This is a genomic window from Sinorhizobium sp. KGO-5 (assembly GCF_036245905.1).
In the GTDB taxonomy this organism is placed as follows: Bacteria; Pseudomonadota; Alphaproteobacteria; order Rhizobiales; family Rhizobiaceae; genus Sinorhizobium; species Sinorhizobium meliloti_A.
Genome location: NZ_BDIZ01000002.1, coordinates 506520 through 619102, shown reverse-complemented (window position 1 = coordinate 619102; position 112583 = coordinate 506520). Strand labels below are relative to the sequence as shown.

General features: G+C 60.0%; 102 protein-coding genes and 26 pseudogenes (2 of these 128 cut by a window edge). 66 read left to right on the top strand and 62 right to left on the bottom strand.

Features of this window, described 5'->3' with window-relative positions; translation table 11 throughout:
* From BHD07_RS12220 to istB, 3 genes and pseudogenes are all read left to right on the top strand, one after another.
* On the top strand, window positions 1–1385 hold the 3' portion of the coding sequence (locus BHD07_RS12220) for an extracellular solute-binding protein (RefSeq protein WP_338280364.1). It extends 70 nt beyond the left edge of the window; the window shows 1385 of its 1455 coding nt (coding positions 71–1455); the start codon falls outside the window, past its left edge; it ends in the stop codon at window positions 1383–1385.
* A 127-nt stretch (window positions 1386–1512) separates the two neighbouring features.
* On the top strand, window positions 1513–2604 hold the full coding sequence (locus BHD07_RS12215) for an ABC transporter ATP-binding protein (RefSeq protein WP_338280362.1): 1092 nt from the start codon (window positions 1513–1515) through the stop codon (window positions 2602–2604).
* A 178-nt stretch (window positions 2605–2782) separates the two neighbouring features.
* Window positions 2783–3395 (top strand): annotated as a pseudogene (gene istB, locus BHD07_RS12210) (IS21-like element helper ATPase IstB); the annotation flags it as partial.
* Window positions 3396–3430: 35 nt separating this feature from the next.
* Here the strand turns inward: istB and BHD07_RS12205 are convergent.
* A complete protein-coding gene (locus BHD07_RS12205; RefSeq protein ID WP_338280360.1) occupies window positions 3431–3625 on the bottom strand; it encodes a hypothetical protein in 195 nt (64 codons plus the stop codon).
* Between the two features lie 889 nt (window positions 3626–4514).
* On the opposite strand from BHD07_RS12205, the gene BHD07_RS12195 reads away from it, so the two are divergent.
* Window positions 4515–5081 carry an Hsp20/alpha crystallin family protein gene (locus BHD07_RS12195; RefSeq protein WP_338280358.1) on the top strand — a complete coding sequence of 189 codons (567 nt, stop codon included), beginning with the start codon at window positions 4515–4517 and terminating at the stop codon, window positions 5079–5081.
* A gap of 88 nt (window positions 5082–5169) precedes the next feature.
* Here BHD07_RS12195 and BHD07_RS12190 read toward each other — a convergent pair.
* Window positions 5170–5544 (bottom strand): annotated as a pseudogene (locus BHD07_RS12190) (cupin domain-containing protein).
* A gap of 755 nt (window positions 5545–6299) precedes the next feature.
* On the opposite strand from BHD07_RS12190, the gene BHD07_RS31900 reads away from it, so the two are divergent.
* Window positions 6300–6704, top strand: a complete 405-nt coding sequence (locus BHD07_RS31900) for a GFA family protein (protein WP_445190485.1) — start codon at window positions 6300–6302, stop codon at window positions 6702–6704.
* Between the two features lie 32 nt (window positions 6705–6736).
* Here BHD07_RS31900 and BHD07_RS12185 read toward each other — a convergent pair whose 3' ends face one another.
* The gene (locus BHD07_RS12185) at window positions 6737–7033 is read right to left on the bottom strand and encodes a hypothetical protein (protein WP_338280356.1); all 297 of its coding nucleotides are present in this window, start codon (window positions 7031–7033) and stop codon (window positions 6737–6739) included.
* Window positions 7034–8168: 1135 nt separating this feature from the next.
* Here BHD07_RS12185 and BHD07_RS12180 point away from each other — a divergent pair.
* From BHD07_RS12180 to BHD07_RS12160, 5 genes and pseudogenes are all read left to right on the top strand, one after another.
* Window positions 8169–8480, top strand: coding sequence for a hypothetical protein (locus BHD07_RS12180; protein WP_338280354.1), 312 nt, complete (start codon window positions 8169–8171; stop codon window positions 8478–8480).
* A gap of 121 nt (window positions 8481–8601) precedes the next feature.
* Window positions 8602–9675, top strand: a complete 1074-nt coding sequence (locus tag BHD07_RS12175) for a nucleotidyltransferase family protein (RefSeq protein ID WP_338280929.1) — start codon at window positions 8602–8604, stop codon at window positions 9673–9675.
* 96 nt (window positions 9676–9771) lie between these two features.
* Window positions 9772–10152 carry a hypothetical protein gene (locus BHD07_RS12170; RefSeq protein ID WP_338280352.1) on the top strand — a complete coding sequence of 127 codons (381 nt, stop codon included), beginning with the start codon at window positions 9772–9774 and terminating at the stop codon, window positions 10150–10152.
* 225 nt (window positions 10153–10377) lie between these two features.
* A pseudogene (locus BHD07_RS12165) lies at window positions 10378–10536 on the top strand (IS21 family transposase); the annotation flags it as partial.
* Window positions 10537–10539: 3 nt separating this feature from the next.
* Window positions 10540–10668, top strand: a pseudogene (locus BHD07_RS12160) (cold-shock protein); the annotation flags it as partial.
* Here BHD07_RS12160 and BHD07_RS12155 read toward each other — a convergent pair.
* Window positions 10610–11020, bottom strand: a complete 411-nt coding sequence (locus tag BHD07_RS12155) for a DUF1810 family protein (RefSeq protein ID WP_338280350.1) — start codon at window positions 11018–11020, stop codon at window positions 10610–10612. The pseudogene BHD07_RS12160 and the gene BHD07_RS12155 sit on opposite strands and share 59 nt — an antisense overlap.
* A 282-nt stretch (window positions 11021–11302) precedes the next feature.
* Entirely contained in the window at window positions 11303–12226 is a 924-nt protein-coding gene (locus BHD07_RS12150) for a LysR family transcriptional regulator (protein ID WP_338280348.1), read from the bottom strand.
* Window positions 12227–12328: 102 nt separating this feature from the next.
* Here BHD07_RS12150 and BHD07_RS12145 point away from each other — a divergent pair, with 102 nt between their 5' ends.
* Complete coding sequence (locus tag BHD07_RS12145) at window positions 12329–12994, top strand: DUF924 family protein (RefSeq protein ID WP_338280346.1); 666 nt, start codon at window positions 12329–12331, stop codon at window positions 12992–12994.
* A gap of 241 nt (window positions 12995–13235) precedes the next feature.
* On the opposite strand, the gene BHD07_RS12140 is transcribed toward BHD07_RS12145, so the two are convergent.
* Complete coding sequence (locus BHD07_RS12140) at window positions 13236–13616, bottom strand: hypothetical protein (RefSeq protein WP_338280344.1); 381 nt, start codon at window positions 13614–13616, stop codon at window positions 13236–13238.
* A gap of 484 nt (window positions 13617–14100) precedes the next feature.
* On the opposite strand from BHD07_RS12140, the pseudogene BHD07_RS12135 reads away from it, so the two are divergent.
* From BHD07_RS12135 to BHD07_RS12125, 3 genes and pseudogenes are all read left to right on the top strand, one after another.
* Window positions 14101–14337, top strand: a pseudogene (locus tag BHD07_RS12135) (DUF1488 family protein); the annotation flags it as partial.
* Between the two features lie 90 nt (window positions 14338–14427).
* On the top strand, window positions 14428–14613 hold the full coding sequence (locus BHD07_RS12130) for a Na+/H+ antiporter NhaA (RefSeq protein WP_445190484.1): 186 nt from the start codon (window positions 14428–14430) through the stop codon (window positions 14611–14613).
* Between the two features lie 779 nt (window positions 14614–15392).
* On the top strand, window positions 15393–15638 hold the full coding sequence (locus BHD07_RS12125; protein WP_338280341.1) for a hypothetical protein: 246 nt from the start codon (window positions 15393–15395) through the stop codon (window positions 15636–15638).
* 566 nt (window positions 15639–16204) lie between these two features.
* Here BHD07_RS12125 and BHD07_RS12120 read toward each other — a convergent pair.
* Window positions 16205–16635 (bottom strand): annotated as a pseudogene (locus BHD07_RS12120) (SAM-dependent methyltransferase).
* Window positions 16636–17992: 1357 nt separating this feature from the next.
* Here BHD07_RS12120 and BHD07_RS12115 point away from each other — a divergent pair.
* Window positions 17993–19288: a cation:proton antiporter gene (locus tag BHD07_RS12115; protein ID WP_338280339.1), complete on the top strand. Its 1296-nt coding sequence runs from the start codon at window positions 17993–17995 to the stop codon at window positions 19286–19288.
* 540 nt (window positions 19289–19828) lie between these two features.
* On the opposite strand, the gene BHD07_RS12110 is transcribed toward BHD07_RS12115, so the two are convergent.
* On the bottom strand, window positions 19829–20020 hold the full coding sequence (locus BHD07_RS12110; RefSeq protein ID WP_248447829.1) for a CsbD family protein: 192 nt from the start codon (window positions 20018–20020) through the stop codon (window positions 19829–19831).
* A gap of 1023 nt (window positions 20021–21043) precedes the next feature.
* On the opposite strand from BHD07_RS12110, the pseudogene BHD07_RS12100 reads away from it, so the two are divergent.
* Window positions 21044–21625 (top strand): annotated as a pseudogene (locus BHD07_RS12100) (dienelactone hydrolase family protein).
* 259 nt (window positions 21626–21884) lie between these two features.
* On the opposite strand, the pseudogene BHD07_RS12095 reads toward BHD07_RS12100, so the two are convergent.
* A pseudogene (locus BHD07_RS12095) lies at window positions 21885–22273 on the bottom strand (ISL3 family transposase); the annotation flags it as partial.
* 539 nt (window positions 22274–22812) lie between these two features.
* Between BHD07_RS12095 and BHD07_RS12090 the strand changes: the two are divergent.
* Genes BHD07_RS12090 through BHD07_RS12075 form a run of 4 tightly spaced genes read left to right on the top strand, consistent with a single transcriptional unit; the run spans window position 22813 to window position 26659 of the window.
* The gene (locus BHD07_RS12090) at window positions 22813–23673 is read left to right on the top strand and encodes an FAD binding domain-containing protein (protein WP_338280337.1); all 861 of its coding nucleotides are present in this window, start codon (window positions 22813–22815) and stop codon (window positions 23671–23673) included.
* On the top strand, window positions 23673–24149 hold the full coding sequence (locus tag BHD07_RS12085; RefSeq protein WP_338280336.1) for a (2Fe-2S)-binding protein: 477 nt from the start codon (window positions 23673–23675) through the stop codon (window positions 24147–24149). The genes BHD07_RS12090 and BHD07_RS12085 overlap by 1 nt, the downstream gene beginning before the upstream one ends.
* Window positions 24150–24151: 2 nt before the next feature.
* A complete protein-coding gene (locus BHD07_RS12080) occupies window positions 24152–26404 on the top strand; it encodes a xanthine dehydrogenase family protein molybdopterin-binding subunit (protein WP_338280927.1) in 2253 nt (750 codons plus the stop codon).
* A 9-nt stretch (window positions 26405–26413) separates the two neighbouring features.
* On the top strand, window positions 26414–26659 hold the full coding sequence (locus BHD07_RS12075) for a MoaD/ThiS family protein (protein ID WP_324765002.1): 246 nt from the start codon (window positions 26414–26416) through the stop codon (window positions 26657–26659).
* A 147-nt stretch (window positions 26660–26806) separates the two neighbouring features.
* Here the strand turns inward: BHD07_RS12075 and BHD07_RS12070 are convergent.
* The 5 genes and pseudogenes from BHD07_RS12070 to BHD07_RS12050 form a co-directional block, all read right to left on the bottom strand.
* Window positions 26807–27120, bottom strand: a pseudogene (locus BHD07_RS12070) (type II toxin-antitoxin system RelE/ParE family toxin).
* Window positions 27117–27356 carry a type II toxin-antitoxin system ParD family antitoxin gene (locus BHD07_RS12065; protein ID WP_324765001.1) on the bottom strand — a complete coding sequence of 80 codons (240 nt, stop codon included), beginning with the start codon at window positions 27354–27356 and terminating at the stop codon, window positions 27117–27119. The pseudogene BHD07_RS12070 and the gene BHD07_RS12065 overlap by 4 nt, the downstream one beginning before the upstream one ends.
* A gap of 482 nt (window positions 27357–27838) precedes the next feature.
* Window positions 27839–28536: pseudogene (locus tag BHD07_RS12060) on the bottom strand (nucleotidyl transferase AbiEii/AbiGii toxin family protein).
* 163 nt (window positions 28537–28699) lie between these two features.
* Window positions 28700–29317 carry a type IV toxin-antitoxin system AbiEi family antitoxin domain-containing protein gene (locus tag BHD07_RS12055; RefSeq protein WP_338280334.1) on the bottom strand — a complete coding sequence of 206 codons (618 nt, stop codon included), beginning with the start codon at window positions 29315–29317 and terminating at the stop codon, window positions 28700–28702.
* A 301-nt stretch (window positions 29318–29618) separates the two neighbouring features.
* Window positions 29619–29915 (bottom strand): annotated as a pseudogene (locus BHD07_RS12050) (transposase); the annotation flags it as partial.
* Between the two features lie 58 nt (window positions 29916–29973).
* Between BHD07_RS12050 and BHD07_RS12045 the strand changes: the two are divergent.
* Window positions 29974–31358: pseudogene (locus tag BHD07_RS12045) on the top strand (ISL3 family transposase); the annotation flags it as partial.
* Window positions 31359–31403: 45 nt separating this feature from the next.
* Here BHD07_RS12045 and BHD07_RS12040 read toward each other — a convergent pair.
* Window positions 31404–33338 carry a DUF5054 domain-containing protein gene (locus tag BHD07_RS12040; RefSeq protein ID WP_338280332.1) on the bottom strand — a complete coding sequence of 645 codons (1935 nt, stop codon included), beginning with the start codon at window positions 33336–33338 and terminating at the stop codon, window positions 31404–31406.
* Window positions 33339–33349: 11 nt separating this feature from the next.
* Entirely contained in the window at window positions 33350–34390 is a 1041-nt protein-coding gene (locus BHD07_RS12035; protein ID WP_324764998.1) for a LacI family DNA-binding transcriptional regulator, read from the bottom strand.
* 232 nt (window positions 34391–34622) lie between these two features.
* Between BHD07_RS12035 and BHD07_RS12030 the strand changes: the two genes are divergently transcribed.
* The 11 genes and pseudogenes from BHD07_RS12030 to BHD07_RS31895 all read left to right on the top strand — a co-directional run.
* Complete coding sequence (locus tag BHD07_RS12030; RefSeq protein WP_338280328.1) at window positions 34623–35984, top strand: extracellular solute-binding protein; 1362 nt, start codon at window positions 34623–34625, stop codon at window positions 35982–35984.
* Between the two features lie 116 nt (window positions 35985–36100).
* Entirely contained in the window at window positions 36101–37009 is a 909-nt protein-coding gene (locus tag BHD07_RS12025; RefSeq protein WP_324764995.1) for a carbohydrate ABC transporter permease, read from the top strand.
* On the top strand, window positions 37009–37839 hold the full coding sequence (locus tag BHD07_RS12020; RefSeq protein WP_338280925.1) for a carbohydrate ABC transporter permease: 831 nt from the start codon (window positions 37009–37011) through the stop codon (window positions 37837–37839). Before BHD07_RS12025 ends, BHD07_RS12020 begins: the two co-directional genes overlap by 1 nt.
* A gap of 13 nt (window positions 37840–37852) precedes the next feature.
* Window positions 37853–38956 carry an ABC transporter ATP-binding protein gene (locus BHD07_RS12015; RefSeq protein WP_338280325.1) on the top strand — a complete coding sequence of 368 codons (1104 nt, stop codon included), beginning with the start codon at window positions 37853–37855 and terminating at the stop codon, window positions 38954–38956.
* Between the two features lie 7 nt (window positions 38957–38963).
* Window positions 38964–40367 (top strand): CehA/McbA family metallohydrolase, encoded by a 1404-nt coding sequence (locus tag BHD07_RS12010; RefSeq protein WP_338280323.1) that lies wholly within the window; start codon window positions 38964–38966, stop codon window positions 40365–40367.
* Between the two features lie 172 nt (window positions 40368–40539).
* Window positions 40540–40981 (top strand): annotated as a pseudogene (locus BHD07_RS12005) (hybrid sensor histidine kinase/response regulator); the annotation flags it as partial.
* Window positions 40982–41079: 98 nt separating this feature from the next.
* The gene (locus BHD07_RS12000) at window positions 41080–41919 is read left to right on the top strand and encodes an ATP-binding cassette domain-containing protein (RefSeq protein WP_338280321.1); all 840 of its coding nucleotides are present in this window, start codon (window positions 41080–41082) and stop codon (window positions 41917–41919) included.
* A gap of 58 nt (window positions 41920–41977) precedes the next feature.
* Window positions 41978–42985: a biotin/lipoyl-binding protein gene (locus BHD07_RS11995; RefSeq protein WP_338280319.1), complete on the top strand. Its 1008-nt coding sequence runs from the start codon at window positions 41978–41980 to the stop codon at window positions 42983–42985.
* Window positions 42933–43082, top strand: coding sequence for a hypothetical protein (locus BHD07_RS11990; RefSeq protein ID WP_338280317.1), 150 nt, complete (start codon window positions 42933–42935; stop codon window positions 43080–43082). The genes BHD07_RS11995 and BHD07_RS11990 overlap by 53 nt, the downstream gene beginning before the upstream one ends.
* Window positions 43010–43306, top strand: coding sequence for a hypothetical protein (locus tag BHD07_RS11985; RefSeq protein WP_338280315.1), 297 nt, complete (start codon window positions 43010–43012; stop codon window positions 43304–43306). Before BHD07_RS11990 ends, BHD07_RS11985 begins: the two co-directional genes overlap by 73 nt.
* A gap of 120 nt (window positions 43307–43426) precedes the next feature.
* Window positions 43427–43555: pseudogene (locus BHD07_RS31895) on the top strand (hypothetical protein); the annotation flags it as partial.
* A 235-nt stretch (window positions 43556–43790) separates the two neighbouring features.
* On the opposite strand, the gene BHD07_RS11980 reads toward BHD07_RS31895, so the two are convergent.
* The 5 genes from BHD07_RS11980 to BHD07_RS11960 form a co-directional block, all read right to left on the bottom strand.
* Entirely contained in the window at window positions 43791–44714 is a 924-nt protein-coding gene (locus BHD07_RS11980) for a homocysteine S-methyltransferase family protein (RefSeq protein WP_338280313.1), read from the bottom strand.
* Window positions 44715–45200: 486 nt separating this feature from the next.
* Entirely contained in the window at window positions 45201–46841 is a 1641-nt protein-coding gene (locus tag BHD07_RS11975; protein ID WP_338280311.1) for a type I restriction-modification system subunit M, read from the bottom strand.
* Entirely contained in the window at window positions 46838–48067 is a 1230-nt protein-coding gene (locus tag BHD07_RS11970; RefSeq protein ID WP_338280309.1) for an AAA family ATPase, read from the bottom strand. Before BHD07_RS11970 ends, BHD07_RS11975 begins: the two co-directional genes overlap by 4 nt.
* Window positions 48064–49320: a restriction endonuclease subunit S gene (locus BHD07_RS11965; RefSeq protein ID WP_338280308.1), complete on the bottom strand. Its 1257-nt coding sequence runs from the start codon at window positions 49318–49320 to the stop codon at window positions 48064–48066. Before BHD07_RS11965 ends, BHD07_RS11970 begins: the two co-directional genes overlap by 4 nt.
* Window positions 49310–52333: a type I restriction endonuclease subunit R gene (locus BHD07_RS11960; RefSeq protein ID WP_338280306.1), complete on the bottom strand. Its 3024-nt coding sequence runs from the start codon at window positions 52331–52333 to the stop codon at window positions 49310–49312. Before BHD07_RS11960 ends, BHD07_RS11965 begins: the two co-directional genes overlap by 11 nt.
* Before the next feature lie 116 nt (window positions 52334–52449).
* On the opposite strand from BHD07_RS11960, the pseudogene BHD07_RS11955 reads away from it, so the two are divergent.
* From BHD07_RS11955 to BHD07_RS11940, 4 genes and pseudogenes are all read left to right on the top strand, one after another.
* A pseudogene (locus BHD07_RS11955) lies at window positions 52450–53055 on the top strand (TniB family NTP-binding protein); the annotation flags it as partial.
* A pseudogene (locus tag BHD07_RS11950) lies at window positions 53052–53441 on the top strand (TniQ family protein); the annotation flags it as partial. The pseudogenes BHD07_RS11955 and BHD07_RS11950, both read left to right, overlap by 4 nt.
* Window positions 53360–53560 (top strand): annotated as a pseudogene (locus BHD07_RS11945) (hypothetical protein); the annotation flags it as partial. The pseudogenes BHD07_RS11950 and BHD07_RS11945, both read left to right, overlap by 82 nt.
* A gap of 774 nt (window positions 53561–54334) precedes the next feature.
* On the top strand, window positions 54335–55417 hold the full coding sequence (locus BHD07_RS11940) for an AAA family ATPase (protein WP_338280304.1): 1083 nt from the start codon (window positions 54335–54337) through the stop codon (window positions 55415–55417).
* Here BHD07_RS11940 and BHD07_RS11935 read toward each other — a convergent pair.
* Entirely contained in the window at window positions 55401–55739 is a 339-nt protein-coding gene (locus BHD07_RS11935) for a hypothetical protein (RefSeq protein ID WP_338280302.1), read from the bottom strand. The two genes, BHD07_RS11940 and BHD07_RS11935, sit on opposite strands and share 17 nt — an antisense overlap.
* A 93-nt stretch (window positions 55740–55832) precedes the next feature.
* Between BHD07_RS11935 and BHD07_RS11930 the strand changes: the two genes are divergently transcribed.
* Window positions 55833–57764, top strand: coding sequence for a S8 family peptidase (locus BHD07_RS11930; RefSeq protein WP_338280300.1), 1932 nt, complete (start codon window positions 55833–55835; stop codon window positions 57762–57764).
* Between the two features lie 299 nt (window positions 57765–58063).
* Here the strand turns inward: BHD07_RS11930 and BHD07_RS11925 are convergent, their stop codons facing one another.
* The 9 genes and pseudogenes from BHD07_RS11925 to BHD07_RS31885 all read right to left on the bottom strand — a co-directional run bounded on the left by BHD07_RS11925 (window position 58064) and on the right by BHD07_RS31885 (window position 65503).
* On the bottom strand, window positions 58064–58669 hold the full coding sequence (locus BHD07_RS11925; RefSeq protein WP_338280298.1) for a hypothetical protein: 606 nt from the start codon (window positions 58667–58669) through the stop codon (window positions 58064–58066).
* A complete protein-coding gene (locus BHD07_RS11920) occupies window positions 58666–59826 on the bottom strand; it encodes a hypothetical protein (RefSeq protein WP_338280296.1) in 1161 nt (386 codons plus the stop codon). Before BHD07_RS11920 ends, BHD07_RS11925 begins: the two co-directional genes overlap by 4 nt.
* Before the next feature lie 250 nt (window positions 59827–60076).
* Window positions 60077–61222 carry a DUF3800 domain-containing protein gene (locus BHD07_RS11915; RefSeq protein ID WP_338280294.1) on the bottom strand — a complete coding sequence of 382 codons (1146 nt, stop codon included), beginning with the start codon at window positions 61220–61222 and terminating at the stop codon, window positions 60077–60079.
* 256 nt (window positions 61223–61478) lie between these two features.
* Complete coding sequence (locus BHD07_RS11910) at window positions 61479–62321, bottom strand: hypothetical protein (protein WP_338280292.1); 843 nt, start codon at window positions 62319–62321, stop codon at window positions 61479–61481.
* A gap of 227 nt (window positions 62322–62548) precedes the next feature.
* The gene (locus tag BHD07_RS11905) at window positions 62549–63307 is read right to left on the bottom strand and encodes a hypothetical protein (protein WP_338280290.1); all 759 of its coding nucleotides are present in this window, start codon (window positions 63305–63307) and stop codon (window positions 62549–62551) included.
* Between the two features lie 517 nt (window positions 63308–63824).
* Window positions 63825–64088, bottom strand: coding sequence for a hypothetical protein (locus tag BHD07_RS11900; protein WP_338280288.1), 264 nt, complete (start codon window positions 64086–64088; stop codon window positions 63825–63827).
* Between the two features lie 186 nt (window positions 64089–64274).
* Entirely contained in the window at window positions 64275–65054 is a 780-nt protein-coding gene (locus tag BHD07_RS11895; RefSeq protein WP_338280286.1) for a hypothetical protein, read from the bottom strand.
* Window positions 65055–65137: 83 nt separating this feature from the next.
* Window positions 65138–65302, bottom strand: a pseudogene (locus BHD07_RS31890) (hypothetical protein); the annotation flags it as partial.
* A gap of 39 nt (window positions 65303–65341) precedes the next feature.
* Window positions 65342–65503: a hypothetical protein gene (locus BHD07_RS31885; protein ID WP_445190483.1), complete on the bottom strand. Its 162-nt coding sequence runs from the start codon at window positions 65501–65503 to the stop codon at window positions 65342–65344.
* 807 nt (window positions 65504–66310) lie between these two features.
* On the opposite strand from BHD07_RS31885, the gene BHD07_RS11885 reads away from it, so the two are divergent.
* The 7 genes from BHD07_RS11885 to BHD07_RS11855 all read left to right on the top strand — a co-directional run bounded on the left by BHD07_RS11885 (window position 66311) and on the right by BHD07_RS11855 (window position 70336).
* Window positions 66311–66601 carry a type II toxin-antitoxin system Phd/YefM family antitoxin gene (locus BHD07_RS11885; protein ID WP_338280284.1) on the top strand — a complete coding sequence of 97 codons (291 nt, stop codon included), beginning with the start codon at window positions 66311–66313 and terminating at the stop codon, window positions 66599–66601.
* Window positions 66598–66975, top strand: a complete 378-nt coding sequence (locus BHD07_RS11880) for a type II toxin-antitoxin system VapC family toxin (RefSeq protein WP_338280281.1) — start codon at window positions 66598–66600, stop codon at window positions 66973–66975. The genes BHD07_RS11885 and BHD07_RS11880 overlap by 4 nt, the downstream gene beginning before the upstream one ends.
* A gap of 2 nt (window positions 66976–66977) precedes the next feature.
* The gene (locus tag BHD07_RS11875) at window positions 66978–67316 is read left to right on the top strand and encodes a hypothetical protein (RefSeq protein WP_338280280.1); all 339 of its coding nucleotides are present in this window, start codon (window positions 66978–66980) and stop codon (window positions 67314–67316) included.
* Window positions 67313–68470: a site-specific integrase gene (locus BHD07_RS11870; protein ID WP_338280279.1), complete on the top strand. Its 1158-nt coding sequence runs from the start codon at window positions 67313–67315 to the stop codon at window positions 68468–68470. Before BHD07_RS11875 ends, BHD07_RS11870 begins: the two co-directional genes overlap by 4 nt.
* 916 nt (window positions 68471–69386) lie before the next feature.
* The gene (locus BHD07_RS11865) at window positions 69387–69656 is read left to right on the top strand and encodes a hypothetical protein (RefSeq protein ID WP_338280277.1); all 270 of its coding nucleotides are present in this window, start codon (window positions 69387–69389) and stop codon (window positions 69654–69656) included.
* Window positions 69657–70121, top strand: coding sequence for a nucleotidyl transferase AbiEii/AbiGii toxin family protein (locus tag BHD07_RS11860; RefSeq protein ID WP_338280275.1), 465 nt, complete (start codon window positions 69657–69659; stop codon window positions 70119–70121).
* Window positions 70097–70336 carry a hypothetical protein gene (locus tag BHD07_RS11855; RefSeq protein WP_338280273.1) on the top strand — a complete coding sequence of 80 codons (240 nt, stop codon included), beginning with the start codon at window positions 70097–70099 and terminating at the stop codon, window positions 70334–70336. The genes BHD07_RS11860 and BHD07_RS11855 overlap by 25 nt, the downstream gene beginning before the upstream one ends.
* A gap of 274 nt (window positions 70337–70610) precedes the next feature.
* On the opposite strand, the gene BHD07_RS11850 is transcribed toward BHD07_RS11855, so the two are convergent.
* Entirely contained in the window at window positions 70611–70817 is a 207-nt protein-coding gene (locus BHD07_RS11850) for an antitoxin VbhA family protein (RefSeq protein ID WP_014330986.1), read from the bottom strand.
* A gap of 119 nt (window positions 70818–70936) precedes the next feature.
* Window positions 70937–71187, bottom strand: a pseudogene (locus BHD07_RS11845) (DUF736 family protein); the annotation flags it as partial.
* Window positions 71188–71207: 20 nt separating this feature from the next.
* On the opposite strand from BHD07_RS11845, the gene BHD07_RS11840 reads away from it, so the two are divergent.
* Window positions 71208–71534 carry a hypothetical protein gene (locus BHD07_RS11840; RefSeq protein WP_338280268.1) on the top strand — a complete coding sequence of 109 codons (327 nt, stop codon included), beginning with the start codon at window positions 71208–71210 and terminating at the stop codon, window positions 71532–71534.
* A 426-nt stretch (window positions 71535–71960) separates the two neighbouring features.
* Here the strand turns inward: BHD07_RS11840 and BHD07_RS11835 are convergent, their stop codons facing one another.
* Complete coding sequence (locus BHD07_RS11835) at window positions 71961–72710, bottom strand: carbonic anhydrase (RefSeq protein ID WP_338280266.1); 750 nt, start codon at window positions 72708–72710, stop codon at window positions 71961–71963.
* A gap of 313 nt (window positions 72711–73023) precedes the next feature.
* Between BHD07_RS11835 and BHD07_RS11830 the strand changes: the two are divergent.
* The 4 genes and pseudogenes from BHD07_RS11830 to BHD07_RS11815 all read left to right on the top strand — a co-directional run.
* Window positions 73024–73223, top strand: a pseudogene (locus BHD07_RS11830) (enoyl ACP reductase FabMG family protein); the annotation flags it as partial.
* Window positions 73224–73717: 494 nt separating this feature from the next.
* A pseudogene (locus tag BHD07_RS11825) lies at window positions 73718–73852 on the top strand (transcriptional regulator); the annotation flags it as partial.
* A 233-nt stretch (window positions 73853–74085) separates the two neighbouring features.
* The gene (locus BHD07_RS11820; protein ID WP_338280264.1) at window positions 74086–74853 is read left to right on the top strand and encodes a type IV toxin-antitoxin system AbiEi family antitoxin domain-containing protein; all 768 of its coding nucleotides are present in this window, start codon (window positions 74086–74088) and stop codon (window positions 74851–74853) included.
* Window positions 74843–75931 (top strand): nucleotidyl transferase AbiEii/AbiGii toxin family protein, encoded by a 1089-nt coding sequence (locus BHD07_RS11815; RefSeq protein WP_338280263.1) that lies wholly within the window; start codon window positions 74843–74845, stop codon window positions 75929–75931. The genes BHD07_RS11820 and BHD07_RS11815 overlap by 11 nt, the downstream gene beginning before the upstream one ends.
* On the opposite strand, the gene BHD07_RS11810 is transcribed toward BHD07_RS11815, so the two are convergent.
* The gene (locus tag BHD07_RS11810) at window positions 75911–76156 is read right to left on the bottom strand and encodes a helix-turn-helix domain-containing protein (RefSeq protein ID WP_338280261.1); all 246 of its coding nucleotides are present in this window, start codon (window positions 76154–76156) and stop codon (window positions 75911–75913) included. The genes BHD07_RS11815 and BHD07_RS11810 overlap by 21 nt on opposite strands.
* 137 nt (window positions 76157–76293) lie before the next feature.
* Here BHD07_RS11810 and BHD07_RS11805 point away from each other — a divergent pair, with 137 nt between their 5' ends.
* Window positions 76294–76989, top strand: coding sequence for a hypothetical protein (locus BHD07_RS11805; protein WP_338280259.1), 696 nt, complete (start codon window positions 76294–76296; stop codon window positions 76987–76989).
* A gap of 56 nt (window positions 76990–77045) precedes the next feature.
* Here BHD07_RS11805 and BHD07_RS11800 read toward each other — a convergent pair whose 3' ends face one another.
* On the bottom strand, window positions 77046–77285 hold the full coding sequence (locus tag BHD07_RS11800; RefSeq protein ID WP_338280257.1) for a hypothetical protein: 240 nt from the start codon (window positions 77283–77285) through the stop codon (window positions 77046–77048).
* Between the two features lie 639 nt (window positions 77286–77924).
* Here BHD07_RS11800 and BHD07_RS11795 point away from each other — a divergent pair.
* Complete coding sequence (locus tag BHD07_RS11795) at window positions 77925–78719, top strand: aromatic amino acid lyase (protein WP_338280255.1); 795 nt, start codon at window positions 77925–77927, stop codon at window positions 78717–78719.
* A 616-nt stretch (window positions 78720–79335) separates the two neighbouring features.
* Here BHD07_RS11795 and arsH read toward each other — a convergent pair.
* From arsH to BHD07_RS11770, 5 genes are all read right to left on the bottom strand, one after another.
* A complete protein-coding gene (gene arsH, locus BHD07_RS11790; RefSeq protein WP_338280253.1) occupies window positions 79336–80091 on the bottom strand; it encodes an arsenical resistance protein ArsH in 756 nt (251 codons plus the stop codon).
* A 20-nt stretch (window positions 80092–80111) separates the two neighbouring features.
* Window positions 80112–81179, bottom strand: coding sequence for an ACR3 family arsenite efflux transporter (arsB, locus tag BHD07_RS11785; protein WP_338280251.1), 1068 nt, complete (start codon window positions 81177–81179; stop codon window positions 80112–80114).
* A gap of 82 nt (window positions 81180–81261) precedes the next feature.
* The gene (arsC, locus tag BHD07_RS11780; protein ID WP_338280249.1) at window positions 81262–81693 is read right to left on the bottom strand and encodes an arsenate reductase (glutaredoxin); all 432 of its coding nucleotides are present in this window, start codon (window positions 81691–81693) and stop codon (window positions 81262–81264) included.
* Window positions 81690–82217 carry an arsenate reductase ArsC gene (locus BHD07_RS11775; protein WP_338280247.1) on the bottom strand — a complete coding sequence of 176 codons (528 nt, stop codon included), beginning with the start codon at window positions 82215–82217 and terminating at the stop codon, window positions 81690–81692. Before BHD07_RS11775 ends, arsC begins: the two co-directional genes overlap by 4 nt.
* Complete coding sequence (locus BHD07_RS11770; protein WP_324764925.1) at window positions 82214–82567, bottom strand: ArsR/SmtB family transcription factor; 354 nt, start codon at window positions 82565–82567, stop codon at window positions 82214–82216. The genes BHD07_RS11775 and BHD07_RS11770 overlap by 4 nt, the downstream gene beginning before the upstream one ends.
* Before the next feature lie 239 nt (window positions 82568–82806).
* On the opposite strand from BHD07_RS11770, the gene BHD07_RS11765 reads away from it, so the two are divergent.
* Genes BHD07_RS11765 through BHD07_RS11750 form a run of 4 tightly spaced genes read left to right on the top strand, consistent with a single transcriptional unit; the run spans window position 82807 to window position 86588 of the window.
* Window positions 82807–83724, top strand: coding sequence for an ABC transporter substrate-binding protein (locus BHD07_RS11765; RefSeq protein ID WP_338280922.1), 918 nt, complete (start codon window positions 82807–82809; stop codon window positions 83722–83724).
* 22 nt (window positions 83725–83746) lie between these two features.
* The gene (locus BHD07_RS11760) at window positions 83747–84751 is read left to right on the top strand and encodes a FecCD family ABC transporter permease (protein WP_338280243.1); all 1005 of its coding nucleotides are present in this window, start codon (window positions 83747–83749) and stop codon (window positions 84749–84751) included.
* A complete protein-coding gene (locus BHD07_RS11755; protein ID WP_338280242.1) occupies window positions 84748–85782 on the top strand; it encodes a FecCD family ABC transporter permease in 1035 nt (344 codons plus the stop codon). Before BHD07_RS11760 ends, BHD07_RS11755 begins: the two co-directional genes overlap by 4 nt.
* An 8-nt stretch (window positions 85783–85790) precedes the next feature.
* Window positions 85791–86588: an ABC transporter ATP-binding protein gene (locus BHD07_RS11750; RefSeq protein WP_338280239.1), complete on the top strand. Its 798-nt coding sequence runs from the start codon at window positions 85791–85793 to the stop codon at window positions 86586–86588.
* On the opposite strand, the gene BHD07_RS11745 is transcribed toward BHD07_RS11750, so the two are convergent.
* Complete coding sequence (locus tag BHD07_RS11745; protein WP_338280237.1) at window positions 86560–87261, bottom strand: class I SAM-dependent methyltransferase; 702 nt, start codon at window positions 87259–87261, stop codon at window positions 86560–86562. The two genes, BHD07_RS11750 and BHD07_RS11745, sit on opposite strands and share 29 nt — an antisense overlap.
* A 370-nt stretch (window positions 87262–87631) precedes the next feature.
* Window positions 87632–89581, bottom strand: a complete 1950-nt coding sequence (locus BHD07_RS11740; RefSeq protein WP_338280235.1) for a calcium-binding protein — start codon at window positions 89579–89581, stop codon at window positions 87632–87634.
* A 379-nt stretch (window positions 89582–89960) separates the two neighbouring features.
* On the opposite strand from BHD07_RS11740, the gene BHD07_RS11735 reads away from it, so the two are divergent.
* Window positions 89961–90161 carry a type II toxin-antitoxin system VapB family antitoxin gene (locus BHD07_RS11735; protein ID WP_338280233.1) on the top strand — a complete coding sequence of 67 codons (201 nt, stop codon included), beginning with the start codon at window positions 89961–89963 and terminating at the stop codon, window positions 90159–90161.
* Window positions 90158–90538: a type II toxin-antitoxin system VapC family toxin gene (locus BHD07_RS11730; RefSeq protein WP_338280231.1), complete on the top strand. Its 381-nt coding sequence runs from the start codon at window positions 90158–90160 to the stop codon at window positions 90536–90538. The genes BHD07_RS11735 and BHD07_RS11730 overlap by 4 nt, the downstream gene beginning before the upstream one ends.
* Window positions 90539–90621: 83 nt before the next feature.
* Here BHD07_RS11730 and BHD07_RS11725 read toward each other — a convergent pair whose 3' ends face one another.
* From BHD07_RS11725 to BHD07_RS11700, 6 genes are all read right to left on the bottom strand, one after another.
* A complete protein-coding gene (locus BHD07_RS11725; RefSeq protein WP_338280229.1) occupies window positions 90622–91011 on the bottom strand; it encodes an ester cyclase in 390 nt (129 codons plus the stop codon).
* A 332-nt stretch (window positions 91012–91343) separates the two neighbouring features.
* Window positions 91344–91766 (bottom strand): type II toxin-antitoxin system VapC family toxin, encoded by a 423-nt coding sequence (locus BHD07_RS11720; protein WP_338280227.1) that lies wholly within the window; start codon window positions 91764–91766, stop codon window positions 91344–91346.
* A complete protein-coding gene (locus BHD07_RS11715; RefSeq protein ID WP_338280214.1) occupies window positions 91763–92017 on the bottom strand; it encodes a type II toxin-antitoxin system Phd/YefM family antitoxin in 255 nt (84 codons plus the stop codon). Before BHD07_RS11715 ends, BHD07_RS11720 begins: the two co-directional genes overlap by 4 nt.
* 151 nt (window positions 92018–92168) lie before the next feature.
* Window positions 92169–92789, bottom strand: a complete 621-nt coding sequence (locus tag BHD07_RS11710) for a hypothetical protein (protein WP_338280226.1) — start codon at window positions 92787–92789, stop codon at window positions 92169–92171.
* 372 nt (window positions 92790–93161) lie between these two features.
* A complete protein-coding gene (locus BHD07_RS11705; protein WP_018096595.1) occupies window positions 93162–93635 on the bottom strand; it encodes a MarR family winged helix-turn-helix transcriptional regulator in 474 nt (157 codons plus the stop codon).
* Window positions 93636–93901: 266 nt separating this feature from the next.
* Window positions 93902–94315 carry a hypothetical protein gene (locus BHD07_RS11700; RefSeq protein WP_338280224.1) on the bottom strand — a complete coding sequence of 138 codons (414 nt, stop codon included), beginning with the start codon at window positions 94313–94315 and terminating at the stop codon, window positions 93902–93904.
* A gap of 165 nt (window positions 94316–94480) precedes the next feature.
* On the opposite strand from BHD07_RS11700, the gene BHD07_RS11695 reads away from it, so the two are divergent.
* Window positions 94481–95719, top strand: a complete 1239-nt coding sequence (locus tag BHD07_RS11695) for a bifunctional alpha/beta hydrolase/OsmC family protein (RefSeq protein ID WP_338280222.1) — start codon at window positions 94481–94483, stop codon at window positions 95717–95719.
* Between the two features lie 865 nt (window positions 95720–96584).
* Here BHD07_RS11695 and BHD07_RS11690 read toward each other — a convergent pair.
* Both BHD07_RS11690 and BHD07_RS11685 read right to left on the bottom strand, forming a co-directional pair.
* Window positions 96585–96953, bottom strand: coding sequence for a PRC-barrel domain-containing protein (locus BHD07_RS11690; protein WP_018096592.1), 369 nt, complete (start codon window positions 96951–96953; stop codon window positions 96585–96587).
* Between the two features lie 78 nt (window positions 96954–97031).
* Window positions 97032–98144, bottom strand: a complete 1113-nt coding sequence (locus tag BHD07_RS11685) for a flavodoxin family protein (RefSeq protein WP_445190482.1) — start codon at window positions 98142–98144, stop codon at window positions 97032–97034.
* 240 nt (window positions 98145–98384) lie between these two features.
* On the opposite strand from BHD07_RS11685, the gene BHD07_RS11680 reads away from it, so the two are divergent.
* Window positions 98385–99689 (top strand): PQQ-dependent sugar dehydrogenase, encoded by a 1305-nt coding sequence (locus BHD07_RS11680; protein ID WP_338280217.1) that lies wholly within the window; start codon window positions 98385–98387, stop codon window positions 99687–99689.
* Window positions 99690–99762: 73 nt separating this feature from the next.
* Here the strand turns inward: BHD07_RS11680 and BHD07_RS11675 are convergent.
* Together BHD07_RS11675 and BHD07_RS11670 are read right to left on the bottom strand one after the other, a co-directional pair.
* A pseudogene (locus tag BHD07_RS11675) lies at window positions 99763–100179 on the bottom strand (type II toxin-antitoxin system VapC family toxin); the annotation flags it as partial.
* The gene (locus BHD07_RS11670; protein ID WP_338280214.1) at window positions 100176–100430 is read right to left on the bottom strand and encodes a type II toxin-antitoxin system Phd/YefM family antitoxin; all 255 of its coding nucleotides are present in this window, start codon (window positions 100428–100430) and stop codon (window positions 100176–100178) included. The pseudogene BHD07_RS11675 and the gene BHD07_RS11670, both read right to left, overlap by 4 nt.
* A gap of 755 nt (window positions 100431–101185) precedes the next feature.
* Between BHD07_RS11670 and BHD07_RS11665 the strand changes: the two genes are divergently transcribed.
* The 5 genes and pseudogenes from BHD07_RS11665 to BHD07_RS31875 form a co-directional block, all read left to right on the top strand.
* The gene (locus BHD07_RS11665; RefSeq protein ID WP_338280212.1) at window positions 101186–101674 is read left to right on the top strand and encodes a hypothetical protein; all 489 of its coding nucleotides are present in this window, start codon (window positions 101186–101188) and stop codon (window positions 101672–101674) included.
* Between the two features lie 3 nt (window positions 101675–101677).
* On the top strand, window positions 101678–102907 hold the full coding sequence (locus BHD07_RS11660; RefSeq protein ID WP_338280209.1) for an HlyD family secretion protein: 1230 nt from the start codon (window positions 101678–101680) through the stop codon (window positions 102905–102907).
* A gap of 71 nt (window positions 102908–102978) precedes the next feature.
* Window positions 102979–103202 (top strand): annotated as a pseudogene (locus tag BHD07_RS31880) (SulP family inorganic anion transporter); the annotation flags it as partial.
* Between the two features lie 7 nt (window positions 103203–103209).
* Window positions 103210–103476 (top strand): sodium-independent anion transporter, encoded by a 267-nt coding sequence (locus tag BHD07_RS11655; protein ID WP_338280207.1) that lies wholly within the window; start codon window positions 103210–103212, stop codon window positions 103474–103476.
* A gap of 160 nt (window positions 103477–103636) precedes the next feature.
* Window positions 103637–104047: pseudogene (locus BHD07_RS31875) on the top strand (DUF2950 family protein); the annotation flags it as partial.
* A gap of 258 nt (window positions 104048–104305) precedes the next feature.
* Here BHD07_RS31875 and BHD07_RS11635 read toward each other — a convergent pair.
* From BHD07_RS11635 to BHD07_RS11595, 9 genes and pseudogenes are all read right to left on the bottom strand, one after another.
* The gene (locus tag BHD07_RS11635) at window positions 104306–105010 is read right to left on the bottom strand and encodes a NapC/NirT family cytochrome c (protein ID WP_324764883.1); all 705 of its coding nucleotides are present in this window, start codon (window positions 105008–105010) and stop codon (window positions 104306–104308) included.
* A gap of 3 nt (window positions 105011–105013) precedes the next feature.
* The gene (locus tag BHD07_RS11630) at window positions 105014–105517 is read right to left on the bottom strand and encodes a nitrate reductase cytochrome c-type subunit (RefSeq protein ID WP_338280204.1); all 504 of its coding nucleotides are present in this window, start codon (window positions 105515–105517) and stop codon (window positions 105014–105016) included.
* Window positions 105487–107991, bottom strand: a complete 2505-nt coding sequence (gene napA, locus BHD07_RS11625; RefSeq protein ID WP_338280201.1) for a periplasmic nitrate reductase subunit alpha — start codon at window positions 107989–107991, stop codon at window positions 105487–105489. The genes BHD07_RS11630 and napA overlap by 31 nt, the downstream gene beginning before the upstream one ends.
* Entirely contained in the window at window positions 107966–108253 is a 288-nt protein-coding gene (locus BHD07_RS11620; RefSeq protein ID WP_338280198.1) for a chaperone NapD, read from the bottom strand. Before BHD07_RS11620 ends, napA begins: the two co-directional genes overlap by 26 nt.
* Window positions 108246–108746, bottom strand: coding sequence for a ferredoxin-type protein NapF (locus tag BHD07_RS11615; protein WP_338280195.1), 501 nt, complete (start codon window positions 108744–108746; stop codon window positions 108246–108248). The genes BHD07_RS11620 and BHD07_RS11615 overlap by 8 nt, the downstream gene beginning before the upstream one ends.
* Window positions 108747–108753: 7 nt before the next feature.
* Complete coding sequence (gene napE / locus BHD07_RS11610) at window positions 108754–108936, bottom strand: periplasmic nitrate reductase, NapE protein (protein ID WP_338280192.1); 183 nt, start codon at window positions 108934–108936, stop codon at window positions 108754–108756.
* Window positions 108937–109152: 216 nt separating this feature from the next.
* Window positions 109153–109582: pseudogene (locus BHD07_RS11605) on the bottom strand (plasmid maintenance toxin (PemK-like)).
* Window positions 109569–109846: pseudogene (locus tag BHD07_RS11600) on the bottom strand (type II toxin-antitoxin system prevent-host-death family antitoxin). Before BHD07_RS11600 ends, BHD07_RS11605 begins: the two co-directional pseudogenes overlap by 14 nt.
* A gap of 159 nt (window positions 109847–110005) precedes the next feature.
* Window positions 110006–110953, bottom strand: a complete 948-nt coding sequence (locus BHD07_RS11595) for a LysR substrate-binding domain-containing protein (RefSeq protein WP_338280189.1) — start codon at window positions 110951–110953, stop codon at window positions 110006–110008.
* Between the two features lie 126 nt (window positions 110954–111079).
* On the opposite strand from BHD07_RS11595, the gene BHD07_RS11590 reads away from it, so the two are divergent.
* Window positions 111080–111472 (top strand): RidA family protein, encoded by a 393-nt coding sequence (locus BHD07_RS11590; protein WP_018096585.1) that lies wholly within the window; start codon window positions 111080–111082, stop codon window positions 111470–111472.
* Between the two features lies 1 nt (window position 111473).
* Window positions 111474–112583 carry the 5' portion of an NADH:flavin oxidoreductase gene (locus BHD07_RS11585; RefSeq protein ID WP_338280187.1) on the top strand. 27 nt of this gene lie beyond the right edge of the window, so only the first 1110 of its 1137 coding nucleotides appear in the window; it begins with the start codon at window positions 111474–111476; its stop codon lies beyond the right edge, outside the window.

Genomic DNA, 112583 nt, shown 5'->3' with positions numbered 1-112583 from the left:
CCTGCGAACCGGACTATTCAGGCGTCGAACTGACGGCCACGACGCAGACCGGGCCCTATATTGCCTCGGCGCTTCAGCTTGCCGCCAAGGGTTGGGAGGAGAAGACCTGCGGCAAGGTAAAGGTCGTCGAATTTCCGTGGTCGGAGCTCTATCCCAAGATCGTCACCTCGCTGACCTCCGGCGAAGACGCCTTCGACGTGATCGCCTTCGCTCCGGCCTGGGCGCCGGACTTCACCGATTTCCTGTCGGAAATGCCGGCCGACATGCAGAAGGGCGCGGCTTGGGAGGATATCGCGCCGGTCTACCGGGAACAGTTGATGGTCTGGAAAGGCAAGGTGCTGTCGCAGACCATGGATGGCGACGCCCATACCTACACCTACCGCATCGATCTCTTCGAGAACCCGGACAATCAGAAAGCGTTCAAGGAAAAATACGGCTACGATCTCGCGCCGGCAAAGACCTGGAAGCAATATCTGGACATCGCCGAGTTCTTCAATCAGCCGGCGAACAATCTCTGGGGCACGGCGGAAGCCTTCCGTCGCGGCGGGCAGCAATTCTGGTTCCTGTTCAGCCACGTCGCCGGTTATACCAGCCACCCGGACAACCCAGGCGGCATGTTCTTCGATCCGGACACCATGGATGCTCAGGTCAACAACCCGGGCTGGGTGAAGGGCCTTGAGGAATATATCCGCGCGTCGAAGCTCGCACCGCCGAACGCGTTGAACTTCTCCTTCGGTGAGGTCAACGCCGCCTTCGCAGGCGGACAGGTAGCTGAGTCAATCGGCTGGGGCGACACCGGCGTTATCGCGGCGGATCCTAAACAGTCGAAGGTTGCCGGCAACGTCGGCTCGGCACCGTTGCCGGGCTCGGACGAGATCTGGAACTACAAGACCAAGAAGTGGGACAAGCTCGACCAGGTCGTGCAGACTTCCTTCATGGCCTTTGGCGGCTGGCAAGCAGCGGTTCCGAGCTCCTCCACCAAGCAGGAAGCGGCCTGGAACTATATCCAGTATCTGACCAGTCCGGAGGTTTCCGGTCAGGCAGCTATTACCGGCGGCACGGGCGTCAACCCCTACCGCATTTCGCACACCACCAATCTCGACCTCTGGTCGAAGATCTTCACCGAGCGTGAGGCAAAGGAATATCTGGGAGCGCAGAAGGAGGCAGTCACCGCGAAGAACGTCGCGCTCGACATGCGCCTTCCCGGCTATTTCTCCTATACGGAGGTGCTCGAGATCGAGCTGTCCAAGGCACTGGCGGGTGAAGTCACGCCGCAAGAGGCGCTCGATAGCGTTGCCGAACAATGGAACAAGCTGACGGATGAGTTCGGCCGCGACAAGCAACTCGCCGCCTACCGCTCCTCCATGGGTCTGCCGCAGAAATGACGCCCAGCATACCCGCTTCGAGCTTTCGAAGCGGGTATGCCCTTTTTGAATGGCGGCTCCGTGCGCCATTTTTTGTAGTCGCATTTCGCCCACAGCCAATTGCGGGCTCATCAGAAAAGGCTCCAGTATGTCCCAGGTCCGCTTGGAACAAGTCACAAAATCCTTCGGCAGCATCACCGTCATTCCGCCCCTTGACCTTTCTATTGCCGATCGGGAGTTCGTTGTTCTCGTCGGCCCTTCTGGCTGCGGCAAGACGACGACGCTCAGAATGATTGCCGGCCTGGAGACAGCTTCCTCTGGCACGATCCGGATAGGCGAGCGCGATGTGACGGAACTGAGGCCGGGCTTGCGCAACTGTTCGATGGTGTTCCAGAACTACGCGCTCTATCCCCATATGACCGTGGCCGAAAACATCGGCTACGGGATGAAGGTACGCGGCACACCGAAGACCGAAATCGACAAGTCGGTTGCAGAGGCTGCGCGCATTCTAAACCTGGGCGCCTACCTCAACCGCAAACCCAATGCGCTTTCCGGCGGACAGCGCCAACGCGTCGCTATCGGCCGCGCGATCGTGCGCCAGCCGGACGTCTTTCTCTTTGACGAACCGCTGTCGAATCTGGATGCGAAGCTCCGCATCGAAATGCGCACGGAAATCAAACTTCTACACCGGCGTCTTCAGACGACGGCTGTCTACGTGACGCACGATCAGGTCGAGGCGATGACCATGGCCGACCGCGTCGTGGTGATGAATCAGGGCCGTGTCGAACAGGCTGCCGATCCGATCACCCTTTACCAGGCGCCTTCTAATCTCTTCGTCGCGGCCTTCATCGGCGCACCGAGCATGAATTTCATCGATGGTATCCTCGAGCGCGGAGACGGCGGACTCTCCTTCCGTGCGCCCGGCAATGTCACGCTTCAGCTGCCGGGTGAAAGGGCGCAAAAACTCGCCGCCTATCTGGGCCAGGCAGTGGTGCTCGGTATCCGGCCTGAACATACGATGGTGATCGAACCGAACTTGCCAAAGATCAGCGTGCAGGTGCGAGACGTGGAGCCGCTCGGCCCTCATACGCTCGCAATTGGAAAGGTGGGTCCGGCTTCGTTCACTGCCCAAGTGCATGCAGGCGCCCGCATATCGCCGGAGGACGCCATCGATGTGCCCATCGACATGGCTAGGATGCATCTGTTCCTGAAGAGCACGGGCGAAGCCATCGGCCGGTGATGCCGTTTCTACAGAACAAATGGTGTCAGCAAGACGGATGCCAACAAATCCCGCAAACACAGAAGCGGACTCTCAAGCAGCTCCATGCCGACCTGCTGAGCTTGGGCTACGGGCGTCTTATTGTCGTGGCGCCGCCTTTGCTCGGAATGGCGGGCCAATCGGCAGAGAGAACTTCAGAGAGAGTGAAGTCAGATCGACAGCCTATCAGCTCAAGACGGCACGATTTCCCGCCTATCGTGATCTGAGGCTTCGACTTCTCAAGCGAGGTCAACGAAGCTCTCGTGCGTCAGCTTCATCGCTGCGACTTCCCCGACGAGGCCAACAACATCGTCCTGGTCGGCGGATCGGTACGGGCAAGACGCACGTCGCCATCGCGATCGGCGTTCAGGCCATCGAGCATCACCATGACGGGTTCGGTTCTTCTCGACCGTCGAACTGGTCAATGCCCTTGAACGGGAGAAAGCCCAGGGTCGTTCCGGTAAGATCGCTATTGGCTCGCACGCTTCGATCTCGTCATCCTGGATGAGCTTGGCTACCTGTCCTTCAGCGTATCAGGCGGGGCATTGCTCTTCCATCTGCTCAGCAAGGCCTACGAGCGCACCTGCGTCATCATCACCACCAACCTGAGCTTCAGCGAATGGGCCAGCGTCTTTGGCGACGCCAAGATGACCACCGCCTAGCTCGACCGCCTGACCCATCACTGCCACATCCTCGAAACCGGAAACGGCAGCTTCCGGTTCAAGAACAGCTCAGCCCATGCACCCAGACAAAGGAGAAAAGCAGGAACTTGACCACTACATCGACACGAAACACACCTAACAGGCGGTCACGAGCCGCTGATCTTTTGACGCAAGTCATCGATCTCTCGAACCCCAGATTGATAGAGACGGAATATCTTCGCCGCCAGCTCCTCCGCCGCACCTTCGTCGCGGTCAAGATGCCTGCGATCAAGCTCATCCTCAAAGAGCTGAGACAGCAGATCGACTTCGTCTGGATGAAGGGAAAACGCATATCTGTGCATGGCCTGGTCTCCTCTTATGGTGGCGAATTGGCGGAAGCACACTCCTCAATCGCCTGGGTAAACCTACCGGATGGGCAATATCTTACGCGGTCGACGAATGGTGACCAAGGGTAAACAATCACTGTAGTGTTCGGAACGAACAGGAGGCACTGGCGGTTTTCAATCTGACCTTTGAGGAGGTCCGATAATGAGAGAAGTGCGATGCTGTGGGCGACGCTGCAAAACGGTATGAGACGACGGTTCTGCGGGCTCTATGACGCTCTGATTTCCTCGAGAATGAATGGTCGAACCATCGAAAGCAGCACGCACGGGCTTCCAAAGTCTGTCGTGAAGCATTGCAGCACCCCGAATATGCGAATGCCGCAAGAAATTGCTTCAGGGCGGCCTGCATCGAAGCGTCACTTGCTTGCAGCGGAGCTGCGAATCTGGGCTCTCGAGCTGAGGCCAAGATCAGAGCACCCGAGAAAAATACCCGGCTACGGCGGGAAATAGATGAGCGGCTGCCGAACGTCGGCTTCCCACCCCCACGCCAGAGATTATCGTTCATCCGCTCGCCTCGATGGGATCTGAACCGAAGACCCCGTCAATGCGCGGACGCCATGATGATTATCGGCATGTCCTTCACCGACCACGCCACGCGTAGATTGGCGGATAAACTCTAGCATTCTCCGCCGACGCACGACCCGCCAAACGAAACAGAGGCTCCCCTCAAGCCTGCTGAAACTGCTTCACCCCCGGCAAAGGCCCAAGGGAACTTAAGCTCACATCTGGAGTTCGGAGTGCGCGCTGGGCGGCGTCGCTTTCGCAGTGCTGCCGGTCCCGCGCCGACTGGGGCGCGCCCAGAGCTAACCTCCAGGAGCCCCCAGCCCAGCCCCAAAGGAGGAAAATAATGGCACGGAATCCCTTATCCCCCTTCCAGCCAGGTTTGACCGAGCGCGGCTTTGGCGATCCGTTCCTCTCCCTGCATCAGGAGATGAACCGTCTGTTCGACGATGTCTTGCGCGGCAGGCCCTTGCAGCGCGGCACGCAAGAGGCCGGCAGGATGATGCCGGAGATCGACGTGAGCGAAACGGAAAAAGAAGTGCGAATATGTGCCGAGCTGCCCGGAGTGAAAGGTGAAGATATCGACGTTTCGCTTAACGACGATACGCTCACCATCCGCGCCGAGAAAAAATTCGAGCGCAAGGACGATCAGGAGAATTTCCACTTCAGGGAACGCTCCTACGGCACGTTCCAGCGTTCGTTGCGACTACCCTACTCAGTAGATCCCGAAAAGATCCGGGCAGACTTTGCCGACGGCGTGCTCACCTTGGCGTTGCCCAAAGGAAGGGAGCAAGAAAAGAGTCGCAAGATTCAGGTGCAGCACAGCGGTCATCAGGAGATCACCTCAACGTCTGGCAGGCGATCCGACAAGCAAGGCGAAGGACAACAAGCTGGCACATCCGGGAAAACATGAGGGAAGCGACACGGCAAGGACCCAAGCAGATGTCACGGGATTTCGCGCGGAAAGCCATCCCTAACCGCTCATAGACGTCATCCGGCTTTCACCGGTCGACAAGGGTGATGTTGACCACCACCGCTGTTGTCTGATCGCACCAGCACGCATTCGAGCACATTGTTGGGACCGGCATAGATTTTATGGTGCGTCACGAAGGTCGACCTAGCCCAGCCTCGGCTACATATGCGCACCGTGGGCGGCTTCGCGCCTTGCGGCGACCACGAAGATGGCGCTTTCAGCGGCCCATGGGGTCCACGCCGGTCTTGGGAGTGGGCGCCGACCCCCGTGATTGATGGCCGCCTGCCGATACATGCCCGGAGTCTGCGCGGGTGTTGTCATCGAGCTGGTCCCCTTGACGACGCTTCCACCGATCCTCTCCGTGACCGTGGTCATGATCGTGATGATGAGGGTGATCCGACATTCCGGACCCCCGATGTTCGACATGTGCGACGGCCGATACCGATCGAGAGGCATTTGAAGAAATTTCTCGCCACCGTTCAGCGCGACGGCATTCGCAGCTTCCTAGACGAGCCGGTGCAAAAGCTACATTAGCGGCTCGATCGGCGCAACTCGGCAAATAGCTGCCAATAGCACCTACAAGAAGCCCCTGGCTGGCAGGTGCTGTGAGTTCTTCGCTTCGTTAGGGTCAGTTTTTCATTTCGCCCGACACCATCGAGATGGGCTTCTCGCTGGCGCGCCGTTGACAGAAGATCGAAAACGCCCGGAGGAACGCTTCGGCCATGACTCGATTTGCCGACTCCCCCGGCCTTGGCGACCTTCACCGTCACGGTAGGGTGCCGACCTACTACGAGAAGGTTTTCCTAAATCCCGGTGTAGGAGCCAGCCGCTTTCTGGGAAAGACGGCGACCCCATACGAATTTTCTTCGATGATGGAAGCGAACCGGTGATCTCGACGATTACCGGACGGCGAACCGTAGCGGAGCCGTCCGGATCGTCGGAAAGAACCCCCAGATCGCCAAGTGGTTTCAGAGACACTTCAAGGAGGGCGACATCGTCCATGGCGGCGTGATCGACGCTCACAGCATTCTGCTCCTGGCCCCGTAAGTTGCCGGCCAGCAAAAGCAGAGAGCAGCCCGATTGACTGTGCCGCGCATAGCAATATCGTCTCGCGAACGCAACTGCGGGCCTCTGGGAAGCCCGCCCCCGGTTCAGGAGATGGTGATGATAGCAGGTGGCTGTTTGTGCGGTGCGGTGCGCTACGAGTGCGAGGGTGATCCGGATTGCTCATTGGTCTGCTATTGTCGGGATTGCCAAAGGGCTTCCGGTTCGGGCCATGTCCCCGCGATGAGCATGCCACGCGAGAGGGTAACGATTAGCGGCGCGACAAGAAGCTACGCGGCTCCGGGAGGGAGCGGGAAGATGACGGTCCGCCACTTTTGCCCCACCTGTGGCAGTCTTCTCTTTAGCACGCCCGAGGTCATTCCCGATTTCGTGAACATCTACGCGGGCACGCTCGACGATCCCTCAGTGTTCAAGCCGACCTGGTCATTCTTTCGGCACAGCCATGCTCCCTGGGATCGAGTGCCAGACGACTTGCCAGAGCTACCGGTTTCCACCTGACATGACAGTCCAGATCGGACACGGCGTGCGCCTCACCCGAGATACGATTGTCTGCCGAAACCCAGTTTCCGCAGGACCACTTGAGCACGCTCGAAGGCTGCTATGAGCGCGCGTTCAGCCTCGATCAATTGTTGCATGAGCATGCAGCGCTGTTTGGCGATTATTCGAGATTTGGATAGAAGTGCGTCCAGCTCTGCGGGCGGCGCCTTCTGCGCCTGACGTTCAACCCATTCCTGCAGGAGAGCCCGTCCTCGGCTGTCGAGTTCGCGCCTTCGCTGGCGAAGCCGGTCGGCGTGGCATTGCGCCTTGTTGTACTGTTTGAGCGCCATCGCGGCTTCAAGCCTCAACCGCATCGGGAGAGGCCTGGCAACCGGACCTGCGTTTCCCATAATACCGCTCCGCTTGCTCACGGGCCCCCATTCGACCGAAAAGGCATACCTATTGGGCGTGTCGCTGTCATCACTAGAACGGCAGACCTCTGGAGTGCGATGGCAGCTCTGCCTCAGAGGCGTAAGGCGAAGGCTCACCAGGGGCGACAACTTCGGCGTCAGCAACGCGTCGCCTGGCGATCGCCGATGGTTCCTGCGATAGGCCGTTCCGCCCATTACGGGATGTCTGTGACTGGCGTTCGCTTGGCAGCTACTCAGCGGAACTATTGCTGGCGAGCTCGGGTTTTCTAGAGATCCCAACTTCGAGCCTCTATCGCCACGGAAGGGCTGCAACTCCGCGGCGCCCAAACTGAAGGACGAGTCCTATGAGGTACAAACTGAGATTTCGTCCGCCCGCACCCGGAGCGACGCGGCAAGGCTCATTCTGCGCGCCAGTTCCGGGGTCGTTGGAGAGTGCTGAAGTTGTGAACAGGGCGGCGATTGCAAGTAAGGGGGCGGCTCTTGGCCATAGCCTACGGGCTTCGGACCGTTACTGTTGTTCTGGCAACTCGTCTGGACGGATCACAAGCGTTCTTCCGACGTCAGGAGCAGGCTCGACCATCTCGCTGTCGCCGACTGCTGGCGGCTTCAGAACTCCGTGCAATCATCAAGTTTTTCTGTGAGCGTCCCCCGATTGGCGCTGGCGATAGCATCTTCGACGTGGTGTCGCCAACCGTCCGAAACGTCCGCGAAGCTGCCGTTCGGGATCTCTGCCAAGCGACATCCTTAATGCGATCCGGCGGCATTGGTTCAAAGTGAAACAACCGTAAAGAAAGCCCGCGTTTGCAGGAACTCGCCGGAGTTATAATTTTTTCGCAAAAACATTATAACAGAGCGCAGTTTTGAGCGACGCTGTGGGTAAATCGCCGGGGAGCTTGCGTTTCCAATGTCCGCCATATCCTACGCTAGCGCAATGTGAGCATAAAGCGGTTGCCGGTCGTCATGGAATACAGGCAGCGTAGCTAGAACCAGCATCGGTCGGCGAACCGAAAATGCTGGTGACAAGTTCTCGCCAAGTCCTCGACGGATATTCGACATGGATTCCCATGCCGTCATCGAAACGCTGCCCGTAACCGGAGACGAACGAGCCGCGCTCATGGAGATAGCCAACCGCGCGTTCGAAAAGGTCGTCGATCGGGTCGAACCTGAGATTGAAAGCCTGACCCGCAAGCTGTGGGACCCTGTCGACTACATCGACAACCACTTTTTTAAGGAGGGGATGCTGCCGATGACGCTGGGTTATTCCGACTACCTCATAGATGCTTTCCTCGTGCATCATGTTATCGCCCTGGCTGTGCGGGCCGCAGGCAGAGCCGTCATCAAATTGAACTTAACGACATCCACTTAACCCCGGGAAACCGGAGTTTATTTTCCCCGCCCAAGCACCGGCTTGACAAAGCCCCTGCTTGACAATGAAAAGCGATGTTATAATGTTTTCGCAGGAACATTATAACGAGGGGCATTTGGAGATGCGGGAAATGGACCTTGTATTCCGCACAATGTTCGCGGAGTTGGCTCAACAGTCTCTCGACGCGCAGTTTCACGCCGACTTCCCGCTCGAGGGCCGCTTCGTCACGGTCCCCGTGAAGGGCAAGGACTACTTCTATTTCGACATCCCTACTCCCGAGGGAAAGGACAAGCGGAGCTATGTCGGCCCCGCTGCCGATTCCGAGATCGCGGCTCGTGTCCAACGACACCGGGACATCAAGGACAACATGCGGGAGCGGCGGCGATTGGTTTCGACGTTGATACGATCGGGTGGCATGTCGGGTCCTGATCGGTTCGCTGGCGATGTGACAAAGGCGCTCGCTGACGCGGGTTTCTTTCGCCTGCGTGGCGTCCTCGTCGGATCGGTCGCCTATGGCTGCTATTCGGGCGTCCTTGGCGTGCGACTGCCGACGACGGCGATGCAGACTGGTGATGCCGACCTGGCAATGGATTTTGCGATTTCGCAGGAGGACGATGACAGCCTGCCGCCAATCTTGGACATCCTGCACGGGGTTGATCCGTCGTTTCGGGCGGTCCCACATCAGGCCGACAAGGCGCGGGTGACTGCGTTCGTCAACCGGAACAACTACCGGGTGGAATTCCTGACGAGCAACCGGGGATCGGATGAATACACGGGCAGGCCCTCGCCCATGCCTGCCCTCGGTGGCGCATCGGCAGAAAGCCTCCGGTTCCTCGACTACCTGATCTACGAGCCTGTCAGGACCGTGCTGCTGCATAGGGAAGGCGTGAGCGTGAATGTCCCGGCTCCCGAGAGGTATGCGGTCCACAAGCTTATCGTGGCCTCTAGGCGGCTCACAGACGCACTCGGGAGGGCGAAGCGGGCAAAGGACCTCTTGCAGGCGGCAACGCTCTTCGAGGCCATGCTGCTAACTCGGCAGGGCGTCGCTCTGGCGGACGCATACCAGGAGGCATGGGATCGCGGGCCGTCGTGGCAGGAAGGGCTTGCGGCTGGCCTCGCCCTGATGCCTGATGATGGGAAGGAAGCTCTTGCGGACGCCCTTGGCGTGAAACCGGAAGAACTCGGCAAGCACTAGGGACATGACAGGGGAAATCGCGCCCACGGACTACCCCGGCCTCGCTGGCTTGTGCTGGAACAGGGATGCTGCTCGGCCCATCGATCGGGAGACGGCATGGGCGCTGTATCGGGAACTGGCGTTCATCTGGCAGACGATCTGACGGATGACGAGCGGGCTTTGATCGAAAGCCTTGAGGTCGAATTCGGGGATGGAGAACGACTGCTCGGTACGGACGGCCCGCCGCGCATTCGCTCGTCGGGAGTCCACACCGGAGGAGCGTCCGAAATTCTCGGCATTGACCTCGTGCTGCTTGAAAGAAGGAAAAATGCAGGGGTCCTTCCCTACCGAGAGACGGAGGGCAAAATCACGTTCAACTTCTTCCACGTCCTCGAATTGAAGAAGAAGGAGGATGTGCAGAACGCTGCGCTGCTCGAAGCCAGCAGGCTCATGGAAACCCTCGAGCCGCCCCGCCAGAAGGGTCCCCGCAAGCCTTAAATCCTGTTCCGCTCGCTACCTAGAAATGCCGATCGTCGTCGGACCCACAACTCAAATCCGAGGTCTCCGTGCGAGTTTGTTAAGTTCCCAGACCAACGTCCAAATAAGGACCAGGAAGACGAACGTGCCGAAGGTGAGACCTGCAACAAAACCGCTATCACGGTCACCCAGCAGGTCGCGCTTGTATCGAACGGCCGGCATTCGTAGCAGCGCAAGCGGCATGGCCAGGTACGGCAATGGCGGCGAGAGCTAAAGGCACAGAACCGAGCGACGGTCCGCTTCGAAACGGCGCCGGGCCATCAGATGCAGATCGACTTCGGTGACACGAAGGTGTGGATCGGCGATGAGCGGGTACGGATTCACCTGTTCGTGGGGACGCTGGGCTAGGATGTGTTTGTCCATGTCTCGGCGGTGCTGTCGGGCGTGCCTCTGAGAGATAGCGCGAAGGTAAGCTACGTTATCGGTCAGGATTGCACGGCCGGAAAGTCGAAAGCGGAAGACGTTCGCGCGATTTGAGCGACCTCTGTGGGACGCGGCGGGTCGTTGCCGCCGCCAATGAGTTCGAGGGTACGATGATCTGGTTCGCCGGCAGAGAAACGCTCAAGAGCGAGCCGGAATCGTTCCCCGTCCTCCGCTGCAGCTTGAACAGCGTCATCGACGAGCGGAATTTCAGCTCGTCGGGCGAGCCGAAAATCTCGTGGGCGGAACGGTCAGATACCCCGAGGACCGCATTGACCGCCAGCGCCAATCTATCGGCAAGCACGGGATGTCGGAGATAAGCCCGAGCCTCCTCGATAGAGCCGATGCCGTAGAAGTTCGCGGTGTGAGACCGTCCAAGCGCACGCAGTTGCGCGAAGATGAACCACATCCAATGGGTTTCTCCAAGGACACCGATACTGGCGCTCAGAATGAGAGTTGCCGCGTCGCTCCGGTGCGGACGCCAATGGGGCGCGCACAGAAAGCTTCGATGATTGCGCCGGAGTTCTGAAGCCGCCAACAGCCAGCGACACCGAAGTGTTCGAGCCCGCTCCTGACGTCGGAAGAACGCCCGTGATCCGCCCAAGCGAGTTTCCAGAACAACAATAACGGTCCGACACTCGGTAGGCGATGCCCAATCTTACCTGCCACTTACTAGCGATTTCGCTCGCCTTCATGCAATGGAGCAGCTTTGCCGCCCGGCCCGCCCGAGCACCTCTAGAAGCCAGACGAGACCGTCATCCATCAGCGCCGCCTTTGGCGCAACTGCCTGGACGCTCCCCACGGGAAGGTCCAGCGGCAACTTTGCGGTGGCAATGGCGAACCGCCCCGCGTGCATCTCAATGAAGCGCTTCGGCAAAACCGAGACTAGCTCGGTTTTCACGACGAGATCGAGCGCCAACATGAAATTTGGCACGGCGAGCGCCACCCGGCGGGAAAGGTTACGGCTTTCGAGCAGTCGATCGACGAGGCCGGTGGGATCGCCCCGGGGCGCGACAAGCAGGTGCTGCATGCGGCAATAGTTTTCGAGCGTCGGGTTTTGCAGGAACGGGTGGCCGATCCGCGCCGCGACCACGAATTCTTCCTCGTAGAGCGTTTGGGCGGCAAAACGGGCCGGCAGCTCGTAAAATGGCGCGACCGCGACATCGATCAGCCGCCCATCGAGGTCGGTAATCGCCGACTCCATCTGCATGTGCCGTACGACGATGTCGATAGCCGGCGCCGTGCGGGCGATTTCGTCAAGCAGCGGTGGCAGGAATACCGAGAAACCGTCGGCAGTGCCGATGGTGAACCGGCGGCGGGAGCGCTCCGGATCGAACGGTTCCGCGCTGGAGACAACGCTTCTCACCCGCGCCAGAATGTCGGCGATCGGCGCCGCCAGCTCCTTGGCGCGCTCACTCGGTACCACACCCTTCGGTGTCTTGAGGAAGAGCGGATCATTGAGCAGCCGGCGCAGGCGGCCGAGACCGTGGCTGACGGCGGAGGCGGAGAGGTTCAGTCGCGCGGCCGCGCGGCCGACATTCCTTTCCTCGAGCACCGTTTCGAACAGTACCAGCAGGTTGAGATCGGCGCGAGAAAGATCGACCTGGTTCAGCATAATCCTGCAATCATATCACTTCATTCAGTATCGGCAACGGCGTATCTCTCTCTGCAATGGGCTAGGCGACGTGGCCTCGCCGCAACTCAAGCGGAGGAAGATATGAACGACTTCAGCTGGTATATCGAATCCCTGACGCTGCGCAGTCTTCAGCCAACCGAGGCGCAAAGCCCCGCCCCGACCCCGACAGACCCAGCCTTCAACACGCGGCTGCGCAAAGCGCTTGCGGCGCCGGACGAAGCGGCTGCTGTAATCGCGTTCTGGCGCCAGGCCGGGCCGGCACGCTGGTTTGCCAAGAACGGCGAATTCGATCGCGCGTTTCGCGAACGTTTCCTCGCTGCCCACGAGGCGGCTGCGCGCGGGGAACTTTTTAAGTGGACGGCGTCGCCGGAAAAGACGCTGGCGCTGCTCATTCTCCTCGATCAATTCCCGCGCAATGCCTTTCGCGGCACACCGCGCATGTACGACACGGACTCCCTGGCGCTCGGCATTGCGCGGGCCGCCGTCGACGCCGGCTACGATCTCGAGGGGCCGCCAGATCTGCAACTCTTCTTCTATCTCCCCTTCGGCCATTCTGAAAGCCGCGCCGATCAGGAACGATCGGTCGAGCTTGCCCAGCGCCTGGGCGAGCCGAGCCTTTCCCACGCCAAGCGTCATCGGGACATCATCCACCGCTTCGGCCGCTTCCCGCACCGAAACGAGATACTCGGGCGGACGTTGACAGCGGAGGAGCAGCAGTTTTTGGACGAGGGCGGGTTTGCGGGATGAGCCCTGACAGGCACGCGGGGGAAGTCCCGCCGAAGACGGAAAAGAGCTTTCCCAGTAACGCCGCTCTTTTCCTTGCGCCGGCAGCTGAGCTTTTGTCGCTCTGTTGTAAATGATCCAAGCATCGGGATGTTCGAAGGAGAACTGCTCCGCAAAAGGGATTCATTGAGCCGGCGGCGAGGTCCACTGCAACCGATGTGAACGATGCGGCCGATCCAACTACCAGATGCTTAGTCGCAGCCCGCTAGAGCAACTCATTACGGTCCTTGGTCGCCTTTGCCCGCCGTCTCGTGCCACTCGTATCGTTGTCGCGCCTGCCCTTCGTGCCGGCGCGGCCTGGTCTGTCAATTGCGCCGCCTTCCCTATCCCATTCCTCAAGCGAATTCCTCATACGCGCCGCGGAAGCAGGACCCGGGATATCCACGTCGAAACCTGCCGCGGATGCTTCGCTGATGATTGCATCCAAAAGGTCGGCATCTGAAATATCAAGATCAGGGAAGACGCGCCGCACCGCCCCGAGGGCTTCAGAAGTCGCAAATGGCCGGGCTTCTTTCTGACACGCGCTGAGAAAGGCGCTGATCGCCGAGCGCACCTCAGGCGAAATTTTGCGGGAGTGCTTTCTCATCGTCACCTCCCCGTGCATGATGGCTTGGAATGTAAACGCTGCCTGCGTCCGGATGTTCCTAGTTCCGCGCGACCACCCACTTGATCTTGGCGGCCTGTGGATCAGTTCGACGGAGCCTTCTCGCAGTCCTAACGGCGGACCGAGCCGGCCGATCGGTTCAGTGGGACTCACCTTGTGTTATCCGAATTAAAGATACCGAAGACCTTGTTTAAGGCCCACTTGAGGGACACCTACACAACTTGTTGATTTAGCTGAGGCACTCGATCTGGCTTCCCGCCCTCAGAGGACGGCTATTCACCACGAGTTTCGATACAAACGTCTCGCGCCGGTCCGGCGCGGGAACTCGCTTCGTTCGTAATGGCAAGGACACCAAGCTAGCCAAGAACCGGCGCGTGCTGGGAGCCCTAACAGAACGGCGGGACGTTGGATCCGCGCGTCTGGGCGTCGGGCGAAACAGAGGCACGCTGATTGTGACGCTGTTATTGACGGTATGTTCGAAGTGCGGTTCTTCGTCGAGGCCGACGCGGTGCTCACAGCCGATGCCGAATTGGGCAGATCGGAAATCCCGGAATCGAAGCTCCTACCTGCTTTCGACGCATCGCGTGCGTCCATCCACGATGTCGCACGCAAGGCCTACTGCAGTGGCCGCCGCGATCCCTACACCCGGATGTCCGCTAAGATCAACCACATGCTGATCCGTCACAGCCCCGAGACGCATTAAATACCAGCGGATCGGCAAGCGCGTTGCCAATCTGCTCTTCAGTTTCCTCGCTGTGCAACTCCGCTTCGGGACTCGTTTAGACGAGTCCCGTTGAGCCTGTTGACGGCGGGAAGCCTGCTGACCAGTATCGGCTTCACCATCTCTCTATCCATTGCCGACCTTGCTTTCGACCCGGAGCGTCCGAACTCCGTCAATCTCGGCATCCTCGGTGCCTCCGTCATCTCGGCAGCTCTTGGTTTCCTGTTAACCTGGCAGGTTTCTCCGGGCAGACGTTAATGCAGTTCGCTGTGACGGAGGGTTCATGGCGAAGGCGGTCTCTCGACTATCTGTTCCGCGACCGCCCCCACGGAAAAAGACCAGCACGCGTAGTAGAAGCTCTGAAATGCCCAACGCGCGCAATAAACTCTGAACTGCTCGAAGCGCGCGTTAAATACGGCGGTGGCGCGGGCTTCGCCGATAGGCTCGATCGGAATCCTCGGATGCAAGGGATGTTATCGTCGGCCGCTTCGCTCGGAGTCGACTCGTCGTGCGAAACCTTTCACGCTTTGATCGATAACAAAGACCCGGTCGCCATTGCGCATGTCCGTTAAAGCATGCATGCTGCTAGCTTCAGCAGGCGGATCAAGGGCACTGCTGCTTCGGGGCCTTGGTGTCCTGGCCCCAACGAAAGGAGGACAGCATGTCTTCCGACCTCCACCTTAACAGTACAGCTCGTAATCTCGTCAGCGTCAGCGGGTTTGGATACGGCGCGAACGCTCGGCTTCGGCAGATGCGTGAAGGCGAGCCCGCAGCCGCACCACGCATCAAGCGGTTCAAGTCAGCAGCACCGGGCGCGAGGCTCTCCTTCCTCCGAGTTGGAACGCTTCGTCCTTGCTGACTGGACGCAGGGGGCTGGCGATGCCGACCATTGAAAGTCAACCAACTGAAAATGCAGGAGGACCTGATGGCCAAAGGCCAGGCAAGAAGGGAGCTGAAGCCCATTGAGCAGCAGCAGCGCCTTGACAGACGTATGAGGCTCTCCCGCGACACTCTCTTTGTAACCAACGAGCGAACCCATGGCGACATTTGATTACAGTGCCGGCGCGGGACTATATCCCTGCAAGACGGTAAGAAGAACGAGCCAGCTTCGGTACAAGCGCTTTGATTCAGTTGCTGAAGCCCTTCGCTTTGCGATCGAGGACATGCCGGCATCCATGCTCCGCGGCACCGTTTTGGAGGTCGAGGAGACCCGTTATAATAGCCAGCAGATGCGAACGCTTTACGAAGCCGACGCGTACCCTCTGCCGCGGCGGGACATGTGATGCCACGCCGTCGAGCGGCTCCCGGAATGCCGGTTTGGGGGCATCGACATCTCTGCTGTGGAATGCGAAGGATGAATTCGATTGTCGCGGGTCAGAAATCCGGCTTCGAGCTCGAGCGCCGCGACAAGACCTCCGTATGCAGCTCCGCGCTGCATGACGCCATTAACCGCTGGTGACCACGGGTGTACGACAAGACGCTTATGAGAGCAGGATGATGTCCGGCTCTTTTCGCTTTACATTTGGTCAGGCGTGACGGCGAGGAGTTAGCGCCCTCGCCTCATTGGTCGCAAGCGGCCGAATATCTTGGTATCGCACCAGGGATCTTCTCCCTGTGTCTGACCACGAGATTCCGCCGGTATCTTGGCACAAGAAAATGTAACCCGAGCCTGGCGAGGCTTTACGACAAATGGCAGCGCGAGCATGGCCAGGCTGACCATCTATGCCGAGCGGGTCGAGGCGCGGCCGGCCGTACAAAAGACACTCGGGGCAGAGGGGTTGGCTTAGTACCTGACCTGACGCAGAATTTGGGCGTCGTACGAAATCCGAACGTCGCGGGACCGTGACGATCAATCGTTTACCGAGAGCTTGCGCAGGGGATCGCCTCCGTCGATGAACAATTGTCCTTCCGGCGTCAACGCCGCCGCAATACGACGTTTCGCCCGTCGCCCACTTCCGGATGACGTCCATCCAATGCACCGACGCGCACGGCGACTACGATATCGTACGGCATCTCACCCGGTTCCAGCTCGAAATCCTCGGCGGCAACGTGGCGCAAGCTCAGCCTTCCCGACTCGATTTCCGACTGGGATGCGGCTCGTGCCTGCGCGATCGCCCTGGCGGATCGGTCGATGGCGAGAACGTGCCCGTCGCCAATCCGGCCCGCGATCTCGCGGGCCATTGCACCGGGCCCGCAGCCGATCTCCAGCACCCGCATGCCCCGCCGCAGCGGCAGCGCATCCACTATGGCGAGAAGTCGCGACGACAGGTCTTTAGCCACTCAACTCTCCTTCGCCCGGCTCGCCAGGCACTGTATCCACGCGCGTGCGGCTCACAGATGGCGACGCAGGACCAGAGCGGTGGCATCCCTCGATCTAACGCAGGGCGCCGCCCTTCTCCGCACGCCGGCAAGCTGAGCCTTGGTCGCTCCGCAAGAACAAGAAGTCAATTGGGATAGTCGGTTCCTTGTCGGATCGCCTCCAGATCGATATCCCTACGACTGCGTCCGATGCTTGCTGAGATCACCAACGCAATGGAGAGCGCGGCCTGGGACATGGCCGGCCTGCGGGGCTCGCTCGCGATGTCACCGCCCAATAAGCTTCGGCCCGAAGCTCCATGCACCTGGGCCCGTGAAGACGAGGAGCAGGCCAAAGCAGTAAAGAACGGCTGCGTTTCCGCCGTTCAGCGCTGGGCCTCCAGCCCTGCAAAAGACGTATCGGACCTTAGTCTTGGCTCACTGCCGGCAAAGGTCTTAAGCGGGTGGCCGAACGAAACCTTCGTTGCATAGTCGGAGTTGTCACACCCGAGCGGCACCCTCGTCAGCCGTTCGGTGAGTGATGGCCTCAGAACTGCCTATATCGTCCCTTCTCGGCCGCCCTGAGGCTTTTCCGCCATAGCGCGCCGACGCAGAGCCTTACGACGGACACCCGGGAGGAATTGCCTGATGCGCGACAGAGACGATCACGGCCTACCTGAACAGAGAGCATCCAACGGCCTGCCCGTGGGCATAATGCTCATCTCGATGTTGACGATGGCCGTTTACCTGATCGTCGGAGGCGCGTTCATAGATAAACGAAAACGAGATGTCTCGATGTATGTCCCCCGGGCATACGACGCGAGTGCAACCGCTCCTACTAAGGCCGCGCGACTTCCTTGAAGCACTTGTCCCAGCGGCCCGAGAGCCACCTCGTGCCTTGGTATTCCACTGCCCTCACGCGACTAGGATTTGCCTCCCTCAGGGCGGCGTATTCATTCGCCCCTGGGCCGCGCTACCTTCGTCGTCTCCGGCTCGCCGGAACGGATGCCGACATCCTGCCGATGTCGGACTTATGCCTCGGTGCGTAGAACTGATGTCACCTACAGCTGATTGAGGTTTTTCACCCCGCCACCTCCGCAGCTTGGCGACTTCACGGCCGGAACGCCGAGGTCCGGCCAAGTGCAACGTAGCCCGTACTGCATTTACGCCCCCTCGCCCAAAGGACCGAGCCGACGATCGCTTCCTAATTCGCGTGGCCGGCGCGTTTCGGCGCCTCTGGCGGCGCTCACCTTTTGGAACCATCAGGCTCGCAACTCCTTCTCACGACACGGCAAACTGAAACCGCACGGCTCAGCCTGCGGGAATCGATGAGACGGCCAATATGGAGCGCTACTATATAATAGCACTTGGACTATTCGGGATCGTGGTGCTGCTGACGGCCTGGATCCCCATGGCCTTTCGTCGACTGCCGCTTTCGCTGCCCATCTTCTGCATCGCTATTGGCATACTGGTTGGACAGACCGTCTTTAATCCGATCGGCCTATTAGGCTCTTTCGACAGCCGGCATATCATTGAACGTATGACGGAGTTCACCGTCATCGTCGCGCTTATGGGCGCGGGATTGAAGATTGATCGCCCGGTCGGTCTTCGTAGCTGGGCGCTCACCTGGCGACTCCTCGGTGTCGCAATGCCATTGAGCATCGCCGCGATGGCCGTTGGCGCCTCCTGGATACTTGAACTTGGAGCTGCTTCGGCGATCCTTCTGGCGGCCTGTCTTGCGCCGACCGATCCAGTGCTCGCCAGTGACGTCCAGGTGGGGCCGCCGCAGACTGGAACAGAGGACGAAGTCCGGTTCGCACTCACATCTGAAGCTGGCTTAAACGATGGCCTCAGTTTCCCTTTCGTATATTTGGCGATCGCAATCGCACTTGCCCACGAGGAACCTGACTGGTTTTCTCATTGGCTCCTTCTAGACGTCGTATGGCGGCTATTCGCAGGCGTCCTGATGGGATGGATAATCGGCAAATTGCTTGGTTTTGCCACGTTCTATCTCCCAAAGGGGGCCGCGCTCGTGCGCACCGGCGACGGCTTTGTCGCCTTGGGGATCACCTGCCTCGCTTATAGCTCTACCGAACTCGTCCACGGCTACGGGTTTGTGGCCGTCTTCGTCGCGGCCCTTTCCTTCCGTACCGTTGAACGGCACCACGAATTTCACAGAGAGCTTCATGACTTCTCCGAGCAGGTCGAAAGACTGATGATGATGGTGCTTCTCGTCTGCTTCGGCGCGGCCGTCAGTGTAGGCCAGCTTGTCGACGAACTCGACTGGCGCTTGGTTTCATTCGCGCTTTTCATCTTATTGATTGTCAGACCGGCCGCCGGTTGGCTTAGCATGCCCTCAGCCCTACCGCAGGAAGAAAGAGCCGCGATTGCCATTTTCGGTATCCGCGGGCTCGGCTCAATATATTATCTTGCGTTCGCAACGGGCATGGCCAATTTCGAAGAGGTGGGCAGGCTCTGGTCTGCTGTTGCTCTGATCGTCCTTATATCCATCGTCACCCATGGGCTGACCGTCACGCCGACGATGCGCTGGCTCGACCGTCGCCGGAAAACGGTTTCTTCCGGTAAGGCCGATCAGCCGGAGCTTCGGCCCAAAGGAGATCAGCGAGATCTCCCTTAGCCGATGGCCTACGAGCGTGTGGCTGAGTCGTCGAAGGCCGTTCAGGTCCCCTCCCAAAGCGCATGTTGAAGCCCTGGTTCGCCGAGCCCTTCAGAACGCCTCCGGAAGAAGCTCGGTTTCTGACACAAGCGGAGACTTGGTAGGGTTGCTACTTCGTTCATCCCGCGGCTATCCTGACGCCGGTGGGAGCCAATGCAGGAACCCGCGAGGCGCAAATGGAGGCGCTTACTGCCAACAGGCCGCTAGGGCAGCCCGAAGAGGTTGCAGCCATGGCGGCTCTGCTGGCGTCGATGAATGCTCCTACATCATCGACACTGACTTGAACGTCGATAGCGCGATTCCCACAGGGTCGATCGCCCATCCAGACCGAAGGTAAATTCATAAGCGATGAGACTGCCGCCTTTAGTGGGGCCTCAATCGCTGCCGAGCGTGTCTAATCGCCTTCGAGGGAGCGGCCGTATCGGCTTTCCTTTGCTCACAAGGAGAAACCTGTTCCGGCAGGGCGCAGAACAGGTTCGCACCAACCGAAGCTTCAATGCTTTAAGTCTTGTCGACAGCGTTCTTAACTGCGTCCTTTAGCTTTCCCTTGGCTTGCTGGGCACCGCCCTTTGCCTTTTGCGCCGCGCCTTTGGCGCGGAGCGAGTTGTTGTCGGTTGCATCGCCTGCGGCCTGCTTGGCCTTACCAGCGAGCTCATTGGCCTTGCCGGCCACTTTGTCCTTTGCACTGCCCATGCGGGGTCTCCCGATTTGGAGGACGCGACTTGCGCCCCCCCAGGCGCTCGAACGAGCGGCTCGGCGCTTTGTTCCCATTTGATCTGGATCAGGCGGCATACATCAGCACCAGGCTGCGTCCCTCCAGCCGTAAGCTTTGGTTTCACCGACATCCTCGCCCTGCACCTGAATCCGAAGTGGTCAGGACGTCGTTCCGTGCGTTGCGGCCAAAGGACCAAGGGCGCTGGCGGGTGCTGCGGCTATTATGGGGACTTGGTATTACCGATGCGACTTGCTCAGTAAGCGTGGCTTGGTGACCGCCTACCGGCGCTGCCTTGGAGTGGGATAATGTCCACCGTCGAAAACTCCAGGCGTCAGCAGAGCCCTGCCGGACGCGCAGATTGGGCTGTCAGCTAGAGCATCGCGCCGCAGAGAAGCGGACCCTGGACCGCCCTCTCTCAGCAAAGCGCTCTTCTGAGCGGGACCGCCTCACCTCCCCTGCGCCAGCGACCAGGCGATAACAATGATGTCGTCACGCCCGGCGGTCGGACGCTCCTTGTCGAACGCCATCCGGGGCCCGATGCGCAAGTCGACAGCCCTCACGGTTCCGGCTCGGAATTGCGAGGCGGCATGCCTTCCTGGCGCGAAGTCTGGCGAGACCGGCATAGGCTAAAGCTACGAGCTGATGAACGGCAGCACGAACGCGGTGATCGTCACCGGCGCCAGCAATGGTTTGCAGCAAGCTGGTGCTATTCGTGATCAATACCAGCGACCTCGGCCGTACCAGCCACCCCCGAGCAGCAATACGATCAGAACGATGATGAGTAATGTGGTGATATCCATTTGAGATCTCCTGAGCAGCGACACCTTTCACCTCTGGGATCCTGAGAACGCTAGGATGCCCCTTCGTTCCTACGGTCGAGGAGCCGTTTCAGGCGCTGAATCTGTCGCCGAAAGGCGTTACTCCTAAGCGTGTGCGTATTCTTCCCGGCGAGGCAATGACGCTGTAGGGTGATGAACGTGCAGCCTACCCCCGGAGTTCCAATGACCGAAATCTTGCTGTTCCATCACGCACAGGGGCTGACCCCGGGTGTGCGCGCGTTCGCCGACGACTTGCGGGCCGGTGGTCACATCGTGCACACGCCGGACCTGTTCGACGGACGCACGTTTCAGAGCATCGACGAGGGTCTTGCCTACATCGCTGAGATCGGGTTCGACGAAATGCGCGAGCGCGGCGTCCGCGTCGCCGACGAACTGCCTCCCGCGCTCGTCTACGCTGGGTTCTCGTTCGGAGTGCTGCCGGCGCAGAAGCTTGCACAGACGCGGGCCGGAGCCCGCGAGCACTGCTCTTCTACTCTTGCCTGCCGATCAGTGGCGAGTGGGCCTTCGGACCCTGGCCGGATGGCGTCGCGGTCCAGGTCCATGGTATGGAGAACGATCCGATCTTCGTCGGCGTTGGGCGACATCGACGCCGCCCGCGAGATTGTGGAGAAGGTCGAGGACGCAGAGCTGTTCCTGTATCCCGGCGATCAGCACTACTTCGCCGACAGCTCACTTCCGTCATGCGACGCGAATGCGACCGCGCTACTCACCAACCGAGTGCTTGAATTCCTGGACCGCGTCTGAGTTAGGCGGCTATGCCGCCGTGAAGGCGTCGTTCTAAACAGTTTGGCTGAAAGGGATCGGAACTGTAGAGCCGCTCGGGATCAGCGCCGGTTCCCCGTGATACATTATGCGATCTTCGTGGCCCAAAGAGTGAACATCACAGCAACAAGGCTTGCCGGGCTCGTGGAAGAACAATTCTGTCCGGCCCTTAAAACGCGTCCACGCTTGGGTCTGAAAACGACAGCATTGAGCCCATGCCGGCCATTCGAGCTGCATTCATGACGGCCGAATGACGCTCGAGATCGACCATGATCGTGCCGTACCGCAAGGAATGCCGCCAGCTCCAATCATCAATGCCCACGACCCGAATATTGTCTTTCTGTATGGACGCCGGATTATCGCGCTTCAATTGCCGCAAGATCGTGTCGTTCCTGACCGGCATGCCAAGCCGATGCATCAAGTTCACCCCGGCGACCACCCATCCTGTGGCCAATCAACCCGACAATCTCAGCCATCCGTTCAATTCGTCGCATGTAGGGCGAAGCAATCTCGGGCAACCTGTCGGTGAGGGTCGGTCGCCTGCATCTTCGGTCTCTACACTGCCACCGGTTCAGTGCGTTTCACAACTCGACCCTGAACAGGCAAGTCCTGGCGGCGGCGGTTATGCCAGCAATCCGATGGCGGGCGATGGTCGCGGTCTTCACCCATAACGTGGAGACAGACATCTCCATGAATGGCGAGGCACAGCGGCCGCGAGCGCGAAACCATCGTCTTCAGCCGCGAAGGCGGCGATTGGCTCGCTTTTCACGAACACCTGTCCAAGTCTCCTTGACTGAGCATTATCAAGAATGCACAGAGGGTATCGCCCCTGACCGCCATTTTTGGGCGGCAGCCGTAGTTCCCGGTACCGAGCCACCGTTTCCTGCCGCTCGGCCTCACTGCGGAGTGGTTGCTGTTGTCTTACGGTAGCGCCATTTGCCGCTGCCATCCTCAAGCCGATCAATGCCATATCTCGGAGAAGGTGGCCATCGGGCAAGGAGGACCATAGATAAGGCCGAGAACGAGACGCTGGCTTGCAAGCAGCCAATGCATCCCGTAGCGTTGATAGCAGAGTTTCGGGTCTTAGCTCCACAACAAGACGTACCCGCAGTATCCCATGGGTCGGCAGTGTTCGCTTCTGACTCGAGTTGATCACGAGGAGGATTCTATTGCGCTATGTTCGTCCGAGTACGTTGGAGGACGCGGTTGGCCTGTTGGCTGAGGCCTCAGGCAAGGCGGCGGTTCTGGCCGGCGGGAGCGATCTGCTGGTGAGAATGAAGGGCGGCTTTGTCGAGCCTGAACTCATCATCGACATCAAAGCCATAGACGCCCTGGGCCACATTACCGAAAGCGACGAAGGTTTCGTCATCGGAGCCGCCGTGCCATGCGCAGTCCTCAGCGAAAATGCGGCGCTCCGAGGAGCATGGCCTGGAGTGGTAGAGGGAGCCAATCTCATTGGCTCCAAGCAAGTACAGGGGCGTTGCACCATCGTCGGGAACCTCTGCAATGCGTCACCTGCGGCTGACAGCGTGCCGGCATTGGTGGCGGCGGGCGCCAAGGTTCTGATCAGAGGACCGGCCGGCTCGCGCACGATTGCCGTCGAAACGGTGCCGGTGGGACCTGGCAGGACATCGCTTGCGCCCGGCGAGATCATCGAGGCGATCCTGCTCGCCAAGCGCCGGCTACGTTCGGGCGACGCCTATCAGCGGTTCACGCCACGCACCGAAATGGACATTGCCGTCGTCAGTGCCGCAGTGAATCTCACCCTTGATGATCAGGGTGTCGTCCAATCCGCGCGTGTCGCGCTTGGCGCCGCAGCGCCGACGGTGCTCCTCGTCGAGGAAGCAGCCAAGATCCTGGTTGGCTCCCGAGTCGACGATAGAACATTGGACCGCCTTGCCGAGGCATGTTCCGGCGCCTGTCGCCCCATAGACGACAAGCGGGGCACCGTGGAATTCCGAAGGAAAGTCGCGGGAGTGCTGGCCAAGCGGGTCGCACTGACCGCCTATCAACGTGCAGGACAGAAGTGATGGCAGGCATAGCAGTTTCGACGATCATCAATGGCGATAAAGCCGAGTTTCTCTGTCACGCAGACGAGACGTTGCTTGATGTGTTGCGCGATCGCCTGGGGCTTATGGGGGTGAAGGAAGGTTGCGGCACAGGCGACTGCGGCGCTTGCAGCATCATTCTCGACGACCGCCTCGTTTGCTCCTGCCTCGTGCTTGGGGCCGAGGCGGAAGGCCGGCGCATCGAGACGGTCGAGGGCATGGCGCAGGGTGACAAGCTTCATCCGCTGCAACAGAAGTTCCTCGAACATGCCGCCTTGCAATGTGGCATCTGCACACCCGGCTTCCTCATTGCGGCCAAGGATCTGCTGGCCAAGAATCCGGATCCGACCGAAGAAGAAATACGGTTCGGCCTTGCCGGAAATCTCTGTCGCTGCACCGGCTATGACAAAATCGTGCGTGCCGTTCAGGACGCCGCAAGCGTTATGAGAGGAGCATGACCATGAATTTCGATCCCAGCCACTCGACGCGCAGCTTCTCCTCCGTGGGCACCCGACCCATCCGGCCGGATGGAGTCGACAAGGTGACGGGCCGCGCGCGCTACGGCGCGGACTTCAATATGCCGGGCCAACTGGTCGGACGGATCCTGCGCAGTCCGCATGCCCATGCCATCATTCGCAAGATCGACACGTCGAAGGCCGCGCAGCTTCCTGGCGTCAAGGCGGTTTTGACGGCAGCGGATCTGCCCGACCTCACGCATGGCGACGCGGCGATGTATGACATTCTCGACAACTGCATGGCGCGCAAGAAGGCGCTTTACGACGGTCACGCCGTGGCCGCCGTGGCGGCAATCGATGCACGCACCGCCAAGCAGGCACTCAAGCTCATCGAGGTCGAGTATGAACTGCTGCCGCACGTCACCGACGTTGACCAAGCGTTTGCGCCGGATGCTCCGCTCGTCAACGACACGATCTTCACTACGGGCGTTGATCCGAAGCCCGATCGCCCTTCGAATGTCTCGATGCGGAGTCAGTTCGGGCATGGCGAAGTCGATGCCGGCATGGCAAAGGCCGATTTCGTGGTCGAGCGGACATTCAAGACCGAACAGACGCATCAGGGCTATATCGAACCTCACGCCTGTGTAGCCAATGTCAGTCCGGACGGTACGGCGGATCTGTGGGTCTGCACGCAGGGCCACTTTGTCTATCGCCAGCATTGCGCACAACTTCTCGGCCTGGATACCTCCAAGCTGCGCGTGACGTCGTCCGAAATCGGCGGCGGTTTCGGGGGCAAGACCCATGTCTGGGCCGAGCCTGTCGCGCTCGCGCTGTCGCGCAAGGCTGGCAGGCCGGTCAAGCTGGTGATGACGCGTGACGAGGTGTTTCGCGCCTCCGGCCCGACCAGCGCCACGTCGATCGACGTGAAGATTGGCGCATTGAAGGATGGAACGATCATCGCTGCCGAAGCGACACTTCGCTATTCCGGTGGTCCCTATGCCGGATCATGGGCCGAGATCGGCGCCATGACCGCGTTCGCCTGCTACAAGCTCGAGAATGTCAGGACCGTCGGCTACGAAGTGCTGGTAAACCGGCCGAAGACCGCAGCATACCGTGCGCCTTCCGCGCCGATGGCAGCGTTTGCAGTGGAAAGCGCCATCGATGAACTTGCGAAGAAGGTCGGCATGGATCCCGTCGACTTCCGTATCCGGAACGCGGCACAGGAAGGGACCAAGGCTTCTTACGGTCCGGTCTACGGTCCGATCGGCATTGGCCCGACGCTGGAGGCCGCGAAGAACCATCCTCACATGAAGGCACCCCTTGGCAAGAACCAGGGGCGCGGCATGGCCTGTGGCTTCTGGTTCAACTTCGGGGGTCAGACATGTACCGATTTGAACATCGGAATGGACGGCACGGTCTCGCTCGCGGTTGGCACGGTGGATGTCGGCGGTTCGCGTGCATCGCTCTCGCTGGTGGCCGCAGAGGAGCTCGGGATCGACTATTCGCAGGTCAGAACGGTGATCGCCGACACGTCAAGTCTCGGCTACAATGACATGACCGACGGCAGCCGAGGAACGTTCTCATCCTCTATGGCCACAATTTCTGCCGCCCGCAACGCGATCAAAGTCCTCCGCGGGCGTGCGGCGCAGATGTGGGACATTCCGGTCGAGGATGTGACCTGGGAACAGGGCCACGCCGTCGCCAAGGGCGAGACGCATGGAAACCTACCGAAACTCTCCCTGAAGGAGATAGCGGCAGCATCGGGCACCACGGGTGGCCCGATTGCGGGTCACAGCGAGATCGTGGCCGATGGCGCGGGCGTGTCCTTCGCCACTCATATCTGCGATATCGAGGTCGATCCCGAAACCGGCGCGACAAAGGTGCTGCGTTACACCGTGGTGCAGGATGCCGGCAAAGCCGTCCATCCGACCTATGTCGAAGGACAGTACCAGGGCGGCGCCGCGCAAGGCATCGGCTGGGCGCTCAACGAAGAGTATATCTATGGCAAAGACGGCCGGCTGCAGAATGCCGGTTTTCTCGACTACCGCATTCCCGTATGTTCGGACCTGCCCATGATAGACACGCAGATTCTGGAAATTCCCAATCCCAACCACCCCTATGGGGTTCGCGGCGTCGGGGAAACATCCATCGTTCCCCCGCTCGCGGCGGTGGCCAATGCAGTATCCAGTGCAGTCGGCGTGCGGATGCAGCATATTCCGATGTCGCCGCCGCGGATCCTGGAAGCACTCGAAGCGTGAGGCGGTCCGATGGTCGAGGTGACGCTCTGGGGTGCGCTCGCCGCGGCGGCCGAGGGCAACAGCAAGGTCGAGATCGAGGCAAAAGACATCAGGGAACTGTTCAAGAGATTGATCGAACGGTTCCCTGGGCTGGAGCCGCTCATGGATCGAGGCATTGCGGTCGCAATAGATGGAACCATCTATCGCGACACCTGGTCGAAGCAACTACCTGCGGGAGCGGAAATCTATCTGCTGCCGAGGTTGGCGGGGGGTTGACAACGGTTCAAGATGAGCACGGTTTCTGGCCCGGTAAAGGCACTGATGAGGCAACTACGCCTCAAAACCTACGATCGCTCGCCTTGAGTGGATTCGAACCGCAGCCCCACAATCTATCAAGGCCCCGCGGCTGCGGAAAAGTTGCCTTCAATGATTATCCAGCTCCTGCATCCCCTGCGGAATGTCGCGTTTGGCATGAAGCACACGCCAGACGTCGACATGATCTGGCTGGATTACATAGGGATATCGCTTCAGCGAAACGCTCCGCAGATCAGGCAACCCAACTCGTATGCATACCGCAATGATCCGGCCTCCGGATGGCTTGCGATCAGATCATAAGCATCTTCAAGTGCGTCGATGAAGCCGAGAGCGACCTCGGACCCAGCTTCGCGAGGATAGTAATCGACGGCTGCCTCGACATCACTGCGAGCAAGCTCTCGGGGAACAATCGATTTATTCACTTGCTGTGCAGACCACGTGCTCGATCGCGAAGGCTGCTGAAGTAATGCCCATCGACCGGTTCGGACCGTGCGGACGATCCTCCGTCAAGCAAAAGCTGGCGCAGAACAAGACGGTCCTGATCTCGACGGATCAATTCGCGGATATACTCGCTGCTCGTCCCGTAGCCCCGCCTCGCAACCTGCTCATCGACGAAGCTCTTCAAGTGGTCCGGTAGAGAAATGTTCATCGTGCCCATACGAGAGACCATAACGGCAATGGCAAAAATTTGGCAAGATTGGATCGCTTAACTGCCACCACACGGAAAACGGGAAGCCGGTGCACGTTCCCGTCGATACATCATGCGATCTACGGGCACATAAGGTACATTCTATTTTCAAGTGTTGGTGTGGACGGTCTCCGATCCGGCGGCGTACCCTTCACACGTCATTGTTGCATTTGGACTAGATCCTCCACCAAGAGCACCTTATTCAGCGATGGCGCAGGAGTGGCTGGCCAGTTTCCAAGCGAAGCTCCGCTGATTACGATGCCTACCATCTGCGACTACATCCATGGTCGTTTCCTGCCGCAGGATAAGGCGACGTTCGCGGCCCGGATTCTCAATCAGGTCTGGGAGGCAGCGTAGTACGGATTCCCCCGAGGGGATTTCGCAGGTAACGGAATCGTCGAATAGCCGGTCATGCCATTTCTCCACAGTTCGACGGTCTGAAGCCAAGCTCATTATTTTCCCAGCTTCGCGGCGGCAATAGCGTGCGGCATCAGGAATGCGGCAATCTCCACTGTGACGTGCGTCAGATCTCCCGGATTGTGCGCAACGCCTTCGACAAACGCGCGCCATTGCCTTTGCTTTTGAACGTCCTTAGCAAAAGCATCCGTCAAAGCATCTGGTGGGACTTCTGGGATCGGCGTTTCGCGGCGCTCGAAGGTGGCGGCGATTGCGCGCGCCAGCCTGTCACCATCGAAATCAAAGCACCTGCTGAGAAGCCAGATGTCGTAAAAGTCCTTCATCCGGCTGTTCACACGCCCGAGCATGACCATCGCCTGGAACTTTTCGGCGATGACCGTCTCCCGCGCATAGGCCCGGAGTCGTGGCGCTGGGAAATCCAGTATGGAAGGATAGTCCAGCATCTCCGCCCCGGGCTCAAGCGCATCACCAAAGCCAATGTCGATGGTAGGTTGATCCGGGCGCCGCTGATCGAAGCGACCGCTCGTAGCCGGAGCCCACCATACTCCAGCTCTTCGCGGATGCGATCCACCCGCAGGGTGTCGGCATAGAATATGACACCGTCATCAACCTCGTGCGCCAGGAATGCCCGAAATGTCTCCAGCATCGGGTCCGGTTCGGGATCACCAAATCCCAGAAGGTCGAGGTCGCGCGTGCCGCGGTGCGGATCGTCGAACCAGCTCATCATCAGCATGGCGCCCTTCAGCACGAAACGACCAGCATGGGTCGATTGGCTGATCCGAAACAGCAACCGCTCGAGGGCAAAACGCGTCAGAACCAGATCAAAGCTTTGCCCGCTTGCCTTGGCGAGTTGCAGCAGGCGGGCGCGCACCGAGGCGCCGACATTTCTGATTTCCTTAGCCATTGGCGGTCAGTGCCTCGAGATAAGGGCGGATCACGGTGCCGACACCACCGCGTTCGGCTTGGTTAATAATGTCGCCGGGCGTGGCCTTGCGCTGCCGCAGCGCTTCCTGAAGTCCCTCGATCGCCACAGAAAGGCCGATTTTGCCGCGATAGCGGAAGCAATCGGCAATTGTTTTGGCAACTCCAAAAATCTTCACCGTAACGCCTTCAATGACATGGGTTTCGACGCTTTCGTTGAGTAGGCTTCCCGTGAAACGCACAATACGAATTGGTGTGCCATCTGGTTTCGGCGCCCAGTCTTTGCGGCCTATGGCAAGCCACACGTGTTTCGGCAGCTGATCGGTCAGGCCGTGGAATGCCAGAGCTGAAACAAGGCAGACAACGGCTTTCGGAACACGCTTGGCTATCTCTGCCAGACTATGGTTGGCATCGAGCTCGGCATTGGGAAGTTGATAGAGACCCCGAGCAAGCCGCAGCACCTCACCATCCCGTTCCATCCGGCTCATGGTTGCCGCTGTGACACCAGCGTTCCGAAGCTCCGCTAGGCGTGCTATTCCGCGCTCAATGAGCACGGTCCGGGCGATTTGACGTTGAGTGACGGAGCCAGACATTGATACGGAAACTCGGAGAATAGAGCCTATTGTCCGAGGATTTGTATCACCCTTCACAGACTTGAGAAAGCCTCAGTTTGCGCGGTCGGTGACCATGAAGAAAAATTTAGCACTTCTCGACAAAGGACTACTGGGCAGGTCGAGTGACTGCGACAAACCCGAATACATCAAGTCCGGCACGAAGCGGAGGAATTAGCCGGCATCTTCATCGGCAATTACACAGAAACCTACCCCCAGCCAAGAGCAGTCAGATTGAGCCACAAGAAGGGGGGCGTCGAGTTGTGCATGCGCCGAACGTCAGAATCGTCTTCTTGCCCAACAAGCGTTGCAACTCTTTCACCTGGGCCTGAAGCGCCCGGTATTCGGAAGCCGGAACGACCTCCTCTTCGGCGGCCGTCGCCGTCAGAGCCCCTTGGGACGCTAGCTTGCGCCAGGCGAACAACTGGTTCGGCTGGATGCCGTGCCGACGCGCGACGATGCTCACCGTCGCGTCCGCCTCATAGGTCTCGTGGATGATCGCCAGCTTCTCTGCCGTGCTCCAGCGCCGCCGACGTTCCGGCACGGCGAGGACTTCCATCTTAAAATTGCTGCTAGTCATATTACCAACATTACTCCTACCCACTTAGCTAAGTGGTGGAGCATGTCCGGGCCTTTCGGGGGCTAATTCACGACGGACGTTCACCGACAGGTTGCCCGAGATTACTTCACCCTACATGCGACGAACTGAACGGATGGCTGAGATTGTGGGCTTGATTGGCCACAGGATGGGCGGTCGCCCGGGTGCATACTTGATGCATCGGCTCGGCATGCCGGTCAGCGACGACACGATCTTGCGGCAATTGAAGCGGAAGAATCCGGCGTCCATGCAAAAAGACAACATTCGGGTTCTGGGCATTGATGATTGGAGCTGGCGGCATTCCTCGCGGTACGGCACGATCATGGTCGATCTCGAGCGTCATTCGGTCGTCGATGTTCTGGACGACCGCAGCGTCGAGAGCGTCAAAGCATGGTTGCAAGAACGTCCGAGTATCGAGGTCGTTAGCCGAGATCGCTGTGGTCTGTATGCCCAGGCAGCCCGGGAGGGCGCACCGCAGGCCCGCCAGGTGGCTGACCGTTTTCATCTGGTCCAAAATCTCAGGGCGGCGATCAAGGAACAGATGAGCGTTTATGGTCACGCCCATGTGAGACCCATTCTCTCCGAAGACGCTATCGCCAGCGCTACGGCACAACACCGCCGCGCCCGCTTGGCGCACAGACAATCCCGTCAGGAAATATTCGAGACGCTTCAAGCTTTGCGCCAGCAGGGCCTCACCTACAGCGAGATTGCAAGGAGGACCGGATACGAGCGCCGCAGCATCGCGAATTGGCTTACTTCCAACGCACCTCGAGACAGAAATCGGGCGGCATTGAATCCGACATCGCCACTATATTTTGAAGCTTTCCTGGCTGAATGCTGGAAAAATGGAAACCGGTTGGGCGCCATCTGTTTTACGATATCAAGAACCGCGGTTACACGGGCAGCCGCTCCAATCTGGAGCGGCTGTTGAAGGTGTGGCGTGAAGTCGAAAACCTTCAATCCGACGAGCCGCCTCCGGATATGGATGTTTCAGAACCCGTCCGCGATCCTGACACCGGCCATATGATCTCGTCTGTGGTGGCCGCAGCGTTGTGCATAAAACCGCGCGGCCTTCTGACCGATCGTCAGGCCGGAAAGGTCAATGCCTTGAAGCAGGGCTCGACGGTCTTCGCCATAATGCGTGGGCTGGCCATGCGCTTCAACGGCATAGCAGCAGGAGCTCGGAGGCACTGGATGAATGGATCGACGATGTCATTGCTACCGAACTCACGGCGATCATGCGCTTCGCCAGCGTTTTGCGCCGGGATATCGATGCCGTCAAAAATGCACTCGAACTCCCCTGGAGCAACGGTCAAGCGAAAGGGCAGATCAACCGCCTCAAGATGCTGAAACGAGCAAATGTACGGTCGCGCCGGCCCAGAACTGATGAGGGCGAGAATGCTGCCGCTGAATCACAGAATTTGAGGATGAACCCGTTTAACTGCCAAGCGACACCGCAGTCGCTGACGATCACCGACCGCTGAAGCTAAGCTTGAAGCGCGTGGTGAAATCACCGCCCCACCACATGGGGAAGTTGGTGCCCCATTTGTTGTTGTGGATGTTGAAGCGGACACCGGCGGAATAGTCAGGCAGGTCCTTGCAGAAGGCCATGAACGGCCAGGACTGCGGCGCCACCAGCGGCGTGTCGAGGTTTTCGACCATCAGCTCGACGCCCGGTTCCGAGCGCCCCCTCACCGCCGTGACCGCCTGCAGCTGTGCACCGCCCGCGCGGGCGAAATTGTCGGTGGCGTGCCAGTGCCCCATCTTGCACACATCCCAGGCAGAACGTCCCTCGGGCGTGAACGACAGAAAGCTCGCTTCCGGCATACGGTTGGCGTTCTTGCCATAGAGGGACAGCCGGACATCGAGCCCGTCCTTGCCGGCGGAAAATTCGATGGCGATTTCGGCAGGCGCGCCCAATTGCTCCACCGCTTCTGCCGGCATGACTGCAAGGACGGATGCTGCGGTCGTGCCGTAGAGCTTGGGCGCGTAGGCCTGCGAGCGCGCTTCCGCAACCTTCGCAAGCCCGGGCTTGTCGTGGTCGAGCACCGCCCAATCCATCCAATGTGTAAGGTACGTATTCATGTGGCGGCGAACGTCGCCGGCGTCATAGCTTTCGTAGCGATAGGCGATCAGCGAACCGTTGGCGCCACGGACCGTCCGACCGTCGGGCGCAGTCAGCGCGGAAACGTCGCCGGTTACCGGATCAAGCTCGATGATCCAGCCGCCGACATCGAGCCGCGTAGCAGCCTCGGTCGCCTCGGGCCGTGATGGAACGGCAATCTCGGCAAGGGCCGCCTCGGCGCGGACCGCATCCTCGCCGTCCAGCTCCGCAACCGCCTGGTCGAGATAGGCCCGCTGCTCCGCCCAGGACGCTTCGGTATAATGGAAGCGAGGATCAGTCTTTCGCGCCGCCTCGAAGGCGGGGCGTGCCCAGGCCTTCTCGTCGCGCAGGAAGGATTTGATGTCGACGCCGCAGGTGTGTTCGGCGACCAGCGCCAGCTTGCGGCCGAAGGCCTGGCGGCTTGTGGTCATCCGCTCGCCGGCAAATTTGTCGTAGAGCCGCTGCAGCGTCAGATAGCGGGCGATCTTTTCCGGATCGGTGCCGCTGCCGTGGATCCAGCTGTCGCCGAGTTCCTTTTCCACCACCGGGAAACGCTTGCGCGCCTCCCAAATAAGCCTGCCGTAGTCCTCCAGCGTCGCCGCGCGTACGGCGGCACCCGGCTCGTGTTTCAGGATCTCGCGATAGGCTTCGGCCGTCTGCGACACGCTCTGCGGGCCGATGTTGTCGCTGGTATGGGCGAAGCTCAAGCCGTCGGAGAGACCCTCGGGGAAATAGGTCTCGCCATAGGAGCGCTGGTACATGACGACGATTTCCTCGCCGCCCGCCGCCCGCCAGCGAAAAATATCCGGGATTTCCGGCGGCGGCGAAGCGGAGTTCACGCCGATATGCAGGAAGCGCACGCCGGCTTCGGCCAGCAGCGGCACCATGCCGAGCGTATGCCCGGGCACATCGGTCATCTTGGCGGCGATCGTCTTCAGGCCGAAGCGATGGTCCAGCTCCTGCGCATAGGAAAGCCCCGCCTCGAAAAGATCCGGCGACATCAGCTCCGTATGGGTGGTGAAGGGCAGCGCGTGCCAGCGGATCAGGCCGCGCTCGATCGCCTGCTCCAGGCGGGCGACCTCTTCCTTCGAGCGAGAATTCAGGTGATCCCAGATCAGCCAGGCGCCCGTCGTCCAGACGAACAGCGGCTCGTCCGGGTTCTCATTGTAGAAGTGCGCGCCGGTCTCGATTGCCTGCGGAATGAAGCGCTCGTGATACTGCTTTCGGATCTTCTCGGCGTGATCGGTAAAACCGATGTCGAGATGGGTCTTAAAGACGACGTGGATGCGTTTTTCGGTCATGTTCGCTACCTTCAGCCGACGGTGCCCCGCACGATCAGGCGGGTGTTGAGTGTCTCGGTAAACGGCTCGGAATCGGGCGCACGAAGCCGCATCAGGATGAGGCGGACGAGCGCACGCACGCGCTCTTCGAGGTCGATGCGCACGGTGGTGAGGTTGTAGCTCTTCCAGTGCGCCTGCGGGATGTCGTCGAAACCGACGACCTTGACGTCTCCAGGCACCGAAAGCCCGAGCTCGTGGCGCAGCGCGTCGATCGCGCCGAAGGCGCCGACGTCATTGGCCGCAAAGATCGCATCGGCACCTTCGCCGATGCGGAACAGATCGAGCGTTGCCTGGTAGGCGGTGTCGTAGGTGTAATCGCCGGCAAGCAGGATCGGCGCATCCATGCCGCGCTCCGCGAGCGTCTCCTTCAGTGTGCGCTCGCGCTCGGCATTGGCGAGCGACTGCGCCTTGCCGCCGAGATAGGCGATGCGGCGCGCGCCATAGCCCTGAAGCAGGGCCACCGCCTGTTCGATACCGTTTTTCTGCCGGACGAGCAGCCGGTCATAGAGCGTACCGGATGCGGCGCCTGCAAACTGCTTCACGTCGTCGTAGATCACGTAGATCGGCACGGCGCGGTCGAGAAAGCCGCAGAGCACATCGGGCAGGATGTTCTCGGTAAAGGCGATCACGGAATCCGGATTGAAGCCGCGCATATAGGTGAGCAGGCGCGGATCCATGCTGAAATCAGCCTTGGCCTTGAAGAGCAGCGTCGCGAAGCCCTCCGCCTGCAGCGCCGTCGTCAACGCGTCGATCTCCTGGCTCTCCCAGGGGCTGCAGACGTCGGGCACGATCATGCCGACGAGATGCGAGCGACCGGTCACCAGCGAGCGTGCCGCCATGTCGGGCGTGTAGTTCAGCTCCCGCGCCACCTGCAGGATGCGGTCGCGCTTTTCCGGCTTCAGCGACGCATTCGGGTTGAAGGCCCGCGAGACCGCCACACGGGAAACATTGGCCTCGCGCGCCACCTGGTCTGCGGTGGCTCGGGCAGCTTTCTTGTCGGCGCGCTCGTTCATCTATCCGTCACAAAATGAAAACGTGTTCATTCACAAAAGAGAGCAACGCGACGATTTCGTCAAGCGGAATAGGTATTCCGCCGTTTTTTACCAACGGAACACATGATCCATGTTGACAAAGATGAAAGCGTGTTCATTCTTGACCGTCGTCGGGACGCCGGACCTGGAGGAGGGACGGACTGTCGCAGCCAGACACATAGGTCCTTGAGTGGATCGACCGGGAGGAGAAAGCATGCGTACCAGGTTTCATTCCCTATTGCTCAGCGCAGCCGCGGCCATCGCCTTTGCAGCACCAGTGAGCGCCACCGAACTCAACATCACCTGCCGCTGCATCATCGGCGGCGTAAACAGCGGCATGGCCGAGTGGATCGAAAAGAAGGTCATTCCGGCCTTTACCGAGAAGATGAAGGCCGAAGGCAAGGACGTCACCGTCAAGCTCACCCAGTTCGGCGGCGAGGACGAGCAGCTGACGCAGCAGCTCGCGCTCGATTTCTCCACCGGCGCCGGCCCTGACGTCTCCGGCTTCGACGGCTTCCTGATCCCGAGCTTCGTCCAGGGCAATCTCCTGAAGTCGCTCGAGGAAGTGGCCGGCCCAGACGTTCCGAAGTGGGAGGGCTGGCAGCATATCTCCGACGGCACCAAGGCGCTGATGAGCTACCAGGGCAAGCCCTATGGCATCGCGCTCGGCACCGACGCCCGCATGATCTTCGTGCGCAAGGACCTCTTCAAATCGGCTGGGCTCGATGCCGACAGCTGGCAGCCGAAGTCCTGGGATGAGTTGCTCGACGCCGCCCGCAAGATCAAGGCGGTCGCCCCCGACAGCTTCCCGTTGCAGCTCAACGCCGGCGTCTCCATGGGCGAGGCGACCACGATGCAGGGCTACTGGATGGCGCTGCTCGGCACCGGCGAACAGGTCACCGACGACAGCGGCAAATACATCGTGTCGAGCCAGGGCATCCTCGACACGCTGAAGCTCTACAAGACCATCTATGTCGACGACAAGCTCGGCGACCAGCGCGCGCAGCTGCTTGCCGACGGCCGCAACCGCACCTTCGCCAATTTCCGCGATGGCAAGACGGCGATGCTCGTCGAGGGCGATTGGTTCTATCGCTCGGTCACAGCGCCCGGCGCCGAATTCGCCGTCGCCGATCGCGACAACACCATGACCTGGAAGAAGATGCCCGCCGCAGCACCCGGAAAGGGCTTACGCGGCCAGGATTTCGTCACGATGTCCGGCGGCACCGGCTTCGTCATCAATCCGCATACGGACGCGCCTGCCGAATCCTGGGCGCTGCTCTCGTTCATGAACAGCAAGGAGCAGCTCGACGCGTTCCAGGAAATCCAGCCCGCCATCCGCATCCGCGACGACGTGGCGATCCCGAACTCGCCGTTCCTGACGGAAACGGCAACGACGCTGCTACCAATCACCACGGCCCGTCCGAACGACGCCAATTACAACAAGGTCTCGACAGAGATCCAGCGCATGACCGAAAGCGTCGTTTCCGGCGAGCTCTCGCCTGAGGACGCGATGGCCCAGTACAAGTCGGCCGTCATCGCCATCGTCGGTGAAGAAAACACCGTCAGCAAGCTCTAAAGCCAATGCGGGATGTGGCCGCAACGGTGCCCTCATCCCGCTTCGATCCAACGACAGAGCGCCCGGCTGCCATCCGTGGCCGGGCTCCCGATCCAGGATATGGGCATGAAACGCGCATGAAGAAATTCTCCCTGCTTTCGACGCGCGCCGGCGCGCTTTTTCTGGCACCGGCCACGGCCCTCGTCGGGGTCTTCGTCATCGTTCCCTTCTTCTGGGTGATTTTCGTTTCCTTCACCAACCGCACACTGCTCGGCCGCACGGCCGTCGACCCCGATTTCGTCGGCCTGCAGAACTATTTCGCGCTCTTCAATCCGGCGACCTTCTTTACCCGCGGCCAGTTCGGGTTTTCGCTGATCCTGACGATCCAGTTCGTGCTGCTCTCGGCGCTGATCGGCCAGGCGTTGCTCGGGCTGCTGCTCGCCTGGCTCAGCCAGACGGTCACGCCGACGCTCAAATCCTTCCTGCAGACCGCGGTGATCGCCGCCTGGATCCTGCCGGAGGTGGTGATCGGCTTTGCCTGGTTCGCCTTCCTCGACTATGACAACGGCACCCTCAACATGATCCTGCGCGGCCTCGGCCTGCCTCCGGGCGACTGGCTGCTGCAGCAACCGTTCTGGGTGATCGTGTTCTTCAACACCTGGCGGGGCGCCGCCTTTTCTATGATGCTCTTCAACTCGGCCTTCCAGTCGATCCCCCCGAGCTATTTTCAAGCCGCCGACGTCGCCGGCGCCACGTCTTGGCAGAAGCTGCGCGATATCTCGCTGCCTTTGATCCGCGGTCATGTCGTCACCGACCTGATCCTCATCACCATGTGGACCTTCAACGTCTTCACGCCGTTCCTGCTCACCCATGGCGGGCCGTCCTATCGCACCGAGATCCTGTCGATCTACACCTACCGCATCGCGTTCAAGGATTTCGAGTTCGGCAAGGGCGCTGCCGTCGGCGTGGTCATCATGCTGATCAATCTCGCCTTCGCGCTCGTCTACCTTCGCCTTGCCCACAAGAAGCCGGTGGAGGCGGAATGATGCAGAAGTTTCAGAACATCTTCGTGCGGCGCGCGATCTTTGCCGCCGCCGCCACCTTCCTCGGTACGATCTTCGCACTGCCGCTCGTCTGGTTCATCTTTGCGCCCTTCAATGCCCGTGCCGAACTCGGCCTTGCCATCCCCTCACCCTTCACGCTTTCGAATTTTGCCACCGTCTTCCAGAACACCTTCGCGATGCAGGCGCTGCTGAACAGCCTCATCCAGGCGGCGGGCGGCGTGGTGCTGGTCGGCGCGGCGGCGACGCTTGCGGCCTATGCCCTCTCGCGCTCGCCGATCCCGGGCAAGGGCGCAGTCACCTATATCCTGCTGCTCTTCTCGTCGGTCGTTTCAGGCTCGGCGGCGATGGTGCCGATTTTCCTGATCATCTCGGCAGCGGGCCTTATCGACACCCATCTTGCCGTCATTCTCGTCTTTGCCGGCGGGCTGTTGCCGACAGCGATGTTCATTCTTCGCGATTTCATCGACGCCATCCCGCGCTCCTATGAAGAGAGCGCGATGGTCGCCGGCGCCTCGCCGCTCCAGGCGTTCTTCGATGTGGCGCTGCCGGTTATCCGGCCGGGCATCGTCGTGGTTGTCGTCTGGGCCTTCGTCAACATCTGGGGCAGCTTCCTCATCCCCTTCATCCTGTTGCGCAGCGACAAGCTGATGCCGGCATCCGTCGCCATCTACTCCTTCTACTCGGAAGCCGGCACGCCGATCGTCACGCTGCTGGCCGCCTATTCGCTGATCTATTCGCTCCCCGTCATCGCCCTCTACCTCTTCGTGAATTGGAAATTCGGTTTCCGGTTCTTCGGTGGCATAAAGTCGTAATCGGAAACCCGTCATGGCCTCTGTCGAATTCCAGAACATCTCCAAGACCTTCGGCGCCTTCGTCGCCGTGCCCGACATCAGCTTCCAGATCGCCGACGGCGAGTTCATCTGCCTGCTCGGCCCGTCGGGCTGCGGCAAGACGACGAGCTTGCGCATGATCGCAGGTCTCGAAACGCCAACCTCTGGCCGGGTGATGATCGGCGGCCGCGACGTCACCTACCTGCATCCGAAGGACCGCGGCATCTCCATGGTCTTTCAGGACTATGCGCTCTACCCGCACATGAACATCGCCGACAACATCGCCTATCCCTTGAAGGTGCGCGGCGAGCAGGAGACCAAGCGCCACGCCCGCGCCAAGGAAGTGGCCGACGTCCTCAAGATCGGCGACCTGATGAAGCGGCTGCCGAGCCAGATCTCCGGCGGCCAGCAGCAGCGCACGTCGCTCGCACGTGCGCTCGTCTATCCGAGCGAGGTCTATCTTTTCGACGAGCCGCTTTCGAACCTCGATGCCAAGCTGCGGCTCGAAGCGCGCGGCTTCCTCAATCATCTGCAGCGCGACATGGGCATGACCGCCGTCTATGTCACGCACGATCAGGCCGAAGCCATGGCGCTCGCAACCCGCATCGCCGTCATGGACAAGGGCCGGATCGTGCAGTTAGCGCCGCCGATCGAAATCTACCGCCGGCCGGCAACGACCTTCGTCGCCAATTTCGTCGGCAACCCGCCGATGAACCTCGTCCCCGTCGAGACATCGATCGGCGAAGGCGCCCTGCATCTGCGCGCCGATGGCCTGAAGCTCGCACCGATCGCGCTCACCGACGCCATCTCCAAGGCGGCGAAATCAGGCAGGATGACACTCGGTGTCCGCCCCGAACATTTGCGTATCGCGGCCGCAGGCGACCTGAACGTGGTTTCCGGCGAACTCTTCGCCAACGAGAACATGGGGCCGGAGAGCCTCGTCACGTTGGAGCGCGGCGACAACGGTCGCGTCACCGCGCGCATCTTCACCGACGACGAGATCAAGGTCGGAACCTCGGTCCATCTCGTCTTCGACGCCAGGCACATCACCCTCTTCGACGACAGCGGCGCCCGCATTCCCGCGGCAGACGAACGCTGAGGCCGCCATGCAGGAATTTGCCGTGCGCATCACCCGTAAGCATCAGGCGGCCGATCCGTATTTCTATCTGCCCTTCGAGGTGCCCGAAGGTGTAACGCGCATCGACGCGACGCTCAGCTATCCGAAGTCAGAGGCATGCATCATCGATCTCGGCGCGCTTGATCCGCGGGCGACCGAGTATCCGACCGGCCAAGGTTTTCGCGGCTGGAGCGGTGGCGCGCGTGACCGTTTCTTCATCGCCACCGACGACGCCACGCCCGGCTACATTCACGGCGAGATGCCGCCCGGCCAGTGGAAGGTGATGCTCGGCCTCTACAAGATCCCCGAAGAAGGCGCCGAGGTTCGCGTGACGATCGATTTCGACAGAAGCCCGCGCCCCATCGTGCCGCCGCCGGAAAGAACGTTCCCCGTACGCAAACAGTCCGGATGGTATCGCGGCGATCTGCACTGCCACACCTTCCACTCGGATGCGGCTGGCTCGCCCGAACTGCTGCACGCCGCCGCCAAGCAGGCGGGTCTCGATTTCCTTGCGGTCGCCGACCACAACACCATCACCCAGCGGCGCTACTTCCATCCGCATTCCTCCGCCGACCTCATCTTCATCCGCGCCATGGAAATCACCACCGCCGTCGGCCACGCCAATGTCTTCGGCGTCGACGATTGGGTCGATTTTCGCATGACGAAGCCGGAACATGCCCACACACTCGCAAGCATGGTGCATGAGCGCGGCGGCCTGCTCTCGGTCAACCACGACAAGCCGACCATCCCCTGGGACTACGAACTGCCTAAGATCGACTGCATGGAGGTCTGGCAATCCCATTGGCTCGCTTGGAACTGGGTGTCGCTCGAGCGCTACCAGCAGCGCCTCGCCTCAGGCCTGAAGATCTCCGCCATCGGCGGCAGCGATTTCCACCAGCCGGCGCGGCTGATGCCCGAGGGACCGCTGGTGCTCGCGCGGCCAACGACCGTGCTCTACATGGAAGAGCTTTCCGAAGAAGCCGTGCTCGACGCCATGAAATCCGGTCGCGGGTATGTGACGGAAAGCCCAACGGGACCGCATCTGGAACTCACCGCCAACGGCGAACCGATGGGATCGAGCGTCAGCGGCCACGTTGTGGCCGAGGCGTTGGTTCGCGGCGCTAAGGGCGACCGGCTGCTGTGGTTCGACGCCTCCGGCATCGTCGGTGAAGAGACCATCGAAGCTGACGACTGGACCGCCCACTTTGCCGGTTCGCCCGATCGGTTCCTGCGGACCGAAATCGCCGCGGCCGCCAACCGGAGCGCGATCGTCGAGACATCCCGGGAGGCCCTTCACGGCAAAAATTTGCCCTGGGTGCTCTCGGAGCACGATCTCTCGAAACAGACGATCCGCCGGGCCATCAGCAATCCGATCTATTGCCGGCCCAATTAACGGCCGCTGCACTCCGCAACTGATCTCATTCTCGAAGTATGGGGCGTCCGATTTCGGCACGCTCATATTTTCCGCCTTACCGACACATTTTACGATTGCACCAGTTTTAAGCAGAAAAATTCCGTGCGAAGAAAAAAGGCAGAGACTCCCGCGACAGCACGTTAGGACCCCCATGGCGGCACGCCAGCGCATCATTCCCGTCCGGGGGATACAATCGTTGGGTCGCCAACCAGACGCTTGAAGACTATGCGCTGCGCTTCACCGCCAAGAGCGCCCGGCGCTTCTCTTCCGAACGCATTTCCCAGACCGCCATTGGCGCGATCTCCTTTCTGGCGCTGGAAGCGATCGGCGGCGCCATCACCATGTCCTATGGCACCACCAATGCGATCGTTGCGATTGTCGTCGCCAGCCTGATGATCCTTACCGTGGGGCTGCCGATCAGCCGCTAGGCGATCCGCCACGGCGTCGATATCGATCTGCTCACCCGCGGCGCCAGTTTCGGCTATATCGGCTCCACGGTGACCTCGCTGATTTATGCCAGCGTCACCTTCATCCTCTTCGCGATCGAGGCCTCGATCATGTCGGGCGCGCTCGAACTGGCGCTCGGCATCCCCTTCACGAAACGCTGAGCGCGAGCCTCACTGCATCGTTCCGCGTCGCCAAACTCGACATCATCAATAGCTTTGTCGGCCAGATACTCGGGAACGCTCCGGTGATCCTGATCATCTTTCTCGGATCGCAATTGGTATTCCGCAACGAGATCACTCTGGGCGAGTTGGTCGCTTTCCACCTTCTGGCTGACAAAGTTGCGGGGCCGATCATGTCGCTGTCGACGATCTGGGAGCAGTGGCAGGGGTTGAAGATTGCCCGGTTGCGCCTCGGCGACTTTCTCAACACTCCGGCCGAAAGCGAGCGTGCCAAACCGCCTCTGCGCATTAATGACTTCCTGACACTGAGCCTGAGAAACATCTCGTTCGGATACAGCCCGGATCAGACGATTATTCGTGATATGAGCATCGACATCGGTTCCCGTGTACCGACGCTGATCATTGGCGAATCAGGATGCGGAAAGTCCACCTTGGCGAAGCTGATATGCGGTCTCTACGCGCCGGACAAGGGACATGTTGAGGCAAATGGCCGTAGTCTGGCGGATCACGATCCTCACAGCGTTCGGCGGGCGATCGCCTACCTACCGCAGGAGCCGGCGCTATTTTCCGGGTCAATCCTTGACAACCTATTGCTTGTGAAACCGGCCGCAACTGAAGAGGAAATCGAGAGGGCGCTGGTCTACAGCGCCAGTGATTGTATCATCGCGCGACTGCCGCAAGGCATCCACACTGAAGTCGGCGAGCGCGGCGGTTACCTCTCCGGTGGCCAGCGGCAGCGCATCGCCTTGGCACGGGCGCTCTTGACCAAGCCGCGCGCCCTCGTCTTAGACGAACCAACAAGCGCGCTCGACGTGCAGGCGACAGCGCGTGTCGTAGAGACGTTGAAGCGCCTTGCCGAGGACAAGACGCTGGTCGTGATTCGGACCTGCTCGGTAAGAATGTGAGGGTCATCAAGCTGAATGCGGCTGAGCGAGATGATGCCCCGCCGGAGCTTGCGACGCCATGAGCACCGATATCGACGAGATCGATCGGCCGTTGTCGCCAACCATCAGCGTGACGTCTTGGCTGGTGATCACCCTGTTTCTGGCGATCGTCGTCGGCAGCATCGTAGCCAGGGTCGAAATCGTCGCGCGCGGCCAAGGGAAGATCATCCCTTTCGGTCGAGTTCAAGTCGTGCAGCCATTGGCAGACGGCAAGATCGTCAAAATTCTCGTATCGGAGGGACAATTCGTCCGGGCCGGCGATCTCTTGATGACGCTCGACGCGGCGACAGCCGAGAGCGAGATCAAGCGTATCAAGGCAAACATCGAGCGCCAACGCCAAGACGCGGCTGTCGCCAGGGCAATAAATACGCCGCTTGCTGAAGCTGATCCCGCAAGCAATGGCTTTGTGGAGGCTGGAAGGGCCATGTTTCGCCGCACCGCTATTGGCGATGGCCACCATGCCGACGCCGAAGCCTTGGTGATCTCCATCCTGTCGGCTCTTCGCGATCAAATCGCGCAGGTCGAGGCGCAAATCGACCGCATCAAAGAAAGCCAGGCCGCGCAGTCGGCACGGCTCGAAAAAATCCGTGCCGATCGGGAGATCGTCGCGTTGAAATTTGGAGCTGCGGAAGCGCTGCGCAACCGCGGGACGATCAGCGAATTCGAGTATTTGGCCCGACTGCGAGAGCTGAAGGCGCTTGAGGGCGATGCGACGATCGCGGCGAGCGAACTCGACGAATTGGTCGCCGAGGCCGCGGTTCTGTCAAAGCAGCGCACGAGCCTGATATCAACAACGCATTCCACCTACAGAGAGCAGTTGAACGAGGCCCAGATCACGCTGCAGAGTTTGGAAGCGGAACTAAAGGCTGCCGATAATCACTTGCGGAGCCTGTCGCTCAAAGCTCCCGTCAGTGGCCGTGTCGAGGCTGTCGGTGTTCACCGTTGGAGGCTTTGTCGAGGCAGGATCCACGCTAATGTCCATCGCTCCATCCAGCGAAGACATCGAGGTCGAAGCCTTTTTCGATAATCGGGACGTCGGCTTCCTGGAGAGGTGGGCCAGAGAGTCTTCGTCAAGTTCGACGCCTTTCCAGCAGAACGCTTCGGTATTGTGCGCGGCCGCGTGACGAGTGTCGGCGCTGATGCCCGCGACGATGCGGTTAGCGGGAAATGGGTTTATGCTGTGCGGTTGAAGCTTGACCAAGCCAGTATCCACGCGCCCGAGCGGGAGCTGAAATTCGTGCCAGGTATGACCGCGACGATCGATGTGGTCACCGGAGAACGGCGGCTGATCAGCTATTTCTTCGAGCCGGTGGTGAAAGCCGTTCAAGGCAGCTTCGGGGAGCGGTGAATAGGGATGGTATCGAAATTACTCGTTAAATAGGCCTCTCAAGCCCAGAGAGTTTATGAAGGGCACCATGCTTCATGTCTTTAGCGTAGGATTTGACACTCTCCCGGAACTGACCCCGGCTTTGACGCGGCTGGATACCAGCGTGAGTTCGACAGCCTCGCGGCACAGGGTTTCCGGCCGTTTGCACGTCGCGGGCTACGGTCACCGTTTTGGCAGGTCCTTTATGCTTGCGAGAAGTTTGATCGTTAGCGCATTGAACTGCTCCTGCTCAAACTTTGTTAGTCCCGCCAATGCAGAGCGTTCGTTTTCGACATCGTGCCGTCGAAGCTGTCATCCTCTATGAGCTCTGTAGACGAGGCGGTATTGGATTGAAGTCGCTGCCGATCCTCATACGCGGCCCACGGCGGCACCTGGAACATCAGCCACGACACCGGTGTCGTCGTTGTTGGCCGCAACTACTCTTGAAGCCCAGCCGACCCGGCGCTCAGACGCCCGCCGCGATCAGAGCCTTGATGTGCCGCATGTCCGAGCCGCAACATCCCCCGACGACGCGCAGTCCGGGGAGCCGATCTGCCATTTCAGCGTAGAGCGCGCCGAACTCCTGCGGGTCACCGTCATCGAGCTCGGTGGCTTCGTCCAGTTCGGCATGGCTTCGGCGTGAGGCGTTTGGGCGGATCATGCCAATCCGGTTGAGCCAGCGCGATGGCAGCTTTTCCCCGAAATGCTCGGGATGGGCGCAGTTGATCCCGTAATAGCGAACGTAGCCGCCAGTCGCGGCTTCGACCTCGCTGAGAGCGGAATCGAGGTCCTGCCCGGTCGGCAACCGCCCGTCGGTCTCGACCGTGAATGAGAGTGCGAAAGGAAGGCCAAGATCGCGCGCCCGGTTGACCATGCCGATGGCCTCGCCCGGATGGGTGATGGTGAAGGCCGACGCGATGTCCACACCCTCCTCGGCAAAGGTCTCCAGCTGGGCGCTGTGCAGGCGGGCCGCTTCGGTCGGGGTCAGAAGCTGCTCGGGTGCATAGCCATCGCCTGCCGGCCCGAGCACCCCCTCAATCAGGATATGGTCACGCCAGGGATGGGCGCTCCGCAGGTCGCGGGCGAAGGCGACGGCGCGCCGGTTGACGTCCCGGATCCCTGCCTCGTCGAGCTCGAGCTTCGGCCCCCAGCCGCCATTGGCGCGCCAGGTCGGCGTGCCCATCACAAAGCCGCGCCCCGCGACCTGGGCCAAGTCGAAATACGAAAGCGCGTAACACCGCAGCATCTCGCGCCCCTCTGGGCTGTCGAGCAGGACGAAGGAGGCGAACAGCGGCATTTCGGCGCCTTCGTGGAAGATCAGGTCTGTTTCCATGCCCCCGTCGCTGATGAATGGGTCTGGCGACGAAAACAGCCGATCAAGTATACCCATGATATCCTCCCCCAAAGAACCCACTGTAGCAAATTCCGGCGGCGCGGTCGAAACTTGGTAGCGAGGCGCAGCCGGCGCACTCCACAGTCCCGACGGCCGGGCCCTGGACTTATCACCGACGCAGAAATCCTGTCAGACGGACTTCTCCCAATGGATACAGATCACGATCACGTGCAGGTAAAAACGGATTAGCTACCGGCCATAGCTTCCCGTCCCACTCGATACATTATGCGATCCTGAACGCACAAAGCGGGAACATCAAATGAACGAGCGCTTCGTTCAAGGCGCAACTGGACTTAGCGTCTTCTTCGCAGTGAGGCGCTGACCGCACTGGACCTCGCTCAGTCCGACTGCAATCCGGAAACTGTTTGCAGCCGCAAACACCGAACCGTCCTGTCATGCGCCGGCTGGGCGTCAGCCGCCGACATCTTTTCGAGACACTCAACCGCGGGGCCTGCCCACCATCGAGCTAAAAGACCACCGTCACTAATTGACCGCTGGTAAAAGAGGTAGACCAAGCTCGTTTAGAAAAGTGTTGTGTTTCGCCGTTGCATCGCGAACCTGCTTCTCGATCTCGACCAACTCCCTCTGCGTGACCGACAGATCGATTTCTTCCTCTCCCAGGGTTGTGCTGATGTAGCGGGAGATGTTCAGATTGTAACCTTCCTCCGCGATTCGCTCCATGCTCACACGCTTGGAGTAGCGGTCCTCTTCCGTGCGAAATTGGTAGGTCGAGACGATCTTGCCGATATGATCCGGCGTTCCATTCTTGCCATCTCCCAACTTGTTCTGGCGCTTGTCTTTCAAGAAATGCTCGGCAGCGTTGATGAAAAGCACGTCATCGAACTTCTTACACTTCTTCAGCACAAGGATGCAGACCGGGATACCAGTCGAATAGAACAGGTTCGCGGGCAGGCCGATGACCGTGTCGATGTGGCCATCCTTCAGCAATTTGGTTCGGATGCGCTCTTCCGCCCCGCCTCTGAACAGTACCCCGTGGGGGAGAATGATGGCCATCACACCCTCATCCTTCAGGTAGTGGAACCCGTGCAGCAGGAAGGCAAAGTCGGCGGCCGATTTGGGCGCCAGTCCGTGGTTCTTGAACCGCACATCATCGCCCATCGCCTCAGTCGGTTCCCAGCGCAAGCTGAAGGGCGGGTTGGCCACGATCGCATCGAAGGACGGCTTCTTGGCGGGATTCAACTCGCGCAGGATGTCCCAGTCATTGGTCAGCGTGTCGCCGTGGTAGATCTCGAATTCCGTGTCCTTCACGCCATGCAACAGCATGTTCATTCGGGCGAGGTTGTAGGTGGTTATGTTCTTTTCCTGCCCGTAGATTTTGCCGATGCCGTGCGGCCCCATGCGCTTGCGCACGTTCAACAGCAGCGAGCCGGAGCCGCAGGCAAAATCGAGCACGCTGGCGAGCCGCTCCTTCTTTCCGGTTGCAGGCTCCTGGCTGTCGAGCGTCACGATCGCGGAAAGGATGTCTGAAACCTGCTGCGGGGTATAAAACTCGCCTGCCTTCTTTCCGGAGCCGGCGGCAAATTGGCCGATCAGAAATTCGTAGGCGTCTCCCAGCGCATCCACGTCGGACGAGAAGTCGACGAGCCCTTTGGCAATCTCGGTGATGATAGTGCAGAGTTTGGCGTTGCGGTCCGCATATGTCCGGCCGAGCTTTTCCGAGCCAAGATTGATTTCCGAGAAAAGGCCTCCGAACGTACTCTGAAACGACTCGTTCTCAATGTATTTGAAGCCGGCCTGGAGGGTATTCAGCAGTTCGTCGTTCTGTGTGCGCGCCATATAGGCAATGCTGGTCCAGAGGTGTTCCGGCTTGATGACGTAGTGCGCCTTGAGGCGCATCTGCTGTTCGAAAGCCACGACATCATCGGGGTTCTGCGCGTACCAAACAGATAGGGGTGAGCGCCCGCCATTGCCGATCGCATTGGGATCGGGGTAGTCACGCCCAAGCTCCTTCTTCGCGGCCATCTCGTAATTGTCCGAGAGGTAGCGTAGGAAGAGGAACGACAGCATGTAGTCGCGGAAATCGTCCGCGTTCATCGCCCCGCGGAGCGTATCGGCGATGTTCCAGAGCGTCTTGCCCAGTTGTTTTTGGGTTTGGTCGTTCATTTTATAGATACTTCCTCGGGGGCGGGCGCAGGCGCCGGTGCTGTGGCCTGGACCGGAAACATTCCTGGTAGAGCGAACTCAAACCGCGTGATGAATTCGCGCAGGATGCGGCGGAACAATTGTTTGTTGTCCTCGCCCATCTCCGTGGGCTCGTGGATGGCATAGGCGCCGTGGCTCAAAAGGTTCAGCGCGCGATTGAACAGCGCCCTATCATCGTCGTTGTCCAGCGCCTTCAGGCAGAAGGCTATGCTCGGGTGCCCGAAGAAAGATGCCGTCTTCTCCATGACACTGCGCAGCGCGTTGAAGTGGAAGGTGTAGAGGTTCCCCTTCTTCGGATCAGCCGCACGCTGCAATTCGGCGAGCGTCGCCACATGGTGGAAGAAGGGCGTGTCTTCCGTCGCCTGAAGCGTGTAGGTGCCGTCGCCGCTCGGCCGGTGAAGGAAATAGCGCCGATGGTCGACCGAAGGCGCGTCATCAATCTTTCTGCCGACTTCGTTGCACATGACGTTGAAGAACAGCGCATGGTGGGAAGAGAAGATCACCTTGATCGGGGTGGACGCACCGGTGGCATTCTTTCGCGTGGCGGCCCGGCGGAGGAGTTTGGCCAGGTCGCAGGCCACCGAAATCGCGTTGTTGTCATCCAACGACGAGATCGGGTCGTCTATATAAAGGTACTTCTTCCCCCGATAGGATTCATGCCCATCCAGCATCCGTTCGCAGATGGCCATGAAGATGCACCAGATGAAGATGTTTTGTTCGCCCCGTGACACCTTGATGTTGGTCTGATTGCCCTTTCGAAAGCTCACGAAATCGGGCTTGGAGACTGTATCCTTGCCCTGCTGAACTTCCTTGTAGGTGAAGTCGAAATCGAAATCGGCATAGCGTGAAAGATAGCGGGCAATCGTCTCGTCAAGCGCGAGTTCCGTCATCGCATTGAAGAAGGATGACTTCTCGTTCAGTTGCAGGCGGCGTAAGCTGTCGCCTTCAAGGTCGTTCTCCCAGACGAACAGGTCCTCAGTGAATGCGTTGAAATAAAGCGTGTCGGGTGTTCCGGTCGGGTTCTTCTTGTTCTTGCGCTTCCCCGAGTCCTTGAACTCCATCGACAAGCGGGTCTTACCGGTGCGGTTGTAAGCGTAGATTAATAACAGAGAGGCTGGCCCTGTGGGATTATTCAGATCGTCACGAAGTCGGGCCACCAGGCTTTTCAGGTTCTTGTAGGTGCTCATGCGCCAGCCTCCCCAACTTGTGGGAAAAGCTGTTGCATTAGGCCCTTCTTGTGGGTCTTGAGCGTGTCGAGCTTTCGGGTCTCGGTGGTGATGAGGTCGTCGAGGGAGGTGAGGCAGTCGGCGATGCGCTGTTGTTCTGGGCCCCTCGGAAAGAAAGCCTTTAGTTCGAGAATATCAGGGCGTGATAAGCCTGGAATTAGATTGCCCGCCCCCAAGACTTTGAAGCGCCGTTTCTTCGTAAGCAGAAATTGAAAAACAAAACGGCGGATTTGACCTTCCTTCGGTCGTACTGCCATTAGCTGTCTGCCAAGCGCTATTGCGGGCAAATTGGAAAACCAAACTTCTCCCACTCCGCTGCCCTTAACGGTGATGAGAGTGTCGCCACTTCTGGCTGCACTGGTTGTTGAAGCGGTCCACTTACTTGCGCCAGACAATTCATCCGTGAAGTCCGATGGGCCTGAAAAGTATGGAACTTCGCCGCTCTCGCTGTATTCATCCGGCGACAAATGCAGTCCCGAAATGAGGTCAACAATCGCAGAGAAAGGCTTCTCCTCCCACTCCCCCGCTCCCTCAAACTCGGGGAAGCGGAGGCGGGGTTGACCTTCGCCTTCCTGGGGGAAAAGCTGCTGCATCAGGCCCTTCTTGTGGGCCCCCAGCGCCTCCACCTTCCGCCCTTGCGAGGCAATCAGCGCGTCCACAGAGTCCAGACAGTCGGCAATCTTTTGTTGCTCGGGCAAAGAAGGCAGCGCCAGTTGAAGACGCGCAAGGTCCTTGTAATAGATCCGCACGCGGACGCTTCCATCGCCCTTCTCCGAGACAAACTCCTCCCAGGCGTCGGAGCGCCGAAAGTGATCGAGATAGGCGGGGTCGAGCCTGTGATGGCCTGCGCCCTTGCATTTGAATACGACATAGTCCGGGCTGACCAGAATGTCGTTGTTACCTTGCCAACGAGCGATTGAGCCGATGTTAAGCCGCATCGGATTGTAGGCGAACCAGTCTTTCCGAACGAATTTGTAACGTGCCGTGTCAGCCGCGACGATGCGTTCCTCCATGGGTACGATGCCTTCGACCTTGGACACCCCCATAATTTGCGATGGGGCCTGACCTGAGCCATTTCGTTCTGTGCTTTCGACCGTAGCGTCCGCCAGGTGCAGATCCTGAATTGGGTGACCGATAAACTCTGGAAACCGCAGCTTCGGCACCAGCGTAGCCCCACCGCCCATCTCGGCTGATGGTTTTCCCTTACTGCTCATAAGCGCTCAGCCCCGAAATCTCGCGCCCACCGGCCCGCTTGATCAGCAGCGGCAATAGGTCGGCCATCAGGTCCAGTTCCTTCACGCGCCGCGCCTTCCAGTTCAGGCCAAGGGGTTCCATCAGATCGGTCAATGCCTCGCCGTCAAAGATCATGCGTTGCAGGATGGTGTCGACAAATCCTCGCAGCGCCTCGGTGGCCAGCCCCTGCTTGCCCGCAATGCCCGCCAGTTCCGCCGCGTTCTTTTCCGCCTTGAACCGCTTGTAGCCCTCGCGGATGGCTTTTTCGCTTAAGCCTTCGCCTGCCTTGAGGGTGTGAATATAGGCCGCGATGTCCTCACGCTCGTCCATGAACTTAGCATCGGACTGGATCACGCCGATCAGCTCCTCGCGGCTCATCTTCTGCTTGCCGGGCGTTGCTTCCGAATAGCGGGCGATCAGACCCATGATGTAGTCATAGTCGATGACGGCCGAGGCAAAGAGAACGAACTCGAAATCCAGCTGGTCCGCTTCCTGCATCGGCTTGTCCGCGCCCTTGCCCTGCTGGGCACGAAGGCGCTGGGCCGTTTCCAGATAGGCGCCGCGGTAGCCAAGGAGGTTGTCGCGCGGCAGGACCTGCTCAATGGTGTTGCGGTTCTCTTCGGTCAGGTCGGTGTACTGGTCGAGCTGGGTCTTAAGCCGCTGAACCTCCTTGAAATGTTCGATAAACGCTGCACGGGCCGCATCGCCCTTGAGGTTCGGCACCGCTTCGGGGGCGCATTCAAGGCCCTGCGACTTCATGAAGGCGTCGAGCTTCTGGACTGCGGTTTCCAGTTTCTGGATGACTACGGGGGCCTTGTCGACAAGCCAGATTTCGCGGGCCTTTTCGGCGGTAGCCTCGCCCGAGAAGAGGGCTATGGCGGCATCAACCGCGCCCTGTTGCTGACGGAAGTCAAGGATGTTGCCATATGGCTTGGTCGCGTTCAGCACCCGGTTGGTGCGTGAGAAGGCCTGGATCAGGCCGTGATGCCTCAGGTTCTTGTCGACGTAGAGGGTGTTCAGGAACTTGGAGTCAAAGCCAGTCAGCAGCATGTCCACCACGATCGTGATGTCGATTTTGTGGTGCGGTTGATTGGGATAGGCCTTGCGCAGATCAGCATCCGGCCATTGCTGGTCTTTGATGCGCTTCTGCACGTCTTGATAATACAGATCGAACTCGCCAATCTTGTGGTTGGTGCCGTAGCGGGCGTTGTAGTCGGCAAGGATGGCCTTCAGCGCCTCCTTCTTCTTCTCCGGCTCGACCGCGTTGTCTTCCTTCTCCTGCGGCAGGTCTTCCTGGATCTGCTTCACATCAGGATCGCCCTCAGCGGGCGGGGAGAAGACGCAGGCGATGTTCAGCGGCTGGAAGCTAGGATCGGCGGCCAGCTTCTCTGCCTGCATAGTCTTGAACAGAGAGTGATACTCGATGGCGTCATTGATCGACGAGGTTGCGAGCAAGGCGTTGAACCGGCGTTGACCTGTGGCTTGGCCATGCTTGGAGAGGATCGCCTCGATGACCGCCCGCTTGGCCAGCGCTTCGCCCGGTTTGGGCAGGGTTTTGCCCTGCGGCTTGAAATAGTCGACATGGAACCGAAGGACGTTTCCGTCCTCTATAGCATGGGTAATCGTGTAGGTGTGAAGTCGCAGCTGAAAGAGGTCTTCCGTCGTCTTCATGCTGGCCTGGGTGTCTTCGATCTTCTGCTGGGCAGCATTCTGATCGAAAATAGGCGTACCGGTGAAGCCAAAAAGCTGGGCGCGCGGGAAGAACTCCTTGATGGCCTTGTGATTCTCGCCGAACTGCGACCGGTGGCATTCGTCGAAGATGAAGGCAATGCGCTTGTCGCGCAGCGGCTCAAGCTGTTCCTTGAAGCTCTTCTTGCCGTCCTTCTTCTGTTGCTTGTTGCGCTTGCTGTTTTCGTCCAGCGCGAGGCCGAGTTTCTGAATCGTGCAGACGATGACCTTGTCGGCATAGTCGTCTGAAAGGAGACGTCGAACGAGGGAGGCGGTGTTGGTGTTTTCCTCGACGCAGCCTTCCTGAAACCTGTTGAACTCCTCGCGCGTCTGCCGATCGAGGTCCTTTCGGTCCACTACGAAGAGACACTTCTCAATGTCAGGATTGTCCTTCAACAGTGTTGATGCCTTGAAAGACGTCAGCGTCTTGCCGCTGCCTGTGGTGTGCCAGATGTAACCATTGCCACAATCCTGCGCGATAGAATCGACGATCGCCTTCACCGCGTAGACTTGATAAGGCCGCATCATCAGGAGCTTCTGCTCGCTTGCGACCAGAACCATGTAGCGGCTGATCGTCTGCCCAAGGGTGCATTTGACTAGGAAGGTCTCGGCGAAGCTGTCGAGATGGACGATCTTCTTATTGTCTACATCAGCGAACTCATAGACCGGCAGAAAACGCTCTTCGGTATTGAAGGTGAAGTGGCGCGCATTGTTGTTCGCGAAATAGAACGTTCGATCCCGGTTGCTGACAATGAATAGCTGAAGAAAACACAAGATCGTCTTGGTATAGCCATTTCCGGGGTCGTTCTTGTATTCGACGATTTGCTCCATCGCCCGGCGAGGGCTAATGCCGAGGGTCTTCAGTTCAATTTGAGTAACCGGCACACCGTTGATTAGCAGAACGACATCGTAGCGATGATGGCTGTTGTCCGTGTTAATGCGGAGCTGATTGACTACTTCGAAACTGTTCTTGCACCAGTCCCGGATGTTGACGAGCGTGAAGTTGAGCGGTGTGCCATCATCGCGGGTGAAGCTATTACGCTCACGCAGGATCCGGGATGCCGCGAAGACGTCGGGCGTGACGATCTCGTCTAAGAGACGGGTGAATTCAGCTTCTGTTAGTTTAACGCGGTTCAGCGCTTCGAACTTCTCACGAAAGTTACGCTCTAGCGCAGCGCGGTCCCGGATGTCGGGACGATGTTCATATTTGAGATCCTGCAGTTTGGTGACGAGCGACTTTTCAAGGGCGCTTTCAATCGTGTGCATGTTAAGATGGTCACTCCGCAGACTACTCAGGCGTGCATGCCCTTTTTGAGAATTCGAAGTGTATAGCTGTCCACTTATAGAAAGGGGAGCCCGAAGTTGGCGTAATCTTCAATTTCAAGACACCGGTGCTGGCCATGGAGATGACCAGCCGGCCCGGTGAACGGCGGTTCTACGCAGAACTGCTGACCCTGCTCGGCGCACCGCAGCGACCGCGGGCAGACATCGCTCAGATGGAGCAGGCGGCCTTGCGGATCATGGAAGCGATCGGAGTGCAGGTGCTGGTAATCGACGAGGTGCACAACATTCTCGCCGGAACCTATCGCGAGCAGCGCATCGTCCTCAACACCCTTCGTTTTCTAAGCAACCGTCTCCGGATCTCGCTTGTCTGCTTCGGCGTCAACGAGGCGCGTGAAGCAATCAGCGGCGACGCGCAACTGGCCCGCCGGTTCGAGCAATTCACGCTGGGCCGCTGGGCTGCAAACGAACAGTTCGAGACCCTGGTGGTCTCCATCCTGCGCAATACGCCGTTGCGTCAGCCGTCGGTGCTCAGCGCGAAATCGCTGCGGCGGATGCTGCAGATCACCGAGGGCATTACTGCCAACATCTTCCATATCATCAACACCCTCGCCATTGAGGCCATCGAAAGCGGACGCGAGCAGATTACCGACGACGCCATCGAGAAATGGGAGCCGGAGTTTGATGCCGAAGCCGCCTTCGCATGACGCCGGAACATCCTCGCGGCAATTTGCCGGTAACACTCGCTCCCCACACCGACGAACTCCTGACGTCGTGGATCAGCCGACACGCCGAGTTCTATGCGGTCCCGCCCCTTGCTATGCTTCGGCATTGTCTGCCCGAGGCGTCATCGTTGCACGCGGCTAATCGCAGTCTGAACGGTGATCAGGTCATCCGTCTCGCCGCCATTTTCTCCACCGAACCGGCGACCGTGCGCCGCATGACCCTTTCGAGTATAACGCAATCGTCACGACGCCTGCTTGCAGCCAGGCCGCTGCAGTCCTGCTCAGCCTGCTGCCGCATGGGCCACACAATGTCCGTGACGTGCTCGCAACGCACATCCGTAAACAGACGGGCTCCTACGAGCAGGCGAGCTACGCCATCCAGGACACCCCCGAAATGGTCGCCAACCACTATGGCCGCTTCTTGCCCCAGGACAAGGCCGCGCTTGCAGCCAAGATCCTGTACCAAGTCTGGGAGGCCGCCGCTTAGTGATGCGTTCGACGTCAGGGGAGGTAAAGACCCCCTGAGTCCACGGCAATGATGTAACGCATCGTCGACAGAGGCCTCTATCAGATTGTTTTCATTGCGTCCTTGTTGCCACGTTCTGAAGGGCGCCCGCTTTGCTCTCTCGGCTATGGTGAAACAGACGCCAAGGTGTGAGCAGATTCGAACGCGCACACGCCGTCATCCATTTGAAGGCGAGTCTCCGATGCAAAATGCAAGTCGAGGCAGTTGAAAGGATTCGAACCGTCAACCCTACATGTTGATTTTCTCAATGGGAGCTGCCGAATATCTGAACTAAGAGACTTTTACTTAGCTTGGCTTACCCGGTTCGCGGAACGACGGGAAAGCCACTCCTACTCCCTCTTCAGTCCTTGGAAAACATACGCCCAAACGCCGGGCGATCGGGGAGGCGCAACCGACGTCGAGCATCCTTGCCATGATAGGCGAGCGCGGCTCACAGCCCTGTAAGACAAAACGGCGGTTACGCGCAAGTGGCGCCGGCCTGAACGCCCTGCGATCATGTTCCTTCCCACCCTTCTCCGCCTCTTCCCTTTCTCCCTCAACCGGGTGGTGTCGGCGGATCCCGGCTGCTATCAGCTTGCGAACAACTGTCGGGGCGGAGCGTTATGCCTGTGGCTCCTTCCGGATCGTAAGGACCGGGCGAGCTGGGGCGGGCAGGATCCAGGTAAATCTGTTCAGAAAGTTCCTTTATAATCGTTCCGGGCTTTCTAAATCCGGCAACACGCTTAGAGTTAGACCATGGCATCGGCACAACAGATCATAGGGCTCGTGAAGAGCCATGCTGAAGGCGACAAGGATCGTTTCTACGACCTTGCGATGCAGCTGGCTGCAGCCGAATCCCAGAAGGGCCACAGCCGTCTTGCCGAACAGCTTCGCCAATGGGCCGAGGCCGGCGCCAGCGCGCCTGAGCAGAAGCGACCCAACCTGACGCCGCTTGCCGCACCGCGCGGCGAGCTGTCAGGTTTCCTCGGCGCCAGCTATCCGACGGCTCGCATGGCGGATGTGATTGTTCCACCGGTCATTGAAGATGAGCTCCGGCATCTGGTTGTTGAAATCCATCATGCCGAAAAGCTCGAAGAGCGCGGCCTGCGGCCACGGCGGCGGGTGCTGCTTGCCGGCCCACCCGGGACCGGCAAGACCTTGACGGCCGCGGCTCTCTCTGCCGAACTTCGCTATCCGCTCTTCACCGTTCTTCTACACGGGCTAATCACGAAGTTCATGGGCGAGACGGCCCAGAAGCTTCGCATGGTGTTCGACGCGATCAAGACGACGCGCGGCGTCTACCTCTTCGACGAGATCGATGCGCTGGCCTCAAGCCGCGGCAACGAGAACGATATCGGCGAGGCAAGGCGCGTCCTGAACTCGTTCCTGCAGTTCCTAGACGAGGACACTGGTCCGTCGATCATCATCGCGACCACAAACCTTCCCGAACTGCTCGACCGCGCGGTTTTGCGCCGCTTCGATCTGGTCCTGTCCTACGATTTGCCGAACGGGGACGCGATCGAAAAGGCGATGCGCCGCCGGCTGCACGGCTTCGACGTCAGTGCGATCAACTGGGGTCAGATCGCTGGTTATGCAAGCGGTCTGTCGACGGCCGACGTGATCGCGGCTGCTGAAGACGCGGCGCGCCGCGCTGTCATTCTCGACTCGGGCGCCGTCGAGACTTCAGCCGTGGTGGCATCGCTAGAGCGGAGGCGTTCGCTGCAAGGCATAGGAACAGACAAGCATGGCTCGAGATCGGCGCCACTTCATACTGAGCGGAATCGGAAAAGCGCGCCCGTTCGGAGCAAAAACCGGCGGATCGTCAAAACATCCAAGTGATGTCAACCACCGTGAGGCGCATGCACAGGCACTGCTGACAGCTCTCGATCACCTTCCAAATATTGCCGAGAACAATCTTCCGGGCGTCTATCTTGCGATCGAAGGCCGGCCGCATGAGGTGATGGTCACTAAGAGCCTGAACGCCAGCGGGCTGACGCTTCTCAAGGTCGAAAAGCAGCCCGGCGCGCCGGCGGAAGCGACGGTATTCGCGACCGAAAAGGGGATTGAGAAGCTTCGCAAGAAGATCGAGGATTTTGGCGGCGATCTCCCGGTCAACCAGGACGGAAGCTTCAAGCCGCCGAAGAACGCCGACCTGGTGCAAAGCATTAGTGCGATTTCTGAGGCGGGGCTTCGCGCCTTGTGGCGCAGTCCTGGCGGCAGGTTTCCGACCGGGCCCGACAAACAGGCTTGGGAAGTGTGGCTCGGCAAGGCGGAGGCGGCCGGCTTCCTAGCCAACGCTGCGGATTATGGTGTTGCTGTCGGGACGGATAGACTGAAATTCCCGGAAGATCTGGTGGTGATCGCGGTTGCGACCGCTGTCGAGCTGGCGGCGGCCGTCCGAAACCTTGGTGGCGTCCGGGCGCTTGCGACGCCGACCCGCACGGCGGACGATTTCGATGCCATGCCGATCGAGGAGCAGCACCAGTGGGTTGATGATCTGGTGGGCCGGACGACCTACGCCGCCAATGCAGATCCGAATTATATCACGCTTCTCGATCGCGGCGTCAGCCGGGCGCATCCCCTGATCCAGCCGGCATTGGCGGCAGCCGATAGGCATGCGGCCAAGCCGGCATGGGATGTGAACGATACCGTTGGCCACGGAACGCAGCTGGCTGGCCTGGCACTCTTCGGCGACCTTAGCACAGCCTTGCAGACGACCTTGCCGATCACGATCGGTCACCGGTTGGAATCAGCGAAGATCATGCCGGATGCCGGTCACAATCCACATCATTTACTTGGAACCGTGACGCGCGAGGGCATCGATGCTGCGGAAGCGAGCGTGGCCAGGCGGCGGACCTTCTGCCTGGCGAGCACGACGGAAGACGACACGCCGCATGACGGCGCGCCGACCTCGTGGTCAAGCGAGATCGATCAACTTGCGTCAGGCGCTTCTGGATTACAGAAACGCCAGCGGCTCATTCTGGTTTCGGCGGGAAACAGCGATCAGAACGCCTTCACCGGTGGCAATTATCTCGCTGTCTCCGATCATCCGGATAATGAGTTGGAATCGCCGGCGCAGGCATGGAATGCAATCACCGTCGGCGCTTATACGCAGAAGGTCATACTGCCGCCGGGGGAGCCCGGCGTTTGCGTTGCTCCCTTGGGCGATCTGGCGCCATCATCGCGCACCGCAAGCTGGCAATCCTACTGGCCGATTAAGCCAGACGTCGTCTACGAGGGTGGCAACTGGTTTATGCATGGCGCGCCACCACCGATGAAACATCCGGCCCTTGCCCCGCTCACGACCGATCACCAATATCCGCAGCGCGCTTTCACCACCTGCAGTGAGACCAGTGCGGCAACAGCGCTTGCCTCACGCGACATCACCGCGCTTTGGTCGGATTATCCAGAGCTCTGGCCGGAAACAGTTCGGGCGATTTTCGTGTCGTCCGCCCGATGGACTAGCCAGATGCTCGCCCATGTTCCGGCGCAGCCATCAAAGACGGATCTCGGGATCCTGTTCAGACGCTATGGCTATGGCGTGCCGGATATGGAGCGGGCACGGCGCAGCGCGTCGAATTCTCTGACGCTGATCGTCGAGGACGCGATCCAGCCCTACAAGAAGAGCGCCACGAAGAATGCCGAGCACATCCATAACGAGCTGAAGCTGTTCGAGCTTCCTTGGCCGGTCCAAGAGCTGCGCCGGCTCGGCGCTGCCGAGGTCAAGCTGCGTATCAGCCTCAGCACCTTTATGTTGCCAAACCCGTCAGAACCGGCCCGCGGCAACAAATACCGCTATGCGTCGCACAATCTGCGCTTCAAGTTGAACAGGCCGAACGAAAAGGCGGGCGCCTTTATTAAGCGGATCAGCAAGATTGCCGAGCAAACAGATGAAGGAACGATCGAGGAACCGGATGGCTGGATGTTTGGGCCGAACCGGCGCGATGTCGGATCGCTGCAAATCGATCAGCTGACATGTGCTGCCTCTGACCTTGCACGCCGCAATCTGATTGCAGTCCATCCCGTGACCGGATGGTGGAAAGCGAAGAGCATTCCCAATCCCCATAACCTTAATGCGCGCTTTGCGCTGGTCGTCGAAATCGACGCCGGCACTGTCCCGGCCGAGCTCTACACCGAGGTACAGGTCGCCATCGACAACACGGCAGCGGCCGTGGTCGCCGTCTAAGCCGCAACCAAGTACGTGCGCATGATGGAGGAGAGGAAAAGCGGCGGCAGAAGGACTGATGCGCGATCGGTCCTTCTTTCTCTTTCGTTTCTCATTTTCTCGTCCGCCCAAAGAGCTTACCCTCCATCAAGGCGCCGCAAGGACGCCGAACCAACAATGTGCGCCTCGAGCGAAGTCGAACCGCAGACCCGCGGTCTAAGGTGTCCCTGCCCGATCCCAGGAAGGCAGACATGCGCTTGCTTCGAGACGAAGTTTGTTCGAAAGTTCGAATCGTGTCTGGCGCGCCGGACGAGGCGTCATCAGCGTGGTGGGATGATTTCGTCATAGCTGAGAGCACGCCATTCACCCGAGGGGCGGTCAAGCTCAAGAAACTTCTCTGCATTGGCGCTGAATACCCGAACGCCGGGGAAAGGCTCAACCGTTTCGGGAACTTGCAAGCGCACCTGCACTGGCGTCAGCGCGCCTCCAATATCGACCATCCTGCGCACGAAAATCGGCGGCAGGATGAACAGCCCTACCGGCAGATAGTCCTGAACGTGCCATTCATTGCTGGTTACGCGCTGGTCGATGCTGCTGGCGCAGTTTTCCTCAGTCGGTCCGAACCCGAGCGAGCCCTGTTCGTTGCTGCCGCTATCTTGATGGGAAACCGACTTGATGATTGTTCCTGGACCAATATCCACAAGCATACCAACGCTGCCCTCAGCCCCGCCGCGGCCACTGCCATTGGGGTTCGTGTCGCCTCTCTGGATTGTTGAGAACGCCAACGGGACCTTCTGCAATGTCGCGGCCCGGCGAAGATCTTCGGGGAAGGTCAGCTCGGGGCGTCTGGCCATAACGGTTGAGAAGTGAACCAGCAGCGCCTGGCGGTCTCGAAGAAATGCGCGGGGTGAGAACGGGACTGTCATTCTGAAGCTGGCTTTCGATCAAAATGACTTAGGCCATGGGCCTTCCGAAATGGACCCAATGCCTCGCACCAGTCTGCGCAAATGGCTAAGACTCTCTCTGTTACGGGACTCAGAAGTTCGGGCGAAAAGAACGCACTATCCGGCCCCGGTTCGACATTTACAAAGTCCATGACATTACCATGGCAGATGTTATTTCGCAGTCGCACGATGCCGACATCGACCCGGTTGGGGTTTTTCCAATTTGAGATTTGCGAAGAAGTCTTTCCATCGTTGAAGGCGAGGTATTTCGCCCGCATCTCCGCCGCCTCGGCCTGGGATATGAGATTGTTGCTCAATACGCGATAGGGGGACAGGTCCCGAGTAGCCATAGCAACATTCAAAAACTTGAGCAGCGGCTTGGCGGCAGCATGAACCTCCGATGACATTGCCAGCGACTGAAAGGTCGATGACAGCAGGACTATGTAGTCACCCCGTTCGTCTTTGATGTCCTCCGCGAACCGATCGAAGGAAGGTTTTAGCAGCATGCGCCAGACCGCCGGCTCTGCGCGCTTCAGTTCGATACCCCGTCGCCTGTCATTTTGCTCTGCATAGTGCTCCTTTACCTGATGGCGTGTGGCGTCTCGACGAGCAGCGAACCCCGCGCCCTGACCTGATGCGTTAGCCTCCAGCGGTGCCCATTGCATGGGCCGGATGAAGGCCCGCGGCGGCAGGATAATCCATCCGTCATCGTCGCCTACCGCAACGAAGGTGCGTGCTGCCACGCCGAGTGCTGACAAGGCGCAGACGAGCGCTGCCCTGCCGTCGTGATTGATGACTGCCGTCAGATCGCCTGTCAGCGTTCGTCCCGGGAGCAGATGTTCGATCAGCGCCTGCAGCCACCCATTCCCGGCGAGGTGGCGGAAGAATGTATCCGACCGGTCTCCGCGCCGCGCGGCGAGTTCCTGGGGGTTCTCGATTATCACGCCAAGAAACACTCCCGGAAACGCCTCGACCAGTGCTTTATTGTCCAGCGGAACGCCGTGACGCGCCTCCTTCAGGTCCGCAAGCGCAAGAACAAGTGCGGCGCATGCGTTCGCATGCTGGTTCAGCAGTTTGCCGACCGGCGCGCTCGACTGCCCGGGCTTTCCGATCAGACGGCCCAGACGTCTTGTGAGCATGCGTTCCGCCGTCCGGTAACGCCCGATAATGTCGAAGCCCCGCCGCAAGGGCCCGTCGAAGGCCGCCACCTCGACAGGGCAGCCCGCCGACCTTTGCGATGATGCGTTCGCGCTCTGGCTCGACTGCCCGAAATCGCTCGATCTCCCAGGAGATTGTCGAGGCAGACCAGTCCAGACGGCAAATGGCGCTCGATCGCCGCGCCGTCGAGCACCCTACATCAATGCCGATGACTGAGCCTTCTCCCAACCGCTATGCCCCCGCGACCTGCCTGGCCGGCAGTTCGGCTATTTCCTTCAGGCGCCGCTCTTCGAGCGCAGCGAAGTGCTTCTGCATCTCTTCGGGGAGCGGCTTGTCAGGCTCCGGCAAATCCATCAGATGACGCCACCGCCTGTCGAGCCCTCTGAGTGATACCTCGTCGGTGACGCCCCGTTTTGCCTGGGACCAGAACAGCTGCTCCAATTCCGGGGAAAGAGGTTTGCCCTCTTCAAGGCGCTTGGCGATCCAAAGGGTGATATCCACGAGCTCCAGACCCGCGCTGGCGTCCCCAGGCGTGAATGTCGGCGGGACCTCCGGCATCTGCGTGTAATCGAATGTCGGCATGCCCGGTCCCATCTCGCCCTTGTGGCCTCGCAGCGCGCGGTAGAACTCCGCCAGCTCGCCCTGAGCGTTGTTGAACTCGGTCTGGCGGTCCACGGTGATCTTCCTCACCTGCCGATTCTGCGCAGAGGATTGCAGCGCTATCGTTTGCAGGACCTGCTGAAACCCGACAAGGTTCGGCGAAATCTGCAAGGCGCTGTCGTAATTGCCTACGCCATAGCTGATCTCATGCGGGTTGGCCGCCGCCCATCGAAGCGCGCCGGACACCAGCTCCCGCGACCGCGCATCGGGCAGTGTAGCGACACGCGGCAAGAGGTCGTTACAGAGCCTTGTCAGCATCTGCGCCGCGCGGGCAGGATTGCGCTCGCGCCGCGCTTTCCAGGCCTCCTTCGCCAAAGCGTCGTCGAACAAGTGCGCGACCTTGAAGAGCAGTATGTACCGCAGGGGCGTAAAATAGTGATGCCAGGGAACGGCGTTGTTCATCCCTGAATCGAACACCTGATCGAAAAAACTGATGAGCGCGTGGTCCGGCTTTTTGACCCGCAGCATGGAGAAGCGCAGATCGTTCTTCTTGCTGAACCGGGCGAGTTTCTCGCCAATTGTCGTCAGGCGCCCCACGCCCAGCTGGTTGGCGTGAAGCCGGTTAACTCCGAGGCTCTGACGCAATTCCTTCAGCAGCGGTTCTGCCACCACATCAAGGGTTGCCTTGGCCGTCAGCAGGCCATAGTAGAGGATGGGCTGGTTCGCGTCGAACAACTCCAGGCCGGTGTTTCCGCTTTCATCTACATAGCAGTACATATAATTTCCGCCCGATGTCCCTTCAGCTTCATAGCTTGCAATCTGCTCCGGCTGGAGCCGTCCGTCGCCTCACCCTAGAAGGGCGACGGCGATCCAGATGGCAGCGCTGCTTTGGTGGTGCGTTCCCGAGCCTCTTTTCTTGCGCAAGGGACCGTCATCCCCAGACCGAGACGCACCGCGCGGCTCGGGGCGTCGCCTCTCGAAGGCAAATGCGCACCAAAACGATCCCACTTCTGCTTAGTGCGGGCGCGCCTCCTTACGCGGCCGCGTGTCCCGTCTTTCGAAGGCGTTCATGCTCTTCGATAAGATACGTGATGTAGCTCCGGATAAGATTGCAATAGAGCCGCGCCTCGTTTTGCTGGATAGCGATGCCGGCTTTGAGATCAATGCCATGGCGCACGCCGCCGCCGGTCGGCGAGGATAGATAACCGTGCAACTTCGTCATCCATTCCAGAATCTGCCCCTGAGCCGTGCCGCGGTTGCTATCCTTCAACTCGCCAATGATCTTGTTGAAGTATTTTCCCTGGACCGTGCCGTCACTTGTGCCTGTGCCCCGGAAGACGGTCGAGACTGACTCCAGGAGCCACAGGATTTCAGAAACCGCCTGCCGGCTCTTGCCCTCGCCTAAAAGGCGGTCCGATTCCTCAAGGGCCGCCTCGATCAGGTTCCGCGCCTGCGCGTCCAGAGAGGGCGTGACATCGGGTACGGGGATTGGCCGCGCCTGTGGATTGGTTGCAACGAGGTTAGGCGGCTGGATCTGATAGCCGGCGTTGTGTTGTGCCAGGGTCCGATTTATCAGCGAAACGTCAGGTACCGCGAGCCCACCGGCCGCGCATTCGAGGCAGACGTTGTAAAACGCCTCGATGAACAGCGGGGCGTTCTCTTCTGCTCGACGCATCGCGCTATCCAGATCAGACCACGCCCAGCTCAGGCTGCTGCTGGTGCCCGAACCGCCGAACGCTTCCTTAAAGCTTTCAACAATACGCCAAGTATTTCCCTGCGCGGCGATTTTCTCGATGAATTCGTAAAACGCTCGGGCCAGGGTTGCAGGCGCAGGCCCCGGGCTGGAAAATCGCCAGGACGGGTCGAAATTAAGCATTAACAGGCTCCGCTGTTAGGTTCTTGCGCTTCCCACATGGGCGTTGCTCACCAGGTCAGGATTCATAGGTCACCGAAGTACGAGTTCAGTTTCCGCTCCAACCCCAGCTTTTTCAGCGGGGGGCGAAGCATGAATATGCTGTCGATAACAAGATCAGCCGCCGTTCTCAGAATGGCAACGAAGACGTCCCCTACAATCTCATCGGTGTGTTTCGCCACGGTAGTTCCTCAGAACGGGATGTCATCGTCAAGGTCGCGGCTGAATGTCGGCTCAACCTTCTTCGGTCCCGCAATGCGCTTGCGCTCGACAGGGGGAGGCAATTTAACGTCGCCTTCCAAATCCTTTACGTGGCCGAGGAGTTCGTTGATGCGCTTGATGAGTTCAGTAAGCGGATTAAGCCCGTCCCCAACCTTTTTCACCGCGTCGGCGGCATCAATCATGAATGCCATCGCGTTATCGAACCTTGTCCGGGCTCGGTCCACGTCGGCCGCAAAGGCGTTGAGTTTGCCGTAGAGCGAATTTCGCTTCCGCTCTTCAATATCGGCTTTATCCAGAACCTCCCTGATGGCTTTAATCAGAGAATGAACGCGCTCTCGCGTTGGAGCATCAAGGCTGACGGAATACACCTTCACGAGCCTAGCGGCTTTCACCTGCGACCGGATCACGTAGCTTCGCGTAAAGAGTTTGAATTCGTTGATGGTCGAGTAGGCTGCATCCCAATCGGGGATACGCCAGCCGTTGAAGTCCTTCACTTCGAGGGCTTTCGCCGCCGACAGGACGTTGTTCATGAACTCGATCCCGATCTGCCGGGTATCGTCGTTCTCGCCGCATTTGCCTAGCTCCTCCTGATAAAGGGCGGTGAACTCTTCGATGTATTGAAGCAGAGCAATTTCATCATCGTCGGGAAAGTTTTCAAAGTCCGGCACTAAAGCGTCCCCATCTGACCACCACGCTACTGAAATAATAGTTCCTGACAGCCCAAACAATCTTGTTTCCTTGCTAAATCTCGGTTATCCCGTTCTTTAGACGATCCGGAACCAGCACAAGGGCCTCGGGCTCCGCCCTCCCGCGCCTGCATCCCCTTCCACCCATCTGCAATGGTTCCCCGCGAAGGGGGATTGACCCTTGCCACCGGCTGTTCGCCACACCTTGTTCGCCCACCGCCTCACCAATGAGCGGGATCGCGAAACTATTGAAAAAGCGTGTGGAGACATGGATCGTAGCGCAGCCGCATTCATCCCGTCTCTCCGGCAAGGTGAAGTGATTGTCGTCGGTCCCGACCTCCCGGCGCCTTTGTCAATTTGGATGATTAAGCCAGAGAACGGCCAGCAACCCGAGTCGCATGGGTCCGAGATATCGAGAGCACTGGGGCAACCATCTGGCCAGTCTGCCCCAGCAAAGGCAAGTTTGGTCGGTTGCCTGAGCTTCGGCCGGCGATAGGTGATCTTTCGCGACGATTTCCGAGCGGCTGCTTTTGGACCACACTAGCTGTTGTTTCGCTTATCAACCGCCGACTTGCACCGCTAACGCATCAAACATGCCCTTTATCTTCGTGTCGTAGGCGTAGGTCAGGACCCACGTCGTCGCGGCACCAAAGAGGAAAGTTCCGCACCAGATCAGGATGGATTGCAGGCGCGTCGGCACGCCGAGCATATCGCGCAGTCTATCCCGTTCCGCCGAGGTCATTTGCAACAACAAATTCTTATCAGCGGTGAGCTTGTCCCGCTCCTTGCCAATTTCGATCACAGAATGCTGGATGGTCGCCAATTCCTTCTTATGCTCCTGAGCGGTCGCCTTGATGTCATCAATAGCGCTCAGGGCTTCCAGGAGGTTTTGGAATCGAACACATCAACGCCGATACCGACGCCAACCGAGTTGAGGAACACTCTGAGGACGAACTTGCCCAGACGTTTGGTGAAAATATCAATCTCTACGCTCATAGATCACTGACCCTCAAACTTCGACGTGGACTAAACCTTTGTCCTTGCCAAGCATCTGGCGAATGATCATGGCGATGTCGGATCGGCCCTCGAACTCCAAGGTCGCGGCGACCTGTTCCAGAACGTAAGTACTGCCGAGCAACATATGTGCCTGAACGAGCGCGCGAATAACGGACTCAATATCGCCTGTCGCGGGCGGAAGCTCCCGCATGGTTTGGGCAATAGTTTGGATGTCCATGTGCGTGGAAATCAGTTTTGGTGGCTCGACCGCCTTGCCCGTCTTGGGCCTATTCTTTACCCGTTTTTGTGTTTCTGAAGCCTCAGCAGGTGTGACTTCAATTTCGATTGTATCGCGGGCGTTTGTGCTTTCGCGTGTGTGCTTTATGCGGAAGTTGGCGCGCGTCTCGATGGACGCCTTCGCAATGGCAAGAAGGGATTTGTCTACCGACGGAGCCGGAATACGCCACTCCTCGCTTGGCAACTTCTGCTTATCTTTGAAGCCATCTCTCAGCCTTTTCGCAAACCCGGCCAGCTCTTCAACCGCCTTCGCGACAGCTGCGGTCCCGATAATCCCGCCGCCCGTGTATATCGCAGCATCCATCAGCCATATCCAAACGGAGCCGAGCTCCATGTGGCCGAGGACCAAATCCCTGCCCGTCATGTTCTTATAGTCGCTGTCCAAAGCACGGAGAACCGAGGCCACCTGTGCCGCACTCATGGGACGTTCATTATTGAATGCGATGAGCAACAACCGCTCATCATTAGTATCTCTGCTGAAATCGAAATCTGCCATGCTGTCCCCCACGTTGCGGAGAGGCTATATCTACGGCAGCAGAAAGCAACGTCTTAGAGTTGTTTTCAAATGTCTTTTTTCGCTTAAGGTTGGGGCTCCGCCCTCGACGCCTTGCCGGATTTTATTTCATTCGCCCAGCCCCAAAGCAGCCGGATATCGACTATCTCGCAATCATCCTCCAACACGCCCCAGCGCTTCAGCTTATCGCCCACCGCCTTCTCAAGGTTGGCTACGTCGCACCGGCGCGCGCCTTGGCGTCGATACGATCTTGTGCCGCGTTCATCTCGTCAGCCGAGGGGGCGACCTTCTCGCCGGCAATGGCATCGTTCCAGGGACCCCGACAGCAGCCGGCCAACCCAGGGCGCATGCAGCACCGCGGGCTCGTTCCAAGCGTAAAGGGCAACGATCGCCTGCAACACTGGCCGCAGATCACCGATTTGGTCGAACACACCGCGCCATTCCCCCAGACGCCCGTCCTCGTACCAAATCAAGATCGCAGACCAAGCGGATCCCTTTCCCGGGCGGCACGAGCGCTTTTGGCGGGGCCGGCTTGCCTTGCCTCTTCCATGATCGCGCCCGATCGGGCGAGCAGCGCATCGATGGCCGCCAGCTCGGCATCGAACGGACTGGGGTCTTGCTCGTATGCGTCCTCCCCCTCCCCTGCTTCGACTGCAGCAGGATTCGTCGTACCCCGACACTTCCCCCGTCACTGTCGGTCTCGAAGGGATGCTGCAGGCGACACCTGCCGAAGCGTGCGGAGGTCGTTGGGACTGAGCGCCCAGCCGGGCGGCTGCGCTGCGATGCGCCGGCGGCTGCGCAGCACGTCGCGGCCGATGGTGAGTTTGTGGGTCGGGGTGCGGATGCCGTGGCCGGCGTCGTGCAACACCAGGTCCTCGAGGTGGACGAGTTCGCCATCGATCCACAGCGAGGCTCAGGCGTCGGCAAAGTGCATGCGTTAGATCCAGCCCTCGCTAACGGGCGAGCGGGCGACGCGCTCGTCGTACCAGCGCAGATGTCAGAGAGCACTTCTCCGGCACCGCGACCGATGTCATGAACCATTAACCATATGAATTAACTTATGGTACTTTCACAAACGGAAGATAATCGCCAAATCGTTTCCGTCATATGGACGCACACTTTCGCAGCCCCCTCACTTTCGATAGTATTCAAGTATCGCTAGTAAGATGTACATCGTTGTTGTACGCTTCTCAAACCAATGATATGGTGGCCATACGCGCCGAACGACGGAGGCCTTGATGCCCCAGACCACGTACAAGATCAGTGAAGCCCGCAAGCATTTCGCCGAGGTGCTCGAACGCGCCAACCAGGGCGAGGAAATCACGATCATGCGCGGCAACGAAGTCTATGCACGAATCGGGCCGGCCGATGGCGGAAAACGCCCCTTCGGCCTCCTTCGCCAGCGCGGTCTGCCTGATGAACTGTTCGACGAGGTCGACGCCGAGCAGGCTGGAATCGACGCCGGCGACTGGAATGACGATGTCGGTATCTGGCGGGGCGGACCCGACGACCGCGAGACCTCCAAATGAAGGTGCTGCTCGACAGCCACGCGGTCTACTGGTGGACAATCGGCAGTGACCGCCTTTCCTTGACGGCACGATCGCTGATTGAGGACAAGGCAAACACCATCCTTGTCAGCGCTGTCTCCTTCTACGAGCTGGACAACAAGATGCGCCTGAAAAAGCTTGATCTCAAACCACAGGAGTTGCGTGCCGCAGTCTCGGAGAGCGGTTTGCAGACCCTTGCCATCACCGATTTGCATGCCGAACTGGCGGCCGCTTTCGAATGGGATCACCGCGATCCATGGGACCGCATACTCGCCGCACAGGCCCGGCTCGAGCATTGCGCGTTTGTTTCCGTCGACGGCGCCTTCGATGCGGTGCTGCATGAACGGGTTTGGTAGCGATGCCGATGAAGATATTCATAGACGTCGAGGAGGCGGCAGAACGGCTGGAAGAGCTGATCGATTTGGCGTGCCGGCAGGACGAAGTCTATGTGTGCCGGGCCGGATGGCCTGTAGCTCAGCTCAGCTCCTTCTCGGGAGAGGATGGTTCCCCCTCATACGAAATCGAAGAGACCCTTCCTGACACGGCCCACCGCCCGGGCAGCAAACTGGTTGAGGGTGGAAAAGTCTCTTCGGTCGACGCGGTTTGGAGGCTCGCTGCGGAAGGAAAGCCGAGACGGGACCATGATACGACGTCGGCGCACGATGATCTCTATGACGAAGACGGACTGCCGCGATGACGATCGTGCCATCGACACCCATTGCCAGCCGCGCCGATGAACTCGACGCGCTCGACGCCATCCTGCCCTTCGACCGCCGCGACCAGCTCGCCGCGCTGCTGACTGACGGTGACGTCGCCACACTCAAGCATCTGGCGCAGGAGGGCATGGGCGAGAATACGCTACGCGCGCTGGCCTCCGACCTCGGCTACCTCGAGGCCTGGTGCCGCCTCGCCACCGGTGACCCCCTCCCCTGGCCGGCGCCGGAAGCGCTGCTGCTAAAATTCGTCGCTCACCATCTTTGGGATCCAGCCAAGCGCGCTGAGGATCCGACCCACGGCATGCCTATCGAGGTGGAAAGCGGCCTGCGCGCCGGCCATCTGCTCAAAGCCATCGGCCCGCACGCGCCGGCCACGGTGCGGCGACGGCTGACCTCCTGGTCGATCTTGACGCGCTGGCGGGGCCTGACCGGTTCCTTCGGCGCGCCGTCGCTGAAGAGCGCGCTCAGGCTGGCGGTGAAAGCAAGCAACCGGCCGCGGCAAAGCAAGAGCAAAAAGGCGGTAACCAGTGACGTCCTAGTGAAGCTTCTCGAAGCCTGTGCCGGCGATCGGCTGGTCGACTTCCGTGACTCCGCGCTGCTTTTGACCGCGTTTGCCTCCGGCGGCCGTCGCCGTTCGGAAGTGGCGGGGCTTCGGGTCGAGGATCTCGCCGACGAGGAGCCGGTCCGCGCCGATCCGTCCGACAAGAACTCCCCTCCCCTGCCCTGTCTGTCGATCCGCCTTGGCCGCACGAAGACGACTAATGCCGCCGATAACGAACATGTGCTGTTGATCGGCCGGCCCGTCACCGCCTTAAAAAGGTGGCTGGCTGAAGCGCAAATCAAGGACGGACCGGTGTTCCGGCGCGTCGATCAGTGGGGCAACGTCGACAGACGGGCGCTGACGCCACAATCCATCAACCTGATCCTGAAATCACGTTGCAAACAGGCGGGGCTTGATCCGGCGCTGTTTTCGGCACATGGGTTGAGATCCGGCTATCTGACCGAGGCCGCCAATCGCGGTATTCCGCTGCCCGAAGCAATGCAGCAGTCTCTGCACAAATCGGTGACGCAAGCGGCGAGCTATTACAACAATGCAGAACGCAAGCATGGACGAGCGGCCCGGCTGATCGTCTAAGCGTAACTACGCACCGAAGAGAGCATCGGCTTGGTTCTCAAACGACCCCCATTCTTCCGGCTCGGCTTCCGCCGCCGATCTATCGTGCTCCTCAGCACCCAATGCTGCCCTGCCCCAGGCCTCAGCACGCTGCATCAGCGACGCCATCTCTTCCCTCAAGCGATGCGAGCGTTGCAGCTCGGCGGCGTGCTCGGCGTTTCGTAGAACACGCAGATCGCCTCCCCGGCCGCCTGTCGTTGCCGCCTCCAATTGTGCTTTCAAGCTCTCCAGCTCGGCCTGAGCCGCAAAAATACCGTCTCATCACCGCGACAAGGTCGCGGTCACTGGCGCTGATTTCCACGATCCCTCCTCCTTGTAATTCCCCATTGGGGAATTGACCTATGAGGATGGCAAAATCGCGATAGAGTTCCTGCGAAAACAACAAAAGCCCGGCGCGGGAAGAGATGCACGGGCTGCATAGTGACTGACAGCCTACGAGGAGGAGAGCTGTCGGCCGTACCGAGCGGCTCAGAGCGGGCGCATCGCTTTACCAGTCGAAGGGATGCCGCGTGGCGAGGCATCCGAGCCACGTCAGCTTGCTTCGAAGCCGTCGGCGGGCGGAAATTTGCACGTCCACCGGCATTGCTGAAGACGCGACATGTCGATAAATTGCGGTCCCATCGACACGTTCTCATGACATGTCGTCGCCATCGACATTTCCGGCGATCTTTTTCGGTCGGAAAGGAAGCTTCAGAGCCGTTGCGGCCGGACTGACTTAAACGATCCCGAGACAAAAACCATCCGCAAAGCGTGCGCCGTCGCGTGCGGCCCCGGCAGAACTCAAGTTCGCCGGAGTCGACCTCCTCAGCTGCGATCCTTGTTTCGCAGACATCGTCGCGGTATATGTACAGTTCCAGGTGTTCTATGGTTCGGGAAGATGTCGATCGTTGCAGTAAAGGTTCTGTCCACTGTTAACGCCCCTTATGGGACGACCCTTTCGGCTGAGCAGCTGGCGTCGAAGATTTCCGATCCTGCCAGCGCAGTCTCTTTCGATCCTTCAGCATTTTCCTTCTTTTCCGAGGTCGACGAGAGCCTTCAGATCTCGTTCCTGGACGAAATGCACGTTGATCCGACGGCCGCCTCCGATCTGGCACGGAAGTTCTCGGCACTTGCTGGCTACCCCCTCCCTTTGGCGCGGGCGGCGTAGTTGGTCGAACACCCGGTCAGCAGATGGAGCGACCTGTTTGAACAGGCTTGCCGCATCATCGAACAAGCAAACTCCGAACTTACTATGATCGACAGTTGGACTTTTGGGGGCGGTACAGCCCTGATGCTCCAGATCGATCACCGTGAGAGTTTCGACGTCGACATTTTCCTCGATGATCCGCAACTCCTGCCATACCTGAATCCGAAGACACAGGGATACGCCCTCGGCATCAACCCTGACGGCTATGAGTCCGATGGATCGCGGACATTGAAGATTGTGTTCGAGAACGTTGGCGAAATCGACTTTATCTGTGCCCCTAGCCTCACCGGCAATCCGACGGTGAGAGCGGAGGTGCGCGGACGACACGTTCTGCTCGAGACCCCCGCGAGATCATCGCAAAGAAGGTTTACTACCGGGGCGCCGCGATGCAGCCCCGCGACATGTTCGACATCGCTTGCGTCATGAAAACTCACGGCGTGGAATACCTCGATGAGGCCTTAAAGGCCTTCCAGGATAAATGCGAGGCGGCGTTGAAAGTTGCTCGCCAGATGAACCCGCAGTTCGCGGAAACCATCATGACGAGACTTCTGTACCGAGAGAGCTTCTCCGATATTCCGCGCGTGGCTCAGTCAATGACGGTTGAACTCCTGGAAACCATCTGCACTGGCGCAAAGACCTAGGGGACGCTACGAAGCCTTACGGCCTGGGCGCCGTTCGCCCGCAACAACGCCATCAACATTGGCCCAAGCGAGAACTCGCCGCAGGGTATTCGGCCGGTCCAAGTTCGGAGTGCGTCGTCAGGCTCAGTTTGTTGCGCAGGACGCCAGTGCGATCTGGGTCACCGGGTACGTCGGGGTAGGTGTAAGAGCCCTTCGGCTGGTCGCTTGCCAATCGATTCCTGATGAAAAAAGCCGCCCGGGAATGCAGGCGGCTTGTTCAATCACTGATCGAAGATCAGGCGCGCTTGAAGCGCGCCAGCATCTCTTCGCGAAACTCTTCCGTGGTAATGTCCCCGGCGACATAGCGGGCGTTGGCCGCCTCGAGCACCGGATCGTGAACGTAGCCCTGCCGGATGTTGGCAGCGCGCGCCTGCTCGACGGCCTTGCGCCGCTTCTCGATGGCTTCCGGGGAACGATCCGGACGGCGGGAATGAACGTTCATCGGCAAATCTCCAGTTACGGGCCACCCTTGCAGGAAAAGTGCTGTAAATCAGCAGTTTGCGGGATTTTCCGGCCTTTCGAAGGTGGGCGCCCGGCTGCTCGCCGGGCGCTGTGAGCGGATTAATCGCGCGGTTCCCATTCGATGATCGCCTGCATAGAGGAGTCGTCCTGGCCGGGGAATCGGCCGAGATTGGCGTTGTAGCGCAACTTGCGGATCGAGAGCGTGTAGTAGGGCTCGCCGTCCTGGTTCTCTTTCTTCCAGATGCCCCGACCTCGATGTCATGGCCGCGCGGTGACTTGGCGTAGACGCGGTGCGTCGGGGCCTTTTCATTGTCGGACGCGAACGGCACAACCTTGATGTCCATGTCGCGGTCACCCTCAACAGCAACGCGTGACCGTCACCTGGACTCGCGGGATCAGCGCCGGTGCGTTCAAGGAGCAGGTGACCGATGCCTTACGTTCGACCTGGCAACGAGCGCGTTTTTGGCTGGTCTATCAGCGCAGCGACAGCCGCAACGATCTCAACATCAACGAAATCAGAACTGCCGCCATCCGATTGAGCCAAGGTTATCCCGAAACTGCTGTCGTCACGCTCAGCTTGCTCGGACGCACTGACGGCGAAAGCGATCTTGAATTGATCTTTGTCTGCTTCCGGGAAGATTCTGATCGCCGCAACTTTCGCGCCCGCTATGAAGGTAAGTTCGTCCCGGACAAATAGTCCACCCGTTTCCGCTTTGGCACGGTGTATCACTTCACCCTCTACCGGAACCGACCTGATTGACGCTGAGTCTCACCTTGATTGTCGCCGCGCACTTCGAGCTCGCTTCACCATCTTATGCCGACTGTCCGGTCGAAACGGGGGGCGAAGCAAATCGCGCGTTCGAGGCGAGATGGACATCGGAAAGATTGACGTCGCCGCAATCGAGGCGGCGCGGCGCGGCTGACGCCTCGTCGTGCGGCCCGGGTGGCGGCCTGGTTTGAACGCCAACTCGACAGAGAGTCGATGCGAGAGATCGCACCTCCCGTGTGGGCATTGTTGAGAGTTGCATGCGCCGGCACGCAAACGGCCACCTCTTCGAAAGCAACGCTTTTGCCGAGGTGGCCTTGCGGCCGTGAGGAGAAGCCCCCGGTTGGGTCTCGTCGATTAACTGGAGGTCAAAACGTAGCGACGGTTGCCGGAAAGCGCCGGCCGTGCGTTCATTGAATAAAGCCCGGTGAACTTCTTGATGTCGGCCGGATCGACCTCGATCGGTTCCATCGCGACCATCCAGTCGACGATCTCGCTGCAAGGAGGGGTGGTGAGCGATCCCTCATAGCTCCAATACCTCAGCGAGGTGGGCAAGAGGCCTTTCGGGTCGACGGCATCGAGTTGGGTTTCTTCGCCGGCGTTCTGCGGGAACTTCGCCGCGAGGCTCGCGAAGGTCGGGTTGGCCGCGCCGGGGACAAAGAAAACGCCGAGAACGCCGAGCGCGCCGGTCTCCGCATTCTTGTGAACGAAATGCGCTTCCATCGGGAAATTCTTGCCGTCGACAAGATGCTCGCTCGGCGCGTGGAAGTGATATTGCACAAGATCAAAGGTCTTGTCGCCGCGGCGAAGCGTACCGCCAGCGGCCTTCACCTGGATCGTATGGCCATTGTTGAGGATCGTGCCGCCGCGCCTCCAGTCCGTCGCCAGATTGGGGATTTCGGCCTTGATCGCGCCCCGGATGTCGATCGGTGATTGCTGTGAGCCGGCCGAACAAGCACTGTTCTCAGAGCTCAAGGTACCCCAATGCTCAGGCCCCTCTTCGCCTTCATAGCCCCAGTGCACGCCCTCGGCCGCGTATGCCGTCCTGACGCAGAGCGGGCAGGCCGCAAGCAAGACCAGGCCCCTGAGGAAATCACGCCTTTCCATTCACATTCCCTTTCGAATGATCACGAGCAGATCGCGCTCGGGGACGGGATGGTGTCCTCGATACCTGTCCAACACCTGTCAGAATGGGGCGTTCTAGAAAGGGCTGCTCGAAACGCCGTCACTTGGGGGGAGCCGGTCGGCCCGAAGCGGCCGCGGTGCTTGGCATTACCCGCGAGACGGCCCGATCCACTCTTGAAATAATCTTCCTGAAGACGGAAACGCATCGGCAGTCGGAACTTGTCGCGTTTCCTTCGGTGAACAGATTGGTTCAATGACTGCGTCCTTTCGGTATCCACATTGAGAAGGCGGACCTGTTGCTTATATCCTGAGTGCTCTCGTGGTGGAGGCGACCGGGCAGCCTATTTTTGGCGCGTCCTCAGATCCCTCCGGCCCCATTCGTGGCTCAACCACGATATCGTGGCGCGCCGACTTAATGCTTCCCACCTGCAAAGGAAGTCTCCCGCGCGGTTGATCGCGCAAGGGGCGAAGGGCTCGCAGCTTGAGTTGGCCTGACAGCCTCCCGATCTAGGCTGGAAGCTGGTTTCTCTCAAGGGTCAGAAGGATACGAAGGTCCGGCAAGAAAGCGCCAATTGCGGTTGTTTTCCGGCAGTCTGATCCTGCAGAAATGTTTGCAGCAGGCGAGAGACGGAGCGGTACTTCTGTTCAAGCGCTGCGAGCAGACGCCTGCTTAACCTTTCGCCAAGTACATCATTGGGTTGGTTGCGTCTGCGGACTTAGTCAGAAGATTACGTCGCTCGGAGAGAGATCAATGAGCGTGACGCCTTCGATCAAAATGCCGGCTCCTCGCGGAACTCGACGTAAATGCCTTCTGCAGTATCTTTCGAAGCGTCGAGGAAAGCGTCGTAGTCCCACATGCCGTAGGAGTGGCGGTGAATTCGATAACGTCCCCGCCGTGCGCGTCGAAGTCCACGATGCGATCGACGCCCTGCGTGTTACCTGCTTGACTAGCCCAGACGAACGTGTCCGCGCCGGCTCCGCCACTCAAGACGTCAATCTCATTCGAGCGCGGCGAAGAACTTAAATCTCGCACGGTTGCTGACATACGTTCGGTGTTGGAAGAAGCCGGCGTGGTTTTCATCGAGGGGGACTACGCCGGTAGCGGCGGACCAGGCGTACGACTAACAAAATCGTCCCGGCCCGGCGCGATATGCATGCCGTCAATTGCCGCGAATTGCTTTCTGATAGCGTCTTCGAAGACTTGTGCGCGGAATCCACACCGATGACACTGCGCATCCTTATTGTAGGGATTGGCGGAGTCGTCAGGCCCCGGGTCGAACGATAGCCACTTTGAAACCAAAGTTCCACGTCAATCTATGATTGACAATTTTGCTCCTCGATAAAGAGGCACTCGCGGATGACCCGTCACGCCATCTCACGACAGTCCGTCTCAGGGTACATCAAACAGGGCTGGCTCGAGCCGGTCGTGCCGGGGGTGTATCGCCGCCCGTTTTCTTCGGATGCCAATCCAGCAGCCGTTCTCGGCTGGAAGATACCCCTGCTCTCGGCCGTCTGGCTCATGCACTATAGACTCCATGTCGGCGGGGCCAGTTCCCTCTCGTTGCGGGGGCATGCCCACTACCTCTCCTTCAGCGACGAATTCCCCCTCTATCTCTACGGATCCCATATCCCCTCATGGCTGCCAAAACTGCGGACGGACGCCGATGTGAGGGTCAGAAGTAACGCCCTGTTCGGCGAGGGAGCGACCGGAGTCGACAATGCGGATTTCGACCTCTCGGATGATGAGGATTTTGAACTGGCGCAGAGCCCGTGGCGCTGGCCAATGCCGATGTCGTCACCTGAACGAGCGATCCTCGAGATGCTCGACGAGGTTCCGAAGCGCGAAAGCTTTCACAAGGTCGACGTGGCGTTCGAGAGCCTCGCTAATCTGCGCCCGAGACTGCTGACGACACTCCTTGCCCTATGCCGGACCGTGAAAACCAAGCGCCTCTTCTTCGTTTATGCAGACAAGCACGATCATGCCTGGCGTCGGCATATAGACATGTCCGCCGTAAACCTTGGCAAGGGTGACCGGGCGCTGACACCGGGCGGACGGCTGCATCCCACCTACCGCATCACGATCCCCGCCGACTTAATGCCAAAGCAGACCCCGCATGGCACGTGAGCAGTACATGCGCCAGGTCGACCTTCTCGTGCGGACCCTGCCTTTCATCGCCCGCCATGAGGCCTTCGCGCTGAAGGGTGGTACGGCAATCAACCTCTTCTTTCGCAACATGCCGCGCCTCTCCGTCGACATCGACCTGACCTATCTGCCGATCGAGGACCGCGAAACGACGCTGAGAAACATCGATACGATCCTTGAGCACATCCGCGAAGACCTGCTGCGAAATCTGCGTGGTGTGAACGTCCAGAGGGTCGCCGGCGGAGGCAACAACGACACTCGCGTTCTCGTCCGGCAGGGAAATGCCGAGATCAAGATCGAAACATCACCTGTCGCGCGGGGCACCGTTCATGCTCCACAACTGCGTCGGGTCAGCGAGAGCGTCGAAGAGACGTTCGGCTTCGCCGAGATGCCGGTCGTCTCCTTCGAAGATCTGTTCGGGGGAAAGTTGCATGCGGCGGTTGACCGGCAGCATCCTCGCGACCTGTTCGATGTGAAGCTGCTCTATGAAAACGAGGGGCTGACCGATGCGCTGTTCCGAACATTCCTGATCTATGTTGCAAGCGCGGGGCGACCACCGCACGAACTGGTCAAGCCTTCTCTCGCAGACCTCGATGAGGCATTTGTGAAGGAGTTCGAGGGAATGACAACCGAACCCGTCAGGCTGGAGGATCTAAAGTCGACGAGGGCGCGGCAAGACCGTCGAAGACTTTCACACGGTCCTCACCCGCTGTCGTGTTGCGCTCGCGCTGATGGACTTCGCCTCTATCCCCGCGTAATCGACTCGGCCGGGCGGCGACCTCGAAGCGTTCGCGCAGGTACTTGCCTCGCAGCTGTTTGGACTTGTCAAGGCGAGGAGTTCTACATAACCCGTTCGATTGATCTCTCAACGGTGTTCCGTGGGTTGCCGTTGTTCCCTTTCGGCGGGGATGAACTCGGCTCCGTCGTCGGAAGCAATGTGGGTGCCCGTTCGAGTCCAAGCTCCAGGTCGAGGATGGCAATTCGGATAGGAAAACTCGCGACGGCCGCAAAATGCGCACGCATGCGTTTTGTGAAACACCTAACCGTCGGTCAAAGGTGAGTTCGGCTTTTTGATTATTATTCCAAAGCGATCGCTGCCTTCGACGATGAATTCTACCCCAGCGGCTTCGAACACCTGGCGGATGCCATCAATGGTGCTGGTACGCAGCTGGTCACCTCGTTCCAAACGACTTATCGTCTGCGTCGAAACATTCGCCGCGTTGGCCAACTCCCGCACGCCCCAACCCAACGCGACACGAGCAAGCTTGCACTGAATAGGGTTCATTTCACCACACTGTTGTGATTTGACTTGCCCATTTCGCTCGGCAACGGTACCCTCCTAAGCTGCAATCGGCTGGTCCCCACGTGTTCGTACCACGCGGGACCAGCCTAACCACAATCTAGCTTGTTGGAGCTTGGATCATGGCTGATTCTGAGACTAGCAGAACTTTGCATGCAATTTCGCGTAGAAAAAAATGCCCGGCGAACCACACTCCCGAAAACCTGCCCTACCAGATCGATCGTCGAAACCTTCTTCCCGTTGCCGCTGAGCTGCTCAGCGCACGTCTCGCAGAATCAGGCGCTGCTCGAAGAGAGAGCGGCCCCACTCCCGTGAGAGAACTGTGGCCCCAATGGTACGCGCGCCAACGGCATTGCGTACGCGCCACTCGCCTTCGAAAGAGGCTTGCGGCGGAAATGCTAAAAGAGGCCGGCGGTACTCCGGTTGCCGATATCGAGCGCCGGACGCAAGTCGAGGCCGAAACACCGGCTCAGACTAGGGCCGAATTTCGCGAGCGCCGGAAACTATGGAGACAAGCCGACCAGCGTCTTGGCTACAGTGCGGCAGCCGCTCTGGAACAGGAACTCGCAGAGCAAGCCGGGGTCTTGGCCCGGGTGATGTTGATCATGCGGCCCTCCTCGTTCATCGAAGTCACAGCAAAGCTTCATTGCCTGATCGTCACCCATGATCCGGGCCTCAAGCTCGAAGATCCTCCGTGGCCGGAACTGCGAACGATGCTGAAGGATCTCATTCGTATCGCCGGTGCACGCAGCGCAAAAGCATCCGCACGGCTGATGGAGGCGCGAACAAAACCAAGCGGAACTTTCACTTCGACCTGAAGGGCGATGGGATGGACCTTCTTTATTCTGGCCAGACAGCAAGCGCACAAGAGATTCTAAACATGGCGACGCAGTACAGAGGCGCCGCCGTGAAGCTGAGCGCTGGCTCGACCAAACCCTACCACATTCCCCAGCGGCTCCTGGCGCTTCACGCGATCGAGCTCTATCTGAATGCCCTGCTGCGCGCCAAAGGTGTTGATCACGAAACGATCCGTGACATTCGGCATGATCTTGGCGAGAGCACCCGAATGGCCGTAGCTGCTGGGCTTGTCCTGCGCAAGCGTACGGTTGCGCACTTAGGAACGCTCTCCTCAAGCACAGAGTATCTGGTGGTGAGGTATGCTCCTGAGCTGACGTCCACGCTCTCGCAAGTGAACCGCGTTATGGCGACGCTCGACGAGCTCTCGCAGAAGGTCCCAAGGATGGTAAAAGCGGCCCGCGGTAGGCGGCTATGTCCAGAGCCTGGCCGGTCCAGCAAAAGCCAGAATCCTTCCCGCTGCACGCGTAAGGACCGGGACTCCGGATAGGTCCACTTGATACATTATGCAATCCTTCCGCGATGCTCACCCGTCATCGCATCAAACCGCTGTATCCCAGAGCTTCAGAAAGCTGGTGCTACGCTCCTCAGCCTTGGCGAGGGAAAAACTTTCATCGGTCGGCGCGAGAGCACTAGAATGTCAGTTCGCCGACGGTGCTCCCCGGTCATCGATCGACGCGTCTGGTATCTGCGGTCTCCACATGAATATCATTCAAGTAGTTTAAATCTCACTCATTTGCAGTAAAGTCTCCCACCTCTGATAGTTCCCGCATTCCAATGGTAGGGGAATTCTGATGCGAATAGATACTCTTTTCCACAGTGTTGTCGACGCTCGCCTATTCTTTTCCAGTCCAGTCATGCCGATGTTCTTTTGAACGGTCGGGACGCCACGCCCGAAATGATCGTCCGTGTGGCAAAGGGTGAAGCCGTTGCCGTCGACGGCGAAAGCCTCGATAAGGTCGAACGCTCCTATGCCGTGCTTTTGCAGGGCGCGAAGGAAGGGCAGGAGATCTATGGTCTGACCGTCGGCGTCGGGTGGAATAAAGACCGGAAGATGGTCGATGCCACCGGGGAACTCACGCCAGAGCTCATGGAGGCGTCGCGCGAATTCAACGAAGGGCTACTGCGCGCCCATTCCGTTGGGGTCGGCCCGGATACCGCAGTTCCCGTCGTTCGCGCCGCCATGGCCGTCCGCCTCAACAACGTTCTGACCGGCGGACCGGGCGTTCAGCCTCACGTCGCCGAGATGCTTATCGCGTTCCTGAACAACGGCATCACACCGACCATGCCTTCGCGCGGCTCCGTCGGTCAGGCGGATATGACGCTGCTAAGCCACATCGGTCTCGCCATGCTCGGTGAAGGCGACGTTGATTACCAGGGTCGCCGCATGTCGGCCGCAGAGGCTCTAAAATCCGCCGGCATTGAGCCGCTGAAACCGTTTGGCAAGGATGGCCTCGCGATCCTCAGTTCCAATGCCTACGCCGCGGGCCCCGCTGCCCTTGCCATCCACGATGCCGAGCAGCTTCTCTCCACTTCTCGCCTCATCTATGCGCTCAGTCTTGAAGGCTTGAACGGCAACGTCTCCCCTCTTCTCGAAGACGTCGCCGCGCTACGGCCATTCCCGAGCCATTTGAGCTCGACCCGCCGAACTGCGGGCGCTGCTCGAAGGCAGCTACCTGTGGCAGGCCGATGATAGCGTTCTCCGGGATTTCACGGTTGGTTGTACCCAACGGGTTTGCCGGGGAAAGTAGATGGATTGATGCCCAACGTGCAGCTCTGAGGATTTTGCGAGATGCCGGCGTGAAAGTCCGATACTTACCCCGCTCGGTGGCGTCCGACTAGAGCGAATGCGCCTGTGTGCTAAGCCGATTGCAAGATCAACCATCGACAGCGGCTTCAGCAGTTTGCGAAACAATTGTCGACGAGTGTGCCGAGTCACCGGACGCCGCAAAGACGTTAGACCGGACTGCTTCAACGAGAAGGCGGTCGACGCTCGTAGGGGCGCGATCCTTGACGCTCGCCTGTATTGAGACGAGCCAGACAAATTTTCCGGTCGTTCGCTGCGCCGGAGCGCCTACTGTGCCGAGCTCGATGCGAACTATGCGCAGAAGGTGCTCGTCTCAAGAAAAGTGGCGGCGAGTTATTACAGCAACGCGGAACGGAAGAACGGACGAGCGGCCCGGCTGATTGTCTAAGCGTCACTGCGCACCGAAGAAACCGCCTCACCGTTCGATCGCCTCCTTCGGCGATTGAATACTCAAAGCGTGCAAGAGCTTTGGATCGGTTGCCGCTGTGAACGGTGTCGGCCTTTACGCCGCACCCTTTTGCGGGGCGATCGCGATGGCGGAGAGGTCGGTCTCCGGGTTAACCGGCGTTTTCGCTTCCTTGCGCTCTGAATAGCGGTCGACCAATTGAGCCGAGTGCGGCCGCAGGAGGATCGTAAAGCGGACGAGTTCCTCCATGACATCGACGATGCGGCTGTAGTAGCTGGAAGGCTTCATGCGCCCGTTCGCATCGAATTCCTGGAACGCCTTGGCGACGCTCGACTGGTTTGGGATGGTGTACATGCGCATCCAACGTCCAAGGATACGCAGCGTATTGACTGCGTTGAAGCTCTGCGAGCCGCCCGACACCTGCATGACAGCGAGGGTACGGCCTTGCGTCGGACGGATGCCGCCCATGTTCAGCGGCAGATGATCGATCTGCGCCTTCATGAGTCCGGTGATCTGGCCATGGCGCTCTGGTGAGCACCAGACCATTCCTTCGGACCAAATCGCATGCTCACGGAGCTCCTTGACGGCCGGGTGATCGTCGCCCTTGACCTGGTCGGGCAGCGGCAGGTCCGAAGGGTCGAATATGCGGGTCTCCGCGCCGAAGTACTCGAGAATTCGCGCCGCCTCTTCTACCGAGAACCGGGAGTAAGAGTGCTCGCGCAGCGATCCGTAGAGGAGCAGGATGCGCGGCTTGTGGTCCAACGGACCGAGACCTTCCGCTGGATTGCGATGCGCGTAGGCAGGGTCGAGAGCCGGCAGGTGGTTGATGTCGGGAACGGTGCGCAATCTCATTTTTCAGGGTCTCCTATGCTTCAGACAGCCGCGGGAGCCGTTTCGGCGAAGTAGCGGCGGCCGAGCCACAGTGCGAGCTGCACCAGCAGAATCAGCACGGGCACCTCCACGAGCGGTCCGATGACCGCGGCGAAGGCCACTGGCGATGCAAGACCGAAGGCGGCAATGGCAACAGCGATCGCCAGTTCAAAATTGTTGCCGGCTGCCGTGAATGCCACGGCGGTGGTGCGCGGATAGTCGGTGTCGATCAGTTTCGCCATGAAGAAGCTGACGGTGAACATAATGACGAAGTAGATCGTCAGGGGGATTGCGATCAGGACGACATCGAACGGCAGCCTTACGACATCGCCGCCCTTCAGACTGAACATCGCCACGATGGTGAACAGCAGCGCCGCAAGGGTGATTGGGCTGATCTTCGGAAGGAAGGCGTTCTCGTACCAGTCCGTGCCTTTTGCCTTCGTAAGAATGCGGCGCGACAGGTAACCGGCGAGGAACGGTATCCCGAGATAGATCAGCACTGCTTCGGCGATCGTCCAGAAGGACACGTCGATCACGCTTCCTTCCAGGCCGAAAAGCGGCGGCAGAAAAGTGAGGAAGAACCAGGCGTATATGCTGAAGAAGAGTATCTGGAAGATCGAATTGAAGGCGACGAGACCTGCAACGTATTGATTGTCGCCGCGGGCCAGCTGGTTCCAGACGAGAACCATGGCGATGCAGCGCGCGAGACCAATCAGGATAAGGCCCGTCATATATTCCGGATAGTCGCGCAGGAACAACACGGCGAGCCCGAACATAAGCACCGGGCCGATCAACCAGTTCTGCACCAGGGAGAGCGTTAGTATGCGCTTGTCGGCAAAGACCTGATGGAGTTCCTCGTAACGCACCTTGGCCAGCGGCGGATACATCATCAGGATGAGTCCGATCGCAATCGGAACGTTAGTGGTCCCCACGGAAAGACTGTCGAGGGCTGCCGGCAAGCCCGTGAACACGGTGCCGAGCACAAGGCCGAGCGTCATGGCGGCAAATATCCAGACCGTAAGATAGCGATCGAGAAACGAGAGGCGGATTGTGGGTTGGGCGGGACGCAACTGCGTTCTCCTTGAAAATGAAGTCCGGTGCGCAGCCTCGCTCGAGGCGTCGCTTCGCTTGCTCTGGTCTGCTCTGCTTCGGCTAGACGCGCCGACCGCTCGCGTCGACGACGACCTGGCCGTCTTCCTTCGCGAAAGCGCCCTTCTGCTCCTGGGGCAGGATCTCAAGGACGACCTCGGAAGGTCGGCACAGCCTGACGCCAAGCGGCGAGACGACAATGGGGCGGTTGATCAGGATCGGATGCTGCATCATCGCGTCGAGGAGCTGCTCATCGGTGAGAGCCGGATCGCCGAGGCCGAGTTCTGCGTAAGGTGTACCCTTTTCCCGAACCAACTCGCGAACGGGTATACTCATACGCACGACCAGCTGCTCCAGCAGCCGCCGGCTTGGCGGAGTCTTCAAATACTCGACCACATGCGGTTCGATTCCGGCGTTGCGTATCATTGCCAAGGTGTTCCGAGACGTGCCGCAATCGGGGTTGTGATAAATGACGATGTCGATCGGGTCTTTCATGCGACGTCGGGCCTCCGTGCAGTGGAACCTTCCATCTGGCCGATCTCGTGCAGTTTTGCCGTCAAGCTCAGCCGCTCCAGGCTTTCCACCGGAAGCGCTGCGAAGGCGGCAATGCGGAGTTTCATGTAACGAAGCGTCGTGGCGAACGCGACGCGCTTCTCGGCGTCCGTCCCCTCGACGGCTGCCGGGTCTTCGACGCCCCAGTGCGCTGTCACGGGCTGTCCCGGCCAGACGGGGCACGCCTCGCCCGCGGCATTGTCGCAGACGGTGAAGACGAAATCGAGTTGGGGAGCGCCGGGCACGGCAAATTCGTCCCAGCTTTTCGACCGAAGCCCTTCGACGGGATAGTGGTGGCCTGCGAGCGTCTCGATGGCGAACGGATTGACCTCGCCCTTGGGTTGGCTCCCCGCGGAATAGGCATTGAACTTGCCGGCTCCGTCCTTTCGCAGAACGCTTTCTGCGATGATCGAACGTGCTGAATTGCCCGTGCAGAGAAACATCACATTGAACGTCGTCTTGGTCATCCGGTTACCTTTTCCTTTGAACGACAGGGATTGAGTTCCTCGATCAGCGGAGCGCAGAGATCGGCATCCCCTCCGCAGCAATCCTTGAGGAGAAAAAGGGTGAGATCGCGCAGACGCGAAACATCCGCGCGGTAAACGATGAGGCGGCTGCGGCGCTCCGAAGACACCAAGCCCGCCCGAGCAAGAATATTCAGATGCGTCGACATGGTGTTGTGGGGGACCGCCAAGGTGCGCGCGATATCGCCGGCGGGCAGCCCGTGGGGCTCATGCCGGACAAGAAGGCGGAAGGTCTCCAGCCGGGTCGATTGAGCGAGCGCCGCAAGGGCCAGAATTGCATTTTCCTGTTCCATATGTCGAGAATACTCGAAATGTGGACAGTGTCAAGCGTCGATGCCGTGAACCATGCCTTCGAGCACTGGGCAACGCACCGGCCCATACGCGGAAGCGACTCTCGGAATTGATCGGAAGTGCAGGTAAGTGGATTGCAGGACTCCTCTTTAATAGCTAAAGCGGTGTCGACATTCATGTGGAGGACATCGCCGTGGCGAACGCACGTAGAATCGCAATTCTCTCTGCTCTTCTGGCAGTGATGGCAGGAGGCCCCGCTCACGCCCAGGACAGCAAGACACTGACGATCACCGACGACCGTGGCGTGAAGGTGGAGGTCCCCCTTCAGCCGAAACGCATCGCCTCGATCTCCTACTTCGCGGATGACGTGGCTCTTGCCCTTGGCATCAAGCCCGTGGCGAGCACCTATATGACCGCGGGACGGGAGCCGGACTTCCTCCTCGGCATGACGGCAGGCATGAAGCAGATCGGCCAGCGGGCCAAGCCAAACCTGGAACTTCTTGCGGAAGCCAAGCCCGACCTGATCGTCGCCATCCGCCGCTACACCGTCGGCAATGCGCCGCACCTCGAGAAGATTGCCCCCTATGTCGCTTACAACATGGAGCTTTTGGACGGGAGCGACCGTGAGATCGCCGAGCTCTCGAAGATCCTCGGCAAGCCCGAGCGCGGCCTCCAGTTGAACAAGGAGTTCCGCGAGCACCTGGCGAAATTCGCCGCCGGGGCTCCGAAGGAGGTGAACCCTCGCTTCGCGATCATGTGGGGTGGCGAGACGCCGTTCGCATTCCACACGGAAAACACGGCTGCGTCCATCGTCGCGGCGATTGGTGGCGAGAACATCGCCGGCAACATGACGCCGGGCGGAGAGTTCGGTGTCGATCTCAGCCTGGAGACCATGCTCGAGAAAGACCCTGAAGTCCTCTTTATCTATGACTCGGGCCCCGATCGGCCGCATGAGAACAACCCGATCTGGCAGGAACTGACGGCCGTCAAGAACAATCGGGTTTTCTATGTCGGTGACCAGTGGGTCGAGACCAACGGCCCTATCGCGCGCGAAATCGTTCTGCGCGAGGCGGCCCACTACCTCTATCCCGACGTCTTCCCTGCCGTGGACGTGAAGGCGGAAGCCGCCAAGATCATTCCCGCCGAGGCTCAGAAATAGCGGACGAGCGATCGCGACGGCGATGGGCACCCGGAAATCCTCCATAGCCATAGGCCTCGTCTTCGCGGCGACACTGCTGATTGTTCTCGTCGGGCTGCTGTATGGGGCGCGGACACTTTCCATCGATGCCGTTCTGCGCGTGCTCTTTGCTCCCGACGGCAAGATCGAGTCGATCCTGGTTTGGACCCTGAGGCTGCCGCGAAGCCTCGCGGCCGCCGTCGCGGGTTCGGGCCTCGCTGTCTCGGGCTATCTGCTGCAGGCACTGACCCGCAACCCGCTCGCCGATCCGGGGATTACGGGCGTCACCGCCGGCGCCGTTGCGCCCATCGTTGGCTGCTTCGTCTTGCTGCCATGGTTTTCATCCGCCTACTACCCGTTCGTAGGCCTTGCGGGCGGTCTCGCCGCCGCTTGGGTGACGTTCTGGGTGGCACGCGGCGGAACCGGGCGCCCGCTTCATCTCGCCCTCGCGGGCGTCAGCGTGTCGCTGTTTCTCGGGGCGATCACGATTTACATGCTGCTCCTGGCGGGGCCGCAATCGACCGCACTGCTGTTCTGGCTATCGGGCGGCTTCGCCGGACGCACCTGGTCGCACCTCGTCCATATGCTTCCCTGGGTGGGCCTTGGGGTAGTGGGAGCGCTGTCGCTGCACCGGGTAATCGCCATGTTCGCCCTGAGCGATCACGCCGCCGCCGGAATGGGCGTGCAGCTTCATTTCTGGAAACCCGTCCTGCTGCTTCTCGGCATCTGTCCGGTAGCGGGCGTCGCCCCCGTTGCAGGCCCCGTCGCCTTCGTCGGTCTGGCAGCCCCGCATATCGCCCAGCTCCTGCGGCCCTCGGGAACTGCGTTTGAGATCGCGCTCACGGCGGCCATCGGGGCGCTAATGGTGACCTGCGCCGACTTCATCGCCCGCACCATTGCCATCCCGAAGGAGCTTCCCGTCGGCATTATCACCGCGCTTCTCGGCGGGCCGATTTTCATCTATCTCATCCAGCGAGGACGCGTCGGTATCAAGGGAAAGACCGCATGACTCCAGTCCCGCTCGGCCTTACCCGACCGAAACCGTGGCTCCTGCCCGCGGTCATTCTGCTGGTCCTGTTCTCGTTCGTCGCCGCTGTGCTCCTTGGCGTGGTCGACATTCCCGCAGCGGACGTCGTCTCGGTTCTGTCCGGGAGCGGTTCGCCTGAAGCGCGTTCGATCATTCTCGACATCCGTCTGCCACGTATCGTCACGGGCATCCTTGCCGGGATTCAATTCGCCGTCGCAGGACTATTGCTCCAGACGATAACCCGAAACCCTCTCGCCGATCCGTCATTGATGGGGGTGTCGCAGGGCGCGACTTTGACGGTCACAGCGTTCTTGCTGTTCACCGTCTACATCTTTAATCCCGGTTCCAACACCGTGGCCGAGCTGCCGATCGCATGGCTGCCGCTGGCGGGAATGATGGGTGGCATCGCGGCGGGAGGCGTCATCTACATTATGGCTTTCCGGCTCGACCTCAGTCCGCTCAGGATCACGCTCTGCGGGATCGCGATTGGGGCGGTGCTGCACGCGCTTGCCATAGGCCTGATTGCGGGCTGGGGCTCGGCCCGCATCGAGATCATTCTCGAATGGCTCTCCGGAAGCCTTTATGCGCGCACATGGGATCACGCGATCTTCCTGCTGCCGTTTACGATCGCCGGCCTGGCCGCCCTCCCTCTGATCTATCGTCCGCTGGTCCTCTTGCAGTTCGACTCCGCTGTCGCCCGTTCCTTTGGGCTCTCCTATCGCAAGCAGTTTTCGCTTGCCCTGCTCGTATCCTGCACGCTCGCCGCAAGCGCCGTGGGTGCAGTGGGCCCGATCGTTTTCGTAGGGCTCATGGTGCCGCATCTGGCGCGCTTCCTCGCCGGGCGCGATTTCCCGCTGGTGCTTCCCCTGACGGTCGTCCTCGGAGCGGTCATCGTCACCCTCGGGGACCTGATTGGTCGTCTGGTCGGGCAAGCCGAAGAAGTGCCGATCGGAGTGGTCACTGCCATCGTCGGGGTGCCGGTACTGCTCGCCCTTGTACGCAAAGCTCCCTGAGATCGCCCATGCCTCTGAGATGTACGCAATTATCGGTTAACTACGGTCGCCGGAAGGCGCTGAGCGGCTTTCGGCTATCGGTGCAGAAAGGCGAAATCCGCACCCTTATCGGACCGAACGGCTCCGGAAAAAGCACGGCACTACAGGCAATGGCAGGCTTGATCCGCCCCGCGGAGGGGCAGGCGAAGATCGGGGATGTTGCGGTGACTTCGATGTCGCGGCGCACCATCGCCAAAAAGCTGGCCTTCTTGCCGCAGCAGCCCTCCGCCCCCGAGGAGATGACGATCGCCCAGCTTGTGCGGCAGGGGCGCTTTCCTCATGTCGGGCTCTTCCGCTCCTACGACCACAAGGACGAGGCGGCCATCGAATGGGCGCTTGAAAGCACCGGCCTCACGCGTCTGGCGAATCGAACGCTTCAGGAACTCTCGGGCGGCGAACGGCAGCGGGCGTGGATATCGGCGGCGCTGGCGCAGGAGGCAGCCATCCTTCTGCTCGACGAGCCGACGTCATTCCTGGACATCGGATATCAGGTGGAGGTTCTGGACCTCGTCCATCGCCTCAGCCGAGAGAAAGGCGTGACGATCGTCATGGCGATTCATGACATCAACCAGGCGATTGCCATCAGCGACCGCATCTCGCTGCTGGAGAAAGGCGAGTTGCGCTTCGACGGGGAGCCGAAGGCACTCGCCGAAAGCGGCCTGATCGAAAAGACATTCCGGGTGAAGGGGCGGTTCGTCGAGGTCGCCCCGGACAAGCCGCCGCATTTCGACGTCGAGCTTACACGCTTCCTGCGTTCCGGCGCTTGATCAGGCGGAACACGATCTTGGTCTGGGTGTAATAGTTCAGGGCATCGGCAAAATCCGGAGTCCAGCCATCCTCGACGAATGGAATGTACCCGTCATACTCCAGCTTCCGGCCGGAGACCTCGAAGCCAGCCTTCGCAAAGGCGCGGCAGTAATCGGAAATGGAGCGATCCTGGACGACGGTGTTCGTGCGCCTCGCCACGAGCTCCCGCCATTTCGGCCAGAGCGGGTTGTCCGTGTGGCAACCCGTAACGGCGTAGTACACTCCACCCGGCTTCAGAGCCTTGAAGATGTCGGCGGCATGGGCGCCGATGTCCTCGAGGAGGTAAATGACCTCATGGCTGATCGCGAGATCGAACTCGTCGACCCAGCCTTCGAGAGTTCCACCAACAGCGTGTTGGACGGGAATGTTGCCCTTCAAAGTCTCGGCCTTCGCGATGGATTGCTCTGCAATGTCGATGCCTAGCGCCTTGCGGAACGGCCTGATCGCATAAAGATGCCGCAGCAGGCCGCCCTGGTTGCAACCGAAGTCGAGGACGTTCTTTTCCGAAAGATCGCGCTCGACGATGAGCCCTACGAGATGCCGCCAGATCGGGGCGTGTCCGTCCGCCATCCTGTCTTCCGCGTCCGGGTCGACGTACCATGTGGTGATGGTTTTCTGTGCCTCATGGCTCATATGCCGTCTCTCCCGTGCGATTCTTCTGATGCGACTCTCATAGGGTCGCCAGAACGACGTGGATAGCTCAAATCGAAATGAGTTCGAACTCGATATTCCGGATGAGTGCCGTCGATAACCGCAACGCCGCCCCTTCGGTTACTCGGCGCGCATGCCAGAGTCGCGACGAGGAGCTACGACCATCGCAATCGCCGGCCCTCATGAGTGGCCGGCTTGCGATCCTCTTAACGCAGGACGTGAACATCCCGGGAAGACGGCCTGCAACCGCCTCGTGGAGGAAGGATGAACTCCCTTGGGCGGTACCTCACGGCGAGCGCCACATCCCATTCGACGCCCATTGACATCCCCGGTTCGGGCACCCCCATGCGCCTCAAAAGTAGAACTCGGTGAAGGACAGGTTCTCGGCCGAAATCTCCGTGAGGGTGACGCCCTCGATCAGGATGCCGGCATCGTGGAACCCGTCGAGCGTGACGAAAACGCCGTCCTGCGTGTCATGCGAGGCCGCCAGGAAATCCGCGTAGCTGCGGATCGAGGCGATCTGGCCGTCGGCGTCGATGGCGAAGCTGAGGATGTCGCCCGCCAAAGCGCTGAAATCCGCGATGCGGTCGACGCTGTCGGTCTCAAGAGACGAGACGTACCACTGGAAGATGTCAGCATCGCCGCCACCGTGCAGATAATCGGCTCCCTCCTGGCCTGACAGCCGGTCCCTGCCCGTATGTCCCCACAAGTGATCGTCACCCGAACCGCCGCTCAGATCGTCGACCCCAGCTTCGCCCCGCAGATCGTCGGAGCCGACGCCGCCAAGCAGGCGGTCGTCGCCAAAATCGCCGGACAGGAAGTCGTCGCCGTCGCCGCCGAGCAGGCGGTCGTTGTCATCGCCACCGAACAGGCGGTCGTCTCCGGCCCGTCCTTCCAAAAGATCGTCACCGAAAAAGGCTGAGAGCTGATCAGCCCCGTCGGCGCCACGCAGCGTATCGTCAAGATCGCCAAATCTCCCGCTCGACACGGTGAAGCTCTCGATGTCGGTCCATGTCAGCCCGGTCGAGATCGATCCACGCGTCGCGTCGAAATCGACAGGCCCAAGCAGATGGGACACTTCGAACGCGAGGTGATCGTTGCCTTCCCCCCCGTCGACGCTGCCCGAGCTCCCCGCTCCGATCCGGTCATCCCCTGTGCCGCCGTCGACGCTGTCCGAACCCCACGCTCTGATCTGGTCATTCCCCGCGCCGCCGCTGATCGTTGCCGGGCCGCTGCCGGAGAAACGCGAAATCCGGTCGTCGCCATCGCCGCCGTCGATGACGTCGCGACCGTCGAAGCTTTCCATGATGTCGTTGCCCGATCCGCCAAAGAGGCGATCGTCTCCCGGGCCACCGTCCATTCTGTCATCGCCGGCGCCGCCCTCGAGGATATCATTGCCGGCTCCCGCCCTGACATTGTCATCCCCGTCGCCGCCGGACATCGAGTCGGCTCCGCTCCCGCCGGACAGGCCGTCATTCCCCGCCCCGCCGAAGAGGCGGTCATTGCCGGCATCGCCGGTCAGGCCGTCATTGCCGTCTCCGCCCGACAAAACGTCATTGTCCAAGCCGCCGTTCAGGTTGTCGTTGCCGTCTCCGCCTTCGATTCGATCGTCACCCGCACCGGTATTGGCGAGGAGATCGTCGAGGCCGCCGGCGATCACGGTATCGTCGCCGCTTCCGGTCCAGACACGGGCCGTCTCGAGGTTGCGCAGGACCGTGCCGGTCGATGCACTGCCCGCGGCGAAGTCGATGGTGACGCCATCCACGTCTTCGGAATTGTCGATTGTAACCAAATCCCGTCCGGCGCCGCCATCGATCACAGCCGAATACAGCGTCGTGGTGATCGCGTCGGACCCGTCACCGGTCACGATGACATCGTCGCGCGTACTGCCGTAGACGATGTCATTTCCACTGCCGGTGAGCAGCTCCAGGCGCTCGATATCCCGGAAGAAGACATGCTGGGCGGTCGAGGGATCGCGGCCTATCATGGCGTGACCCTGCAGACCGTTGAAGATCACGTCCTCCGTCGCCAAGGAGGCATTGACGGCGAGGGTATCGTGGCCAGCGCCGCCGGTGACCGCGCCGCCCGTCCCGGCGAGGATCAACCGGTCGTCGCCGTCGCCGCCGTCGAGGCGGTCATAGCCGCTTGTGCTCCTGACGACGTCGTCTCCCGCACCGGCATCGACAAGGTCATCTCCGCCACCGCCATCGATGTCGTCATTGCCGGCAAGGCCCCAGATGCGATCCGTCTCGTCCGTCCCGCGCAGCGTATCGCCCCCGCCCGTCCCCACGATCGTCGTCATGAAACCGCTCCTCCCAGCTGAGACACGAGGCGTCCGGAAGATAAGCCGATACCTAATAGTTGATCAGGGAAATATAGTTCTGCTTCTCGGCAAGTTCAATTACAATAATAGTCTGATATTATATTTAATTATGATCGAAATTTGAAACAAATTACTAAAGACAGAAGCGCCTCTCCGGTCACGAATGCCGCTACACTTCAGCATCGCTCCGGAGTTCGGGAAGATCGACCTGCATCCCTCGCCTTGAGCGGATTCGAACCCTCGGCCCTAGCCAGCCTTAGGCTCGTGCGGCCGACGCGGTCGCTACGATGGCCAATCCAGGCGTAGATTTCTTCACCAAATGGTGCTATTTGTAGCACCAAAATCAGGAACCCGAACGATGCGATCGACTATCAACCTCGACGACGCTCTCATGGAAAGGGCCAAGTCCCTAACCGGCACGAAAGAAACCGCCGCTCTGGTCCGCCAGGCATTGGAGACGCTTGTCCGTGTGGAGTCAGGAAAACGCCTCATCGCGCTCGGGGGAACTATGCCGGATGCGGCGGCAGCTCCACGCCGCCGGAGCGCAGCTGCCAAGTGATTCTTGCCGACACTTCAATCTGGATTGATCATTTCCGGCATACCGATGCCGAGCTGCGTAGGATTATTGAGGACGATCGTCTCCTCTGCCATCCGGCCGTGATCGGAGAGCTTGCACTCGGCAGTCTTCGGGAACGCAGTAGTGTGATAGCATTCCTGATGGCTCAGCGCGAAGCACTCGTCGCAACGCACCACGAGGTCATGATGATGGTTGATCGCCACGCCATTTTCAGCATGGGGATTGGCTACACGGATGCCCATTTGCTGGCATCGGTTCTCCTCGATCAGCGAGTGGCTTTGTGGACGAGAGACAAGCGTTTGCGGGCGGCGGCCGAAAAGGCGGGGGCGTCGTTGCACACCCCCCATACGCGGAACTGAACACTGAATAAAAGGCCATGACCGTTGCTCTTGCTGGTGGCGTCAGGACCGTTTCAACACTCTCTCTCTCTCTCTCTCTTTTTTTAGTATGGGAGCTGGGCCTCTATCGCGGACTTGTCGATTACCGACCATACCGACCGGATCTTCGATCCTACGAACTCGTAGAAAACGTTCTCCGTGAAGGACACTCGACGTCCATTGACGCTTAGACCCATGAACTCGCCTTTCGGGGAGCAATCGAATGAAAGGCGGGCAGCAAGGCGCGGCGGTTCGCAGACAAGCAGTTGAATGTTGAACTGCAAATTCGGAATGTCTACGAAGTCCTGCACCAGCATTTCCCGGTAGCCCGATAGTCTTAGAAGGCGATCGTTATGCCGCACATCGTTGTCAACGAATTGACCAAGCTCGTCCCAGGCTTGTCGATTGAGGCAATCCAGGTAGGCACGATAAATGTCAGCGAGTTCTCCGCTCATTATTTCCTCCAGTAGGTGCACGCAACGCGGCTTCAAATGTCGAGAGATAGCGTACTGCCGCTTTCCTCCAATGCGGCAATTGGCAGGGCGGACCGCAACGTCTTTCCCATAGGAGTTGATCCACCAATGTCTCCGATTTTGCACGCAATGTCGCCGGCTGCCGCATTATCTCTATTCTTCGGGCTCTCCGCCCGATCGCGGACGATGGCTACAGGCAGATGCGCCCGGCGCTTCGGTGAGAAGGTCGATTCCTATCCGTCGCCTTGAACGGATTCTATCCGGCGATCCAGCTGCCCGGCCGCGACCGCCCGTATTCGGATAGAAGTGAAAGGTCAGCCTTGCCAGGGATCGACGGTAACAAGGCCGGTGCCTTCGAAGTCTCTGGTGTTTCGTGTCACAACGGTCATGTCGTGAACCAGAGCCGTCGCCGCAATCAGCGCGTCGGCCTCATTGCGCCGGTCGGGGATGTGCAGGTGGGCGCAACGTGTCGCAACCGCATCGTCAACCGGCAGAATACGGCCGGCGAATTCCGGACGCACGTGACTGTCGAGCCAGGAACGCAACCGAGCGCCTTGTGCGGCGTCTCGGCGGTACACCCCGACTACGCCCCGCTCCAGTTCGAGAATTGTGATCGCCGAAAGGAAAAAGCGCGATGCATCTTCCGCTCCGATCCATGCGACGACATTGGCATCGGCTTTGCCGTCACCGATCTTGCGCAGTTCGGAAACCACATTAGTATCGAGCAGATATCTCAAGACAGGTCCACGTCGCGGGGACTGATTTCAACGCGGTGCGGCTCGAAATCGATCCCCGACAGGCCGGGCATGGCGAGAGCCTCGACAAGACTGCGGTGCTTGCCGGTCAAGCGCTCAAATTCATTGTAGGTCATGAGCACATGGGAAGGCTTGCCGCGATCCGTAATGATGACCGGGCCGCTTTTTGCTGCCTTCTTGGCGCTACTCACGTCGTGGTTCAACTCTCGGCTGGAAAGGGTCGTAATACCCACAACTCACCTCCATGTAGGTAGTTACCTACATATAGCCGTCAAAACAAGAGAAAACAAGCCGCACGGGACCAGCGCGTGCACCAGGGGTTCAATGGCGATGTCCGGCGCTGCAGCTTTCTACTCGATACATCATGCGATGCCGGGAACACACTCAACGATCACGTTCCAAATCGGCCATCAGCCTTCTTCTGTCCCGCCTGCTTCTGATTTGCTCCGTTTGTAGCTCTCTTCCACGGATCACCGGTCCGCCGGCATTTTCGAGCACAACGAAAACTCGGCGCGCGCCGATGGGAAGGTCTTCCGAGCCGTAATGGCCTACGATTTCGACCATGATGGAGCGAACTTCGCTGTGCCATTCGCCGGCAGGCGGGCTTTCCGATCTGGCATGCAGCGCGTGGCGCATCAGGGTCCCGAAGGAACCCAGATCCCTGATCTCGCCGCTCCCTAAAGGGCCTTGCCGGGTGCGCTGCCGAGCTTCGGCCGGAGACTCTCCTTCCGGATGCAGCATGTCCGTTACAGGGCAGATGAGCGACCCCGCAGTGGTCTCCAGTTTAACAAACACGCTCGCCACGTGGACTGGTCCCGAGCTCATATTGCTGAGGAAGCAGTGAGCGTCCAATCCGGCTCCCGCGCCGCGCGTAATCAACAAGGTGGCGCGGAGCTGCCTTCGATAGTTGCTGACGAACACCTGCAGGTAAACCACCCAGACGGCCAGGGTCCCCAGCCCGGTAAGCGCGGTGATAAGTTCGCGATGATCTTCAATCCACTGCATCCCGTTTCTCCGGCAGACGTGCGAACCTTTGGTGTCCAATACCTTGAACGCCAATGCCACTTGGCGGTCAGCGATCCAATCGCGTGGAAGCCCCAGCGGCGGGCGAGAGGGCTCGCTCCTGCAACCGCTGAACATCCGTTGTGTTGCATTACAGGGAATGGCTGCCCGGCCGTTTCCACCCGCACCAAACGGCCGGAGGAAGCGTGGTCCTTGTCACTGATCGGACTACGACACGGCGGGGTCGCCTCCGTAAAGGGGGCCACTCTGAGAAACCTTGCGGTCTCCGACCTCGAATTCATCTCCGAGTCGGTGATCGGGATCAGGTAGTTTGGGCAGTTCGCCACGTGACGCGACCAGCGGACTGGACCGGGGTTACCCGGTCCGAGCCAATGCGCGGAGACGCGAGAGAGATTCAATCAGCAACGGCTCGTTATCGAGCATCGCACCCAGATGTCTTTTGGCCAGGAAGTTCAGAACCCGTTCGCCATAATCGGTGAGGCCGACAAGGACGCGGCGCTTGTCGTCGGCCGATGGGATCCGCAGGGCCAGTCCAGCCGCCACCAGCCGGTCAACGAGCTGAACCGCGCCGTGATGTTGTATCAGCATCTCTTCGGCGAGTTGTCGGAGCATGATTCGGCTTTGGGGAGCAACTTTGAGTACCAGCAGTGCTTGGTATTGTTGCGAAGTCACGCCCGCCTCGGAAAGGACCGCCTCGCTGAAGGAGAGGAAGCGACGCATGGCCAGCCTGACTCCGGCCAGCCCCTCGAACACCCCCGGATCAAGCGCCTCCTCATCGGCAATCTCAGGGACTTGTGTGCGGGACCTAGAACCTGCGCCGGAGGGCATTCGTAACATCCTTTGTTTACATCACGTTATGATATATACTGGTTGCACCTCAGGAGGGAGGAGGCGCGAGCGCGCCCACTTATCTGAACGGCGAATGCCGCAAGTGCCGCGCTCGCTAACTATATCGCCAAATACTGTCATTGCGAGGGCATGTCTTTGGCAAGCTGAGGTATAAATCAAATGCCGAAGGGGCAGCCTGAAATCATTTCAGGCTGCCCCTTCCCTCGCCCCAGCCGCCACAGCCAATATTCGTCCAAAGACGCCGTTCAGCTGCTCGTCTCGACTTCCGAGAGCGATGGAAGTTCCTCCAAGCTTACAAGCGCATCGGCACAGGTATCGGCCGCATCCGGAACCGGCTTCGACAGACCAGCAACGACCGCCCAGCCTCCCTCCTCGATGAAATTGTCTTGTTCCCAACTGGACTTGGACTTGAGTTCCACAAGCTTTTGTGCCGCGTCGGGGGCGGACACGAAATTGTGCACGCAAACGTTTGAAATGAGCTCTGCACGAGCCTGCCGGACCGCGAGATCGGCCATGGTTCCGGCACGCCCTGCTGTCGTCCAACCGCCCCATGTGAAACCGACGACCATAGTCAGTATCGATGAGCCGACAACCGACCAGAACCATACACTCTTGGAAGGTCGGTACGCCGCCCAACCGCTGTCATTCGTTTCGGCCATGTCTCTCCTCCTCCGTTTTATATCATAGTATGATATAATTTCTGTTCAAGCAAACTCTTGGAGTGGGCCCGAGTTCAAAGGCGGCGAGCGCGCCGGCGCCATTCTGTCTCGCCGTATGGTCTTGCGGATGTAGAATGATGATTTCCTTGCAGCGGAGAAGTCACCATGTCTTTCAACTCGCAACGGCTTCAATTTTCCGGCCATTCCGGCGCGACGCTCGCCGCGCGCCTCGATCTACCGAACGGGCCATTGCGCGCCTACGCGCTTTTTGCCCATTGCTTCACCTGTTCCAAGGATCTCGCGGGAGCGCGCCGCGTTGCAGCAGAGCTGGCGCGCGAAGGTATCGCTGTTCTGCGTTTCGATTTCACGGGTTTGGGGTCGAGCGAAGGTGAGTTCGGCTCGACCAATTTCTCCTCCAATGTTGCCGACCTGCTCTCAGCCGCCGACTATCTGCGCCAACACTATCAAGCGCCGTCGCTTCTGGTCGGCCACTCACTCGGCGGCGCCGCCGTCCTGGCCGTCGCCGGGGACATTCCTGAGGTCCGCGCCGTTGCTACGATCGGTGCGCCGGCCGATGTCCGCCACGTCTTGAAGAACTTCGGAGCGAGTCTCGAGGAGATCGAGAAGACCGGGTCGGCCGAAGTTGATTTTGCCGGGCGCAGGTTCCTCATCAGAAAGCAATTTGTCGAAGACGCGCGTGCACAGCGCATAAAAGACTCTGTTGCGAGCCTGAGAAAACCGCTTCTCATTCTTCACGCGCCGTTGGACCAGACGGTCGGAATCGAGAACGCTACTGAGATCTTCAGCGCGGCGAGGCATCCGAAAAGTTTTGTTTCGCTCGACAGTGCCGATCACCTGCTCACCGACCCCAAGGATGCGGCCTTTGCCGGACGGATCATTTCGTCATGGCTGACCCGCTATCTTGCCGCCGATACGCCGCAGGGCACCGGGCCGATTGAACATGTGCGTGTGATGGAAACGGGCGAAGGCAAGTTTCAGAACGCGATTCAGGCTGGCGGTCATCGGCTGTTCGCCGATGAACCAGAGAGCGTGGGTGGGCTCGATTCCGGACCATCGCCCTATGACTTCCTGTCCATTGCTCTTGGCGCCTGCACCTCGATGACGCTGCGCCTCTATGCCGACCATAAGCAGCTGTCGCTCGGACGCATCGGCGTCGACGTCTCGCATGCGAAGATCCATGCAAACGATTGCGAAGAGTGCACCGAACCGGAACGCAGCGGCGGGGGCAGGATCGATCGTTTCGAACGCGTCATTTCCATCGATGGCGAGGTCTCGGAGGAGCTTCGCGGCAAGATCGCCGAAATTGCCGACAAGTGCCCGGTCCATCGCACGCTCGAGGCAGTGGCGAAGATCAGGACGACCGTGAAACCAGGATCACATTAGCTTCATGCGCCCGAATCGGCCTTCCGTTTTCGGGGAACGCTGAGCAATTGGTGTTGAATGGGCGACTAACCGGTGTCTGACACCAGAACGCCCACCGCGCCGGGTGCTAATGACTTCGCGTGGAGGCAACTTGAATTCGCGTTCGCGAGAGGCGAGCAATCGTGCTGAGGTTTGCAAGGGGCCCTTAGGACCGAAGCACGACAAACAACGCTTGACGAGCTGAACGGCGCCATTATGTGAGCGAAAGGCACCGATTACATTCTCTGCATATATCATGCTATGATATATATTGCTTGGCACTCAGCCGGGAGTGCGCGCGCGACGTAGTTCCAAAGGGCAAACGGCGCGCTCGCGAGTTGCATTGCTGAATAGTGTCACCTCGGACGACCTCGCCAGCAATGCGGCCGACGACCCGTTCGGCTCAACTTCCGCACGAAGCGGTCCCGGCTGCGCCAGGGAGGTTCAGATGCAAGTAACGGATGCTTGGGAAGAATGGTGGCGAGGGTTGGGACATGTTGCCCGGTGCAACCGTGACATGGCACGAACACGCGAAGCATTTGAAGCTGGGTATGCGGCCGGCCGTCTCACCCGTCAACGAGCCGATGACGCAGCCGAATTGCACGAGGCCCCCGCCCGGGGGCGCAAAGACACCAGACCTGGAGAGCTACAAGAGCAGCGCGGGAGAGTACCTAGCAGCGCGCTTTCGGAGTAGTCCCGATCCAGGCGGATAGATCACGTCCTGTTGGCGCTTGCCGTCAAGGCGCTCCTCGGTGAACGCCGCTCGAAATCGCAATCCGGCAGCGAAGCGGCCATGGACAGCACGCCGCGATCAACGCGGAACGGGGAGCGCTGAGCATTTGCGAATTCATACCCAATAGGGCGGAATGCCATAATAGTCGTAGACTTTACGGCCGCTTTCGGGCCCCCAGTCATATTCCCGGTCTGCGGGATAGCGCGGGGCTCCCTCGACCTGTTCCTTTGTGATGTTCACCTGGAAACCGCCGAGATCCGTATTGTAGTCGAGCATTTCCCAGGGAAGCGGATAATGTTCATGTCCAACCCCGAGAAAGCCGCCAAAGCTCATCACGGCATAGGCGACGCGTCCACCGCGTTTTTCCAGAATGATCCTCTCTATTGAGCCTACCTGATTGCCGTTCATGTCGTAGACAGTGGTGCCCACGACCATGTCGCTGGCGATGAGGTCATGCGATTGATGCAGATTAGGGTCGGCCATCGTTATTCCTCCTGTGGTGGCCCAACGCTCCTGGATATGAGTTGTTCCGCGGATCGCTTCCCAAGGGCAAGAGCTTGACTATTTCTGCCGTGGGGCCGAGAGCTCGCCACCCGCCGAAACGAGCTTGCCGGCGCGCTTGAGCATCACCGCCTCGACCAATGTTCGCGCCGCATTGCGGACCTCTTCCTGCACGGCCTCGTCCGCATCAAGCTCCTGGTGACTGAGCGCGTATGGCTTCCAGTAGCCGATATAGCGATCCATCTCCGCCAAGGGCCCCGCCGGCTCGAGATGCATGTAGCACAGCCAGTCGGACAGGCTGCGTCGAACGTTCTCGGCCCCCTCCACGTCCCCGTGAACGATGACGGAGAAGAGCCGCCCGGCGAGATGCCGAGGATAGTTCCAGCCTTGGAGTTCAAGCGCCTTTGCGAGCTTCGCATCCTTGCCCTGTGTCAGGGTAGGGTCCGGATTGCCGCCATCCGCGCAAACCAGCCGATCCATCATCAGCTTTACCGGCGACGAGACCTGATACCAGTTCACAGGCGTGACGATCATGATGCCGTGCGCCTCTACCCACATCGGATAGATGTCGTTCATCCAGTCGTCGACCTGGCCGAGCGAGTAGTTGGGATAGCAGGAGCACGGCCAGTGGCAGAGGGCCGGCGAGGTGGAAAAGCAGGCCTTGCACGGGTGGATCGTTCGCCCATATTCCGAAGTAAGGCGGTGCAGCTCGAGTATGCTGGTCTTGACCCCCGCCGTTTGATCAATCGTTTCCTGCGCGATCCGCGTCAGCCGATAGGATTTCGACATTTCGCCGGGACAAGTGTGTTCGCTGCGCGATGACCCGCTGATCAACAGGATGCGCGCGGGACCCCAACGGTCCGAATGACGCTCTTGCGCAGCATGAATTGCGTCGCGCGCCGCGAGCCAATCGACGGACAGGTCGTAATCGGGGTCCTTGAAGGCAGTGCCGGCCTTGCGCGTGTTGGGTGCTTTTCGCTCGTTGGAATAGGCATCCCAAGCCGCCGCGGCGATCTTATCCAGCTCCGATCGAAGACCGCTGAAAACCGGGTCTTGGAAACGGCTGAGGAAGCGGCGGCGAAATTCGTTCTCGGCCAGCCTGGGGCTCGGCGTTCCCGTTCGCGGCTCAAGCACTGGCGGGAGAGATTGCGTCCCGGGGATCTTTGCCATCATCCCATCCAACGTAGCTGGCAAGTTCCATTGTAATCGACCACGACGCCGATTGTTCCGATAGGGCGGCTTTGGCCTCCCGTCCTCCGACGCGTGCGAAGGAGATGCGAGCGACCGCGATAGCAGCGCTGGCGAATCAGGCAATCGGCAACAGGAGACGTTTCCCAGCCACAGAACAATGCAGTTTGAGGGTATCCACCCGCGGGCGCTTCGGCTAGCTTTCGCAAAAGGTTAGGAGGACACATGGGCCTGTCAGACGTTTTTGGTCGATTGGTCGCACTGATCGGTGCCGCCGCAATCCTTGTGCGCCGCCAGAACGGCGCTTCTCTGGAACCCGCCTATGGTACCGCCCCGAAGATCCCGGGAGCCAAGCCCCAGGGCATTCCCACCCTGAAAATGCCTACGGCCAGGGGATGGACCGATGGGCAAATGCCGACTGCCGTGGCTGGGCTGAAGGTGAACGCATTCGCGGCCGGGCTCAAACATCCTCGCTGGATTGAGGTGTTGCCGAATGGCGACGTACTGGTCGCCGAGGCGCTCAGCGAGCCGGGGGGCATCAAATCTGCCTTCGACTACGCCATGTTCACCACAATGAAACGCGCCGCTGCAGTGGGCGCAAGTCCGAACCGCATCTCGCTTTTGCGTGATGCTGACGGCGACGGCGTGGCCGAAATACGCACCGTATTTCTCGACGGGCTCAATCAGCCGTTCGGCATGGCGTTGCTGGGCGATACCTTACATGTCGGCAACACGGACGGGGTGGTCGCGTTCCCCTATGAAACGGGCGACACCAGCATCGGCGCGACAGGGCGAACGCTGGCAGACTTCAAGGGCGGCGGGCACTGGACACGCAGCCTGCTTGCCAGTCGCGATGGACGAAAGCTCTTCATCGGCGTCGGGTCGCTCAGCAACATAGGCGAGCGCGGCATGGCGGCCGAGGAAGGACGGGCGGCCATTCACGAGCTTGACCTCGAGAGTGGTGAACACCGCATATTTGCCTCCGGTTTGCGGAACCCGGTAGGCATGGCATGGGAGCCAACGACAGGTGCACTCTGGACGGTCGTCAATGAACGCGACGGGCTGGGCGACGAGACGCCTCCCGACTATCTGACATCCGTCCGCGACGGTGGTTTTTATGGATGGCCCTATTGCTACTGGGGGCAGATCGTGGACCACCGGGTGCCGCAGGATCCGGCCTTGGTCGCAACCGCTTTGACGCCGGACTATGCCCTGGGCGGACACACTGCATCGCTCGGTCTTTGCTGGCTTCCCGCAGGCACTCTGCCCGGCTTTCCGGATGGGATGGTGATCGGTCAGCATGGTTCCTGGAACCGCAGCTCGCTGAGCGGCTACAAGGTTGTCTTCATACCGTTCGTAGACGGACGCCCCGCCGGCCCCCCGCGCGACATTCTGACCGGCTTCCTTTCGCCCGACGAGCGGGCGTCCTATGGACGGCCGGTCGGAGTCAGCCTCGGCCCGAACGGTTCCTTGCTGGTAGCGGACGATGTCGGCGACGTGATCTGGAGGGTGACGGGCGCGGCGGCGTGAGCGTCCAACGGGTGCGCATTTGCGAGACTGGAGTACCCGCGCCTGTATTCGGATAGAAGTGAAGGGTCAACCTTTGCCAAGGATCGACGATAACGACGCCGGTGCCTTCGAAGTCTCTGGTGTTTCGTGTCACAACGGTCATGTCGTGAACCAGAGCCGTCGCCGCAATTAGCGCGTCGGCCTCATTGCGCCGGTCGGGGATGTGCAGGTGGGCGCAACGTGTCGCAACCGCATCGTCAACCGGCAGAATACGGCCGGCGAATTCCGGACGCACGTGACTGTCGAGCCAGGAACGCAACCGAGCGCCTTGTGCGGCGTCTCGGCGGTACACCCCGACTACGCCCCGCTCCAGTTCGAGAATTGTGATCGCCGAAAGGAAAAAGCGCGATGCATCTTCCGCTCCGATCCATGCGACGACATTGGCATCGGCTTTGCCGTCACCGATCTTGCGCAGTTCGGAAACCACATTAGTATCGAGCAGATATCTCAAGACAGGTCCACGTCGCGGGGACTGATTTCAACGCGGTGCGGCTCGAAATCGATCCCCGACAGGCCGGGCATGGCGAGAGCCTCGACAAGACTGCGGTGCTTGCCGGTCAAGCGCTCAAATTCATTGTAGGTCATGAGCACATGGGAAGGCTTGCCGCGATCCGTAATGATGACCGGGCCGCTTTTTGCTGCCTTCTTGGCGCTACTCACGTCGTGGTTCAACTCTCGGCTGGAAAGGGTCGTAATACCCACAACTCACCTCCATGTAGGTAGTTACCTACATATAGCCGTCAAAACAAGAGAAAACAAGCCGCACGGGACCAGCGCGCTCGACATCCAATCGCTTCGTCTCGCACAAGCCGTCTGATCATACAGTCCGCTTGCTCGGACGACGGTTGAAATTCAAGCACATTTGTTCGAATGGCCGATCCCGAACTCTGATTCTTTTGCCTCTTCTACCTGCCTGTGCGGTCCCTCTTCGTCGCTCCCCTAGGCTGCATCATCGCGCACATGCATCTTTGCAAGCGGCACTCCTATTTTGTGGCACGGCCGCTAAGGTCTGCTGCAACTCACTTCGCGATAGTGCGTGAAGAAGCTTGGAGAACGATGCTTCGATTGTAACGCCCCCTCTGTGGAAGCCAAAGTAAAATACCGTAGGATACGCATCCAGCATTCGGGTGAATCCATTCTTCGCATTTCGAAGACAATCCCGTCGCCGGCGCGGGTTAGGAAAAATGCCGCGCGCTCCGACGCTCAGGTCAGATCTTCGATTCCTGACATGAGCTCGGAAGTGCTCAGCGATTGACGCGAGTCATTGCCAGTCATCCCTTTTCGCGTATCATCGTGAGATACGAAAGCTTTTGACCGGCCCTTTGCTTATCGAGTTGAAATTATTCTGCAGCAGGAGCGTCTCGCCTGCTGCATGTTTTTCGAAACATGCAGCAATCGAAGCTCTGCGGTAAACACGTGTACGTCTGAAAAGACGTAGTCTCCGGAGGAGAGCGCAAATGGCAGAGTCCGTGCACCCCGCGGCAGTTAATCATTTGCCTGCGTTCATCACCGCACCCGGGGAGACGGACATCCTTTTCAATATCATGACCGTCTTCGTCCTGCTTCTGATATTCCTCATCGGCGTCTTATACTTACGCCTCCACGCGCTTCCCGAACACATGGCTCACGGGGCGAGCAAGGGTCAACTACAGCTGGTGGCGGTACTCGGCCTGATTGCACTGTTTACGCATAACCACCTCTTCTGGATCGCTGCCCTGCTGCTGGCGATGATCGAGTTTCCTGATTTCTCCAGTCCGATGGCTTCGATTGCCGACTCGCTCCGATCGATTGCTGCTCGGGACGCCGCCGCCTCTCCGGCCGAGGCCAACCCAACCGGCCTCGAACCAGTGGTCAATCCGCGTCCCATGCCGACAGAACCTCCGTGGGCACCGGTAGAAAATGAAGTCCCGGCTAGCGATAGCAACCTTTCGGAGCGGAGGGGATAAGCCATGCTTGAGTTCATGATCTGCTCCATGCTCACGATCTTTCCGGACTTTCTTTTCCGCCGCTATGCCCAGGGCAAGAGGCTCGGCCGGGAGATCAATCTCTATTCCATGTGGTTTGAGCTGCGCTGGGGCATCACCGCCTGTGTGATCCTGACCCTTTCCCTGATTACGCTCATCTTCTACTATCATCCTTCCACCAAAAACGTCACCGCGGTGTTCCGCACCGTTACCATATTGCCCGAGACGAATGGCCGCGTTGCGGAAGTTTTCGTTGGCACAAATGAGAAGGTTGCCGCTGGTGCCCCCCTATTTCGCCTGGACAGCACGGGACAGGAAGCGGCGCTGGAAACCGCTCGCCGGCGCGTCTCCGAACTGGATGCCGAGTTGGCGGTGGCGCAAACGGAGCTGGTGGCGGCAGACGGTTTGATCGCACAGGCAGAGGGCGCGTACCAGCAGGCCGTGGACGAATTCCAGACACAGGTTGAACTCAATCGGCGCAATCCGAACGTGGTCGCAAAGCGCGAAATCGAGAGACGCCAAGTGGCGGTAAACAGCCGAGAAGGCGCGCTCGCCGCCGCGGTTTCCAACAAGCAGACTTTGCAAACGAAAATCGCCTCGCTCCTGCCGGCACAGAAGGCAAGCGCCGAAGCTGCACTTGCCCAGGCGCAGGTGGAATTGGACAAGACTGTCGTGCGCGCTGGAACCGCCGGAATGGTTCAACAGTTCGCTCTGAGACCCGGCGATATCGTCAATCCGATGATCCGGTCGGCCGGGATCCTGATTCCCGAGGATCGCCGCGTAGGGTTGATAGCAGGGTTCGGACAGATCGAGGCTCAGGTCCTGAAACCGGGGATGATTGCCGAAGTCACATGTATCGGGAAGCCCTTTACCATCATTCCAATGGTCGTGACCGAGGTCCAGGATGTGATTGCCGGTGGCCAGGTCCGGCCCGCGGATCAGCTCGTAGACGTGCAGCAGATGGCCAGGCCCGGAACGCTGACCAGCTTCCTGGAACCACTCTATGAAGGCCAGTTCACCGGCATTCCGCCAGGAAGCAATTGCATCGCCAATGCCTACACGAGCAATCATGACGAACTGACCAACGGAAACGTAAGTACGCCGCGCTGGTTCTTCCTTCACATGGTTGATGCGGTTGGACTGGTGCATGCCATGATCCTGCGGCTGCAGGCGCTGCTGCTGCCCGTCCAAACGCTCGTTCTGACGGGACACTGATCAGAAGGCCCCAGCATGCCGTTGGCCCTCCCCCGGTTCCCCCTCGCTGCAGGTCCGGACGGCCGGCATGGCTGCGCAGTGACGTCTCCGCCGGGCTCGCAATCGCTGCTGTGGGACTGCCGAACGCGATCGCCTATCCGGCCATTGCTGGCCTCCCGCCCCAACTGGACTTTACGCAAACATCGCCCCGTTGGTGGCCTACGCGTTTTTTGGCCCTTCGCGTCAGCTCATCGTCGGTCCGGATGCGGCCGCCATGACCGGGCTGGCAGCGGTCTTGACCACGATCTTTGGCAGCGCGTCCGGTGTTCGGCCTCACTATTTGCATGATCCAGGGCAATCGACTCTTCTACAATACCGGCCATGTTCAGGAACGCCTTCGCGTGATTGCCGACGAGTTGCCCGCGGACACTCGCTGGCTGGTCATCGACGCGAGTGCCATACCGCAAATCGACAGCACGGCGACCATCATGCTGGAGGAAGTCCATACGTATCTGAAGAAACGAGGGATTGCACTTGCGCCTGCTGAGTTGCACACCGACGCCCGTGCTCTCGCGTGCCGGCGTAATTGAGAAGATCGGTTCCGAGATGATCTTTGAGGGTATCGAAGATGCTCTACGCGCGTTCATAGGTGATGTCTTGAGCGTGACGGCCTAGGGGCTCGATTCAAGATGACCGTTGGCTGGAGGCTGGACCAGAGCTGCAGATTTCATCCCGAGATGTCGTCAGGAGCGCGAGGGTGCGGTCCGCAACATGGTCGTGCGCGATCACGACAATCGAAATATCGTCGTCATCGGCGACAGGCTTTGGCCACTGCCGTTTCCGAACGCCAAGGACGAGGGCGGCAGATGGGCATTCGACACCCATGTCGCGCTCGAGGAGATCGTAACCGCCGCGTTGGCGAGAACGAACTGGAAGCGATCGAGACCGCGCGCGCCTATGTCGAGGCGCAGAAGGACTATGTATCGCAGGATCGCGCTGATCACCTGGCCGGTCACCTATGCCGAAACCGGGGTCAAGACCTTCGTCATCAATCAGCAGGGCATCGTCTACGAACGGGACCTCGGTCCGAGCACCGAGGCGATCGTACCATTCATCGACCGTTTCGATCCGGATGACAAATGGAGCGCAGTTACTGATTAGGGAAGAAACCACGTCACTAACATCCTCCTCAAGCTGGGAGGTGCATTCCTTCTCGGAAGTACTTCCCGCAGGGCAACGGGGGCGCTCGCGCCTTTGCGCGCCATTTATGCCAAAGCGACTCCCAATGAGGCGGGCCCGTGTCGGCGGAACGGGCGTGGATTTCGCTAATGTCGTAACCTGGTCATGGGCCGCGCACAACGCTGTGCCAGCAGTCATCCTTCCATCCAGATAAATCGTCCTATGTCCGCACGCCTGACGTCAATGTTCGGATGCGACCATTCTATGGGCGTTATCCATGGCCTTCTTCAAGTCATCGATCGCGGAAGCGGAGGGCAGCGTCTCACCTTCCAGTTCCGGCGGCAGCTTCCATCCGGGCTCGACGCCCTGCATGTTGGGCAGTTCGTGAGCGATGCCCTTATGGCAGTCGATGCAGGTCGCCCTGCCCGGCAGCAGGTAACGCGTATGGATTTCCGCGGCACGCTGGGTCTGCTTGGAAAGGTCCATCGCTGCCGACGAGTGACAGTTGCGGCACTCGAGGCTGTCGTTGGCCTTGAGCCGCGCCCATTCGTGCTTGGCGAGTTCCAGGCGATGGTCGAGGAACTTCTCGCGCGTGTTGATGGTCCCGAAGATCTTGCCCCACACTTCCTTGGAGGCCTGCATCTTGCGGGCGATCTTGTCCGTCCATTCATGCGGCACGTGGCAGTCGGGACAGGACGCCCGGACGCCCGAGCGGTTGGAGAAATGAACCGTGCGCGTAAGCTCCTCATATACGTTGGCCCGCATCTCGTGACATGAGACGCAAAACTCCTCCGTGTTGGTAAGCTCCAAGGCGGTGTTGAAGGCGCCCCAGAAGATCACACCGCCGACGAAGCCGCCGAGTGTCAGGAAGGCGAGGCTGAGCGTTGCGGCCGGCGTGGTCAGAATCCTCCACACCCAGAGCAGGAGGCGCTTTATCCGAGCCATGGCCTACTCGCTCCCCGCCTGCTTGACGCCCATCTCGCTCATGTCCCGGAAGGTGTTGCCGACGAGCGGTCGCACGTCGGCCTGCGGCACATGGCAGGTTGTGCAGAAGTAACGCCGCGGCGAAACGTCCGCAAGCATCTGGCCTTCGCGCGTCATGTAATGTGTGACGCTGATCATCGGCGCGCCGGATTCCTGCGTGAGTTCGCGCTTGTGGCAGGAAAGGCATCGGTTGGTGTTGACCGAAAGTTGGTAGCCCTCGATCGAGTGGGGGATGACAGGCGGCTGGTCGGGATAGGCGCGCTCCTTGCGGACGTCGTCAACGACCCATTTCGGGATCGGGTGCGCCGCTACGTCGCCCATTTCCTGCGGCGGGCCGGAAAGCTCCGGCACCCGTTTGTCGGCCATTTGCGCGATTGCTCCCGTTGCGACGAACAGGATCGCCAACAGCGCCCCCAGCATCGGTCCAGGGGTTCTCATCATGCGACAGAGACGATTTTGACCGCGCATTTTTTGAAATCCGTCTGTTTGGAGATGGGATCGGTTGCGTCGAGCGTCACCTTGTTGATCAGCCTGCTGGCGTCGAACCAGGGTACGAAGATGACGCCTGGCGGCATGCGGTTGCGGCCGCGCGTCTCGACGCGCGCGCGAATCTCCCCGCGGCGGGAAACGATCCTGACCTCGGCGCCCTGGTTGATACCGCGATCGCGGGCGTCACCGGCATTCATGAAGCAGACGGCACCGGGGAACGCCTTGTAGAGTTCCGGCACCCGCATCGTCATCGAGCCGGAGTGCCAGTGCTCGAGGACGCGGCCTGTCACCAGCCAGACATTGTACTCGTCGTCGGGAGATTCCGCCGGCGGCTCGTAGGGAACAGCGAGGATCACCGCCTTGCCGTCCGGGCGACCATAGAACTTCACGCCCTCCCCCGGCTTCACATAGGGATCGTAGCCTTCCCGGTAGCGCCAGAGCGTCTCCTTGCCGTCGACGACCGGCCAGCGCAGGCCCCGTTCCTCATGGTAGCGGTCATAGGGCGCCAGGTCATGGCCGTGTCCGCGCCCGAAGGAGGCATATTCCTCGAAAAGGCCTTTCTGGATGTAGAAGCCGAAGGCCTCCGCTTCCCGGTTGGCATACTCATTGTTGATTTCGCTTGCGGGGAAACGGTCGACATTGCCGTTCTTGAAGAGCACATCGTAGAGGGTCTTGCCCCGATAGCCCGGATTGGCGTCGAGGGTCTCGGCCGGCCACACTTCGTCGGTGGTAAAGCGCTTGGAGAACTCCACCATTTGCCAGAGATCGGAACGTGCTTCGCCGGGGGCATTCACCAGTTGGTGCCAGACATGGGTTCGGCGCTCCGCATTGCCGTAGGCGCCTTCTTTCTCCACCCACATGGCAGCCGGAAGGATCAGGTCCGCGCTCATAGCGGTGATCGTCGGATAGACGTCGGAGACGACGATGAAGTTCTCCGGGTTGCGATACCCCTGATAGGTCTCGTTCTGCGTATTGGGAGCCGCCTGGACGTTGTTGTTGACCTGCACCCAATAGAAATTGAGCTTTCCGTCCTTCAGCATCCGGTCCTGCTCGACGGCGTGGTAGCCCGGTTTCTCGGGAATGATCCCGTGAGGCACGCGCCAGATCTCCTCGGCATGCTTGCGGTGCTCCGGGTTTGCAACGGTCATGTCGGCCGGCAACCGATGGGCAAAGGTGCCGACCTCGCGCGCCGTTCCGCAGGCCGAGGGTTGGCCAGTGAGCGAGAACGGGCTGTTGCCGGGTTCGGAGATCTTCCCGGTCAACAGATGAAGGTTGTAGACCATGTGGTTAACCCAGACGCCGCGCACATGCTGGTTGAAGCCCATGGTCCAGAGCGACATCACCTTGCGGTTGGGATCGGCGTAGAGATCTGCCAATTGTTCGAGGAACCCGGCCTCGACCCCCGTGAGTTCGACTACCTTGTCGAGCGTGTACTCCGAGACGAAGGATTTGAAACTCTCGAAGTCGCTCGGCGTCATTTTCGCCGCATCCTTGGCGTTCACGGCTTTGACCTCGAGCGGATTGTCAGGCCTCAGGCCATAGCCAATGTCGGTCGCGCCGACCATGAAGGTTGTGTGCTTCTTGACGAAATCCTCGTTCACACGGCCGGTCTGAATGATGTGATTGGCGATGTAGTTGAGGATCGCCAGATCGGTCCCCGGTTTGAAGACGATCGGAATATCCGCAAGATCCATGCTGCGATGGGTGAAGGTCGAGAGCACCGCGACTTTGACATGCTCGTGCCCGAGCCTTCGATCGGCGAGGCGCGTCCACAGGATCGGGTGCATCTCGGCCATGTTCGATCCCCAGAGCACGAAGGCGTCCGCGTGCTCGAAGTCGTCGTAGCAGCCCATCGGCTCGTCCATGCCGAAAGTGCGCATGAAGGCATAGGCCGCCGAGGCCATGCAGTGGCGGGCATTCGGATCGAGATTGTTGGAGCGGAAACCGGCGCGCATCAGCTTCGTCGCGGCATAACCCTCGAAGATCGTCCACTGCCCGGAACCGAACATGCCGACGGCGGTCGGTCCCTTCTCCTTCAGCACCCGCTTCGCCTGCTCGGCCATGACGTCGAAGGCCTCGTCCCAGCTCACCGGCTCGAACTCGCCGTCCTTGGCAAAGGCGCCGTTGCGCTTGCGCAGAAGCGGCGTCTTCAGACGGTCGGCGCCGTACATGATTTTGGACAGGAAATAGCCCTTGATGCAGTTGAGGCCGCGGTTCACCTCGGCCTGCATGTCGCCATGTGTGGCGACGACCTGTCCCTCCTTGACCCCGACCATGACGCCGCAGCCGGTACCGCAGAAACGGCAGGGCGCCTTCGACCACTTTATCTGAAGGGCTTCGACGCCGCCCGGCACGGGCTGCGCCGCCGCCGGAAGCGCGATCCCTGCCGTAGCTGCGGCAATGCCGGCCGCATGCGCCTTCAACATATCACGCCGCGTCAGTTCGCCGGTCATGGCCGACCTCTCCTTGAGTTTCGACATGCTCAAACACCATGTTGGCTGCCACCACGCCCTCGAGAACCGCAATGCGCGAAAGACTTTCGCCGAGCATTCCTGTGCTCGTGCCCTCGATCACGACGACGATCTTTCCCGCCTCATGGGCGTAAACCTCGACGTTCGGCATCTCGGCGAGGCTTTCCACGACACGCTCCCGCATATGCGGCATCGTCACGATGACGGCGCTGGATATATGATGGGACGTGCTCCGATCAGACATGGGCGCGCTCCCACTCGACCTCGCGAATGCCTATCGCTGCCACCGGACAGACGGAAAGACAGGCGCCGCAGCCGGTGCAGGCCTCATCGCTAAGCTCGGGTGAGAAGGGTCCGCCGGCACGCGGACGGAAGCGGATCGCCTCTGTCGGACAGACGTCGCGACAGGCCTGGCAATCGGTGCGGTTCCTGGCAAGGCAGCTCTCGCCGATCATCACGACGTGGGGAAAGTATCTCAGCCGGCCGGTGAAGACCGGCTCGGGACAGAGTTCCGCGCATTGACCGCAGAATGTACACTCTGCGACGGAGAAATCGAGCGCCGGGCGATCCGAGATCAACCTGATGATGTGCATCGGACAGGCGTCGGCACACCTCCCGCAGCCGGTGCAGGCATCGAGGCTCGCAGGAGTAGTTCCGGGGGGACGGACACGATGGCTTGGCGTGTCGTACCGGCCGCGCAAAAAATTCCGTCTCGATGTGTCCGTGCCCTCGCCCATGCCGCCCTCAATGTCCCGGCGGCCCCGGCGGCCCGGCGACGATCTGGAACATCCAGATGAGAAAGCCGTAGGCGCCTACGAACCCCACGGCAACAAGTGGCCAAATGCCGAAGGCCAGCACGAGAAAGGTCATGAGTTCTTGTCGCCGCAAGCGTGACAGGTCCGCCGTTGTCTGGTCGGCCTCGGACATCTAGGCGTCTCCTCTCCAAACGCAGCGCCTCACAGAAGGCTAGGGCATCCAATTCAAAAGGAAAGAGAACCTGCACGAAATCGTATGCTGATTGAAAATTCAGGCCTCGGAACGTATAAAGTCGGGCGCAGCGCGTGCTTTCCGAACGCGTCGCGGCGCCCTGTCCGATGGACCTCACTCATGCCGCTGCGGCCAAAGCACTCTCTGCCGCCCACCTTAATCGCTGCGGATTGTCGGCTGGTGCCGCTGAGCCCGGGCAAGTTCGACAAAGCGGCGCTTTACTTCGACAACAACGCCGGTGGCAACGGTCCGAAATAGCCGCTGTCGCTATCCACTGGTCGGATATCCGGACCGGGCCAAGCGAAGCGGTTGCTTTCGCTGAGCACAATCCAGGATGGCTCGTCATCAAGCCCAAGGCGGCGCTTGGTCGTCGGCGGAATCTCGATCGCCTCGTCGGGCTTGCCCGGTGGCGTATGGGTGATTGGCAGCACCCGCACCACCGGCGTGCCGCCTCGAGCGTGGTGACCAGCGCCAGCACCAGGCAGGGCCGATCCTTGTCACCTTCCTCGCGGCCCTCGAGATATTGCCAGGCCAGAGATAGGAAATAACGGAAGACGTGGCCGACCTTGATTTCAGTCGGCAGCATTCTTGTCCGTCAGCAGTTCGGCATCGAGATGATCGAGGCCCGGCTCCATTTCGGATTTTTCGACTGCGGCAAGCTCGTCGCCGCTCAGCTCCGCCGTCGCCTAGACCCGGCGATCGCGTCGCGCCAGCCGCAGATAGTCTTCATAGGCGATGAGCACGGTGCGCGGCCCGGCCATTCTTGGTGATGATCACCGGCTCGCGCACGGCGGCATCCTGGTAGGCCCGAAATCTTGGAAACCGCCGCGGCGGTCACAGTAGATGTCATTTCAGCACTCCTTCTTTCCGGAACATACGGGTTTTCCCGTAATTTCCGCAACGGCGCGGTGCACCGGTGGGTGCAGCTTTCCGCCCGCATCCCGCTTCAACTTCCTGGAATCTATCATGTTCATGTTTTTAGGTCCGCCCGACCTACGAACATCGTGCTCTAAGCGCGAGGCTGCGCAGGTGACCGCCGGCCGAGTCGATGCTCCGTATCGCCGAATTGCGCCATCACCCAGTCGCGCAGCACGCGCGTCGCAGGCCGGTCGGCCATGCGCGGGCTGTAGACGAGATCGCAGCGGTCGCCTTCGAGCGACAGTTCGAATGGCTGGACGAGGATGCCGGAAGCGAGCTCTTCCGCGACCAGGGTGAGGCTCAGCAACCCGATCCCCTGCCCGGCCACCACGGCCTGGACCGCGTGGATTTCGTCTGTGAATGAAATTCCCGCGCTCGCGTCGATGTCGGCGACGCCGGCCCGTGCCAGCCATTGCCGCCACACGGGCGCGCGCGGATCGTCGCGCCGTGCCGGACCCCAATCGAAATGGATGAGCGTCGCATGCCGGAGATCGGCAGCGCTGGTTCGAACCAGGCGCGGCGCGCAGACCGGCGCGAAGCGATCCGCAAACAGCGGCTCCGTGACAAGCCCCGGATAGTTGCCGCCGCCGAAACGGATGGCGGCATCAGCATCCGCCTCTAGATCGACGGCCAGGTTGGAGGCGTCGAGCCGCAACGTCCAATCCGGATACGCCTCGCGAAACGAGCCTGCGAGCGGCGCCAGCCGCTTCGCGACGAAGGCGACGGTGGACGTGAGCCGCGCCACCTGTCCCGCCTGCTGGCGGCGCACGTCTGCGATCGCCTGTTCGAAGCGGTCCAGGCCGTCGCGCAGCACCGGATACAGCGTCTTTCCCGCGGCGGTCAGATGCACCTGTCGCGTTGCGCGCTCGAAGAGCTTGACGTTCAGCGTCTCCTCCAACTGGCGGATCTGGTGGCTGACGGCGGTCGCCGAAACGTTGAGTTCCTCGGATGCGTCCTTAAAGCTCAGCCGGCGGGCAGCAGCCTCGAAGACCCGCAATGCGCCAAGTGACGGCAGCTTTCTCATCACTTCCTCACGCATGATTTCAACTCATCTATCGACTGAGAAATGCTCCTTTGTCAATGCGCGAAGGGACCAACATATTGCCCTCGACGAGCAAGGCGGCAGTGCCGAGCTGAGAAGAACTCAATCATGAAAGGACACCCCATGTTTCTCGAACAGGTCGTCACGAAGCCGGATCCCTATGCTCCGTTCCTGCTTTCGCAGGCAATCAAGGCCAATGGCTTCGTCTTCGTTTCGGGTCAGGCGGCGATCGGCGACGATGGCGAGATCGTCGGCGAGGGCGACTTCGACCGCCAGGCCGAGCAGGCTTTCGGCAATCTCGATCGCGCCCTGAAGGCCTCCGGTTCCGGGCTCGACAAGGTCGTCAAGGTTACGATTTTCCTGCGCTCCATGGAAAATTTCGCAAAGATCGTAGAACTGCGCCGCAGGTGGTTCTCCGCGCCCTATCCAGCCGACAGCATCATCGAGGTTTCCTCGCTCTATTCGCCAAAGGCGCTGATCGAGATCGAGGCCATCGCGCTCGACGGGAGCCGCTGACATGAACGCGCCGGCGATCATCCCCTCACCGGTCTTCACCGGTACCAGCCTCAAAGGTCTCGATTTCGCCAACCGCCTGTCGGTCGCTCCGATGACACGCATCAGCGCTTCGTCCGCCGGTGTGCCGGGCGAACGCATGGTGCACTACTATCAGCGCTTCGCACGCGGCGGCTTCGGCCTGGTGACGACAGAAGGCATCTACACGGACAAGGTCTATGCGCAGACCTATTCGGGCCAGCCCGGCCTGACCGACCGGGAACAGGCGGACGCCTGGCGCCGCGTCGTCGATGCCGTCCATGCCGCCGGCGGCAGGATCTTCGCGCAACTCATGCATGGCGGCGCGCTGTCTCAAGCAAATCCTCACCGATCCGGTACAGTCGGTCCCTCGGCCGTCCGCCCTAAAGGCAGCCAGATGACCGGCTACCGCGGCGACGGCCCCTATGCCGTGCCGCGCGAGATCAGCGAAGCAGAGATCGCCGCCGCGATAGAGGGTTTCGCCGGTGCCGCGCGCCTGGCGATCGAGGTCGCCGGTTTCGACGGCATCGAGATACACGGCGCCAAAGGCTATCTCCTGGATCAGTTCTTCACCGACTATACCAACCATCGCACGGATCGTTGGGGCGGCGACATCGTCGCTCGCCTGGGCCTGTCCCTGGAAGTGCTGAAGGCCGTACGCGCGGCCATCGGCCAATCCGTGCCGCTCGGCCTGCGCCTCTCCCAGGGGAAGGTCAACGACTTCCGGCACAAATGGGCGGAGCGGGAACAGGGGGCGGCGAGAGTGTTCGAGGCATTGGCCGCGAGCCCGGCCGATTTCGCTCACGTGACGGAGTTCGAAGCCTGGCAACCGGCCTTCGAAGGCGGCGACATCTCTCTCGTGTCGCTTGCCCGCCGTCACGCTCCGCGTCTCTTCCTCATCGCCAATGGCAGCCTGCACGATCTTGCGCGCGCTGAGCAGGTGGTGGAAGCCGGAGCGGACATGATCGCGCTCGGACGCGGCGCACTCGTCAATCCCGATTGGCCGCATCGCATGGCCGAACGCAGCGCATTGCGGCCGTTCGAACTTTCGATGCTCGCGCCGACCAGCGAAATCAAGGACAGCGAACTCGCCCTT

Coding starts and splice junctions, on each gene's coding strand:
- BHD07_RS11910 (WP_338280292.1), bottom strand. CDS start 62,321: ATGCTTAATTTCGACCCGTCCTGGCGATTTTCCAGCCCGGGGCCTGCG.
- BHD07_RS12055 (WP_338280334.1), bottom strand. CDS start 29,317: ATGTCTGGCTCCGTCACTCAACGTCAAATCGCCCGGACCGTGCTCATT.
- BHD07_RS11590 (WP_018096585.1), top strand. CDS start 111,080: ATGTTTCTCGAACAGGTCGTCACGAAGCCGGATCCCTATGCTCCGTTC.
- BHD07_RS12215 (WP_338280362.1), top strand. CDS start 1,513: ATGTCCCAGGTCCGCTTGGAACAAGTCACAAAATCCTTCGGCAGCATC.
- BHD07_RS12140 (WP_338280344.1), bottom strand. CDS start 13,616: ATGAGAAAGCACTCCCGCAAAATTTCGCCTGAGGTGCGCTCGGCGATC.
- BHD07_RS12145 (WP_338280346.1), top strand. CDS start 12,329: ATGAACGACTTCAGCTGGTATATCGAATCCCTGACGCTGCGCAGTCTT.
- BHD07_RS12065 (WP_324765001.1), bottom strand. CDS start 27,356: ATGGGCACGATGAACATTTCTCTACCGGACCACTTGAAGAGCTTCGTC.
- napE (WP_338280192.1), bottom strand. CDS start 108,936: ATGTCCGAGGCCGACCAGACAACGGCGGACCTGTCACGCTTGCGGCGA.
- BHD07_RS11965 (WP_338280308.1), bottom strand. CDS start 49,320: ATGAGCAGTAAGGGAAAACCATCAGCCGAGATGGGCGGTGGGGCTACG.
- BHD07_RS11620 (WP_338280198.1), bottom strand. CDS start 108,253: ATGTCTGATCGGAGCACGTCCCATCATATATCCAGCGCCGTCATCGTG.
- BHD07_RS12115 (WP_338280339.1), top strand. CDS start 17,993: ATGGAGCGCTACTATATAATAGCACTTGGACTATTCGGGATCGTGGTG.
- BHD07_RS11915 (WP_338280294.1), bottom strand. CDS start 61,222: ATGTACTGCTATGTAGATGAAAGCGGAAACACCGGCCTGGAGTTGTTC.
- BHD07_RS11895 (WP_338280286.1), bottom strand. CDS start 65,054: ATGGCAGATTTCGATTTCAGCAGAGATACTAATGATGAGCGGTTGTTG.
- BHD07_RS11770 (WP_324764925.1), bottom strand. CDS start 82,567: ATGGAACAGGAAAATGCAATTCTGGCCCTTGCGGCGCTCGCTCAATCG.
- BHD07_RS11940 (WP_338280304.1), top strand. CDS start 54,335: ATGGCATCGGCACAACAGATCATAGGGCTCGTGAAGAGCCATGCTGAA.
- napA (WP_338280201.1), bottom strand. CDS start 107,991: ATGACCGGCGAACTGACGCGGCGTGATATGTTGAAGGCGCATGCGGCC.
- BHD07_RS11665 (WP_338280212.1), top strand. CDS start 101,186: ATGGCAGAGTCCGTGCACCCCGCGGCAGTTAATCATTTGCCTGCGTTC.
- BHD07_RS11815 (WP_338280263.1), top strand. CDS start 74,843: ATGGCACGTGAGCAGTACATGCGCCAGGTCGACCTTCTCGTGCGGACC.
- BHD07_RS11975 (WP_338280311.1), bottom strand. CDS start 46,841: ATGAACGACCAAACCCAAAAACAACTGGGCAAGACGCTCTGGAACATC.
- BHD07_RS12195 (WP_338280358.1), top strand. CDS start 4,515: ATGGCACGGAATCCCTTATCCCCCTTCCAGCCAGGTTTGACCGAGCGC.
- BHD07_RS12085 (WP_338280336.1), top strand. CDS start 23,673: ATGGCAGGCATAGCAGTTTCGACGATCATCAATGGCGATAAAGCCGAG.
- BHD07_RS31900 (WP_445190485.1), top strand. CDS start 6,300: ATGGTGATGATAGCAGGTGGCTGTTTGTGCGGTGCGGTGCGCTACGAG.
- BHD07_RS12030 (WP_338280328.1), top strand. CDS start 34,623: ATGCGTACCAGGTTTCATTCCCTATTGCTCAGCGCAGCCGCGGCCATC.
- BHD07_RS11835 (WP_338280266.1), bottom strand. CDS start 72,710: ATGGAAAGGCGTGATTTCCTCAGGGGCCTGGTCTTGCTTGCGGCCTGC.
- BHD07_RS11980 (WP_338280313.1), bottom strand. CDS start 44,714: ATGGGTATACTTGATCGGCTGTTTTCGTCGCCAGACCCATTCATCAGC.
- BHD07_RS11615 (WP_338280195.1), bottom strand. CDS start 108,746: ATGGGCGAGGGCACGGACACATCGAGACGGAATTTTTTGCGCGGCCGG.
- BHD07_RS11920 (WP_338280296.1), bottom strand. CDS start 59,826: ATGCTCACAAGACGTCTGGGCCGTCTGATCGGAAAGCCCGGGCAGTCG.
- BHD07_RS11700 (WP_338280224.1), bottom strand. CDS start 94,315: ATGGCCGAAACGAATGACAGCGGTTGGGCGGCGTACCGACCTTCCAAG.
- BHD07_RS12040 (WP_338280332.1), bottom strand. CDS start 33,338: ATGACCGAAAAACGCATCCACGTCGTCTTTAAGACCCATCTCGACATC.
- BHD07_RS11765 (WP_338280922.1), top strand. CDS start 82,807: ATGGCAGGAGGCCCCGCTCACGCCCAGGACAGCAAGACACTGACGATC.
- BHD07_RS12015 (WP_338280325.1), top strand. CDS start 37,853: ATGGCCTCTGTCGAATTCCAGAACATCTCCAAGACCTTCGGCGCCTTC.
- BHD07_RS11865 (WP_338280277.1), top strand. CDS start 69,387: ATGTCGATCGTTGCAGTAAAGGTTCTGTCCACTGTTAACGCCCCTTAT.
- BHD07_RS11635 (WP_324764883.1), bottom strand. CDS start 105,010: ATGGCTCGGATAAAGCGCCTCCTGCTCTGGGTGTGGAGGATTCTGACC.
- BHD07_RS11760 (WP_338280243.1), top strand. CDS start 83,747: ATGGGCACCCGGAAATCCTCCATAGCCATAGGCCTCGTCTTCGCGGCG.
- BHD07_RS11740 (WP_338280235.1), bottom strand. CDS start 89,581: ATGACGACGATCGTGGGGACGGGCGGGGGCGATACGCTGCGCGGGACG.
- BHD07_RS11885 (WP_338280284.1), top strand. CDS start 66,311: ATGCCCCAGACCACGTACAAGATCAGTGAAGCCCGCAAGCATTTCGCC.
- BHD07_RS12180 (WP_338280354.1), top strand. CDS start 8,169: ATGGATTCCCATGCCGTCATCGAAACGCTGCCCGTAACCGGAGACGAA.
- BHD07_RS11805 (WP_338280259.1), top strand. CDS start 76,294: ATGGCTGATTCTGAGACTAGCAGAACTTTGCATGCAATTTCGCGTAGA.
- BHD07_RS11810 (WP_338280261.1), bottom strand. CDS start 76,156: ATGAACCCTATTCAGTGCAAGCTTGCTCGTGTCGCGTTGGGTTGGGGC.
- BHD07_RS11660 (WP_338280209.1), top strand. CDS start 101,678: ATGCTTGAGTTCATGATCTGCTCCATGCTCACGATCTTTCCGGACTTT.
- BHD07_RS12175 (WP_338280929.1), top strand. CDS start 8,602: ATGCGGGAAATGGACCTTGTATTCCGCACAATGTTCGCGGAGTTGGCT.
- BHD07_RS11750 (WP_338280239.1), top strand. CDS start 85,791: ATGCCTCTGAGATGTACGCAATTATCGGTTAACTACGGTCGCCGGAAG.
- BHD07_RS12185 (WP_338280356.1), bottom strand. CDS start 7,033: ATGGCGCTCAAACAGTACAACAAGGCGCAATGCCACGCCGACCGGCTT.
- BHD07_RS11875 (WP_338280280.1), top strand. CDS start 66,978: ATGCCGATGAAGATATTCATAGACGTCGAGGAGGCGGCAGAACGGCTG.
- BHD07_RS11755 (WP_338280242.1), top strand. CDS start 84,748: ATGACTCCAGTCCCGCTCGGCCTTACCCGACCGAAACCGTGGCTCCTG.
- BHD07_RS12125 (WP_338280341.1), top strand. CDS start 15,393: ATGGCGACATTTGATTACAGTGCCGGCGCGGGACTATATCCCTGCAAG.
- BHD07_RS12035 (WP_324764998.1), bottom strand. CDS start 34,390: ATGAACGAGCGCGCCGACAAGAAAGCTGCCCGAGCCACCGCAGACCAG.
- arsH (WP_338280253.1), bottom strand. CDS start 80,091: ATGAGATTGCGCACCGTTCCCGACATCAACCACCTGCCGGCTCTCGAC.
- BHD07_RS11705 (WP_018096595.1), bottom strand. CDS start 93,635: ATGCCCTCCGGCGCAGGTTCTAGGTCCCGCACACAAGTCCCTGAGATT.
- BHD07_RS11595 (WP_338280189.1), bottom strand. CDS start 110,953: ATGCGTGAGGAAGTGATGAGAAAGCTGCCGTCACTTGGCGCATTGCGG.
- BHD07_RS11690 (WP_018096592.1), bottom strand. CDS start 96,953: ATGGCCGACCCTAATCTGCATCAATCGCATGACCTCATCGCCAGCGAC.
- BHD07_RS11795 (WP_338280255.1), top strand. CDS start 77,925: ATGATCGTCCGTGTGGCAAAGGGTGAAGCCGTTGCCGTCGACGGCGAA.
- BHD07_RS11850 (WP_014330986.1), bottom strand. CDS start 70,817: ATGAACGTTCATTCCCGCCGTCCGGATCGTTCCCCGGAAGCCATCGAG.
- BHD07_RS11745 (WP_338280237.1), bottom strand. CDS start 87,261: ATGAGCCATGAGGCACAGAAAACCATCACCACATGGTACGTCGACCCG.
- BHD07_RS11925 (WP_338280298.1), bottom strand. CDS start 58,669: ATGACAGTCCCGTTCTCACCCCGCGCATTTCTTCGAGACCGCCAGGCG.
- BHD07_RS12020 (WP_338280925.1), top strand. CDS start 37,009: ATGCAGAAGTTTCAGAACATCTTCGTGCGGCGCGCGATCTTTGCCGCC.
- BHD07_RS12080 (WP_338280927.1), top strand. CDS start 24,152: ATGAATTTCGATCCCAGCCACTCGACGCGCAGCTTCTCCTCCGTGGGC.
- BHD07_RS12155 (WP_338280350.1), bottom strand. CDS start 11,020: ATGTGGTTCATCTTCGCGCAACTGCGTGCGCTTGGACGGTCTCACACC.
- BHD07_RS11695 (WP_338280222.1), top strand. CDS start 94,481: ATGTCTTTCAACTCGCAACGGCTTCAATTTTCCGGCCATTCCGGCGCG.
- BHD07_RS12205 (WP_338280360.1), bottom strand. CDS start 3,625: ATGCACAGATATGCGTTTTCCCTTCATCCAGACGAAGTCGATCTGCTG.
- BHD07_RS12150 (WP_338280348.1), bottom strand. CDS start 12,226: ATGCTGAACCAGGTCGATCTTTCTCGCGCCGATCTCAACCTGCTGGTA.
- BHD07_RS11710 (WP_338280226.1), bottom strand. CDS start 92,789: ATGCAGTGGATTGAAGATCATCGCGAACTTATCACCGCGCTTACCGGG.
- BHD07_RS11685 (WP_445190482.1), bottom strand. CDS start 98,144: ATGATGGCAAAGATCCCCGGGACGCAATCTCTCCCGCCAGTGCTTGAG.
- BHD07_RS11630 (WP_338280204.1), bottom strand. CDS start 105,517: ATGCGCGGTCAAAATCGTCTCTGTCGCATGATGAGAACCCCTGGACCG.
- BHD07_RS11775 (WP_338280247.1), bottom strand. CDS start 82,217: ATGACCAAGACGACGTTCAATGTGATGTTTCTCTGCACGGGCAATTCA.
- BHD07_RS11855 (WP_338280273.1), top strand. CDS start 70,097: ATGTTCGACATCGCTTGCGTCATGAAAACTCACGGCGTGGAATACCTC.
- BHD07_RS11870 (WP_338280279.1), top strand. CDS start 67,313: ATGACGATCGTGCCATCGACACCCATTGCCAGCCGCGCCGATGAACTC.
- BHD07_RS12075 (WP_324765002.1), top strand. CDS start 26,414: ATGGTCGAGGTGACGCTCTGGGGTGCGCTCGCCGCGGCGGCCGAGGGC.
- BHD07_RS11880 (WP_338280281.1), top strand. CDS start 66,598: ATGAAGGTGCTGCTCGACAGCCACGCGGTCTACTGGTGGACAATCGGC.
- BHD07_RS12010 (WP_338280323.1), top strand. CDS start 38,964: ATGCAGGAATTTGCCGTGCGCATCACCCGTAAGCATCAGGCGGCCGAT.
- BHD07_RS12025 (WP_324764995.1), top strand. CDS start 36,101: ATGAAGAAATTCTCCCTGCTTTCGACGCGCGCCGGCGCGCTTTTTCTG.
- BHD07_RS11970 (WP_338280309.1), bottom strand. CDS start 48,067: ATGAGCACCTACAAGAACCTGAAAAGCCTGGTGGCCCGACTTCGTGAC.
- BHD07_RS11820 (WP_338280264.1), top strand. CDS start 74,086: ATGACCCGTCACGCCATCTCACGACAGTCCGTCTCAGGGTACATCAAA.
- BHD07_RS12110 (WP_248447829.1), bottom strand. CDS start 20,020: ATGGGCAGTGCAAAGGACAAAGTGGCCGGCAAGGCCAATGAGCTCGCT.
- BHD07_RS11725 (WP_338280229.1), bottom strand. CDS start 91,011: ATGAGCGGAGAACTCGCTGACATTTATCGTGCCTACCTGGATTGCCTC.
- BHD07_RS12170 (WP_338280352.1), top strand. CDS start 9,772: ATGGGCGCTGTATCGGGAACTGGCGTTCATCTGGCAGACGATCTGACG.
- BHD07_RS11680 (WP_338280217.1), top strand. CDS start 98,385: ATGGGCCTGTCAGACGTTTTTGGTCGATTGGTCGCACTGATCGGTGCC.
- arsC (WP_338280249.1), bottom strand. CDS start 81,693: ATGAAAGACCCGATCGACATCGTCATTTATCACAACCCCGATTGCGGC.
- BHD07_RS11960 (WP_338280306.1), bottom strand. CDS start 52,333: ATGCACACGATTGAAAGCGCCCTTGAAAAGTCGCTCGTCACCAAACTG.
- BHD07_RS11735 (WP_338280233.1), top strand. CDS start 89,961: ATGCGATCGACTATCAACCTCGACGACGCTCTCATGGAAAGGGCCAAG.
- BHD07_RS11990 (WP_338280317.1), top strand. CDS start 42,933: ATGTCCATCGCTCCATCCAGCGAAGACATCGAGGTCGAAGCCTTTTTC.
- BHD07_RS11995 (WP_338280319.1), top strand. CDS start 41,978: ATGAGCACCGATATCGACGAGATCGATCGGCCGTTGTCGCCAACCATC.